Genomic DNA, 111,685 nt, shown 5'->3' with positions numbered 1-111,685 from the left:
GGTTCAGGCAGGAAACCTTCGCGGTCGATACGCACATCCTGCGCGTCGGCAACCGCACCGGCCTTGCCAAGGGCAAGACGCCCGAACAGGTCGAGGCGAAGCTCGAAAAGCGCGTTCCCCAGCCCTTCCGGCTAGGCGCTCACCACTGGCTGATCCTGCACGGCCGCTATGTCTGCAAGGCACGTACGCCCGAGTGCTGGCGGTGTCCGGTGGTCGACCTGTGCAGCTTCAAGAAGAAAGTCCTCGAGAAACCGAAAGGTCGCTGACCTTCCTTGTCCGATTGCGGGACCCGCCAATCCGGCAAACTTGCCAAGCAGCCAAGCGAAGCGCACAATTCCCGCGCTCTGGATGCAAGGAGGGCATGATGACCAAGCTAATCGCTCTGATCGCAGGATCGGCGCTCGCGCTGGCCGCTAGCCAGGCCGCGGCACAGGATGCCGCCGAAACGGCAGCGGTTCTTTCGGGTTCCAGCCAGACGGGCAAGGCCAGCCGTTCGCTGGGCGATGCGGTTGCCGGCAGCATCGGCTCTGCAACCCAGCAACTCCGCAACCAGAATGCGCGGCGTACCACGACGCGGGCGCGCACCCGTTCAACGCGGCAAGGTTCCGCTCCGGTACAGACACTGGCGAGCGGCGACCCGCTCGAGAATACCGATGCCGCCGCCTACAAGGTCGGGAGCGGCGCGACCATCAGGGTGAGCGGCAGGCTCAACCCCTCGAGCGCTGCGAAGTGCAGCCAGAATTGCGCCGAACCGGCCACGACCGGGGACGGCGACGCCCCCGAATAATCGTCAGACGTCGTCCGCGCTGATCATCTCGGCACGGTCGATTTCGCCCGTCAGGCTCGCCACCGTCGTCGCAACAGCAGCATCGCCGCTGACGTTGGTGGTGGTGCGCATCATGTCCATGATCCGGTCCACGCCAGCCACGAAAGCGATCGTTTCGAGCGGCACGCCGACCGCTCCGAACACCAGCGCCATCATGATCAGGCCAGCGCCGGGAATGCCGGCCGCGCCAACCGCGCCCAGCGTTCCGAGGACCGAGATCAGGAAGTAGTCGCCCCAGGTCAGGTCCACGCCGAAGATCTGCGCGCCGAACAGGGTGGCAAGGCCGAGATACATCGCCGTGCCGTTCATGTTGATCGTCGCGCCGAGACTGATGACGAAGCTCGCCACCGAATTGCTCACGCCGAGGTTCCGCTCCGCGCAGCGCAGCGTTACCGGCAGCGTCGCGTTGGAACTGGCGGTGGAATAACTGACCGCGATCGCATCCACGATGCCGCGGAAGAAATCCACCACCGGCAGCTTGGCGATGAACTTGATCATCGAGGAATACATGACGCCGATGATCAGGAGGCAGCCGAGATAGTTGAGGAACACGAGCTTGCCGAGCGCGGCCAGCGCATCGAGCCCCAGCGTACCGGCGACCCAAGCCATCAGTGCGAACACGCCGAAGGGGGTCAGTTCCATCACGATCATGGTGACCTTCTGCATCACCACACTGCCGCTATCGAAGATCTTGAGGACCGGCTCGCCTTCTTCCTTCGCCATCAGGATGCCGATGCCGAGCAGCATGGAAAACACGATCAGCGGCAGGACGTTGACGTCTGCCATCACCTGCACCGGGCTTTGCGGGATCATGCCCATGACCATGTCGCGCCAGGTCGTCTCGTTGGGTTGGGGGATCGCCCCCATCTCGATCATCGAGGTATCGACGCCGGTACCGGGCTGAACCACCGTGCCGAGGAACAGGCCGAGCCAGACTGCGATCTGGCCCGTTATCACGAACAGCAACAAGGCGCGCCAGCCGACGCTGCCGAGCTTGCGGAGGTCGCCGATACTGGCGACGCCTGCCACCAGGCTGAAAAAGATCAGCGGGACGACCAGCATCTTGATGAAGGCGACGAAGATATCGCCGATGATCTTGATGCTTTCCGCGCCCGGCCCCCACAGCCAGCCGGTCAGGATGCCGAGGATAAGAGCGCCGACAACGCGCTGCCACAGTGGAATTGCAAACCAGGCGCGCATGGGCGACCCTCCCTTTATTTCCCGGCCAGTACCGCCTTCGCGATAGCTTCGTAGATACGGCTTAGCGCATCGAGGTCGGCCAAGGCCACAGCCTCGTCACGCTTATGCATTGTCGCGTTGCACAGGCCGAATTCGATCACCGGGCAAACGCTGCGCAGGAACCGCGCATCGGAAGTACCCCCGCTCGTTGATGGCTCCGGCTCGATACCCGTTACATCCTTCACCGCCGCCGCGATGATGTCGCTGAATTCGCCGGGCGGCGTGAGGAAGGGTTCACCCGATATGATCGGCCGCGCCTTGCCGCCATGCTTCTCCGCGATCTGGGACACGCGCTCGGACAGTTCCGCGCCGGTATGGCAATCGTTGAAACGGATGGAAATGCGCGCTTCTGCCTTGGCCGGAATGACGTTGTGCGCTGGATTGGGCGCCGAAATGTGCGTGATCTCGAGATTGGAGGGCTGGAACCAGTCGGTCCCTTCGTCCAGCACGAGCGCCTCGAGTTCGGCGAGCATCGCGACCAGCTTGGGAAGCGGATTATCGGCGAGGTGCGGATAGGCGACGTGGCCCTGCACACCTTCGACCTCGAGCCAGATATTGACCGAACCGCGCCGTCCGATCTTCATCATGTCGCCCAGCCGGTTGACGCTGGTCGGTTCGCCGACAAGGCACAGGTCTGGCTGGTGGCCATGTTCGCGCATGAAATCGATAAGGGCGCGCGTACCGTGAAGCGCGGGTCCTTCCTCGTCACCGGTGATGATGAAACTGATCGTGCCGTGGTCCTGCGGCACCTGCGCCACGGCATCGACCATGCAGGCGATGGCACCCTTCATGTCCACCGCGCCGCGTCCGTACAAAAGGTCGCCGCGGATTTCGGGTGCGAAGGGGGCGCTCGCCCATCCTTCACCCGGAGGGACAACGTCGAGGTGTCCGGCAAACGCGAGGTGGCGCGAACCTTCCGGCCCCTTGCGGATCGCGAACAGGTTTTCGACCGGTGCTTCGTCGCTGTCGGCAGGGCCGCTGCCCCGCCGGAAGCGATGGATTTCGAAACCGAGCGGCGCCAATTGCGCTTCCATGACGTCGAAGACGAGGCCCGTTGCAGGCGTGACGCTGGGCGCTTCGATCAATTGCGTGGCATAGTTTCTGGCGTCGCTCATGGGATCGGAGTTAGACCACGCTTGGAGCGCTGACCAGACGGAGAAAGCCGCCATGCCCAAACTTGCCCTCGAGCAGATCGCGCAGACCAATGCGACGGGTTATCCCGCGCCCTTCGACGCCGATGTGGAAGGACGCTGGTATCGCCGGCTCGCCCCGGTGGCTGGCCTGACCAAGCTGGGCGCAAGCCATGTGACGCTGAAGCCGGGCGCCTATTCCTCCCAGCGGCACTGGCACAGCGCGCAGGACGAGCTTGTCGTCATACTGGAAGGCGAGGCCGTTCTGATCGAGGACGAAGGCGAAACCATCGTGCGGCCGGGCGACGTCCTCGCCTGGGCGGCAGGGGTCCGGAACGGCCACAGGCTTCACAACCGCTCCGACACGGAATGCGTGTTCGTTGCGATCAGCGCAGGTTCGCGAAACGAGGACAGCGGGCAATATCCCGATATCGACATGGTGTTCGATGCAGATGGCTACGCGCGCAAGGACGGCACCCGCTACCCGGCTGAACGCATCCCCTGATCAGGGCTATCGATCCCGTTCGGGCAGAGGCAGGGGTCCCGGGGCGAAAGCGCTCTCGAGCATGTCAGCGATCCTCAGCCCCGCTTGCTGCACACGGCGGCGCGCCACCGGGACCGATTCGACGATATCTTCCTGGCTGAGCGCGGTTTCATCCGGCAGCTCGCCTTCGCAAACGGGCCGGTCGAATGCGGACGGGTAAAGGAAGTCGCGCGCGATCTGCCAGCTTTCGCGGCCCCATTCCGCCGCATCGCCGCCGGTCAGCGCGGCGCGCTCTTCCGCAGAATAGCGGCGCACGATGGGCTCCGCGCCGCTTGTCACTGCGCGTTCCGCCAGCGCTCCGTCCCAGATCCAATGCAGGTTCATGTCAGGCACGATGCCATAGCTTGCTTCTCGCCCGTTCCCGCCGCGATCCTCCTTGTCGCCCGAATGGAGCGGCTGGTGAACATCGCCGACGAAATGGACGAGGAATGCGAGCGCTTCCAGCCGGACTGCCGCGGGCAGGCTTTCATCGGCGAGGATGCGGTGGTTGCGATCTATCTGGGCGGTCACGCAATTGCCGCCCGGGCAGTTGCGCCTCGCGTCATAAGCCTCGCAGATCGGCGCGGTGCGATAGTGCCAGGCGGCGGTATAACCCCAGCGCCAGCCCTCGCGGCGGACGCAGTCGGCCCAGCTGGCAAGCTGTTCGACCGTGTCGATCGGACAGTCGGGCGTGCCGAGCGCGGCGTCCTGCTTCAACAGTGCATAGACCTTGGCCTGAACCTGCGGGCTGACATTGGCCATGGCGATGCGCCCGGTGATACCATGCGCATAATAGCCCCAGCTCATCGCGGGGACCGGCAAGACCAAGGCAAGCGCAGCAACGAACGCGAGTATCGGGCGCAGCATCACTGGGACACGTTCTCGATACGCTCGATCACCCATTCCTCGTCCTCCGAGGCGGCAATCCATTGCTGCATCCAGTCATGTTCCCACACTGCTTGCATATAAGCCTGGGCGAATCCGGGGACGGCGATGCCATAGGTGATGAAGCGCGAAATGACGGGGGCGAAGAAGATATCAGCCGCGCCGAAGGTGCCGAACAGGAATGGCCCCCCTTCCCCGAAGCGTGCGCGCGCCTCTGCCCACAGCGTCAGTATGCGCACGATGTCATGCCGGGTCGCGTCGCTGACGTCGTCCAGCTCGATCCGCTTGCGCACGTTCATCGGCAGTTCGCGCCGCAATGATGCGAAGCTACTGTGCATTTCGGCAACCATCGCCCGCGCCATGCCGCGCGCCGCGTCATCCTTGGGCCAGAAGCGTTCGCGCCCGACCTTGTCGGCAAGATATTCCATGATCGCGAGGCTGTCCCACACGACAGCGTCATCATCCCACAGGATAGGAACCTTGCCATGGGACGGCTGGATTTCGCCCATCGCATTCTTCCGCTCGTCCCAGTCCTCTCCGAATATCTGCACGGTAAGCTCTTCGAAATGGAGGCCCGACTGCTTGGCCGCCAGCCAGCCGCGCAGTGACCAGCTTGAGTAATTCTTGTTGCCGACAATCAGCTTCATGCGTGTGCTCCACCGTGCATCTGTGGTGCGCGTTAGTGGTTCAGCTAATCCCTGTCGAGGCTGAACACACGGATTCCGGCTAGGAGCTCGCTGCGGCTCGCGCTAATCTCCCTGACATGACCCTGCGCCCGTTCCACCTCGCCTTTCCCGTCGATGATCTTGCCGCTGCCCGCGCCTTTTATGGACAGGCGATGGGCTGTGCCGAAGGGCGTTCGTCCGACGAGTGGATCGACTTCGATTTCTACGGTCACCAGATCGTGGCACATCTTGCGCCCGGACAGGCGGGCGACCGCGCGAGCAACCATGTCGACGGCCACGGAGTGCCGGTACCCCATTTCGGCATCGTGCTGACGATGGAACAGTGGGAAGAACTGGCTGAGCGCCTGAAAGCGGCAGGAACCGATTTCGCTATAGAGCCGACCATCCGTTTCAAGGGGCTGCCGGGCGAACAGGCGACGATGTTCTTCCGCGATCCTGCCGGCAATGCGCTGGAGATGAAAGCATTCGCCAGCGACGATATGCTTTTCGCGACCTAGCCCCAGTCGGAACCCAGCGCATCCTCGAGTATGGCCGCGCGTAGCTCGGCAATGCCCATGCCCTTCTCGCTCGAAGTGACGTGGATTTCGGGGAAGGCGGCGACGTGTTTCTTCGCCTCTTCCGCGACCTTGGCCACCGTCTTGTCGAGCTCGGACTTCTTGACCTTGTCGGCCTTCGTCATGACGACGCGATAGACCACCGCCGCCTCGTCGAGCATCTTCATCATTTCGCGATCGACGTCCTTCAGCCCGTGGCGGCTGTCGACCAGCACCAGCGTGCGCGCGAGGACCTGCCGCCCGCGAAGATAGCTCTTCACCAGCGCCTTCCACTTCTCGACCACCTTGGGCGGAGCCTTGGCAAAGCCGTATCCCGGCATGTCGACGAGGCGGAACCGGGTCGGCTCACCTACTTCGAAGAAGTTCAGTTCCTGCGTGCGGCCCGGCGTTACCGATGCACGCGCGATATTCTTGCGCAGCGTCAGCGCGTTCAGCAGCGAGCTCTTGCCGACGTTCGAGCGGCCGCAAAACGCGATCTCCGGCACATCGGGATCGGGCAGGAACTTCAGCTGCGGGGCCGACAGCAGGAAATCGACGCGGCCCGAAAACAGCTTCGCCGCGACGTCCTGGCGCCGTTCCGCTGCCCGCTGTTCTTCGGGTGTCACGACATCAATCCTTGCGCTGCTCGTCGCGCGCCTTGACCATGGCCTGGTCGGCTTTCTGTTTTTCCGCTGCAGCCCGCAATTGCGGATGCTTGGAATAGAGATAGCTCTGCTGGGCCAGCGTCAGCAGGTTCGAGGTGACCCAGTAGATCAGCAGGCCTGCTGCAAACGGTGCCATGACGAACATCAGCACCCACGGCATGAACTGGAAAATCTGCTGCTGGACCGGATCCATCGCGCTGGGATTCAGGCGGAAGGTCAGCCACATGGTGATGCCGAGCAGCACCGCGAGCACGCCAATGCCGAGGAAGCCCGGCGGATCGAACGGCAGCAGGCCGAACAGGTTGAGGATCTTCGCCGGATCGGGCGCGGAAAGGTCGTGGATCCACAGCGCGAAGGGCTTGTGCCGCATTTCGATGGCGAGGATCAGCGACTTGTAGAGCGCGAAGAAGATCGGGATCTGGATCAGCAGCGGAAGGCACCCGGCGAGCGGATTGACGCCTTCGTCCTTGTACAGCTTCATCACTTCCTGCTGCTGGCGCTGCTTGTCGTCCTTGTAGCGTTCCTGGATCGCCTTCATCTTGGGCTGGACCGCCTTCATGGCCGCCATGCTCGCGAACTGCTTCTGCGCGATCGGGAACATCACGCCGCGAATCAGGATCGTCAGCAGGATGATGGCGACGCCGAAATTGCCCGCGAAATCGTAGAGCTGGCGCAGCAGCCAGACCATTGGCTTCACGAACCATTCGAACCAGCCCCAGTCGACCGCCTTGCCGAAGTTCTGGATGCCGGCATCTTCATACTGGTCGAGGACGACCGATTCCTTGGCCCCGGCGAACAGGCGCGTGGTACGGCTGATCTGCTTGCCGGCAGGGACGGTCTGCGGGGCGTAGATCAGGTCGGCGCGGAACAGGTTATTGCCCAGCGAGCGGAAGCCCGGGGTCGCGTCCTTGCCATTGTCGGGGACGAGGGCGGACAGCCAGTAGATGTCCGAAAAACCGATCCAGTCGGTCGCGCCGCCCTGCGGATTATAGGTGCCGCTTTCCGCCAGGTCGTCATATTCGGGATCGTATTCGACCGTGTCGCCGAAGCCGCCGATCGGGCCCGAATGGACGTTCCAGGTGCTGGGGCTGGCATTGGCCGAAGTCCGGGTGATCAGGCCATAGGGCTGGACGACGATCGGACCTTCACCGGTGTTGGCAACCGTCTGGGTCGCGGTGACCATGTAATTTTCGTCGATTTCGAAACGGATGCGGAAGGTCTGGCCCGCGCCATTGTCCCAGCTCAGCGTGACCGGTTTGCCTGCGGTCAGCGTGTCGCCATCCGCCTGCCAGACAGTCTTGGCGCCCGGAATGCTGACGCCCTGACCGAGCCAACCGAACTGGGCGAACTGCTGATTCTCCGTGCCCTGCGGCGAGAGCAACTGGACCGGACGGCTGTCCTTGTCGACCGTCTGGCGGTGATCCTTCAATTCGATATCGTCGATGCGTGCACCGACGAGGTTGATCGAACCTTCGACGCGCGGGGCATCGATGCGCACACGCTGCTCGCTCGCCAGTGCCTTATCGAGATCGACCGGCCCTGCAGCAGCGGTCGTATCGCCTTCGATTGCGGCGCCGCTGGCGGCGGGCGCTGCGACAGTCGCAGTGCCATCGGCGGCAGCCTGTTCTTCGGTGTCCGGGCCGCCCATCAGCGATGCCTCGGGATAGACGTAGCGCATGGCAGCGTCCCAGCCGAGGATCAGCAGGAAGGAGAGCGCCACGGCGAGCAGGAGGTTGCGCTGATTGTCCAAGATCGTTCTCTTCAGTCTTCGAATTCGTCAGATGTGGGGAAAGTGTATTAGTAATTCAATACACCAGTTCAAGGAACCGGATCGTATCCATGCCCTCCCCAGGGATGGCAGCGCATTATACGCTTAAAGGCGAGCCATCCACCCTTGATTGCGCCATATTTCCCCAGCGCCTGCACCGCATATTCGGAACAGGACGGGGCATAGCGGCAGGTGGGCGGCAATATCCGCGACGGCCCCCACTGCCACAGCCGGGCGATAAAGATCAGGATGTACTTCACGCTTGTTTCTGCCGGCGGGACCCGTGGCCGCTGCCCTTCGCGCCTTTCGGGCGGCGCGGCCTGCGCGGATCGCCCTTGCCCGCAGCTGCCCGTTCAAGCGCCATGCCGAGTTCCTCGCGCAGTTTTGCGAAGTCACGCTCGATCCCGGTTTCGCGGCCAATGATCACGTGGTCGTGGTCAGGCAGGCCATGCGCCGGCAGAGCCTCACGCAGCAATTCGCGGAAACGGCGCTTCATCCGGTTGCGGACGACGGCGTTCCCGATCTTCTTGGTGACGGTGATCCCGTAGCGCTTGCCGTGGCCCTGATTCGGGTGCGCCAAAAGCACGAAACCGGGGCGCGCTACTCGCAGGCCCCGGTTCGCAGCAAGAAAATCGGCGCGGCGACGCATCACCGCGATATGATTTTCGTCAGTCGTTTCGGTTACGCACAAAGGTTCTTGCGGCCACGCTTGCGGCGGGCACGCAGGACCTTGCGACCACCCGGCGTCGCCTTGCGGGCGAAAAAGCCGTGACGGCGAGCGCGCACGAGATTGCTGGGTTGGAAAGTCCGCTTCATATCGTCCTCGAAATCAAAATAATGCCGCTGAGCGAATCAGCGGGCACCAATAAAAAGGGCCGCCCGTAAAAGGCGACCGCCTGTATCGCGGGTGCCGTTAAGGGAAGGCCGTCTCCAAGTCAAGCCGTGCAAGCTGCATTCCGGCGAGAGGTTCCGAGAGGAAATCCGCGTCGAGAGTTGCGAGTGCACCCAGGTCGACCATGGTGACATCGAGATAGGCGAGCCGCGGGGCTGCGTCCATCACGGCAGGCGATTCGATACGGCGCGATTTTTCCGGCGCGATCCACGGACGCATATCGCCTGCATCGAGCCACAGCGCCTGCACGTGCGGTACGGAATTTGTCATATCGTAAAACGCCTTCGCGCGTTCGGGTGACATGCCCATCTCCTCGTAGAAATCGAGGTAGAAGCGGTTCTCCGGAGCGTCGGCAGCATAATCGCCCGGCTCGCGCCCATAGTTGTCGCGCCATGAGTGGACCGCGAACTCTGCGCCCTCGTCGATCGTGCGCCTCTGGCCGGCGAGGAACAGCTCGACCGCGCCGGACCGGACGGAGCCGCCTGTTGGTACGTGTGTCGCAATGCCTTCGGCGCGGATTTTGCGGGCAAGCGCGAGATTGGCCACATCGTCGCTGGTGCCGGGAGCTTCGACCAGTTCGAGCGTCTCGATACCCGGATACTCGGCCAGCATGGCCTCGAAGGCGGCGATGCTCCCGCGATTCGTCGAGCCGACCAGCGCAGCGCGGTGTTCGTCGATCACGCGGAACGGACCATATTCGCCAATCGACTGGCTGGTTGGCAGGGCGCGAACGAAGGCAGACTGCTGCATCTGCGGACGCTGTGCCGGATGCGGCATGGCGAACCGTTCAAAACGCGTTGCGGCGCGCTGCTCGACCCTGACCGGTTCATCGGCGACGCGGACCCATTGCTGGGTTGCCTCGTCCCATTCCTCGACCCAGCTTTCGACCGAAATCACGCGCGAGGAATACGCATCCTGCGCCTGCGCCATCACCGGCAAGGCGAGGAACTGGAGAGTTGCCAACAGGAAGAGGGCAAGGCTGCGCATGGCCAGCTTGTGAGCCCTGCCCCCTTCCGAAACGGCAAAGATCTATGCTTTCGATCGGGTTGACGACTACTTAGGCTGACCTGCCTGGACTATCGACAAGTCCTTATTAATACGCCACAAACCGCTCGCCGCTCGGGAGCGGCGAAGGGGGTTCGCAAGTGGTCGCGCTAGTCAGAACGGTGGCCTATCTGGGGTTGGAGGCGCGCAGCGTCGAGGTGCAATGCCAGGTTGCGGCAGGCCTGCCGCGCTTTGCCATCGTCGGTCTGCCGGACAAGGCGGTGAGCGAAAGCCGCGAACGAGTGCAATCGGCGCTGGCGGCAATGGGCCTCGCGCTCCCGCCGAAGCGGATCACCATCAACCTGTCGCCCGCCGATTTGCCCAAGGACGGGTCGCACTACGACCTGCCCATAGCGCTGGCGCTTCTCGCGGCGATGGGTGTGACCGATGCCGAACAATTGACCGAATGGATCGCGGTCGGTGAACTTGCGCTCGACGGGCGGATCGTCGCATCACCCGGCGTTCTGCTCGCCGCGCTTCATGCAAGCGAAGGCGAAGCCGGCCTGATCTGCCCTGCCAAACAGGGGGCGGAGGCGAAATGGGCGAGCGGAGTGCCGGTGCTCGCTGCGCCGGATCTTGTCAGTCTTCTCAACCATCTCAAAGGCACTGCACAACTGCCCGAACCGCAGCGCGGCGAGGTCGAAGTGGCCCCGCCGGTCGCAGATCTCAGGCAGGTGAAGGGGCAGGAAACCGCCAAGCGCGCGCTGGAGATCGCTGCTGCGGGCGGACACAATCTGCTGATGGTCGGTCCGCCCGGCGCAGGTAAAAGCCTGCTCGCAAGCTGCCTGCCGGGAATCCTTCCGGAACTGTCGCCATCCGAAGCACTCGAAGTTTCCATGGTCGCCTCTGTCGCTGGCATGCTGGAGGGTGGCCGGATCAGCCGCACGCGTCCGTTCCGTGCGCCGCATCACTCGGCCAGCATGGCAGCGCTGACCGGCGGCGGGCTGAAAGTGCGCCCGGGCGAGGTCAGCCTGGCGCATCTCGGCGTCCTGTTTCTCGATGAATTGCCCGAATTCCAGCGCGCGGTGCTGGATTCGCTGCGCCAGCCGCTGGAAACCGGAAGCGTCGATGTGGCACGCGCCAATGCGCATGTGACCTTCCCGGCGAGGGTGCAATTGATTGCGGCGATGAACCCGTGCCGCTGCGGCCATTTGGGCGATCCTGCACTGGCCTGCTCGCGCGCTCCGCGATGTGCTGCCGATTACCAGAGCAAGGTCTCGGGTCCGATGCTCGATCGCATCGACCTCCATGTAGAGGTCGACCCGGTGAGTGCACTCGACATGGCCCTGCCGCCGCCGACTGAAGGTTCGGCAGAGGTCGCCGCACGGGTGGCCGCCGCACGCAATCTGCAAACCGCACGCGCAAGCGAAACCGGCGCACGAAGCAATGCCGAACTGAATGGCGAAGCACTCGAACATTGGGCCAAGCCAGACGAAGCAGGGCAGAAGCTCTTGCTGCAGGCGGCAGAGGCCATGCGGCTGTCGGCGCGCGGTTATACGCGTATGCTGCGCGTGGCACGCACGATTGCCGATCTTGGCGGTGCACGCCAGGTCGGCCGTATCCATGTCGCAGAGGCACTGAGCTATCGCAGGCAAGCGCCGCGGGCCTGACGCAACCCTTTGACCTTTCGTGCGTTTAGCATGGCATGAAGCACCATCTCGCCCTGCTCGCCCCGCTGGCTCTCGCCGCATGTGTCACGCCGCAATCCGCCGAAAACACCGGGGGAGTCGCCGAACGCGATGTTTCGCGAGCCATGGCGCTGTTTCCGATCCTCGATGAAAAGGCAGGCCCGGAAAAGAACGTGGTCTATTCGCCGGCCAGCGTCGACCAGGCTTTCGGCTTGCTGAGGCTCGGCGCAGCAGGCGAAACTGCCGATCAGCTCGATGCGATACTACCCGCGCCAAGGAATGCCGATTACCTGCGAACCAACGAGAAGGATGTCGAGGTCAGGTTGGCCAACGCCCTGTTCCTCTCGGACGAATTCCGGTTCCGCAAGAGCTATGTCGATGCGGCAAAATCCCGCTACGATGCGACCTCGGAACTGATCGACGTACTGAAGCCCAAACCAGCCGCAGACACGATCAACGCCTGGGCGGACGAAGCGACCGACGGGCTTATTCCCGAGGTTGTGAGCCCGCAGGCAATCACTCCGGATCTTGTCGCGATCCTCGCAAACGCGCTCTATTTCGATGGCAAGTGGGAAACCAAGCTGACCGGCGGCGACCAGCGAAATTTCCTTTACGGCAACGGCATTGATGCGCCGTTCAAGTTCGTCGGTAAGGTGCTGTCGCTGCAGCGGGTCGAAAAAGGCGGATGGTCTGCGGTCCGCCTGCCATATGCGAACGAACGCTATGCCATGGACGTGATCATGCCGACCAAGCGGCGCGTCATGGATGAAACGCCGAGCCCGCAGGCAATCGAAGAGTTCGGTAGCGCACTTGGCGAGGCCAAGCCCCAGCTTTCCGACCTCCTCATCCCCCAGTTCGAGGTCGATTACGAAACCAGCCTCAAGGAACCGTTGATGGCGCTCGGCCTGACCAAGCCGTTCACGATCGGTCAAGCCGATCTTTCGCTGATGGCCGAGCCTGGCCAGCTGCCACTGATGGTCAGCGAAGCCCGCCACGTTACCAAACTGCAGGTCTTCGATGCCGGGACACGCGCCGCAGCAGTGACCACGATCAGCATCATCCTCACCGCAGGCACGATCTACAAGACGGACCCGGTGCCATTCCATGCCGACCGTCCCTTCATAATGGTCATCAGGGACCTGAAGGAAAATGAGATATTGTTTGTCGGCCGGATCTCTGACCCCCAGCCGTTCGAGCCGGTGGTCGAAGACGACTACTGATCTTCCGCCAAACCGGCGTAGCTCGAGTTCTTGAGCAGCTTCCGGTTCTGGTCGGGCGCACCGTCGTCCCACCAGACCGGACCGCGTTCCCCCAAGGCGAGCTTCGCCTCGTGCACCTGCGCCCGGGCAGATCTTTCTGCTTCGGTATCGCCGTCACGCTTGGCCGCACCGACCGCGCGGCGCGCATCCATCAGCGCCTTGACCAGCCTTTCGCGCTCATACGGATCGAGACCGGGATTGGAGGCGCGCCAGAGGCGGCCATCGATAATGAGATAGCGACCGTCGGGCGTGCGCTGCGGGCCGTCAGCCAGCAGCGGCGGCTTTCTTCACAGAACCCAGATCGACAACGTCGCCGCGTTCCATGCCCTTGCCCGGCTTGGCAATCGAGCCGTCGGCACGCTCACCGACGTTTTGCGGACGCACGAGCCACAGGTCGCGGTGGTCGAGAATGCGCCCGTCATGCGACAGGATAGAAACCGGTCCGATCGGCAGGCGGTCCACCTCGTCGACGAGGACCGGGTTCTCTTCGATTTCCGCGCCGTACTTCTGGCCCCACTGGCGCAGGGCGATCATTGCAGGCAGCAGGTCGAAGCCCTTGGTCGTCAGACGATATTCGATCTTGCGCCGGTCATCGGCACAAGGCTCGCGCTTCAGGATGCCATGCTCGACCAGCTTGGCCAGCCGGTTCGACAGGATGTTGCGCGCAATGCCCAACTCGCTGAGGAATTCCTCAAAGTGGTGCAGGCCGTTGAAACTGGCACGAAGGATCATGAACGACCAGCGTTCACCCATGACTTCAAGCGCTTGCGGCAGGCCGCATTCGATAAGTTCGCGCAGTGACTCTCTGATCTCGCCCATTTCGGTCCTCTCGTTGCAACCTATTTAGCGCGAAATTTGCAACACGCCAAAATATTTTCAGTTTCTACTTGCAACCTATATCATTCCTGAATAGGTAGTGAATAGCAACTGGTTTTGATTCGCAACTGAAACCGGTTCTCACAACCGAAGGAAAATTACAATGGCCCTCTCCATCCCCCACACGAGCCGCCTAGGCGTCCTGACGCTGGCCGCCGCCTATACCACTCTCACTTTCGGGGCGATCGTCACACCTGCCCCGGCACAGGCTGCATCGGCCGGCGCCTATTACACGGCCGAGCTGGCAACGCCAGCCAAGGATAGCCGCACCGTCGCATCGGGCGTTGCCTGGTTCTGCGAAGGCACCACCTGCCGCGCCGGCAAGGGCAACTCGCGCCCGGCCCGCGTGTGCCGCGGCCTCTCGCGCGATGTCGGCGAAATCACCAGCTTCACCGCCGGTGACGAGGCTCTTCCGGAAGACAAGCTGGCTGCCTGCAACGGCAAGTAACCCCTGTCCCCGACGCACCTTCACCTCTCCACGCAAGGTGCGATCCCGATGGCCCCTGACGCAATGCGTCGGGGGCCTTTTTCTTTGCTCAGATCAGATCACGGGCAACGAGGTCATTTCCAAGTCGTGCTGCATCGGTGAAATGGTGCACCTGCCAGTTTTCAGCCGACGCCGCAGCGATATTGGCAGCATTGTCATCGATGAAAAGCATGTCGGCGGGGTCGAGGCCGAACCTCGCCGCAGCCAGTCGGAATATGGCCGGGTCAGGCTTTGCCAGGCATTCGCGCCCGGAGACTACGATGTCGCGGAAACGATCGAGGATCGGCACGGTCGGGCGAAACTCCTCCCAGAACTCCGCGCCGAAATTGGTGATCGCGAACAGGGGCACCGCATTGGCGTCCAGCGCCTCGATCAGGTCCGCCGTCCCCTCGACCGGTCCGGGGATCGTTTCGAGGAAGCGTGTCCGATAGGCCTCGATCTCGGCCGCATAACGGGGGAATTCGCGCTGGCGTTCGGGCACCATGTCGTCGAGCGCCCGGCCCGCATCGTGCTGGAAATGCCATTCCTCGGTCACGACATTGGCAAGGAACCAGTCGAGTTCCTCCCGATCATCGATCAGCTTGGCGAACAGGCACCTCAGGTCCCACTGGATGATGACGCGGCCGACATCGAAAACGACCGCCTTTACTGAACTGGACACGGGACTAACTCCACAAACAGCAACGGCCCGCACTCCGATGCGGAGGCGGGCCGGTATATCTGCTCGACCGCCCAGGCAGGGCGACCGGCCAATACGCAGCGATTAGCCCTGGCGGGCCTTGAAGCGGCGGTTGGTCTTGTTGATGACGTAGGTCCGGCCACGACGGCGAATGACGCGGCAATCGCGGTGGCGGTTCTTCAGCGACTTGAGGCTGTTGCGGATCTTCATTGTACCATTCCCGGGAATAAATAAGGCACCGGAGATAAGCTCCGATGCCGGAATTTCAAGCAGCGCGCATAGAGGCCGAATCAGGGTAGGTCAACTCTTCGCTGGCCTTGTCGGCGCGGATTCTGGCGAGTTTCTGCTCCCATGCCATCGCATGGGCAATGATCGTATCCAGATCCGCATGCTGCGGCTGCCACGGAACGGTGGCACGAATGCGCGACGGGTCGGAAACGAGCGAGGCGGGATCGCCGGCGCGGCGCGGCTCCATCGTCCGGTCCAGCTTGCAGCCTGCAACGCGGTCAACGGCATCGAGCACCTCGAGCACCGAGAAGCCGCGGCCATAGCCGCAATTCATCGTCAGCGATCGCGCAGGATCAGCCATCAGCGCTTCCAGCGTCAGGACATGTGCCTGTGCAAGATCGCTGACGTGGATGTAATCGCGTACTCCGGTGCCGTCGGGCGTATCGAAGTCCTGGCCGAAAACGGCCACCTTGTCCCGCATCCCCAGCGCCGCCTCGATCGCGACCTTGATCAAATGCGTGGCCCCCGCAGTCGACTGGCCCGTCCTTGCGAGCGGATCGGCCCCAGCCACGTTGAAGTATCGCAGCACGCCATAGTTGAGATCGTGCGCCGCCGCGACATCTGCCAGCATCTGCTCGGTCATCAGCTTCGACCAGCCATAGGGGTTGATCGGGCGCTGCGGCACGTCCTCGTTGACGGGCGAGACATCGGGCACACCATATGTCGCCGCAGTGGACGAGAAGATCATGTGCGGCACGCCGGCGCGCACAACAGCTTCGATGAGCATGCGGCTCTTGGCAGTGTTGTTGTGATAGTATTTGAGCGGATCCTCGACGCTTTCGGGAACCACGATGGAGCCTGCGAAATGCATGACGGCGCGGGTTTTCTGCTCGCCGAAAATCCGCATCAGCAATGCGCCGTCCTCGACATCGCCTTCGTAGAAGGGAACGTCGTCGGGTACGGCAAAGCGGAAGCCGGTCGAAAGGTTGTCGATCACCGCGACCTTCCACCCCGCGTCCTTCAATGCGAGGACGGCATGGCTGCCAATATAGCCGGCACCGCCGGTAACGAGGACAGAAGGCTTGTTTTTCATGCCCGCCTTATGGTTCGGACATGGTAAACATTTCGTAAGACATGGTCCGCATTGAGCGGTCCCGACATCTGTTCTCGTGCGTTGGCTTCCTGATGGACGCTTGCGCTCGGCGGGCGGCTCGACCACATACCCGACCGAGAGGGACGCATATGATGATCAGATTTCTGCCTGCCGTCGCAACCGCTGCCCTGCTGGCAGGTTGCGCATCGACACCGGCACCGCCCAGCCCGATCGAAGTCACCCGGTTTCACGATGGCAGCATGCTGGCCGCCGCTCGCGGAACGGTGTTCGTGGAAAGCGCGCCGGGAGCCAGGCTCGCGGAACGCGATTCGGCCCCTTACGAGGCCGCCGTTGCCGGTCAGCTGGGCCGCCTAGGCTATGTCGAAAACTCGCGCACGAATGCCGCGCTGGTCGCACAGGTGACCGTAGAGCGATACAGGCTGGATTCCGATGGCGATCGCCGCGGCCCGGTCAGCGTCGGCATGGGCGGGTCGACCGGGTCCTATGGCTCGGGCTTCGGCGTGGGTGTCGGGATCAATCTCGGCGGCGGCAAGAGCCGCGAACGCATCGGCACCGACCTTGCGGTCATGCTACGCGACAAGGATACAGGCCGCGCCGTCTGGGAAGGGCGCGCACAATTTTCCGTCGGGGTAGAGGGCGACCTCGCCGATCCGACAAAGCAAGCCGACGTTATCGCAGAGGCGCTGTTCCGGAATTTCCCCGGCGGCAATGGCGAGACCGTCCAGATCGAGGTGAATGAGTGAGTTCAATTGCAATTGATGCCGCGTTCGACAGCGGCAACATCGAAGTACAGGAAATCGCAGGAAACAGCGCGCGACTGGCGATCCGCAAGGACAACCAGTCGGAATTCGCGCAGTGGTTCCACTTCCGGGTGACCGGCCCGGCCGGAGAGCCGGTCGAACTGAAGATCGTCAATCTCAACGCCTCTGCTTATCCAGAGGGCTGGCCCGGCTATACCGCCTGCGTTTCGGAAGATCGCGAGTACTGGGCCCGTGCGGAAACGACCTTCGACAAGGAAGAAGCCAACGGCACGCTGACGATCAGCTATACGCCTGCCGGTAACGTCGCCTGGTTCGCCTACTTCGCGCCCTATTCGATGGAGCGGCATCACGATCTCGTGTCGGAAGCTGCCGCCAGCGAAGGGGTCGACCTCGTGCGCCTCGGCGAAACGCTCGACGGACAGCCGCTCGACTGCCTCGAAATGGGCGAAGGCGAAACGAAGGTGTGGTTCACGGCGCGCCAGCACCCGGGCGAAACGCAGGCCGAATGGTGGATGGAGGGCGCTCTGGAATGCCTCACCGATCCTGCCGATCCGGTCGGACGTGGCCTGCGCCAGCGGTGCCGGCTCTATATCGTGCCCAATTGCAACCCGGACGGATCGCGTCGCGGGCACCTGCGCACCAATGCCGTCGGCACCAATCTCAACCGCGAATGGGAAACCCCGACGGCTGAAAAATCGCCCGAAGTGCTCGCCATCCGCAACCGGATGGACGAAACCGGCGTCGATTTCGCCATGGACGTGCATGGCGACGAGGCAATTCCGGCTGTATTCCTCGCCGGATACGAAGGGCTTCCAGGCCTGACCGATGAACACATCGGCGGCTTCAACCGCTACGAAGCGATCCTCGACCGCCGGACGCCGGATTTCCAGACGCGGCTGGGCTATCCCAAGTCGGCTCCTGGCAAGGCGAACATGACGATGGCGACCACCCAGATCGCGCAGCGTTACAAATGCACCGCGATGACGCTGGAAATGCCGTACAAGGACCTGATCGATTTCCCCGAGCCTGAACAGGGCTGGAGCCCGGAACGCTGCAAGATGCTGGGCCGGGAATGCCTTGCCGCGCTGCTCGAGTGGATCGAGACGCGCGAAGGCTGATTTCCACCCGATCAGTCTGGCGCGGGCGCTCCGCTGACCCCTTCGCAAAGGGTCCAGTCGAGCCTCTCGCCGTGCAGCACGGAAATATCGCCGGTCGTCTCGAGCACAACGGCGCGCACCTGCGCGAGGTCGAGGACATTGGCCTCGCGCAGTTTCGCTATCAGGTCGGAACGGGTGACGCGGTTCGACCGCATCGCCTGTTCGTCGAACTTTCCGTCGCGCATCAATAACGCCGGGCAATTATCGAGAACGTCCTCGACGGTGTCGGAAGCCTTTCGCAGCCGAGCAGCCGTATATTGGGTGATGAACAGCCCGACCATCGCGGCCAGCGACTGCAAGAGAGCCGGCAATTCACTCGCCTGAGCGGCACCGGCGACGAGCGAGCCCAGGGCGACCGTCATGACGAAGTCGAAATTGCTCATCTTGGAGAGCGATCGAAGCCCGTTGATACGGATCAGGATCACCACCCAGACAAGTGCGGCAATCGCCAGAATCGCGCCCTTGATCAGGCCGTCGAGCAGGCTGTTATCTACGAAAATGAGGCTTCCTCCCTTGCGTGCGTCACTGCTGACAACGCGCAAGGCGGAAGCTTGTGCCGAAATGTCCGGCGCGGTTTGCCTCAGTCCAGGCTGGCAGGTCCGAAGGCCCGGGGCAGCAGATCCGATAGCGTGGTCTTCACGACCTCTTCCTCGCCCGCGCACCAGACGACCGGATCGGTGTTGCCGAGTTCGGCCAGTTCGTTGAGCACCTGTCGGCAGCGCCCGCACGGGCTGACCGCTCCGGGCGTGTCGCCGATCACCGCAACCTCTTCCAGCCCACCGCGATGCCCGTCATCCATCGCCTTTGCCACCGCAACAGTCTCGGCACACAGGGTCAGGCCGTAGCTGGCGTTTTCGATATTGGTACCTGTCACAACCGTTCCGTCGGCAAAGCGCAGCGCCGCACCGACTCGAAACTTCGAATAGGGTGAGTAGGAATTCTCGAGCGCAGCCTTGGCGGCAGCGATCAGGCTGTCACGATTGTTGTCTTCGCTCATCGAAATCTCCTGCCCTTGTCAGGGCTGTACAACGACCCATTCGATCGGTTCTTCGGATGCCTCAGTGGCGCGTGCCGCATTGGCGCTCCAGAGCAGCCATGGCCGTCCGGAATAAGTCGGTGCGAAACGGTCGCGCGTCAACCACAGGTCGCGTTCGATCCCTTCCGCCAGGCCATAGCGGCTTTCGAATGCCGGGCCGATCTTCAATATTGCGCGCTTGCCCGCGTGCATTTCGACCTGGTTGATCAGGGTCAGCAACTCGCTTTCAACCCGGGCATCGCTGACAGGCTCTGCGCATTCGTCGGCAATGGCCGTCAGTTCGATGGCAGGCGGCAGCAGGTCGCCGTCGCGCGGCACCATGGTGACGAAATTGGCGGATTGCGCATCGGCGCTGACGCAAGGATCGAACAGATGGATGGCACCGACCCGCAAGCCGGCCCTGCGCGCAGCCTTCACATTGCGGGCGAAACGCTGGTCCTTGCCAGACGCGCCCCTGCTCGCGCCGAGATAGGCGAACTGCCCGCCGAGAGCGCGCACCGTCTCGAACCCGACCAGCCCGGCGCGGTCGTCGATGGCGACACCCTGTTCGGGATAGACGCTCTCGTCCGGGGTCCAGCTGCGCTTGTCCCACCAATACCAGGCGAGCGCCAGCGCCCCTGCGAGCACGATGGCCGCAATGGCGTAGAGGCGCCAGGAGCGCCGCGCGGTTGATTTCCTGCGTGCCATGATCCCGTTTTGAACGACCCGTTATTCAACCCTTGATATGCAGCACGCAGATCAATGTGAAAAGGCGTCTAGCGGTCGCAAAATCGGTTTCCACCTTGCCTTCGAGGCGTTCCATCAGGAGTTCGGCGGCATTGTCGTGAATGCCGCGTCGCGCCATGTCGATCGTCTCGATCTCCGCTGGGGTCGCCTTGCGGATAGCCTGGTAATAGCTGTCGCAAATGGCGAAATATTCGCGGATCGGGCGTCGGAAACGCGCCAGTCCGATCAGCAATTCTTCAAGCAAGTTGCCGGCTTCGTCGCTGATTTCCATCTTTAACCGACCGTCCATCACGGACAGGCGAAGCTGGTAGGGCCCCTGTGCCCCGCGTTCGGAGCTGCGTACGGGTTTGAAGCAGTTTTCCTCGATCAGGTCGAAGATCGCGACGCGCCGCTCCTGCTCGACATCGGCGTTGCGCCAGATGATCGTTTCCTCGTCCAGCGAGATGTGCGCGATGCGATGATCCTGAGCCATCAGGACTAGGCCTTTCGCAGATGCAACAGGGTTTAAGCAAGCGTTTCCGGAAACCTTCCCCGCTATCCACAATGGGATGATGAAAATATGCAAGCATTGGCTCTTGCGCAGGGGTGCGGGCGCGGCGCAATAGGGACCGATGGCCGACACCGATCTCCTCCTCCGCCCTGCCGATAGCACGCACACTGGACGAGCCCTGCCCTCGAATATCGAGGCCGAGGCGGCGTTTCTTGGCGCCGTGCTGATCGACAATCGGGTGCTGGAAGAATTGCGCACCCCGATTCGGCCCGATCACTTTTTCGAAGGCGTTCACCAGCGGATTTTCGACCGGATCAACAAGCTGGTCGATCGCAATGCGACCGCCAGCCCCGTCACGCTGAAGCCCTATTTCGAGAGCGACGAGGCCCTGAAGGCGCTTGGCGGCACGACCTATCTGGCGCAGCTGACCGCCGACGGCGCCGGCCTGCTGGCGGCAGGTGAACTGGCGGCCCAGATCTACGACCTTGCCTTGCTGCGCGAACTCGTCAGTGTCGGTCGCGGGCTCGTCGATGGCGCGCTCGACACTTCCGAAGACGTTGCCCCGATGGACAAGATCGCGCAGGCCGAAGCGGACCTGTTCCGGGTTGCCGAAGGGGCGACCACCGGCAGCGAGGCGTCGAGCTTCAAGGATGCCGCCCTGACCGCGATCAAGATGGCTGAAGCCGCGATGAAGTCGGGCGGCGGCCTTTCGGGCAAGACCAGCGGCCTCAGCAGCATCGACCAGAAAACCTCGGGCCTGCACGAAAGCGATCTCATCATCCTCGCCGGGCGCCCTGGCATGGGCAAGACCTCGCTTGCCACAAACATCGCCTTCAACTGTGCTGAAGAGCATCTCAACTGGCAACGCGACGGCGGCGAATTCAATTACGGCGCGCCGGTTGCCTTCTTCAGCCTCGAAATGAGCGCCGACCAGCTGGCCACGCGTATCCTTGCCGAACAGGCGGAAATCAGCAGCGAATCCTTGCGTTCGGGTAAGCTCAGCCGCGATGAATTCCAGAAGCTGTCCTATGCGAGCCAGCGTCTCGCCGAACTGCCGCTTTATATCGACGATACTCCGGCGCTGACGATTTCAGGGCTTCGCACGCGTGCACGACGGTTGAAGCGGCGCCACGATATTGGCCTGATCGTGGTCGACTATCTCCAGCTGCTGCAGGGTTCGGGACGGGCCAACGACAACCGCGTTAATGAGATTTCGGAAATCAGCCGCGGCCTGAAAACGCTGGCCAAGGAATTGAGCGTTCCGGTGATTGCGCTGTCGCAGCTCAGCCGTGCGGTCGAACAGCGCGAAGACAAGCGTCCGATGCTGTCCGATCTTAGGGAATCGGGCTCGATCGAACAGGACGCCGACATGGTCTGGTTCATCTATCGCGGCGATTATTATCACCTCGCGACCAAGCCAGACTTCCCCGACGCATCATCGTCGCCCGACGCGCAGGAGAAATACCGCGCGTGGGAAGAACGTTACGAGGAACTGGTCGGCAAGGCGACGCTGATCGTCGCCAAGCAGCGCCACGGTTCGACCGGCAACGTGCCGCTCCACTTCCAGAGCGAGATTACCAAGTTCACCAGCCCGAATACGAAGGATTATTCGGACTGGGGCTACGAATAGGGTTCTCTCACAGACCCAGGTTGAGCCTGCGCGCCACCGTGTAATCGAGCACCGAAACGAGGAACCAGGCAAGGTTCCAGCGGATGCGATTGAACAAGCTTGCCCGTTTGCGATGGCTCTCGGCCGTGATCGGGGACGACACCGCGCGATGGTGGGCGACATGGGCACGCATTTTTTCCGCCAGGGCCGCATCTTCGATCCGCAGCATGATCTCGAGGTTCAGATAGAGGCTGCGCATGTCGAAATTGGCGCTGCCGATATAGGTCACGTCATCGGCGACGATCAGCTTCGTATGAAGCTTGCAGAGGTCGAATTCGTGAATCTCCACCCCGCGGTTGAGCAGGTAGGAATAAAGCGACCTGGTTGCACCGATGGTCGCTCCGTTGTCCGATCTTCCCGCCATCAGCAGGCTTGCCCTGCCCCGTTTCGCCACTTGCGCGATCTTGCGCAGGATCGAATTGGACGGCGAGAAATAAGCCATGATCATGTCGAGCTGGCTGGCCGAATCGAGGTCGCGGCGGACGGCACGCGCCCAAGACGACAGCCTCGTTGTCGGTCCGCCGATCAGGACCTGGACCTGCTCTTCGCCAGGATCCCATGTTCGCACCGCTCGCCGGATCGCCAGCCATTGTGCGCGCTTGCTCGAAACCCAGGTCTCCAGCTTCGCGAACCATTCGTCGAGCCGGGCAACCGCCGGACCTTCCAGCGTGAGCCCCAGGTCGTTCCAGCCGTTTTGGCTCGGCAAGGCGAAGTAATCGTCCGCCACGTTGAAGCCGCCGATGATCGCGCTCTTGCCATCGGCGATCACGATCTTCTGGTGGTTGCGGATCAGGTAGCGCCGTGTCCACTTGGGGCTGAATAACCAGAACTTGCCGCCGGCCTTTACCAGCGGCCGGAACTGGGCCTCGTCACCGGAGGCGCCGAAGCCATCGACTATCAGTCGCACATCGACACCGCGCCGGGCTGCCGCTGCCAGCGCCTCGAGCACCTGTTTCCCCGCGTGATCGCGGTCGAAGATATAGAAAGCGAGCTTCAGCGACTGCTGCGCCCCGTCGATCATTGCCATCAATGCATCGAGCCGGTCCAAGCCACCGGACAGCACGGTCAGTTCGTGGCCGGCGCCCTGCATGCTGAACGGCACGGGATCGCGAAAATCGCTCAACAGCTGCCCGCGGTCCTGCCCTTCGATCTCACCCATTGACGCGCTCTAGCCCCAAGCCGCACAGAAACGCAATTTCTTGACTCTCGCCGCGCCAATGCCTAGGTGCAGCGCCTTTCCGACACGCACAGAATATTGGAGTGCCACATGGCGCGCGTTACCGTCGAAGATTGCGTCGACAAAGTCCCCAACCGCTTCGATCTCGTCCTGCTCGCAGCAGAGCGTGCACGCCAGATTTCGGGCGGCAGCGAGCTGACCATCGATCGCGACCGCGACAAGAACCCGGTTGTTGCCCTGCGCGAGATCGCCGAACAGACTGTAAGGCCGAAGGAACTCAAGGAATCGGTCATCGTGAACCTGCAGAAGATCCTGCCGGACGACGAAGACGAAGCCGATGAAATCGGTTCGCTCAGCCAGTCGGCAGAAGCCCTGCGCATCACTGCCTCGGCCCCGACCCGTTCCACTTCGATCGGCGCCGATTACGACGGCTGATCCTTCCGTCACAGGAAACCAAAGGGGCCGCTCCGCAAGGGCGGCCTTTTTTGTGCGCAAGTCGCGCGGATCGCTGTAGGATGGCCCGATGGCAGTCACAGCGATCTACAGCGCCAAGGGCGGAGTCGGCAAAACCACCATCGCGGCAAACCTCGCATGGTTTTCGGCAATCGAGGGCGGGCACCAGACCTTGTTGTGGGACCTCGATGCCGCTGGCGGTGCGGGTTTTCTCTACAATATCGAGCCCAAGGGAAAGAAGGCCGAGGGCGTTTTCCGGCAGGACCGCGCGCCTGACGAGCTGATGTGGGAGACGGGCTATCCCGGCCTCGACCTGCTGCCCGCCGACGACAGCCTGCGCCAGCTCGACACCCAACTGACCCAGATCGGCAAGCGTCGCAGGCTCGACCGCCTGACCGCGAAGCTGGAAAAGGAATACGATCGCATCGTCCTCGATTGCCCTCCGGGGGTGAACGAGGTTTCGAGCCAGGTCCTGCGCGCTGCCGATATCGTGATCGTGCCGCTGCCCCCCTCCCCGCTTTCGCATCGCGCCTTCGACATGGTGGCGAAGGAGATAAAGCGCGTCGGGGACAAAGGGCCATCGATCCTGCCGGTCTTTTCCATGGTCGACCAGCGCCGCAAGCTGCACCGCGAGGCATTGGCGCAAGAGCCGAAATGGCCGGTGCTCCCCTATTCGAGCATGGTCGAACAATGTGCCGTGCGCCGCCAGCCGGTCGGCGCCTTTGCACGCAGTTCACCCCCTGCGGAACAGTTCGCCCGGCTGTGGCAGGCGATCGACCGCAAGCTCGCAAAGCGTTGAATACAGGCACTCGGCGCTTCCCCTGACGCGATACAGCCGCATATAAGGGTCACCCGAAGGGGAACTTATGAGCGGGATTTCCGAAGGGATCGGGAGCGCGATCGAAGGCGGCCTGCTGGGCCGTGCGGTCGAGCCAGCACATGGCGGCAAGGGCGGTGCCCTCCCGACAGGCGAAGAAGGCACCTGCCTCAACTGCGGCACCGAACTGGTCGGTTCGCATTGTCATGCCTGCGGACAGAGGGGCGAGATCCATCGCAGCCTGGCAGGCCTATTTCACGACCTGATCCACGGCGTGCTGCATCTCGACGGCAAGCTCTGGAACACTCTGCCGCTGCTCACCTTCAAGCCGGGCGTCCTGACCCGCCGCTATATCGATGGCGAACGGGCCAAGTTCGTCAGCCCGATGTCGATGTTCCTGTTCAGCGTCTTCACCATGTTCGCCGTGTTCTCGATGATCGGCATATCGACGCCGACCGATTTCAGCACGGCCGAAACGGTGCAGTCCAATATCGAACAGGCGCGCGAAGTCGCGAAGAAGAAAGTCGACGATCAGAGGCAGCTTGTTGCCGACACCCCGGAAGACGACCCCGGTTACGCCGAAAGCAAGGCGAAGCTCGAACGCTACGAACAGGAACTGAGCGGCATCGACACGGTGTCGGAAATGAAGCTCGGCGGAACCCAGAACTTCTCCTTCACGGGCACCGGTATCGAGGCGTTCGACAATGCCCTGGTCGAAAAGTGGAAAAAGAACCCCGGCCTGATGCTCTACAAGCTGCAGACCAACGGCTACAAATTCAGCTGGTTGCTGATCCCGCTTTCGATCCCCTTCGTGTGGCTGCTGTTTGCGTGGCGCAGGCGTTTCCATGCCTATGATCACGCGGTTTTCGTGACCTATTCGCAGGCCTTCATGTCGCTCCTGTTCGTGACGCTTTCGGTGCTGTTCGCCCTGGGCATCGGTGGCATGTGGATTTTCCTCGGCCTGGCTGTCGTGCCGCCGATCCATATCTACAAGCAGCTGCGCTACACTTACGAGCTGACGCGTTTCTCCGCCCTGTGGCGGACGGTAGTGTTGACTAACGTCATCGTCTTCGTCGTGCTTGGGCTGTTCGTCTGGCTGCTTATCCTGCTCGGGGCGTTCTGAGGTGAGCGTGACTGACGTTTCGCCCGACACCGAAGCCGACGGGCACACGCACGAGGCTGCCTGCCTCAATTGCGGTTCGCCGCTGACGGGCCCTTATTGCGAACAATGCGGGCAACGCGCCCATGTCCATCGCACGCTCCATGCCTTCGTCCACGACTTGCTGCACGGGGTGCTGCATTTCGAGGGCAAGCTGTGGCGCACCCTTCCCGCCATCGCATTGCGCCCGGGCAAGATGACCCGCGAATATATCGAGGGGAAACGGGCCAAGTACATCTCGCCCATTGCGCTCTATCTGTTCGTGGTCCTCGTCACCTTCGCCACGCTCTCGCTCATGGGCGGTGCGGTCAAATTCGACGACTGGCAGGATCGCAACAGCGTCGACATGCAATTAGAGGCCCAGATCGACGGCCTGCAAAATCTGAAAGAAAGGCGCGAGGTCCTGTCCGGACCGGCCAGTCCCGAACGCGACGAGTTGCTGACACGCATGTATCGCAACCGCACGGTGAAATTCACCGCCGAGAACCGCGACGAATACCGCCGGCAGGCGATCGCCGCGATCGACCGGGCCATCCCCTTGCAGGAAGGCTACGTGGAAAGCTGGCGCCGCATGAAGGCCGAGGGGATCAAGACCGCAGAGTTCGCGAAGGATCCCACGTCCGACTTCACCTCGGCAGGGTATTTCACGGTCGAGCCTGGCGATCTCAGCTGGCTGGACCAGCAATGGATCAAGGCGAAGGAAAACCCCGACCTCCTCGCCTACAAACTGCAGAACACCGCCTACAAGTTCGGGTGGCTGCTGATACCGATCAGCGCGCCCCTGGTCAGCCTGCTGTTCCTGTTCGGGTCACGCCGGTACCCGATGTACGATCATGCCGTTTTCGTATCCTATTCGATCAGCGTCGGGCTGTTCCTGTTCCTGATCGCTGCAGTTCTGAGCAAGTTGGGGCTGGATGCCCTGACCCCGATCCCGATACTGCTGATCCCGGTGCACCAGGCAGTGCACTTCATCGGCACTTACAAGCAGAGAAAGCACGGCCTTCTGATCCGCCTGCCGCTGCTCTACCTGTTCACGGGATTTGCCGCTGCGGTCTTCATCCTGACCATCGGCCTGCTCAGCGCAGGCTGACAGAATTCGATCAGTTACCGTTGAAGGCCGGTGCGGCTTCCACTTCGTCTGCCGGATCATCATTGTCGCGGAGGTGATCTTCCACCTTGTCTGCACGGGCGCTGACGCCAGCGGCGGCATCGGCAAGGTCATCCTCGATCACTTCGCCTGCGGCATCGAGGTTCTTGGCCGCATCGTCAGCGGCGTATTCTGCGGTCTGTTCGATATTGTCCTGCGTCTCTTGCGAGCACGCGCCGAGCGCCATTGCACCGGCTGCAGCGGCGATTATCGAAAGCTTGTTCATGGTTGACCTCCTGTGTCGTTCAGGAGGTCAACGCATCAGGCGCCTTGCGGTGCCGGACCTTCCGATCCGCCGAACTTCTTGCCCGCTTTCGGGATCGAAGAACCCTGCGGCGGCTTCGCGATCGTCGGACCGCTGGGCGCATCCGGACGGTCGATCTTGCCATCGCTCATCAGCTTGTCGATTTCCTCGCCGGTCAGCGTTTCGTATTCGAGCAATGCCTGGGCGAGCAGGTGGAGCTTGTCCTCCTGGTCGGTCAGGATTTCGGTTGCACGCTTCAGGCCGCTTTCGACCAGTTCCTTGATCTCTGCATCGATCAGCTTGTTCGTTTCCGAACCGGCCATCGTGCGCGCGGTCTGGCCCATGCCGAGATAACCTTCCTGGCTTTCCTCGTACTGGAGCGGCCCCAACTTGTCCGACATACCCCACTTGGTGACCATGCTGCGGGCAAGGTCGGTGGCGTACTGGATGTCGCCCGATGCACCCGACGATACCTTGTCGTGACCGAAGATGATTTCTTCGGCGACGCGGCCGCCCATGGCGACAGCGAGGTTCGCGTGCATCTTGTCGCGGTGATAGGAATAGCTGTCACGTTCCGGCAGGCGCATGACCATGCCCAGCGCACGACCGCGCGGAATGATCGTCGCCTTGTGGATCGGGTCGGATGCCGGCTCGTTCAGCGACACGAGCGCGTGCCCGGCCTCGTGATAGGCGGTCATCTTCTTCTCGTCGTCGGTCATGACCATCGAGCGGCGCTCGGTCCCCATCATGACCTTGTCCTTGGCGTCCTCGAATTCTTGCATCGCGACGAGCCGCTTGTTGCGGCGGGCGGCCAGCAGGGCAGCTTCGTTGACGAGGTTGGCAAGGTCGGCACCGGAGAAGCCCGGCGTGCCGCGTGCAATCGTGCGCGGGTTTACGTCGGGTGCCAGCGGCACTTTCTTCATGTGGACCGAAAGGATTTTCTCGCGGCCATCGATATCGGGGATCGGCACCACGACCTGGCGGTCGAAACGGCCCGGACGCAGCAGTGCGGGGTCGAGCACGTCGGGACGGTTGGTCGCGGCGATGATGATGATGCCTTCGTTGGCTTCGAAACCGTCCATTTCGACCAGCAGCTGGTTCAGCGTCTGCTCGCGCTCGTCGTTCGAATTGCCGATACCGTTGCCGCGATGGCGACCGACGGCGTCGATTTCGTCGATGAAGACGATGCATGGCGCGTTCTTCTTCGCCTGTTCGAACATGTCGCGGACGCGGCTGGCGCCGACGCCGACGAACATTTCGACGAAGTCCGAACCCGAAATGGTGAAGAACGGCACGCCGGCCTCGCCTGCGATGGCGCGGGCGAGCAGCGTCTTACCGGTACCCGGCGAACCGACCAGCAGTGCGCCCTTGGGGATCTGGCCACCAAGCTTGGAGAAGCGATGCGGGTCCTTCAGGAATTCGACGATTTCTTCCAGCTCCTCGCGAGCTTCGTCGATCCCGGCAACGTCGTCGAAAGTGACGCGGCCCTGGCGTTCGGTCAGCAGCTTGGCCTTCGACTTGCCGAAGCCCATGGCACCGCCGCCGCCACCCTTCTGCACCTGGCGCAGCGCGAAGAACGCGATGCCGAGGATCAGCAGGAACGGCAGGGTCTGGACGAGGATGTAGAGCAGGATGTTGCCTTCATCCGATTCAGCGCCCGAATATTTGACGCCGTTTTCATCCAGCAGCTTGGTCAGGCCGGGGTCGTTGGCAACGGGAATGGTCGTGAACGCGGCATCGTTGCTCATCGTGCCGGTGATCTTTTCCGGCGCGACGACGACTTCCTTCACCGAACCTTCGGCAACCTTTTCGCGGAAATCCGAATAAGGGATCGCGGTGCCGGTCGGCTGGTTCGAATTGCCGAACATGGTGACGACCATCAGCAGGGCGAGAAACACCCCGCCCCAGATCATCAGGCTCTTCACCCAGGGGTTGGGGCCTTCGCCGCCTGTGTTCGGATCGTTTTCGTCGTTCATCGACAGGTATTCCTTTCGTCCTGCCCAATGTAGGCGCGAGCGGGTGAATGGCAAGATAACGAGGGCGCAGCTTTTCGCGCAGATTTGCGAAGACTGATATCGGGGCGCTCGTTCAGGAGCGGTGTCGGGGCCGTATGATCAGCCCTTTGTGGCGTAGGCTGCGAGGAACACCTCGACTGCCCCGGCGATGCGCGCTTCGTCCGCCTGCGCATCGACTGCCTTGCCGAATCGCCGTTCGAGATCGCCGATCCCCTTGCACATGGAGACGAATTGTTCCGCCGCCAGCGCGCAATCGGCGATGTCGAGTTCGCCTGCCTGGACCCGGCTTTCGAGGAACGCGGTGAAGGCTTCCTTCATCCGGTAGGGGCCGGAATTGAGGAAAGCGTGCCCGATCTCGGGATCGTGTTCGGTTTCAGCAGCGATCCGGCGGTCGAAATGGACCATTTCGGGGCGCGAGAGGAACGCCGTCATGGCAGCGCCGATCGTGGTAAGCCGTTCCGACAGGCTCCCGTCGGGCGTTTCGCCGATATGGAACAGGCCGCGCAACTTGCTGCATTCGTTGTCGACTGTTGCCGACAGCAGTCCGCGCTTGTCGCCGAAGTGATTGTAAACCGTGACCTTGGAGACATTGGCATCCGCAGCGATCTGCTCGATCGAGCTCGCCGCGAAACCGCGTTCGAAAAAGGAATGCCGCGCCGCGTCGATGATCGCCTCACGCTTCGCCTCGTCGACGGGGCGACCGCGCGCGGGTGCACGGGCCGTTTCGTCGGGAGAAGATGAGGCTGTTGACAAAGTGAACGACTCCGTTCAATTAAACGCTACCGTTCAATAATGGCCCTTGCGGCCCTCTCCTGCAACCCCCCGTCGGCTCAAGAGTTCTTTTCATGCTGTGGATCGCGATCAGAATGCTGACGGGAGACAGGACCAAGTTCTATGGCCTGTTGTTCGGCATCGCCTTTTCCACCCTGCTCATCACTCAGCAGCTGACCATTTTCGTCAATCTGATCGAACGCGGAGCGAGCGGGGTCTACAACGTGGCGGAGGCGGAAGTCTGGGTTATGGACCCGGTCAGCCGCACCACCGACATCGCCTATGCCATGCCCTCGACCGCGCTGGAGCGAGTGCGCGGCGTTTCGGGCGTCGAATGGGCCGTGCCGCACCTGCGCGCCAATGCCGCCGTCCGCACCGATACGGGCGACCTCGAACAGGTGGCCATCATCGGCGTCGACGATGCCACGCTGATTGGCCTGCCTAAACGCATGTTCGAAGGCGACACATCGGTCCTGTCGCGCCCTGACAGCGTGATCATCGACGATGTCGGGACGAGCCGCATGTATCCCGACCAGCCGAGCCCGGTTGGCGAAGTCCTCGAACTCAACGACCAGCGTGCGGTCATCCGCGGGGTTGCCGATGCAATCCCCAGCTTCACCAGCACTGTCGTTCTCTACACGCGCTATTCGCAGGCGCTCCGCTATGTCCCCGGCACCCGCAACCGGTTGAGCTTCGTACTCGTCGGCGCGTCCGAAGGCACCAGCGCGCAGGAGCTTGCCGCGCGCATCGAGGAGCAGACCGGACTCCGCGCCCGGACCCGCGACGAGCTGGCACAGGACGGGGTCGACTTCGTCATCCAGAACACCGGCATCCCGTTCAATTTCGGGATTACCGTGCTGCTCGGCTTCATTGTCGGCGTTGCCATCGTCGGCCTGACCTTCAGCCTGTTCATTCGCGACAACATCAAGCAGTTCGGTGCGCTGAAGGCGATCGGCGTGACCAACGCCAAGATCGTGCGGATGGTCGCGGTCCAGGCGGGGATGGTCGGTGCAATCGGCTATTCGCTCGGCCTGATCGGCACTGCGCTCTTCATCTGGGGCTTCAGCGGCGACCCGACCTTCAAGGGGTTCTACATCCCGTGGCAGATACCGCTGTTCTCGCTCGTCGCGGTGACGCTGATCCTTGCCATCACCGGCTTCATCGCGCTGCGCAGCGTGCTCAGGACCGAACCAGCGGCGGTGTTCAGATGAGCCCGTTCGACGCCTCAGCCGCGATTTCGACGCGCGCCGTAACCCGCGATTTCACCGCTGGCGACACGACGATCACCGTGCTCCACGGGATCGACCTCGACGTTCGTGCCGGCGAGATGACCTTCCTCGTCGGCGAAAGCGGGTCGGGCAAGACCACGCTGATCTCGATCATGTGCGGCATTCTCTGGCCGACGCAGGGCAAGGTGCAGGTATTCGGCACCGATATCTATGCGCTGGGCGATACCGAACTGGTCGAGTTCCGGCTCGACAATATCGGCTTCATTTTCCAGCAGTACAATTTGATCCCCTCGATCGACGCGGCGGCCAATGCCGCAGTCCCGCTCATCGCACGCGGAATGCCGGTGGACGAGGCACGAGAGCGCGCAAAGGCGATGCTCGACAAGCTCAACATCCTCGACCAGGCGGACAAGCTTCCCAACCAGCTATCGGGTGGCCAGCAGCAGCGCGTCGCCATCGCCCGTGCGCTGGTCCACGAACCGCGACTGGTGGTGTGCGACGAACCGACCGCAGCGCTCGACGCCAAATCGGGTCGCCGCGTGATGGACCTGCTGCGCGAAGTTGCGGTGGCCGACGACCGATCGGTCATCATCGTCACCCACGACAATCGTATTTTCGACCTGGCCGACCGCATCCTCGTGCTCGAGGACGGCCGCATTACCCACGACGGCGCCGAAATGCCGGAGGAACACTGATCATGGCTTTGCTCCCGAAAAACATCAGCATTTCGCGGCAGGTCCTGCCCGTGATAGCGGCGCTCGGAGTTCTGGGCGCAATCGCCTTCATCGTCTTTGGCCTGCCTGACCGCACGCTGGAGCAACCGACGCAGCAGCCCGCCCAGGCGACCGGTGCCCTTGCGAACTCGCCGCGGGTCGCCGGTGCAGGCGTGGTCGAACCGTCGAGCGAGATCATTGATATCGGAACCGCGCTTGCCGGGCTGGTTACGGACCTCCGCGTCCAGCCGGGGCAGTTCGTGGGCAGGGGCGAAGTGCTGTTCGTGGTCGACGACCGATCGGCCCGCGCCCGCCTGTCGGAAGCGAACGCAGCCATCGGGGAAGCGAGCGCCGCCATCCGCGAAGCGCAGACCGCCCGTGCCACGGCCGGCAAGCAGCTGGCGCTCTATCGCGAAATCGAGGATCCCGCCGCCGTCAGCCGCGCCGAAGTGATCCGCGCAGAAGGGGATGCAAGCGCCGCTGCCAGCCGTCTGGAACTGGCCCGTGCCCGGCTGAGCGCCGCACAGGCCGCCGCAGCGAGCGCGCGAACCGAACTCGGCCGCCTGACCGTGCGCGCACCGATTGCAGGCGAGATCCTGGCAGTGAACATCCGCCCCGGCGAATATGTCAGTACCATGGGCAGCAGCTCTCCGCCCTTCATCCAGATGGGGGAAACCCGCCCCTTGCACGTCCGCGTCGACGTCGACGAGGACGAAGCGAACCGTGTCGATCTGGGCAAGGCAGCGCAGGTCAGCCCGCGCGGAGCGGCAAAAGACCAGGTCGAGGCAATTTTCGTTCGCGCAGAACCCCTTGTCGTGCCGAAGCGGTCGCTGACCAATTCCGCGCAGGAACGGGTCGATGTGCGCGTGTTGCAGTTGATCTATGCCCTGCCCGATAGTGCGCGTGACAAGTTCCGCGTGGGCCAGCAGATCGACGCATTCATCCCGGCAAAGGCTGCAGCGAAGTGAGACGCACGCACCTTGCCCTGATGGCTGCGCCTCTGGCGCTTTCAGCCTGCGTTGCAGGGCCCGCGCCGCAGATCGAGACGCCGCGACCCGTCCTGCCCGACACGTTCCTGTTCGCGCCCCAGGCAGAAGAAGGCGCAGCGCTGGCGGCGTTGCTGCCGACCGATGATGCCGCCTTCACCACGCTTGCCGGGCTTGCCCTGAACGACGCTCCGACGCTTTCAGAAGCGCTCGCCAGGGTAGAGGCAGCCCGCGCCGGAGCCGCACGCGCAGGCGCCAACCGGTTGCCGTCGATCGGGGCCGATGCCTCGGTTACCGCGACCCGCACGAATCCCGCACAATTCGCCGCCAGCCTGCCCCCGGGCATCGGCATCGATACCGAGCGCACCGCCTATGCCGCGAATGTGACCGCACGATGGGACCTGGACCTTTTCGGAGTGCTGAAGGCGAGCGAGCGCGCAGCACTGGCGCGGGTCGATGCCGCCGACGCGCAGGCACAGGCCGTTCGGCTGGCCCTGATCGCGGAAATCGCCGCCACGGTCATCGATTATCGCAGCGTCGAAGCTCGCGGCTACACCCTGTCGCAAGACATGGAGGCGGCGACCGCCATCGCCCGGCTGGCAGCCGACCGGGAACAGGCCGGCCTTGCGCCGGGGTTCGACCGCATCAGGGCGGAAGCAACCGCCGCGACAACGCGCAGCCGCCTTGCCGCTCTCGGCAGTGAGAAGGCGCGGTTGTTCGGACGGCTTGTTACCCTGACCGGCGCTCAACCTGAGGTAGTGAAACAGGCATTTGTTTCACCCCTACCCGTGACCTCGGCGCCGGCTGCGCCTGCCACCCTGCCGTCGCAATTGCTGGCCAATCGCCCCGACGTTCGCGGGGCAGAGGCAAACCTTGCCGCAAGCGATGCGGAACTGGCCGCGACGGCGCGCCAGCGCTTTCCCAAGCTCACCCTTTCGGCAGCCATTGGCCTCTTGGCATTCAGTCCGGGCGACCTGTTCGACGAGGATTCGATTGTCGGTTCACTGGCTGCTGGCCTTGCTGCGCCGCTACTCGATTTCGGACGGATCGAGGCGGAAATCGATGGAGCAGCAGCAAACAAGCGCGCCGCCTTTGCCGCCTATCGCGGCGCAGTGTTCACGGCATTGGGCGATGCCGAAACGGCATACGGACTGGTTGCGGCAGCCGATGCCGAACTGGCTGCGGCGAACCTTGAGACCGCGCAACTGGAACGCGCCGCCGACCTGGCAGAAACGCGATACCGCGCAGGGCTTGCCGATTTCCTGACCGTGCTCGATGCGCGAAGGGCTGCCGATGGGAGTACCGAACGCGCCGTCGCCGCTGGTGGCAGGGCACGCCGCGCCCGTGTCTTGCTGTGGCAGGCACTCGGCGGCAGCGACCTTTCGCCACTGACACCCCAAAGCTAGAACAGGCCGAGGAAACCCCCGCCGCCCGAGGCGTCTGCGGTAAAGTAGTAATAGGCACTACCACCCGCGACGAGGGCGGAAATCGCCAGCGCGCCGAGCATCAGCCCGCCATCGCGCACCATTATGGCCAGTCCGAATGCGGCAATCGCCAGCATCGGTCCACTGCTCGCAAATGGCAGCAATTCGAGCGGCGGAACCGCACAGCAGAGCAGGATCACGACGGCGGCGGCGACCTTTTGCCACCCCCGCCCGGTAAAGCGCTTCAACCGGCCGTGGAATCGCTTGTCGAGCCAATGCGCGATCCCTTCCAGCTTCTCTGCCGATTTGCGGAGCTTGTCCGCTCCGACCGAACGGTTTTCGATCCAGTCGGGTATCCAGATGTGATCGCGACCGGCCAGCATCTGCAATGCGATCAGAGCGCAGACCAGCGCCAGGAATGTCGGAACGCCGGGAATGCCGCCGACGGGCGTGATCTCGATCAGCGCGAAAATCATCAGGAACGGGCCGAAACTGCGCCTGCCGAACTCGTCGACGACGTCGGATATGCAGACCTCGCTCTGCTTGTCGGCGAGGTCTTCGATCGCCTCGACCGTTTCCTCGACACTTTCGGGTTGATGCGACATTCCCGCCTCCAGACCGTTCAACGCACGAGGTGCCGAAACGGGACCGGACCGTAGCGTCAGGCGTCCCCGGCCCAGCGGCGAACGACCTCGTCACCGTCCATCGCGCTGTCGCGAATGGTGCCCGGGGTCCGGCTGAAACGCGGTGCAGGGGCCGTGTGCCACACGCCGTCGCGTTCGACATAGGCCTCGCGCGCTTTCATGTGCGGATGATCCTTCGCCTCGTCGAGGGGGACAACCGGTGCGAAGCAGGCATCGGTGCCTTCCAGGATTTCGCACCATTCGGCCTGCGTCCGGGTCGCGAACATCTCTGCCAGCCGATCGGCGTAATCGTCCCAATTGGCGGGGTTCATCTGGCCCTCGCGCAATTCGGCAGGTGCATCCGCGCGTTCGAGCAGTTCGGCATAGAATTGCGGTTCGATCGCGCCGACGCTGATCTCCTTGCCATCCTTGCAGGCATAGCAGCGATAGAAATGGGCTGCGCCGCCCAGAAGGCCGGTGCCGCGCTGGGTCGTCCGCAATGCGCTGGGCGGCTGGCCGAAGAAGAAGCTCATCAGGCTGGTCGTTCCATCGACGATCGCTGCGTCGACAACCTGCCCCTTCCCGCTCCGCTCCCTTTCGTAGAGCGCGGCAAGGATGCCGAGCACGCAATACATCGAGCCGCCGCCGAAATCGCCGACGAGGTTTTGCGGCGGGATCGGAAGCTCGCCCTTGTTGCCGATGGCGTGAAGGGCGCCTGTCACCGCGATATAGTTGAGGTCATGCCCTGCCGCCTTCGCCAGCGGGCCTTCCTGTCCCCAACCCGTCATCCGGGCGAACACGAGGCCGGGGTTCACCGCGAGAAGTTCATCGGGCCCCAAGCCGAGCCGCTCCATGACACCCGGCCGGAAACCTTCGACCAGCACGTCGGCATGCCTTGCCGCATCGATGCAGAACTGGCGGCCCTCGTCGCTTTTCACATCGACCGCCACGCGGTGCCGTGCGCGCTCCACCACGCGGTTCACGACCTGTCCGCCCTGACGCTCGATACGCACGACTTCCGCGCCAAGGTCGGCCAGCATCATCGCGACATGCGGGCCGGGACCGATCCCGACGAATTCGATTACCTTCAGACCCGTCAGCGGACCGTTCGATTGTGTCATTCCTGTTTCTCCCTTTGGACAATGCATGGCGAGCGCCGCGATTGCTGGCAAGAGGGGATGATCTGGCGTGCCGCATTGACTTGGGGCGAGCATGGCGAAGAAGAGAGGCCATGACCAAGGTACTCGCAGCATCATCGGGTGGCGGACATCTGGAACAGATGGCGCTGATCGCTGCTGCCTTCGATGGATGCGAAACCATATTCGCGACGCCCGCAACCGGCCAGGCGCGGCACCTCGGCCTTGGCGACGCGATCGCGATACCCGACTGCAACCTGACGCAACCCTTGCGCGCGTTATGGTGCCTTTGTGTCACGTTCAGTCTCTTTCGCAGGACAAGGCCCGATGTCGTGGTGACGACCGGGGCCGCGCCAGGTTTTTTCTGCCTATTCTGGGCGCATTTCATGGGCGCACGAACGCTCTGGATCGATAGCGTCGCCAATGCCGAGAGCCTCTCCTTGTCCGGCAGGCTCGCCCGGCGTTTTGCCGACAGATGCCTGACCCAGTGGGAGGATCTGGCCGGCCCACCGGGAATCGAATTTGCGGGGAGCGTGCTGTGATCCTCGTCACCGTCGGGACCCAACTGCCGTTCGACAGGCTGGTCCAGGCGATGGACGCGATCCAGCCGGGGCTCGGCATCGAAGTGATCGCCCAGAACTGGACGGGATCTTACCAGCCGCAGAATATCGCCGTCCAAGAGCGCTTCGGGCCTGCAGAGTTCGAGCAGCTGGCGCGCCATGCCGCGCTGATCGTCGCACATGCCGGCATCGGATCGGTGTTGACGGCGCGGAGGCTAGGCAAACCGATTGTGCTGATGCCGCGCACTGCCGGTTTCGGCGAGCACAGGAGCGATCACCAGCTCGCGACGGCCAGGAAACTGGTCGGCAAACCGGGCGTTTTCATTGCGATGGACGAAGCAGAGCTTCCCGGCGCCATCGCCAAAGGCCTTGCCGCTGGCGATATTTCGACTGCGGAAAACCGGGGCGCACGCCAGCTTGTCGATGCTGTCGCGGAGTTCATCCACGAAGGCGGCACACGTTAACCGACACCAAACCGCACAAATCCTAGCGTTGCAGCATGAAAAACCGGGCCGAATTAACCAGTTTTTGAGACCAAGGCGCCATGGATGCGCGTCATGGAAGCTGTCATCAAAACGTGGCCGGAACCGGCCTATGACCATCAGGTTGCTGTCATCGGGCTTGGTTACATCGGGTTGCCGACGGCGGCCGTGCTGGCGAGCTATGGCTGGTCGGTATGCGGGGTCGATGTCTCGCAACGCGTGGTCGAAACCGTCAACTCTGGCGGTGTGCACATCGAAGAACGCGACCTCGACCGCCTCGTCCATGAAGCAGTCGATGCCGACAGGTTGGTCGCCTCGACCACCGTACCGCGCGCGCATTTCTACATGATCGCGGTTCCGACGCCGCTGGCACCCGGGGCAAAGCCCGACATCTCCTTCGTCGAAGCGGCCGCCCGCGCGATTGCTCCTGCCCTCTCGAAGGGAGCATGCGTTATCGTCGAGAGCACATCCCCCATCGGCACGACCGAGCGTGTCGGCGAAATCATTTCCGAGATGCGTCCTGACCTGGCCGTGCCATCCTTTGGCGATGACAGCTCGGGCGATATTGCCCTTGCCTATTGTCCCGAACGCGTCCTGCCCGGCAAGATCGTGACCGAACTCGTGTCAAACGACCGTGTCATCGGCGGCGTTACCGAAGCATGCGCGGAAAAAGCCGCGACGCTTTACCGCAGCTTCGTGAAGGGCGAATGCCTGGTCACGAATGCCCGCGTCGCAGAAACGGTGAAGCTGGTTGAAAACAGCTTCCGCGACGTGAATATCGCCTTTGCCAACGAGCTTTCGATGGTGGCTGACGAGATCGGTATCGATGTGTGGGACGTTATCCGCCTCGCCAACCGTCATCCCCGCGTCAACATCCTTCAGCCGGGCCCAGGCGTCGGCGGCCATTGCATCGCCGTCGATCCGTGGTTCCTCGTAGCGAGCGCTCCCAAACAAGCGCGCCTCATCCGCACCGCCCGCGAGGTCAACGATCACAAGGCGCACCATACTGCCGACCGCATCCGCGCTCTGATGGCTGCTGCTCCGGAAGCGAAAGTCGCGCTGCTCGGCCTCGCTTTCAAACCCAATATCGACGACTTCCGCGAAAGCCCGGCGCTCGAAATCGCGCTCGAAATCGCGCAAGACGAGGGCGAGCGATTGTTGATTGTCGAACCCTATGCGGACGAACTGCCGCGTGGTTTTGACGGATCAGGCGCGACCAAGACGTCGCTCGACACTGCGCTCGACGATGCAGGCATCGTCGTCATCCTCGTCGATCACGACGGGTTCAAGCACCTCGATCTTGCATCGCTGGCGGGCAAGATGGTCTATGACACGCGCGGAATGTTGAAGGACTGAAGGAAACCTCGTGAACAAGACGAAAATCCTCGTCACCTTCGGGACACGTCCTGAAGCGATCAAGATGTTTCCCGTGGTCGATGCGCTTCGCAAGACCGGTCAGTTCGACACTCAGGTAGCGGTGACAGCACAGCATCGCGAGATGCTCGACCAGGTCCTCGCCATTTCAGGAATTACACCCGACATCGATCTCGACCTGATGCAGCCGGGGCAAAGCCTGGACGCGCTGTCCGCCCGTATCATCACCCACTTTGGCGAGGCTCTGGACAAGACCAAGCCCGACCGCGTGCTGGTGCACGGCGATACACTGACGACCATGATGGTCACGCTGGCCTGCTATTTCAGGCAGATCCCGGTCGGCCATGTCGAAGCCGGCTTGCGTAGCGGCGATATTTATTCGCCTTGGCCGGAAGAGGGCAATCGCAGGGTCACAGGCGTGATCGCCGACATGCATTTCGCACCGACGCAGGCCTCTGCCGATGCGCTGATTTCCGAAACTGTCGATCCGGCAAACGTCTTCGTGACCGGCAACACTGTCATCGACGCCCTGCTCTGGATGAAGTCGCGCATTACTGCCGATACGTCACTCGCCCCTGCTGTCGCGCCGCTGAAGGCGCGCTTTGCAGGCAAGCGGATCATTGCCGTGACGGCGCACCGCCGCGAGAACTTCGGCCAGGGAATGCGCAACATTGCCTCCGCCCTTGCCGAACTGGCGAACCGCGACGACGTCGCCATCATCTATCCCGTCCACCCCAACCCGAATGTCGGCGGGGTCATGCACGCCATGCTGGACGGGAACGCGAACATCGCCCTGATCGAGCCGCTCGACTACCCGAACTTCGTCGCCATGATGGAGGCGTCGGACCTGATCCTGACCGATAGCGGCGGGGTTCAGGAAGAAGCGCCAAGCCTGGGCAAGCCGGTGCTCGTGATGCGCGACACCACCGAAAGGCCCGAGGGCATTGCCGCCGGAACGGCCAAGCTGGTAGCGACCGATCCGGCCCGGATTCTGGCCGAAGCGACCAGACTGCTGGACGATCCTGCCGCGTATGAAGCGATGTCGCGCGCGCACAATCCCTATGGCGATGGAAAGGCTGCCATGCGCATCGCCGAAGCGATTGCCGAGCGCCATCAGGCGCAGCCATCACGTCTTAGCGCCTGACGCGTTCTCCTGATTTCGGCAAAGCAGCATATCTGATTGACGCCAGCAGAACGGCCAGACTGAATCCCATGTCGAGGATCCAGTTGAGCTTCAGCGGACCGTTCAGGAAATGGTCGATTGGCCCGAGAGAAATCATCCGCAACGCAATCAAGCCGACCATGCCATAGGTCGCCAATATCGCGAGCCTGACGATGCGACCGCGACGCGATTGAGTAGCGGCGAAGGTTTTCGCCTGCCACCCCGCCACCATTGCCAGGACCGAAAGCGCGATAATCGCTATCGGCCACTGGATCGCGCGGCGTGTTTCATAAAGCTCGTCAGCGCGCAGTATCTCACGCAGTCCATCGCGAAGGATATCTTCCACGCTAAGCATCCGGCTGGCTGCCAGGAGCACGAAGACGGCGGCGAGAACAATCCAGCTCCGGCGATATTGCTGCGCCTTTGCGCTGGCGCGCCCGCAAAAGATCGCGACCATCACGTAAAACCCGGCGGCAATGATGCTGAGAAAAGAAGGCGTGAAACTGTTTTCCAATGCCGCAAACCTGCTGATCGAAGTGAGACCGGGCAATATATTCAGACGGCATCGCGATCAAATCCGCAACCCGGCTCCCGAAGCAAAGAATTCGGGGCATTTATCGGTCTTTCGCGGTGAAAAAAGCAGGGCAATTTCCTACACTGTGCGGCGAATCGGACTTGGTTCATGCGCGGGTGGGATCGCTGGGGCCAATTTGTCGACGTCGCTTGAACAGGATCGACATTCGCCAATGCGAAACACGGGATCGGATCGAGGCTTGAAACGCATGAAGCAGGCGCTGCTGCTCCTCCCGTTGGGGTGCGCAATTTCCGCATGCGGCACGATGCCGCCGCCGGCCGTCGGGCCGACGGCCACTTTGCCGACGCCCGACATGGGCCAGGAAGCCTACGAGACAGAAGCAGACCCGATCTATCGCTTGCGACCGGCCGACATGATTTCCGTGCTGGTTTATCGTGAGCCCGAACTTTCGGTCGAAAGCGTTCCGGTCGGTCTCGACGGGACGATCGTCTTTCCCGTGATCGGGCAGATCATGGTCCAAGGTACTACCCCGGGCGAACTGTCATCGATCATAGCCGACAGGTTGCGCGTGGCCGGACTGAAACGCCCTGAGGTGGCTGTGAACCTGACCGATGCAGCCTCGCACCGGGTAACGGTCGAAGGCGGGGTCGACGATCCCGGCGTTTTCGAATTCGAGCCGGGCGACAGGTTGTCTTCAGCAATTGCGCTCGCCAACGGGCCGACCCGCATCGCCAATCTCAAGCAGGTTGCGATATTCCGTCGCGGCGAAGGCGGCATGATGGTCGCCAAGTTCGATTACCGAGCGGTCAGCCAGGGGACAATGATCGATCCGGTTCTCGAGCCCGGAGATCGGGTCGTGGTCGGCACCTCGGGTCTTTCGCAATTCTGGCAGGACCTCCTTCGCGCGCTTCCGGCCTTTGGCCTCTTCACGAACGTCAACTGGTAGGGTGGGTCGATGAACGAAGCCAAGCATATCGGTCCCGGCGGCGGAAAAAGCGAATTTTGGCTCGATCGCTTCTTGCCCAACAGCAACGCAGACGGCGGCCAGAACCGGGCACTGACCCTGCCGGCGCTGAAGGGATTTCTTTATCGCCAACGTTACGTGATGGCCGTGACGTTCGCACTGGTTATCCTTGCCGCCCTCTTCGCAACGCTGCTCATGACACCGATCTACAAGGCGGCATCGACCGTGCGGATCGAACCCTATGGCAATAATATCGTCGAAGGGCAGGATCTTGCCCCGGTCGTCCCGGCAAATGAGATCGGTCGCTATTTCATCACGCTCGGCAATGTCGTCGAAAGCCGCAATCTCGCCTACCGCGTTGCCGATTCGCTCAAGTTGACCGAGCGCGCGGGTTTCCTGCCCGAAGGCATGGATGGCGCGAAGCCGAATGGAGCCGACGAGCGCGCATGGGAACGTCAAAAGCGCGAGACCGTGGTCGACATGCTCCAGGGCGGCGTTACCGCCATCGTCCCGTTCGATTCCCGCATCATGTCGATCGAGTACCGATCGCCGGACCCGGTGCTGGCCGCCGAAATCGCCAATGCCTATGCCGACAATTTCGTCCTCGACGATATGCGCCGCAGCCTGGACGCGAATGCCTACGCGCAAGATTACCTGCAGGAGCAGATCGCGGATGTTCGCGGAAAACTGCAGGATGCAGAGCTCGCGGCCAATGCCTATGCCCGCAAGAGCGGGATCGTAAAGCCGCTCGCGACCGGCGGGATCGACGAAGCAGAATCCGAAGCAGCGACGATTACCGCATCGAACCTCATTTCGATCAACCAGAATTACACCGATGCAAGGGCCCGCCGCATCGCCGCCGAGCAGCGCTGGAGGACCGTTTCCGGCCTTCCGGCTGCTCAGTTGCCGGGCGTTCAGCAAAGCCAGGTGGTACAGGCACTCGTCGAACAACGGTCGACCAAGGCGGCCGAGCTTGTCGATCTCCAGCAGCGCTACGATGACAATTACCCGACTGTCGTCGAAGCGCGGGCGCAGATCGCGGAACTCGACCGGCAGATTGCCCGTACGGGATCGGAAATAAAGGCATCGGTCCGCAACGAGTATGATATCGCTCGCCGCCAGGAACAGGCTCTGGCCGCGGAAATGAAGAATGTTACGGGCGAATCGCTCGCCGAGCAGGACCGCCGGGTGCAGTACAACTTGCTCGACCGGGAAGCGCGTGCGCTGCGTGGGCAACTGGCCAGCCTGCTTGCGCGCTTCAACGAGATTTCGACCGCCGCCAACGTCAAGGAAGGCTCGATCACGAAGCTCGACGCAGCGATCGTCCCGACGGTGCCGGTCACGCCCAATCTGTGGCGCAACATGCTTGCCGCGATCGCCATCGGCCTTGCTTCGGCCTTCGGCCTTGCGATCCTACGGGAAATTTTCGACGACCGGCTGCGGACGCTCGAAGAAGTCGAAGAACGCCTCGGATTGCCGCTGCTCGGGCACACGCCGTTCATCGAGAACGAAAACCTGCGCGAAGAAATCGCCCAGCCCTTCAGCGCACTCAGCGAGTCCTACGCCTCGATCGTCAGTTCGATCGAACACGCCCTGCCCGCAGATTCCAGGGTCCTGCAATTCACCAGCAGCCAGGCCTCCGAAGGCAAATCGACCACATCGATGGTGGTTGCCAACCAGTTCGCCCAGCTCGGCTATCGCACGCTGCTGGTCGATGCCGACTTGCGCCGGCCGGGCCTGTCGAAACTGATCGCGGACAAGCGACCCGAGAAAGGCTTCGCGGACGTTCTGAAAGGTGAAGCCGCGCTTGCAGACGTCCAGTTGCAGGGCACTGCCGAGCGGTTGACGGTTCTTCCCGGAGGGAAGGCACCCGACAATCCGGTCGAGCTTTTGTCTTCCGATCTGCTGACGAAGTTCCTCGATGAGCAGGGCGAGCATTTCGACCGGATAATCTTCGATTCTTCACCGGTGATGGGCATTGCCGATGCGCCATTGCTGTCGCGCCATGTGGATGCGACTGTCTTCGTGCTCGAGGCGAATGCGATCGACCAGTCACAGGCCCGTACGGCGATCCGCCGCCTGCTTCATGCCGGCGCCTATATCCCTGGCATCGTCATGACCAAGTATCGCGCGCTGCTGGCCGGACAATACTACGGATACGAGTACCAGTATTACACCTATCGCGAAGCCGCCCCGGCCTGAGGCGGCCGCATGATCCTGCATGTCACGGGCGATTTCCCTGACCCGATAGCTGCAAACAAGACCGAAGTGATCAGGCGCCTGCTCGACCTGACATCGGATCGGTTCGGTCATCGTGTCATTTCGATCAACCGGGCCAGCCCGACCGCAAGCGGGCCCTTTGGCGTCATCGCTTCCCAACCGGTCACCCGGCGCATCTCTTTCGATCATGGCGAAGCATGGGAATACACAGCCCCTCCGCTTGGGATATTGCATCGCATGATGCTTCGGAGGCTGGGCGCGCAGTTGCTCCACGAAATCGAAGCACTTCGGCCAGGACTGTTGTGGGCTCACAAACTGACTATCGAAGGGCTGGCCGTCGCCTATGCAGCCCGCGAAAACCAATTGCCGTACGGGATCACCATCCAGGGCAACACCGATCTGAAGATACTCCTCGCGAGGCCAGACCTGCGCCGCGAATTCGCGCGGATTTTTCATGAGGCGGCTGCGGTCGTCTCCTTCGCGCCCTGGTCACTGGAGCGGGTCGAGAACCTGCTCGGCAAACGATCGGGCGGGGTCCGGATCATACCCTGCCCTACCGATCTCGACCACGCGCGCCCGTCTGCTGCATCGGGGAGCGGACTGGTCACGATGTTCCATCTCGCCAATGCGCGCGGCAAGAACCTCGCAGGGATCGCTGGCGCTTCCAGGCTGCTGGCGAGAGGTAGCAAGGCGCCTCCGATTGCCGTGATCGGCGGCGGCTCGGATAAGGATTTGGCATCGGCGCTGAAAGAAACGAGGGGCGCCGCAAATATCTCGTTCGAGGGTGCGCTCTCACGGAACAAGGTTGCCGACCGGCTCAATCGGGCGAGTGCTTTCGTCATGCCATCGAAGCGAGAAACCTTCGGCCTCTCCTTTATCGAGGCTTTGTTCGCAGGCCTGCCGATCATTTATCCAAAGGGGGCCGCCATTGACGGATTTTTCGATGAGCATCCTTTTGCCATCGGAGTAGATCCTCGTGACCGTACCGCCATTGCACACGCGATGGATGATGTTCTCGAACAAGAGAAAGATTTGAAGCAGAAGGTGGCCGAATGGCAGGCCAGCGCGCATGCAAAACAGTTCACCCGGCCGGAAATTGCAACCCAGTTTGCGTCGGTCCTGGATAGAGCGCTGAACGCTCAGTAACCCTTTAGCCAATCGGCACGAGAGGCCCACACTTCCGCCCAGACATCGCGATCTTCAGCGGCGCCAACACGCGAAGCGAGGTAGCGATTGAATGCCCAGGCCCACAGCAGCAATTTGCCGAGTGGGCGTGTGGCAGGCGAGAAGTGTCTCGTTACTAGCGTGGCCTTTGCTCGCATGAGATCGATCAGCTTGTCCGAACGCACCGGCGTAGAGGCGCCAACATGATGCACGATGCAGATATCAGGAGAAATTATAGGCCGCGCACCCAATTCCCTTGCCCGCAGGCAAAGGTCCGCATCCTCGCCATACATGAAGAAGGCTTTATCGAACCCGCCGAGCCGCGCCCAGATGTCGGCACGGATGAAGCAAAGGCACCCGATAACGATATCGACTTCCTTCACAGAATTGCGCGCCCAGCCCCCCATCTGTTCCGGATTAAAAATGGAAGAACCGGGAAATGCCCGGCTGAGACCAAAGGCTGCACAAAGCAGGCTCCAGACCGTCATCCGGCGAGCACAGGAATAGGGGTTGAGCGAGCCATCGGGATAGAAAGTTCGTCCGCCTATTATGCCACGCTCGGGATGAGCGCTGACAAAGGCATCGAACGCATCGAGCATTCCCGGGCGCGTTTCGGTGTCCGGATTGAGCAATAGAAGCCATTCCCCGACAACTGATTCCGCTGCAAGATTGTTTGCCTTGGCAAAACCCAGGTTGGTCTCGCTCTCGATCAGTGTGACTTCAGGAAAGGCGCTCGCGATCGCCTGTGCCGACCCGTCGCTCGATGCATTGTCGACGACGATGACCTGAATCGACCTGTCGCCGATTTCGGCCAATAGTGTTTCGAGCGCACGCAAGGTCAGCTCACGCGTGTTGTAGCTAACCATGATGACAGAGAGTCCGGGCGTATGGTCTTTGGCGGGTGTCATCGTATCAGACGGATTGCAGCGTTCCTGTTTGGCGACATGGCAGCATGTCCCAGTTTGCGGGCGCAGACGCAATGCCTGAGCCTGTCTGCTCCGCGATGAGCAAATTTCCGTTTTCCTACAATAACCTATTTGGTTAGATCGCCTGCCTTCTTCGTCCACCCCAATGGAGATGGCAATGCCTAAGGACAATTTCAGCACCAGTTCCGACAGCCTTATCGCCCCTGCGAATAATGCTTTTCATGTAACCCCCAGCGATGCGGTCGAATTGACCGCCGTTACAAAAGCTCTGTTCATTGGCACTGGCGGCGACATCGTGGTGCGCCCGGTCGAAGGATCGCAGGATATCATTTTCCGCAACCTGCAAAGCGGTTCGATACTCGATATCCGCGCCTCCGCCGTCCGCGAGACAGGTACTACGGCCAACGACATCGTAGGCCTCATCTGATGGCGGGTTTCGGATACGGTTACGGGTTCCGCAAATACGCACGCAGAGGGGGTGGCGACAGCACACCTCCGCCAGCCCCTGTCCAGATTGCGACGCTCGAGCCGGATGCAGCCTGGGACGGAACAGCAGGCTCCGGGTTCGCGGTCGTCCCGGTAGATCCGGAGCGGTTGACCGCAAAACCCGCAATGCGCCTGATGGTGGCCCCCAGCCAGCATTTCACCGAAGATCTTCTGGTCGGCGTAATGGCCGGTGCGAATGATTCGGGCTCCATGTTGGATACGATGGGCCTGGATCATGTTACCCTCCATTTGGAAGGCGCGCAGCAGATTATCCCCGAACCGCAGTTCGCCACTTTCGATGATGCGAACGGTGTTCCGAGAACCTATTTCGGCTGGTGGGCCAGGATCCGGAAACCCGTTGGGCTCGCAGGCGAAATGCAAGCCTATTTCGAAGCTGTGCCGCGCGATGCCTCGATGCAAAATCGCGTCATCGGCCCCTTCAGTTTCCACGCCAGCGAAGTCCTTCACGACATAGAGGTCGAAGTCGCCGCGACACCTGCCGAGGTGCCGGGATCGCGTTACAAGTCGATCGGTGCCGCGCTCCTGTATCTGCGGACGCAGGGCGCGCAGAACCCGCGGATCACCATTGTCGAGGCTGGCGATTATGTCATGGGCAGTGCCGGCGCGGTTTATGGCGGGTCGGGCTATTGCACGATCACCGCCAGCGCGCCCGTCAACATCGTGGGGCCGGACAGCAGTGCGAGTTTCGTCGCCTTTCGTCCCTTGTGGAAAGGATTGCGCTTCCACGGTTCCGACATCACGATCGATTTTCGGTACAGTCCCGGATTGATCCATGAAACCGGCGGACCCGCACGCCAGTTCTGGTTCGATGGCTGCAAACTTACAAATTCCGCCGGGCGCGAATCCCTGTTCCGCAAGAACATCTATGACGGCGCTTCCTATCTGATCGGCGGCGAACCGATTTTCACCGAGTGCAGCACCACCAATCTGCACAGGGCCGCGATCGGGGCAGAACTTGCTCGCGGAAACCGGCTGACACAGTGCTGGAGCGATGCGTTCAATGGCGCGAATTGCGTCGTCTATAACGAGATCGAGGATTTCGATTCCCGCTGGTTCCGTGAAGACGTTCTGGCGATGACGCTCTCCTACTCCGGTCCGGCGACCACTGCGACGATCGAAGGGTGGTCCTCGCGAATCTTCATCGCCAAGGAAAACGGTGTCGAGATCGGCCGTTTCACGGTCGGGACCGGGTTTAACGACTGGCTGGGCGGGACGAATTTCTCGGTTTCGAACGTTGTCGACTGGATCAACGAAGATCTGCCTGCTGGCTGGACCGCGTCACTGGTCGACGACAGCCGCAGGGCCGCGCAGCTATCCACGCAGAACCGTCTGGGCCTCGCTTTTACCGCACCGGTCAACGTCAAGGATGTCTCGCTCAATCTCTATTGCGCCTGGGACATCCATGCCGATCTTTACCAAAAGCAAGACAGTGGCTCGATCGTGGAAGAAAACGTGCTTGTCGCGTTCAACAAGGGCATCGGGCTCAGCGCGCAGGACATCTTCATGTTCGGCACACCCGGCATCAACGACATGCTCGTATGGAACAATGCCTTTGCAAACAGCGAACCGGTTGGCGACAGGAGCCAGCTGAACGCCGCACACAGTCATGTCGTCATCGCTCACAACAGCTGGTCGACCCAGGGCGTCTGGCTGCGCGGGGACCTCACCTATCAGACTGATGCCTACTGCCTGCTGGCCAACAACGTGGCTCCGGAATTGCGCTGGTATGGAACCCCCGAACCCGATGCCGCAGTCACCGGCAACCATGTCCAGGCTGTCGACGCGCTCACGCCGCCCGGAACGACCAGTGGTGGCAACAAGAACAATTTGTTCGTGTCGGAAGCGTCGGGCAACTTCGCTCCGAAAGGAGCGCTCCTGTCGAACCTCAAACCAGCAGTTGTTCTGCACGACCTGAACGGTTCGATCCGGCAAGCGGAATCCCCTGCAGGAGCGGTCGCCGCCTAACCGAATACGGAATACAACTTCCTGCGAAAATTGAGGGCAGCGACCGGATTGCTCAGCCGGGTTTCCGGAAGCGCCGCCATCGCTGCCCATAACCCCGAAGGTCCAGTCTTGCGAAGCAGGTTTTGCAGTTTCGCGAGATGGGACCTTCCACTTTCGGTCGGCCAATCGCTGTCCAGCAAAGCGTCGACCAGCAAGCCGCCTTCATCGAGCCAACTTTCTGCCTCCCGATTGTGATCTTTCAGTTGCAATAACCGGTCCGCCCGCGAACGCTGCCCCTGCGCTCCGACAAGATTTCCCCCATGCTGGACGTAATCGGCAAGCACGGCATCGTGGAAAGCAATCCCGTGCCTGACCGCGGCAAGGAAAGCGGCGAAATGATCGTGATACCAGGCTGATGGCCTGTACCGAGCAAAGCGCACGACTGCCGCCGCGGTTTCCTGATCCATGACCATCACCAGGCCGGTCACATTGTTGCGAAAGAACCGTGCTATGAGCGACGGATGCCTGACGCGCTTTTCGTAATCGAAGATGGACTCCGCGATCAGCCTGCCGTTTTCGTCGACGACGCGAAGATCGCAATGTGCGGCAGAGGATTGCTCGGCACGCATCGCACCAAGCGTGGCCGCGAGTTTCTCTGGATGCCAGACATCGTCCTGATCGGCGAATGCAATCGCAGCCCTGTTCTGCCCTACCCAACTACCGGCCAGTGCATGCTCTAGCCCGGTAACGAATGTCTCCGCCGCGCCGCGCTGCGAAGCCGACCTGACAGTTTCGATCCGCTGGTCGAGCGACAGAATTGCGTCCAGTCCCGGGACTTCTGCACCGGGTCCGTCGAGCATCGCAATCAATCGTACGTCGACATCGCTCTGGGCCAGGATCGTTTCGACCTGGCGCTCCAGACTGGACAGGTCAGGCCGGTAAACAGCCATGACAACCGCCACCGCGCCAGCCCGAACACTGTCGAAACCCATCAATCTTTGCTGACGGCAGGAGTAATCGGCGCATAGGCGAGCGATGCACCAACCGCGATCATCGACATGAACCAGATGTTCGCTTCGGAAAAGAACATCACCGTCATCGACAATGTGAAAAGCATCGCGATGGTAACGTTGACGCCGAACAGCAGGTCGCGATCCATCCCGCGCGATCGCGCGACCGATCGTCCGAGAACAACCATTATGACGATAACGGCTGTCATCAGGAGTATTGGGACCAGCACGCCGTGCCGGATCGCAAGGGCGAGGAAGTGCGCATCGACACTGGGCCCCAGCCATTGCGGACGGTCATGTTGCCCGTAGCCTAGCCCGACAAGCGGATGCTCCAACACAGCCTGCCAGCCGTATTGCCAGATCAACTGGCGATAGAACGCGGTCTGCGGATTGAGCGTCAAGCGCGAGATGAGATTAATCAGTCCGCTCTCCGAGAAGACCTGCAGGGCGAGCGCACCAAGGGCGTATGCAGCAAGGATAAGATACCAGTTCGCGCCTCTGACCATGGCCCGCACCCGGTCGGTGACAATCATTCCGGCCGCAAATAGCAATCCGAGAATGGCCGCAGACGATAGTGAAAAGAACCCGCAGACCGCCGCAAGAAGTCCGGCCCATCGCGGCCACGACCTAAGCCGGCTAAGGGCATAGAGCGCAAACACGCTGGCAAGGATCGAGCCACCAAGGATCTGGTGCGAGAAAGGCCCCAGCCCTCGCGCCAAACCCAGCCTCAGTTGCGCCGCTGTATCCATCGTGCCGACGACCTCGCCCGCCGCAAACAAGGGCAGCGGCCCGAGCAGTCCTGCAAACATCGGGCGATAAAAGACTTCGCGGGAAATGCTTTCCAGGAACATGGTCGCCCCTGCAAAGGCGAGCCCCGGCGCCAGGATCACCAGCAGCCGCCGCAAATCGGTCAGGTTCTGTACCGACGATCGCGCGACGAAATAGGCACCGGCAGTGTCGATGACGATCGCCCCCGAACGGATGAGGCCTTCACCGACACTGTAAACGGCAAGGAATGACACGATCATCCACCCCGCTGCCGCGAGGACAAGGAAATCGGGAAGCTGCATCCGTACCTCGCCGCGGATGAACCGCGCCGCAGCCGGATAGGCGAATACGATAATAGCGATGCGGTAGAGCGGCAGCGCTAGCGTCTCTGCAGCAAATCGCGTTTCGGGGGGGAACAGGAGATAGGAATAGGTCAGGATCGCCAGCGGCAGCAACCGGGCCACATCGTCACGCAACCTGCCTGCTTCGCCCGGTTGCGCCTCTGCCGGTGGGCTGGCTTCGGAAATAGCGCCGGTCACGCCGCGCAGCGCCTGCGGTCATTCATAGCCAGCCTTCCGCGCAAAATCGCGGGCATCGCCGAGCAATCCGCCACGTTCGACCTTCGCACGCCAACGGCGCAGGCGAACCCGCGCGAGATGCCACGGGTTGCGGCTAAGCGTGCACACCGATGTCGCGATTGGCAGCCGATCCGCCCATTTCGCCTGCATGTAGCGGTAGGCATCCGCATAGCCGCCTCCCAGCGATTCGATAGGACGGTTGTTATGCACTACCGGCAGGTCCAAGGCGAAGGCCCCATACCCGGATTGCAGCGCACTTTGCACAGCATCGGTCCCATAGAGGTGGAAGCTGGGCAGGTTCGGGTCGAAACCTGCGAAACGATCCCGCCTGACGATGAGCAAGAGCTCGTCGAGCGACTGGACTTCTGCCGGAAGCCGGACGGACGACGTCAATTCGTGACCGAAGACCGCGTCCCAGACGCGGCCAGCGTGCCTGCCGTCGGTCGTCAGGCCATAGACGCCAGCCACCGCCCAATCCGGATGAGCGCTTTCCAGTCGCCCGATTTCCTTTGCCGCGCGCGCAAGCCATCCCTCCGGCAAGTAAACATCCTGATGGAGCAGTACCACATAGGGTGCGTCCGTCCCCGCGAGACCCCGATTGTAGGCCGCGCCCATCGATTCTGCGCCGCCGATTTCGTGCAGCGACAGACTGCCTTCGGCGATGTCCGGCGATCGACGAAGGCAGGCAGCGGCAATTGCATCATCGTTGACTGCTGCAATGGCGCAGAACTGGCCGGAGGTCGTCATTCCTTCAACCAAGCCTTGAATGACGCCATCTGTCTATCGGTCTTTCGACCAGACGATAGGTCAGTTCCGCCGCGACAAGCGATACGATTATGGCCGCCCCGACATAGACCGCTCCCCTCACACCCGCGGCAACGCCAATCGCGCTGGCAAGGCCGATAACCGGGTAGTGCCACAGGTAGATCGCGTATGACCTGCGGCCCATCCAGTGAACCGGTGCCGCTGCCAGCAGGGAATTGCGCATGCCGCCACCACTCGCCGCAGCACCGACGGCAATAAAGCTCAAACCGCCGACGATCGAATAGCGTGCAAGGTCGTAAGCCGAACCTAGTTCTGCGGGAATCAGCGCCAAGACTAGCAATCCCGCCAGCGCCGCGACCCCCAATATTATCGAAGCCCGCCATTTGACGAAATAGAGCAAGCAACCGATGGCCAGCGCATCGGCGCGTGTGTCGAGGCCGTTGTAAATGCGCATCCCGCTCGCCCCGTCAAAAAACAGAACCACACGCCACACGGTCACGGCGGCAATGATTGCGAGCAGCAGAACGACTGGATTACGCCTGCCTGCAAGGACCAAGGCGAGCAGCGCGGGCCAGATAAGGTAAAACTGCTCTTCGACGCCCAGGCTCCAGTAATGGCCCAGCCTGCCGCCGTAACCCGGCACCATGTCGAATGCGCGCGCCCAGTTCATCCAGCCGGTGAGCGAGGCGATCAGCCCGGTCGGGGTCGCGTAATCATATCCCGCCCACAGGAGCAGCACGACAAAGCCGAGCACCAGCATCGAAGCAGGCCAGAGCCTGAGAATTCGATTGAGGAAGAAGCGCCTGAAAGCCGGCTTCTCTTCGTACAGATGCCGCGTGATCACAAAGCCGCTGATGACGAAGAAAAGGTCGACGCCGACACCGCCGCTGGGCATGACTTGCGGCGCCGCATGCGCGCCGAGAACTAGCCCCAAGGCGATAGCGCGAAGTCCATCGACAGATGCGATCCGGTTGCCCGCCATGCCCTACGCCTTGCTCCGGACAAGCTGCTTGATCTGGCTGCGCAGCAGGTCCGGCATGAAAGTCCATGCGGTCACCGCGCTCGCCCCGACGACCATCGCAGCCAGGGTGAAGCTCGCAAAAGCCGATAATTCCAGCCCTGTCGCGATGGCCAATGCTACGGCGACCACCATGGCCGGCAAGGCAAGCCTCGACATCGTGCCATTGTCGATCAACCCTGACCGCACGAACAGCGCAGCGGCATCGATCAGGCAGCGAAGGGCGAAGGCTGTGGCAAAACCGGCCAGACCAAATTCGTAGCCAAGGCCAGCGAGAAGCAACAGGTAAAGCGGCAACTCGGCGAGGTGAAGGATGCCGGTAAATCGAGTATTCCCCCGCGCCTGGAGATAGTTGAACGGCACCTGCGCGACAGCATTGATCCAGAAGCCGGCGAGCAGGATCTGGCCGACAATTATGGACCGGGGATCGAGCGCCGCACCCAGCCACAGTTTCAGCAGAGGTCCAGACAGCACGATCAAACCCGCGATGACCGGCGTGAAGCTCAACGCGGTGAACACCGCGAAATCGCGATTGAGGCGCGATGCTCCCTCGTCGTCCGAGGCGGCAAGGCGAGGAAACAGCGCCTGCGACAAGGCGATTGGCAGCGCGAGCGTCCGATAGGCTACCTGGAATGGTATCGCATAGGCAGCCACCGCGACCGCGCCCAATACTGCGCCGATCACTATCCGGTCGGCCGTGACCATGAAGGGCGACACCAATGAGCTGACCATGACCCAGGAACCATATTTCAGCAGCCCTTTCATCTCGGCGCGGACCGCAGAGATCCTGTGCCCGAGTAGGAATACCTTTGCCACGGCCGCAAAAAGGAACAGCGCGCCGATTGCCCGTCCGGCCAGAATGCCGGTCAGCAAATCAGCCATTGTTTCTTGGGAAGCCATTGCGACGGCGAGCGGAATGATCTGCGACATGGTCTGGGAAAGGACTGTACCGATCGCCAGCAGGCGGAACCTCTCGCTACCCAGCAGAGCACCCGATGCCACTCCGGCGGCGGCCGCAAGGATGATGTTGGGCACTAGCAGCCATGCCGCCACCGCCAGTTCATCGGTCAGCGCATCGGACGCCTCGAATGCGTCGCCGAAATAGACCACTCCGGCAACCCAGGCGACCACACCGGCGACAACCCCGAATGCACCCACAAGCAGGAAGGCCGACCAGATCGCCTGCGCCTTTCTCTGGTCATCGCCGTCCGTATCAGATGCGATGCGCTGGGCAGTTGCCCGGCTGATGCCGAAATCGGCCGCCCCGAAATATCCCAAGAGGACCCAGATGATGGCGAGCGCGCCATAGCGAGCAGGTCCTAGTTCGGTGACGAATAGGGGTATCGTCGCAAGGCTCACGAACAGCGGCAGCACCTGGCTGGCAAGGCTGTACAGGCTGTTCGTGGCAAGACGCACGCTTTGCTCCGGACATTGCCGCTATTTCGCGGTCGCCCATTGGACCCTGATCACCGATATTTGCAGGGCATCGCCAATGGAAACGCCAGCCTGCAAAAGCACTATCGCGCGTTGCCGCAGGCGCCATCGGCGATCAAGCGCCGGGGGGAAGTTCTTCACCGTGCAACCACCCTGCCAGCGCCGCTCGACGGGCTTGTTTGGCAGGTGTGGATCGATTGAAGCGGCTACGCAGGTAGCGACCACCCTTCTCCACCAGCCAGCGGGGATAGCCGAACCAGCGGCTGGCACTGGCCGGATCGTGCCCTCCGATACGGGCCAGTTCGGTTGGATCGGGTTTGAGTGCCCTAATGAGAGCCAGTTCCTTGCGGGCATTCTGGCGAGCCAGTTGCGCCTGCTGGCGGTGCGTCTCTTCGCTCGACAACATTGCATCGACCGCAGCCGCTGCAAGCTCGTGAGAAATCGATCGATCTATCGACGACATCGCCTCCGGCCACTGCGCGCCATTTCGCCCTGCAATTGCCGCCAGCAAAGACAGCGAACGCTCGAGCCCGAGTTCGGGTGCCAGCCTCGAAACGGCACCCCAGTCCACCTTTCCGCTTGCATGAAGGTAGTGCAGGTCAGTCAGAATGACCGGTCCGTTTGCGAACAGGTGATGCAGCGTGGCGTGCTCTGCCAAATGGAGCAGATTGGATGCAGCATCCGGCACTCGGATAATTTCACCGAGAATGCATATCGTCGCGTCACTCTCGAACACCCTGTCCCGAAGCAAGGTTTCACCCTTCCATTCCGGCGGGCCGAGCCGGTGATGGATCTCGACGAGAAGACCGCTTTCGGGATGGTAGAGCTCGGGCAGCTGGTGCCCTTTTTCGAGACCGTACCGCGCTGCGTTCGGATGTGGGCGAAACCCATGACCGAGCAGCAGGGCGCGCGCCTCAATAGCTTGGTCCGCAGGAAGCAGGAGATCGATATCGCGCATCTGCCGCAGCGCAGGAACGGGATAATATCCGTAGGCCAAAGCCGCACCCTTCAGCGCGATCGGGGCGAACCCGGCCTCGTGCAAGGAGCGCACTGTCTGCACGGCCTGCCGCCCCTGCGCCAGTGAGACGAGCGCCGCTTCGCGATCTGCGCCTTCCAGTTTTGCAGCCACAGCGTAAGGCATGGGATCGGCAAGCCCGGACCGCATGATGCAATGCCTGAGTATCGACTGCGTCCTGCTCATGATCGCGAGGTCGATCAACTCGCTCCATTCAGCCGCGTCGAAGCCATTAACCCACGCCGCCAATTCGCTGTCTGGATTGGCGAGACATCGGAGCAGCGCCGTTCTGGCCTTCGCGCTCGTCACATCACGTCCCGGATTCTGGAGCACGAAATGACCTTGCTTCGTCGAGGTCTAATACCTCGTCGCCCAGCGCCAGCATCCGCTCGTCATGCGATAGGATCAGGACGGTGCACCGGCCACGCAGGGCGCGGACAGATGCGCCGATCTGCTCGGCATTCCGGGCGTCGAGACCCGCAGTTACTTCGTCAAGGATCAGCAGCTGCGGTTTTGCCAGCAACGCGCGAGCCAGCGCGATGCGCTGTTTCTCGCCGCCCGAAAACAGTCGCCCATCCTCGCCCATCTCGGTTTCGATACCTTGCGGCAAGTCGAAGACGAATTCGGCAGAAGCAGCGGTAATGGCATCGCGGATTGCCTGCAGGTCTGGACTGTCGCTCGCGCCCCACGCGATGTTCTGCGCAATCGTGCCGGGGGTGAGATAGGGCTCCTGCTCGACATAGGCGACGTGCCTGCGCCAGGAGGCCCTTTGTGCATCGCCGAGCGCAACACCATCGATGCACAGATCGCCCTCGTCGGGCCGGATCAGGCCGGACACGAGATCGGCAAGGCTGCTCTTGCCGGCACCCGATTGCCCCCTGACAGCGATGATTCCTCCGGCAGGGATCACCATGTCGAAATGTTCGAATACGGCATCGGTCCGCCCGTGATAGGTCAGGGTAACGCCCCTAAGCGCCAGCTCTCGCGATAGATGCACTGGCGGGACCTCGGCCTCGGCGACGTCGGGATGTGCCCGCGCGTCTTCGAGCGAAGACAACAGGTAGCCGAGCCCCGCAATGTCGAACTGCCAGCTACGCCGCGCCTGTTGGAGCGATCCCAGCAAAGGCACGAGTCGGACAGCGAGCGCAGTCAGCGGAATTGCGAATGCGAGCGGGATCGCTGCAAGCTCTACCGTTACGTAAACGAACATGGCGAGGGCAAATGCCGCACCGATCTGGAACAGCATGTTTACTGCATGAGTGGCCCGAAAATAGCGCTGCTCTACTGCGGCGAGGTCACTAACGGCGGTATCGAAATCGCGTGCCATGCCTGGCTGCGCCCCCGCAATTCGCGCCGCGCGCAAATGTGACAGGGCATTGGTAACAAGTCGCTGCAACTTGCCGTGGGCCGCGACATAGGCGCGTCCCTCCGCTTGTCCCCCGCGCGAAAAGTTCGCGTAAAGGAGGGAAGCAGCGCCGCCAAAAAGCAGGATCGCAACTGCAACCTGCCATGACACCAACGCAGTCGAGACCAGCAGGATCGCGACCGTTACCAGTCCCGTCAACGTGACAAGCACGTGATCTGCGAGGCCCGCCGCCCGGTCCGCCTCTGCCATGACCAGGGAAGCATGATCGCCGCTGTGCTGGCGCGACAACCAGCGCCAGTCTGCGCCCATCAGGGCTGCATGCGCCTGTGTGCGGAGCCTTCTTCCCAGTGAGAGCCCGATTTCACGGCGCCGTTCGTTTACGAGGAAAACGATCACGGCACGCAAGCTGACGAGCCCGACGAACCCGGCGAGGAGCGCGGCGACGGGGGCATCTGCAAGTGAGGCAAGCAGGCTTGAAGCCGCCGCGCCTTCGGACCCAACGAACAGCTGCGTCAACGGGATCAGCAGGACCAGCCCCAGCCCTTCCGACAGGCTGGCGACAAGCATCAGGCCGAGCAGCACCACGATCTCGCGCGTTTCGACCTGCCTCGCCAGAAAGGCGACGACCTCGCGGCTCGTAAGGTCGCGGTCAGCCGACATTGAAACCCTCAACATGCTGCGCGAAACGCGCGAGCGCGGCACCACGCGGCAGGGCGCAGACCAGTTTTTGCCAGCGGTGCGATCCGACCCCGCTCCCAGCGACATGCCGGTCCAGATACGCGGTGATCCGTGCACGATCGATCAGTTCCGCCGCAGATCCGCGCGGCACATCTTGAACGACGAAATCCCTGACCTGCGCTGCATCGCGCGCGATACGATCGGGAAAATCGGCAGACTGGATACCGGTCGATTGCGATGTCGAGACAGAAGAAGGCACGCGACCTTCCGCAATGCGGCGGGCAAGCCACCTCGTCTCACCATCGTGCAGGAAGTAGTGCGGCGGAAGTGACACGACCAGTTCGAACAGCGGGCGGAAGGCTGTCAGGTCGCGCGTTTCCACTCCATGAAGGAGGCGCATCGCCTGATTGAATTCCGCCCCTTCCGAAACCGTTGGCGCAATCATCTGCTCCCTCGCCAATGCGACCGAGGATGGCGGATGAATGGACGCACTACGACCCGTCGCCGCAGCCCTTTCGAGCGCCTTCTGAACCTCCGGATGCCGGGGATCGAGCGGGCACCAGCTTTCAAACGGCGAGGTGTAATGTCCCCGAAACCTGTCTGCCTGGTCCTGCAGCTTCGCAGGGACATGCGGCCTCAACCCCAGCGAGCCAGCCTTGCGCAAAAACGAACGGCCGTCTTGCAGAGATCCGATTTCGCGTAGGAACCTCCCCCAATCGCCACGCACCGCCCATTCGGCCAGGGCGGCACAACCGTCGAAGCTGATTCCTGCATCGCCCAAGTCCGCGTTGAAGATAACGCGGGCGCCATCGCGTCCTGCCTGGCGGTAGATCTCGTGCACCCAGTGCATGTTCATTTCATTATAGGTCGGCCAGCTGCCCAGCAGCAGCAGGGCGTCGAGACCTTCGCCGAAGGTTCTGTCTCCGGCCGAAACGAACGTCGGTTCGAGAGCGGGATAGATAGCGGCAAGCTCCCTGACCCGGTCGCTCTCGTCATAGACCAGTGAATGATCTTCGGGCGGCAGCCATTCCGCGACTGGCACTGAGGTATAGCTTCGCAGACGCTGGTCGGGCTTCATGCTTTCCAGCAGGAAACTGGCAGAAATCTGCGAATCCAGCCCGCCAGATAGCGAAATAGCCGGATCGGACACGTCGGCGAGATTCGCGCGAGCAGCTCGCTGGAATGCTACCATGACGGCTTCCAGCGCTTCCTCGTCGGATCGCGGAGTCCAGCGAGGAATGCTGCGAATATCCCAGAACCGGTTTGCCTGATCGCTGTCAGGCGAAATCGACCTGTTCGTACCGCACGCGACCCGCGAAAGGCCGCGAAACAGACTTTCCTCGGGATGGTCGCGGAAGAACAGGGCGAATTCGGCCATCCTTTCCTGATCGATGACCGGATCAATTCCTGCTGCAAAGATTGTGCGAGGAACGGAACCGACGATCAACTTGCTTCCCTCGCGCCACACATGAAGTGGCGGTGCGCGCAAGGGAGACCGGGCAAGGCGCAGACGCCGTTCCTCCGGCCACCACTGGATGGCGGCATATTCGCCGGTCAGATGCCAGTCGCAATCTTCGCCCCAGCGCTCAAACGCAGACGCATATATTCCGGCTTCGGACGACGACTTGGCGCATCCCAATTTTCGGGCGAGATCGTCGCTATCGAAGATCCGTCCGAGGACGAAGGTATGGTAATTGCCGGCACCCGGTTCGAACAGATGCCGGGACACCTTCGGCGGTTCACGGCTGGGCAGCTTGTCCTCGCGAAGTGCAATGGCTGCTTTCAGCACGCGTCCTTCATGGATATCGCCCGCACTGCCCAGCAAGAGCGTGTCACGCATTCGCGGCCAGCAGCTGTCGAACCATGCCTCGCCCGGCGATCCGCCGGAAAGGTCGAATGCCGCGCAAATGAGCAGGTTGCGCGTCATCGCGCGCGCCTGTCAGTGGAAAGTCGCGAAGCCTTCGCGAACAAGCTGATCGGCAAAGGCGCCGACTTCACGTTCGCATGTGTCTCGGTCGATCGTGAATTCGCGGCAAAGCGCATCGGCGACCTCGTCGAGATCGCCTGTCCGGTCGAGCTCTCTCCAGATGGCGAGCCCTGTATCCTTGAGCGAATAGAAAACACCGGTCGAACCATGCACCAGAACGACCTCGCCATCCAATGTTGCGCTGAGGAAATTCTGTGGTGATTTGCGCAACTCTTGCGACATCGACTGATCCGGAACTCTCAACTCGTCGGCGGGGTAGAGCTCTTGCCATTGGTGATGCCGTTGTCCCCGGGAGGGTGACGATTGCCCGCAATCGAACCGAGATCGGCTCGCAGCCTTTCCAGCCTGGGCGTCGTCCAGTTCTTTCGAATATTGTTCGGTCGATCGTCTGACATTTGCTCCACCCGCAGTGAACGCTCAGGTTCAATCCGTTGCGATTGCTATCCCTATTAGCAAAACAAACGACATTCGCCAAATAGTCCCGAACCGTTCATCGGAGCGAAAGGTTTGGGTTAAGCTGTTATCTTATCTGATAAAATCGGTGAGCAGAACTTGCAGCTGCTCGTCGAATTGCGACAGGTCAAAATTGCGCTCGAACCTCTTCATCGTAATTGCTGTTGCCAGACCCAGCATCAGCTGCGCATGCGCCGCTTCGGTGGTCCGGCTCTCATGAAACTGATCGCGATAGAGAGATTTTGCGAGAAGCTCGACCTTGGCGGCACCGGAGACTTTTGAAATCCGCGTGTCTGAGCCAGCCTTCAACTCGTAAAGCGTGCTCATCGGCAACGGGCGCTCGGCCCGTTCGCCCGCCCGTACCAGCGTTTTGTTCGGCACCAGTCCGATCCGCTCTCCAACCGCCAGTCCCGCAATGCGCGCGCTCTCCGCGGTCAGTTTGAGAGGTTTGGGATCGGGCAATGCCCAGATGTCGCCCTCGGCCTCGCACAGGATGAGCGTATCGTCACAGAGGACCCCGTGACCGCGCGACGAGAGTGCTGCGACCAGCGTGGACTTGCCTGCGCCGCTCGCTCCTGTGAACGCGACCGCTCGACCTTCCACTTCGACCGCTCCTGCATGAAGCGCAACGAGACCGTTGAGCCATGCGACCGCGCCATAGACGGTCCCCCAAAGGTACAGATCTATCTCGCCTTGGTCTGCATCGCCGGGATCGATCGTGACGGGCTGGCCTCTGACATAAAGCAGGCGCGCGCCAGCCGGTGTGCGAAACAGGAAGCTGTCGGCCCCAAGCGCGCAAAAGTCGTCCTGGTAGAGCGCGTTTTCGATGCCTGGTGCTACTGGCCCCATCCGAGGCGTCATGGCTACTGCAAGCAGGCGCTGCGCTTCGCTCACCGCAGCAGGAATCTCAGCCACCGTCGTCATTTCACTGCTGGATTTGGCCGGAACATCATCCGCTCGCCTTAGGGTGTCCCGGCGCGCATGCAAACTGTCATGGCTTGCCGAGCGCATGAGTAACTTGCTGGCAGGACATCATGTCTATAGAATCGCAGGACTTCGGGTTGAAACCGGCGGCAAGGAAGCGTTGGAAATGCGTTCGAAACGACCGATAGCCATCATGGCCGCACTGGCGCTCGCAGCAGGATCTTCTGCCGCCGTGGCCGGCACGCGCGCTGGCGATGCGCCGATATTCTATGCCCCCCAAGTGATCCTCCAATCGGGATTGCAGCGTGCGCCTGCGGGTGAAGACGCAGCTGTGCTCGGCGGTATTCCCATCTGGCAGGTGGTCGGCGGAATCAGCTTCTTCGCGCTGATCGGACTGGCGCTGGGCGGCGGTTCTTCCAAAAACGGCGGGGGCTACCAGTCCAACGGAGCCAATTGACCCGCCCTGCGCGCAAGGCCGCGCCAGTGATGAGTTCGGTTCGTTCAAGGCATGACAGGTGGCAGGACTGGCAGCTTGCCGGGCTGATCGTCATTGCCGTACTCGCCGGAGGGGGAGGCGTCGCCTACGGGTTTGCCAATCTCGCGGTGCAGCTTGTCGCTATCGTGGTGCTTGCCTTCAATACGGACGCGCAGCGCGAGTTCTGGGCAAGAGCGCCGCAGCCTATCCGGTTGCTGGTAGCCGCAAGCCTCGCATTGCCGCTGGTACAATTGCTGCCCCTGCCACCGGCAATCTGGCAGGCACTTCCGGGGCGCGAGCTCGCGATCGAGGCTTATGCGGCAGCCAGGGTAGAGGGATGGCACGCGTTATCGGTCGCGCCCCATCGAACGCTGGTCTCGTTGTTCGGACTGCTCGTGCCGTTAGCCATAATCGTCGTCGGATATTCGGCTGACCGTGACACCTTGCTCAAGGCATGCCTGATCCTCGCCGCGCTGGGCCTTGCCAGTTTCATACTTGGCGCAATGCAGGTGCTGGGCGGCCTGGGGCCCTTCTATCCAGAAAACCGGATGCCCGGCGTGCTCTTCGGCACATTCGCCAACCGCAATACGACAGGACTTTTCCTCGTCGCCTGCCTCAGCGTCGTGTGCCTGGTGCCATATGTGAGGAAGCGACTGACGCCTTTGGGGACGGTCACGCTCGCCGTCCTGTTGTTGCTGGGTATCGTCCTGACCCAGTCGCGCAGTGCGATCCTTCTGGCAGCCATTCCGATTGGTCTTGCCCTGCTGCGGGAACTGGGCGGCCAAAAGGAAAAACGGGCTATCGTCGCTGGCATGGCAGGCATCGCTCTTGCCGGCCTTGCGACAATCGCTTTCCTTTCCGCATCGGGTGCACAGGGCACGCGGCTCGACACAATCGCCTCCCGTTTCGCGGAAACGGACGATGCGCGCAGCGACATCTGGACCGATAGCCTTGCCAGTGCCGAGCGCTTTGCCCCGGCGGGCGCCGGAATGGGCACTTTCGATGAAGTGTTCCAGGTCGATGAATCGCTCGAACACATGGGGTTCAAACGGGCCGGGAGGGCACATAACGACTTCCTCGAACTCGCTATCGAAGCTGGCGTTGCCGGACTGTTGCTGGCTGCGGCATGGATCCTGCTGGTCATCTGGCTGAGCTGGCGCGCGCGCGTGTCGGATGAGCGATGGACTGCCTGGACAGGATCGACAGTCCTTTCAGCAATCGCGCTGCAATCTGTCCTCGACTATCCTCTCCGCACCGAGGCGATGATGGCGGTCGCCGCATTTGCCATCAGCCTGTTGCTGCGGTTCGGCAGGCCCACGATAAAAGGCGAAATGACGTGAGGCTCGCGTGGCTCACTTTCTGGGCGCTGGTCGCTTGCATCGCGGTCGTGGCGCAGGTCGATCGCGAGGCACGGCGCAAACCGCACATTGCCACCCTCGTACCCTCGATCTTCACCGGATTTGCGAGCGAAGAAAAAGTCCGCCGATCACTCCTATCTCGCGCTTCCGATCCTGCCCGCCGGGAAGTTGCCGAGTTGATACGCGCGCGACCGATACCTGGCGAACATCTGATCTTGCTCGCGCGATTGGAAGCCCTGGCGGGCAATACCGAAGCGTCTCTGGTCGACATCCAGCGCGCCGCCCATCGCAGCTGGCGCGACGCCCCCACCCAGCTCATCGTCTTGCGCATGGCACTTGCCGCGGGCGACGAGCCGGGCGCAGCACGGCGCCTGGCAGCGCTCTGGGCCATTCAGGCCGACCGGGAATGGCTGCGCGAAGTCACACCACTGGTGCTGGCCTCGCCCCAAAGTGCCGAAACTTTCGCCGGGATTCTCGCTGAAGATCCACGCTGGGAGCGCAATTTCCGTGCAGCAGCACCGTCCATGCTCGATCCAGAGACGCTAGGCCGCCTGGCAGAGTAAGGCGTCAGGCCTCGCTGCCGAGTTTCAGGCTGCGTGCGCCCATCACCACCTGTTCGCCCACCATTTCAAGCTGCGCACTGGTGCGCGGATCGGTGCAGTTTCCGGCATCGTCGAACAGGTCGGGCATGGCCTTGATCGTAGCACCCATCGGTGTCGGCCAGCCGCGCAGCGCGTGGATGATCGCGCGCAGGGTCGTGAGCGTGCCCATCGACGCCTGTTCGCCGGCAGCCGTCGCGATCAGCCCGACCGCTCGCGCATGGAGATAGGGCCTCGTATCGCCCGAAAGATCTTCGAGGAAGTCGAGCGCGTTCTTCACCACGCCCGAAACCGTACCATGATAACCGGGGGCAGCGATCAGGATGCCGTCTGCCTTGCGGACGGCCTCTATCATCTCCGTACCGGCACCGTCCTGGTGCCCCGGGCCGCCGTAGTGCGGCAGGGTGGTGAGGTATTCCCCCCCGAACACGTCGACCACCGCACCGGCCTTTTCAGCCTGGCGCGCGGCATAGCGCAGCGCCTTTTCGGTCATGCTCTTGTCGTTGACGGTCCCGCCCAGGGCAACGATGCGGATCATTCGAGGTATTCCTTTCTGGCAACGGCCGTAGCCTATCGGTGTTGCGTGGGGAAACCGCAAACGAGAATTGGGGAGCGTGCTACTCCCGTATCGACAATGAGCGGATAGCAGCGCGAGCGGGCGGCGATAACCCGCAATCGGGCTCATCCAGCAGCGCGATCGCAATTTGCTTCATCCGCGGATCCCAGAACTGTTCGATGTGATCGCGTGTTTCGGCAATTGCGACATCCTGCCCGTGAACCTCAAGGTTGCAAGCGATCTGGTTTGCCATCCGGACAACGGATTCGCGTGTGCCGCTGCCGTCAGCGCTCATTCGGCCGGTTCCTTGCCCGCATCCTCGATCCGGCGGTGATGCTGCATTTCCTGCGCGTAATCCTGCTGCCATTCGCTCGGCCCGTTCGACGCCGTGACCTGCACCGCTGTCACCTTGTATTCGGGACAATTCGTGGCCCAGTCCGAATAGTCGGTCGTCACGACATTGGCCTGCGTCGCGGGATGGTGGAAGGTCGTATAGACCACGCCCGGGGCCACACGATCCGTGACCGTCACTCGCAATGTCGTCTCGCCCGTCCGGCTTGCGAGCCGGGCAAAATCGCCGTCCTTCAGTCCGCGATTTTCGGCATCGACCGGGTGCATTTCCAAGAGATCTTCCTCGTGCCAGACCGTGTTTGCAGTCCGGCGGGTCTGCGCCCCGACATTGTACTGGCTTAGGATGCGGCCCGTCGTCAGCAACAATGGGAAACGTGGCCCCGTCTTTTCATCGGTCGGGACGTAGTCCGTCACCACGAACCGTCCCTTCCCGCGAACGAAGCCATCGGCGTGCATGACGGGAGAGCCATCAGGGAAGGCATCGTTCACCGGCCATTGAACCGAGCCGACACGCTCGAGCATGTCCCACGACACCCCGGCGAAACTGGGGGTCAGACGCGCAATCTCGTCCAGTATCTCGCTGGGATGGTCATAGCTCCAACCGGCACCCATGGCGTTGGCCAGCAACTGCGTGACCTGCCAGTCCTCATATCCGTTGGCAGGTTCCATCACCTTGCGCACCGGCTGGATGCGGCGTTCGGCATTGGTGAAGGTGCCGTTCTTTTCGAGGAAGGTCGAACCGGGCAGGAAGACATGGGCATAGGCCGCGGTTTCATTGAGGAAGAGGTCATGCACGATGACGCATTCCATCGCCTCGAGCCCTGCAGCGACATGCCGTGTGTTGGGGTCGGACTGCAGAATGTCCTCGCCCTGAATATAGATCGCCTTGAACACGCCATCGACGGCAGCGTCGAGCATGTTGGGAATGCGAAGGCCCGGCTCGGGATCGAGCGTAACGCCCCAGTCGCCTTCGAATTGCTGGCGCACCGCGCTGTCCGAAATGTGCCTGTAGCCGGGCAGCTCGTGCGGAAAGCTGCCCATGTCGCAGCTACCCTGCACGTTGTTCTGGCCGCGCAGCGGGTTCACACCCACGCCCGGCCGCCCGATGTTGCCGGTCGCCATTGCGAGGTTCGCGATCGCCATCACGGTCGATGAGCCCTGGCTGTGTTCGGTGACGCCAAGGCCATAATAGATCGCGGCATTCCCTCCGGTGGCAAAGAGCCTGGCGGCCCCGCGAAGATCGTCAGCCGGCACCCGCGTCACCGCTTCCAATGCCTCTGGCGAATGGCGTTCGTCGGCCACGAAGCGCGCCCAATCCTGGTACTCGTCCCAGTCGCAGCGCGCCCGGATGAATTCCTCGTCGGCAAGCCCCTCGGTCACGATCACATGCGCCATCGCTGTGAGAACGGCGACGTTCGTACCCGGCTGCAGGGGCAGGTGATGCGCCGCCTCTATGTGCGGACTGCGTACGAGGTCGATCCGGCGCGGGTCGATCACGATCAGCTTTGCGCCCTTGCGAAGACGCCGCTTCATCCGGCTAGCGAAGACCGGGTGCCCGTCGGTCGGGTTGGCTCCGATCACCAGTATGACGTCGCTGTGTTCGACGCTGTCGAAATCCTGCGTGCCTGCGCTCGTCCCGAAAGTCGTTTTCAGGCCGTAACCGGTCGGCGAATGGCAGACCCGCGCGCAGGTATCGACATTGTTGGTGCCGAAGACCGCACGGATCATTTTCTGGACGAGGAAAGTTTCCTCGTTGGTGCAGCGGCTGGAGGTGATCCCGCCCAATGCACGCGGGCCGTGCCGATCCCTGATCGCCTGCAGCCTTTCTGCAGCAAAGCCGATCGCTTCTTCCCAGTTTACTTCCCGCCAGGCATCCTCGATGCTGTCGCGGATCATCGGGCGGGTGATGCGGTCCTGATGGTTGGCATAGCCCCATGCGAACCTGCCTTTCACGCAGGAATGTCCGCGATTGGCCTTGCCGTCCTTCCACGGCACCATGCGCACCAGTTGCTCGCCCTTCATCTCGGCGCGGAAGGTGCAGCCGACCCCGCAATAGGCGCAGGTCGTCACCACGCTGCGCTCGGGCTTGCCCATCTGCTTGACCGATTTTTCCATCAGCGCGCTGGTCGGGCAGGCCTGGACGCAGGCGCCGCAACTGACGCACTCGCTCGACAGGAAATCGTCCGCTTTCGTCCCGGCACTGATTGCCGAAGCAAACCCGCGCCCGTCGACAGTCAGCGCGAAGGTGCCCTGCACCTCGTCGCAGGCGCGCACGCAGCGCGAACAGACGATGCACTTGTCGGGCGCAAACAGGAAATAGGGGTTGGAGAGGTCGGGTTTCGTGCCGAGGTGGTTGGCGCCTTCATAGCCATAGCGCACATCGCGCAAGCCGACTTCGGCGGCGGTGTCCTGCAGTTCGCAATCGTTATTGGCGCTGCAGGTCAGGCAATCGAGAGGGTGGTCGGAGATGTAGAGTTCCATCACGCCGCGCCGCAATTTGGCGAGCCGCTGCGTCTGGGTCTGCACGACCATTCCGGCTTCGACTGGCGTGGTGCAGCTAGCGGGCGTGCCCTTACGCCCCTCGATCTCGACCAGGCACATGCGGCATGATCCGAAGCTCTTGATGCTGTCCGTCGCACACAGGCTGGGAATGTCCCCGCCGGCTTCGCGCGCTGCACGCATGACGCTGGTGCCTTCGGGAACTGTCACTTCGCGCCCGTCGATCGTCAAAGTGACCGATGCGGCACCTATACCAGGCGGCGTCCCGAAATCAGGCTGCTTCTCATAGCCCATGCTCAGTTCCCTTCGACGCATCCCCGATCCTAGCATCATTGCCCGGCAAATGCAGGAGCAGTGCACTGTCTTCACGGGCGAGAGCATAGAGCTGCAGGCCGGATTCCTGCGCTCGTTCGATAGCGAGCGATGTCGGGGCGGATACCGTGACCAGCGTGGCGCATCCTGCCCTGACGGTCTTCTCGACCAGTTCGTAACTGCACCGCGCCGACAGGAGAAAGAAACCGTCGTCTGCCGACAAGCCTTGCCGCGCCATCGCACCGACCAGCTTGTCGAGCGCATTGTGACGCCCGACATCCTCCCTCGCCAGCAGGATCTCGCCATCGCGCGAACACGCCGCTGCGACATGCATCGCGCCGGTTGCCGTGCCCATGGGCTGATGTTCCCTCAGTCGCGCCAGGGCCCTTTTGAGTGCCGTTCTGGTAAGGGGTTTCGCAGGGGCGAGTGCGTCGAGCGGTCGCAACACCTCTTCGATGGAGCGGATGCCGCACAGCCCGCAGCTTCCCTCTGTCAGGCGCAACCTGATGCGCTCCGCCAGTTCGTCGCCCAGCGACGGTATGGACAGGCGAACGATACGACCGCCTTCGACCTCCGCCACGTCAAGTTGCCCGATGTCTTCAGGCGACGTCGCGAGCGCTTCGGACATGGCGAAACCGACCGCAAAATCCTCGAGATCGCAGGGACTGGCCATCATCACCGCATAGGCGAGCCCGTTGATCTCGAAAGCGACCGGCTGCTCGACCGCAACCGCGCGAGAGATCGACGCATCCTCGCCCCCTGCAAGGGCGACTTCCAATGCAGGGAACTCACGCACCGCCATCGCTCAACAATCGCCTTCGAGGCCGAAATCTTCGGGCCAGTTGCGCATTGCGCTGAGCACCGGAAAGGGCGTGAAGCCGCCGAGGGCACAAAGCGATCCGTCGCGCATGACCTCGCACAGATCCTCGAGCAGTTGCACCTGCTCGTCGCGGCTGCGCGGGGCGGTCTGCGCATTGTGCATCTGCGGCGCAAGTTCGATCCGGTCTGGCTCACGCCCGCCGGCGAGGATCCGGTCGATGGTTTCGGCGCCGCGCACCGCGCCAAGCCTGCAGGGCGTGCACTTGCCGCAGCTTTCCGCGGCACAGAACTCGAACGCGAAGCGCGCCATTGCGCCCATGTCCGCCGTATCGTCGAACACGACGATGCCGCCGTGCCCGATCAGGCCATCGGCAGCCGCATAGGCCTCGTAATCGAACGGCAGGTCGAATTTGTCGGGATGGATGTAGGCGCCGAGCGGGCCACCGACCTGCACTGCCTTTACCGGCCTGCCCGAAGCGGTTCCGCCGCCGATCTCATTGACCAGTTCGCCCAGCGTGATGCCGAAAGCGGTCTCGAACAACCCGCCGTGCCTGATATTCCCGGCAAGCTGGATCGGCATGGTTCCGCGCGAGCGGCCGAGGCCGAAACCTGCATATTCTGCTGCGCCTCCGTCCTTCAGAATATGAGGCACGGCCGCCAGGGTGAGAACGTTGTTGACCACCGTCGGGCAGCCGAACAGCCCTTCGATCGCGGGCAGTGGGGGTTTTGCCCGCACCTCACCGCGCTTGCCCTCAAGACTGTTGAGCAAAGAGGTTTCCTCGCCGCAGACATAGGCGCCCGCGCCCACACGCACTTCGATCTCGAACGGTGCAACCACGCCCGCCGACAGCTCGATAGCCGCGCGCAACTTGGCGATTGCATCGGGGTATTCGCTGCGCAGGTAGATGAAGCCCTTCGTAGCACCCGTTGCATATCCTGCGATCGCCATCCCTTCGATCAGGGCGAATGGATCGCCTTCCATCAGCATGCGATCAGCAAAAGTCCCGCTGTCGCCCTCATCCGCGTTGCAGACGATGTATTTCCACGATCCCACTGCCTCGGCGACCGTGCGCCACTTGATCCCCGCCGGAAACCCGGCACCGCCGCGGCCACGAAGACCGGAAGCGATCACCTCTTCGACGACGTCAGCCGCTTGCATGGAGCGTGCGCGGCGAAGTCCTGCCCAACCGCCGGAAGCCTCGTAATCGTCAAGGCTGAGGGGCCGCGTCTTGCCCGCCCGTGCGAAGGTCAATCGCTGCTGCCGGGTGATGAACGGGTGATCCGCGACCTTGCCGATGGATTTGTCGCTCGATCCGGCAAGGATTGCAGCGACGTCCTCTACCGCGACAGGACCAAACCCTTCGCCTTCGATTTCGACCAATGGCTCGAGCCAGTGCATCCCCCAGCTGGACACGCGTTCGACTGTTGCCCCGGCACTCTCGAAAGCGGCGGCTACGGCGTCGGCGCTGCACGCCTTTGCCAGGCTGTCATCGGAGATACGGATCCTTGTCATGCCCGGTCGATCAACCTCGCCAGCGCTTCCGCGTCGAGGCGCGCATGCATCTGGTCGCCTATCCGGGCATTCGGACCGACGCTGCAAAGACCGAGGCAATAGACGTCCTCGATCCTGACGCGGTCGCCGGCTGCAGTGCGCGCGCCGGCAACCAGCTTTTCAACTCCACGCGCCTTGCAGGCTTCTGCGCGACATATCTGGACGACGGGGCGCGGGTCGGGCTCGGCCTGGAAATCATGGTAGAAACTGACCACGCCGTGCACTTCGGCGCGGCTGAGATTGAGGCATCTCGCGATGATGGTTTCGGCAGCCGTATCGATGCAGCCGAATGTCGCCTGTACTTCGTGAAGAATGGGAAGCAGCGGTCCTTCTGACCCTTCGTGTGCGACGCAAATCCGCTCTATCCGGTCTGCAATTGCACCCTCTGCAAGAGAGCCATCAATATCGGTCGTGCCATCGCCCATCGGGCTGACCTACACTATGCCATGTGGGTTGCAAGCAAGGGGAGAGCGCACTTGCTTCGCAGCGGGCTTGGCCGATTGGCATAGTCCATATACAAGCTGCCTCTAATGGACGATCTTTCCTCCATCCTGTTCGATTCAACCCGGCGCCTCCTTAGCGATCTTGCGGAGGAATTTTCGCCGGGACATGTCCTTTCGGTCGAGGACAAGGCAGGCGCGTGGCGGCGGGTCGAGGAGATGGGCCTGCCCTTTGCCATGGTGCCTGACGATATGGGCGGGTTTGGCCTGCAACAGGCCGATGCATTCGAGCTCGTGCGCATCTGCGGAAGCGAAATCGTGCCCCTGCCGCTTGTCCAGACGATGCTCGCCCATCGCTTTGCCGCAGAAGCGGGCAAGGAACCGGACGGTCAGATGACCGAGCGACTGGGCGACCTCAGCGACGACCAGCTTGCCGTCGCAGCCCTCGCAAGGGCCGTGCAGATGACAGGCGCTCTAGAAACCATTCTCGGCATGACGGTGCGCCACGTTCAGGAACGGCAGCAGTTCGGTCGCCCGCTCTCCAATTTCCAGGCCGTGCAGCACTTGCTCGCAGTTTTGGCAGGCGAAGTTGCGGCATCGCGCGCGGCGTCCGATCACGCGGTTGCATGTTTCGATCGCACCGACTGCACCTGCAATATCGCGGTCGCAGTTGCCCGCACCCGGATCGGCGAAGCAGCGTCGAAGGGGAGCAGTATCGCGCACCAGCTGCACGGTGCGATCGGTTTTGCGCAGGAGCACAAGCTCCAGGTCTATACCCGCGCGCTGTGGAAGTGGCGCGACGATTTCGGCACGCAGGCCTATTGGACGCGCAAGGTCGGCGAGCAGGTACTCGCCCCGGGCGCTGACGACCTCTGGAACATGGTCACCGCGGCATGACGATGCTCGAATATCCCGTCCTCGCCGAAAGCGATCGTGCCCGCGAATTGCGGAGCGAGGTCCGCGCGTTTCTTGCCCGTGAACTGGCCGGCAAGACTTCGCTACAGCGGGCCGAAAGCTGGAATGGGTTCGACCGCGAATTCAGCCGCAAGCTGGGCCAGCAGGGATGGCTCGGAATGACCTGGCCCAAGGAATATGGCGGCCACGAACGCAGCGCCTTCGAACGCTATGTCGTCATGGAAGAAACGCTGGCCGCGGGCGCTCCTGTGGCTGCGCACTGGATTGCCGACAGGCAGAGTGGGCCGAGCCTCCTGCATTACGGAACCGAAGAGCAGAAGCGGGCAATCCTGCCGCGTATTGCCGCTGGCGAATGCACCTTCTGCATCGGGATGAGCGAGCCTGATTCCGGCTCCGACCTCGCGGCAACCCGCACTCGCGCCGAACGCCAGTCCGATGGATCGTGGAAGGTCAACGGGACCAAGCTCTGGACCACCTATGGTCACGAAGCCGATTACATGATCCTGTTCTGCCGCACTTCCGGCACCACGGAAGACCGGCAGCGCGGGACCAGCCAGCTGCTCGTCGACATGAAGTCAACGCCCGGGATCACGGTGAAGCCGATCCTCGACCTGATGGGCAAGCATCACTTCAACGAAGTGCATTTCGAAGACGCGATCCTGCCTGGCGATGCCATACTTGGCGAGGAAGGCCAGGGCTGGTCGCAGGTGATGAGCGAACTCGCCTACGAACGCTCCGGCCCGGAGCGGTTCCTCTCCTCGATGCAGCTCATGACCGAGCTTGTGCGGGTCCTGCGGGGCAGCGACAGCGACGCCGCCAGGCTCGCGATCGGCCGGCTGTTTTCGCACCTCGTTACCTTGCGGGCGATGTCCCGCGGCGTCGCTGCGCTGCTCGAAGCAGGTGAGAACCCTTCTGTTCATGCCGCAATCGTCAAGGACCTAGGCGCGACTTTCGAACAAGACCTGCCGGATATCGCGCGAAGCCTCGTCGATGTTCAGCCCGACATGGAAAGCGAAGACGACCTGGCAGCGGTGCTTGCCTATACGATGATGGCTGCTCCGTCGTTCTCGCTGCGTGGCGGAACGCGCGAGATCCTGCGCGGAATCATCGCCCGCCAGCTGGGCCTGAGATAAACACCGGACGGTCGGCGGCTGCGCGCTGCAGGCGCCGGAAGAGGCTATTCAGCCAGAGCGAAACTGGTCAGCAAACTCAGCCCCGCAGCATCTTGATGATGGCGGAGAAATCGAGCGCACCGTTGCCTGCGCCATTGAAATCCTCGTACAGCGCCGCTGCACGCGCACCCATCGGAACGGCAGCGTCCGCAGTATCGGCTGCGTCCATCGCGAGCCGCAGGTCCTTCAGCATCAGCGCGGTCGCGAAGCCGCCCTGGTAGTCATTATCGGCCGGGCTTTCGACCCCGACGCCCGGCATCGGCGTGTAGGCATTGAGCGACCAGCAGTAACCGGACGACTGGCTCGAAATCTCATAAAACTTCTGCGGATCGAGGCCGAGCTTTTCAGCCATGGCCATCGCCTCGGCGGTGCCGATCATCGAAATGGCGAGCAGCATGTTGTTGCAGATTTTCGCGGTCTGCCCGGCCCCGGCATCTCCGGCATGGATCACCGCCTTGCCCATGGGGTTCAGCACCTCTTCTGCCCTCTTGAAAGCCTGTTCAGTGCCGCCAACCATGAAGGTGAGCGTGCCGCCATTTGCTGCAGCAATGCCGCCCGAAACAGGGGCATCGACCATGTCATAACCGGCTGCCTCTGCCGTAGCGATCACGTCCTTTGCGGTAGCTACATCGATCGTCGAACAGTCGAGCAGAACTGCGCCAGCCGGAGCGTGACCGATCACGCTTTCGGTATAGACCGACTTCACAATGCCGCCGTTGGGCAACATCGTCACGACTGCATCAACGCCCTGCACCGCCTCGCGCGCGTCGGTGAATGTCGTGCAGCCATGCGCGTTGGCACTCGCCAGAGCCTCTTCGGACAGATCGAAGGCATTCACTGCGTGCCCTGCCTTCACGAGGTTTGCGGCCATCCCGCCGCCCATGTTGCCAAGGCCGATGAAAGCGATTTTCATGCGTACTCTCCGTTTTTCTTTCAGCTCGGGCGTTGCTTCGCCTCGATGATCCGCGACCGGGCAACCTTCGTCGCCCGGTCACCGGAATTATCCCATCGTCGGGATGACGAAGGCGTTCGATCCGTCGCCGCCGCCATCGGGCCAGCGCTGGGTGACCTTCTTGGCCTTGGTCCAGAACTTCAGGCCTTCCATGCCGTACTGGTCGATGTCGCCGAAGCCCGAGCGCTTCCACCCGCCGAAGCTGTGATAGCTGACGGGAACCGGGATCGGCACGTTGATGCCGACCATGCCGACGTTGACCCGGCTCGCGAATTCGCGCGCTGCATGGCCATTTCGGGTGAAGATGGCGACGCCATTGCCATACTGATGCTCGGATGGAAGCCTCAAAGCTTCCTCGAAATCCTTGGCGCGCACGATCTGCAGGACCGGACCGAAGATTTCCTCCTGATAGCTCGTCATGTCGGGCGTGACCCGGTCGAGCAGCGTCGGGCCGACGAAGAAGCCGTCTTCATGGCCCTGCAAAGTGAAGCCGCGGCCGTCGATCACGACTTCTGCGCCTTCCTTTTCGGCCGTGTCGATCCAGCTTTCGACCCGCGCCTTGTGCTCGGGCGTGACAACCGGGCCGTAATGTGCGTCCGGATCATTCGAGACCCCGACGCGCAACGCATTGATCGCGGGGATCAGCTTCGCCTTCAATTTCTCGGCCGTGTCCTCGCCCACCGGCACGACAACCGGCAGAGCCATGCAGCGTTCGCCTGCCGAGCCGAAGGCCGCGCCTGCAAGGTCGTTCACTACCTGGTCGAGATCGGCATCGGGCATGACGACGCCGTGATTCTTCGCGCCGCCGAAAGCCTGCACGCGCTTCGCATTCGCCGAGCCGCGCGAGTAGATGTAATGCGCGATGTCGGACGAGCCGACGAAGCTGATTGCAGGGATATCGGGGTGGTCGAGGATGGCATCGACCATTTCTTTGTCGCCGTGGACGACCTGCAGCAAACCTTCGGGCGCGCCGGCTTCGAGCATCAGTTCGGCCAGGCGGGCCGGCACGCTGGGATCGCGCTCGCTGGGCTTGAGGATGAAGGCGTTACCCGCCGCAATCGCCATGCCGAACATCCACATCGGGATCATTGCGGGGAAGTTGAACGGCGTGATGCCGGCACCGATACCGAGCGGCTGGCGCATCGAATAGACGTCGATGCCCGGGCCTGCTCCTTGGGTGTATTCACCCTTCAATGCCTGCGGGATGCCACAGGCGAATTCGATCACTTCCAGGCCGCGCTGAACGTCGCCATGCGCGTCTTCGACTACCTTGCCGTGCTCGCTCGAGAGAAGTTCGGCCAGTTCCTGCTTGTTCGCTTCGACCAGCCGCTTGAATTCGAACATAACGCGCGCGCGTTTTTGCGGATTAGTGGCCGCCCATTCAGGCTGGACCTTCTTCGCTTCAGCGACTGCACGATCGAGCAATGCTGCATCGCCGAGGACCACCTCCGCCTGAACCTCACCCGTCGAAGGGTTCCAGACCTGATGCTTGCGCGCACCAGAGGTATCTCCCGAACCGCCGGAAATGAAATGGTCGATCTGCCGCATGAAAACTCTCCGCTATTGTATGGCTACAGGATGTCAGCCTACATTGCCGCAGACAAGTAGAAGGTTTGCAGCCCGGGGCTGCAAAATTGCAGATGGAAAATTGGGACGATCTCCGCATTTTTCTCGCTGTGGCAAAAGCGGGGCAGATATCGAACGCCGCGCGCATGCTGCGTATCGACGGAACGACAGTCAGCCGCCGGCTGAGACGGCTCGAGGGGGCCATCGGCCAACGCCTGGTCGAACAGACTCGCGAAGGGCAGGTCCTGACCCAGCATGGAGAGGAATTGCTCGCCCGGGTCGAGCGGATGGCAGAAGAGGCATCATCCTTCGGTCACTCGGGCCTGGGGCAGCCGGGCCTGGGTGGTCAGGTCCGACTCAGCGTTTCGGAGGGCTTCGGCAGCTGGTTTCTTGCGCCTAGGCTCCCTGCCCTGGTCGAGGAACATCCCGAACTGACGGTGGAACTGGTTGCCAGCAGCGGCTTCCTCAGCCCTTCCAAGCGAGAGGCAGATATTGCCGTCATGCTCTCTAGGCCAAAGGCCGGGCCGCTGATCGCGCGCAAACTTTCTGACTATTCACTCGGCCTCTATGCATCTCCTGACTATCTTCAGGAGACCGGCCAGCCACAGAAAAGGTCGGACCTCGCCACCGGCCATCGGCTCGTAAGCTATATTTCGGACCTGCTTTATGCGCCCGAACTAGACTATTTGAACGAGGTGTATTCGAACCTCCGGGCAACAGTGACTTCGTCGAGCATCAACGCGCAGTTACAGCTCATCTCAGGCGGTGCGGGGATCGGCGTGCTTCCGTGTTTCATGGGTGACAGGGAGGCACGCTTGAATCGCGTGCTGCCATCGTTTCGTCTCACGCGAAGTTTCTGGATCGTCACCCACAAGGACACGCACAGATTGGAAAAGGTGCGCTATCTGAGCAACTGGCTGACCCGCCAGGTAGAGCAAGATCGCCGAGTCTTGCTGCCAAGTCTGTAGTAAGCGGACATGTACTCGAAAATGGTGCCCAGAAGAGGCATCACATTCAAGCTATTTTTCCGCATATTATCTGATAGTTATGAATTTGGCCTTCGGCAAAAAGCCCTCAAAAGGCCCTCAAAAACCGTCTAATACATTGGTTCGATGCCTTTTTCAGACTCGAAATTGTATCATCGGCTCCGACGACAAGGTAGATAAATATCTTCTTTGCACCCCATTTCCGGTCATTCTCGAGCACGATCGCATTTCCCACAATCGGCCAGTCCGCTCGCGCCCCAATTTCGATGAGGGGAGGACAACTAAGAACTTGTCGATCGCGTCCAAGCGGCGGAAGAGGCTGACAAGCCCTACTTCAAATGGCGCGGAGTTCTTCGATGCCAACCATCATACTGCTGATCGTGTCTAACATTTTCATGACTGTGGCCTGGTATTGGCACCTCAAGGGCGGCATGTCGAAGCCACTGTTCACGGTCATCATGATCAGCTGGGCCATCGCCTTCGTCGAATATTGCTTCGCGGTCCCGGCCAACCGCATAGGCTATGCTTCGGGCTTCACAGCAGGACAACTCAAGATCATGCAGGAAGCCATCGCGTTGACCATCTTCGGCGGATTCATGGTGCTCGTGCTTGGCGAAGCCCTGTCCTGGCGGCATTTTGCCGCCTTCGGCTGCATCATGGCGGCGGTCGGCTTCTTGTTCGTGGGGCGCTGAGATGGCCGCGACCCTCAAGCGGGAAACCGGGCTTGTCGGAGCTGTCCTGCTCGGGCTCGGCTCGATGCTGGGATCGGGCGTGTTCGTCAGCATCGGACTTGCTGAGGACATGGTCGGATGGGGGGTGCTTCCCGCAATTCTTCTCGCTGCTGTGGTGGCAGGCTGCAACGCCCTTTCGAGCGCGCAGCTCGCAGCAAGTCATGCCAAGGCGGGAGGGACTTATGAATATGGCTACGTATTCCTGTCCCCGGCAGCAGGGTTCACCGCAGGAACGATGTTCCTGCTGGCGAAGTCTGCGTCTGCGGCAACGGCGGCCCTCGCCTTTGCTGCTTACCTCGACGCACTGATCGAAACCGATCTTCCGCTGGTGCCGGTTGCGCTGACGCTGGTCGCCGCGCTGACGGTCATGATCCAGGCTGGCCTCCGCCGCGCGAACTGGTTAAATGCCGTCATCGTTCTGCTGGTCGTCGCCGCGCTAGGTGTGTTCGTGGCGCTGGGTAGCGCGAGCCAGACAGCAGACTCTTCAGAACTCAACCAATCATCGCCGCCGGATTTTTTCCATGCCTGCGCGCTGCTGTTCGTGGCCTTCACCGGTTACGGGCGTGTCGCCACCATGGCCGAAGAAGTCCGCGATCCAAGGCGCACCATCCCGCCTGCCATCCTGGCAACCATTGCCGTTACCACCGTGCTCTATCTGGGTGTCGGCCACGTCCTCACCCTGCACGCAGGATCGCTTACAGACGCTGCCACGCCGCTGGAAGCCGCTTCACGCGCATTCGGGCCGGGATGGCTCGCCATAACCATCGCGGCTGCCGCGATGCTGGCTATGGTGGGCGTCCTTCTCAACCTCATCCTAGGGCTGTCGCGCGTCCTGCTGGCTATGGGACGGCGCGGTGATGCGCCAGCGCTGTTTGGCAAGCTGCGCGGCGGAGAGCCTGTTGCCGCCATCATCGGCATGGCAGTGGTGGTCGGGGGGCTTTGCCTACTGGGCGATGTGCGCGTTGCCTGGACCTTCAGCGCAGTGACAGTGCTGGTCTATTACGCGATTACCAACGCGGCAGCCCTGCGGCTGCAAGGCGAGGAGCGGCTGTTTCCGCGCTGGATCGCGTGGATAGGGCTTGCCGGTTGCCTCGGGCTGGCAGCTTTTGTGCCGCCGCTGTTCTGGTTGTGGGCCTCGCTTGCTCTCGGGGCTGCCTTTGGCGTTCGGAAAGTGATCCAGCTGCGGCTGACTAGCTAACATGCTCGAAGCTGCCTCGCGTTCGGTTCGCAATGGCGACCAGCGAGAGCATCACCGGCACTTCAACGAGCACGCCTACGACCGTCGCCAGTGCCGCGCCACTACCTAGGCCGAACAAACCGATGGCTACCGCCACGGCGAGTTCGAAGAAGTTGGACGTGCCAATAAGGGCGCAGGGCGCGGCGACCGCTTGGGCGAAACACGTCGCACTCCACAAAAGTGGAAGCTCAAGCCCCGTTCTGTTCAGCAAATCAAAGCAGAGCCGCGCGCGCTTGCGGATGGAGACTTCCTTTTGGACATCAACCAAAAAGGCGTCCACATAAGAATCGACCTTGATATGGCCCGGCTGGCTTTGCGCGACTTGGTTCGCGCGGTTGTTGTGGTTACCGGCGACAGTGATTTTGTCCCAGCTTTCAAATTTGTGCGACGCGAGGGAGTGAAGGTTATGCTTTGCGCCCTCGGCCACGCGAGCGCGCGGCGCGAGCTAAAGGCGCACGCCGACTTTGTGCTATCGTAAGATTTCAAACTGACCCACTACCGAACTGGCGGCTGACGGTTTCGATCTTGAGCCCCAGACTCTCTCCGATATCCGCCCGCGACATCGGTAGGTCGATCGTGGCGCTGTTTCCGCCCGCTGGTTCGAGCCGTTCCCACATCGCAAGAAGAAAGCCGGCCACGCGCTCGCCTGCGGATTTCTGCCCCAAATTGACCGCCTTATCGCGGTATCGGAAGAGAGCCGTCTGCGAACGCTCCAGCAAAGCGCGCATGATCGAGGGATTGCCCCCTGCGCGGTCGTAGAATTCGCGAGCCGGAAAGGTTGTGAGAGTGCTTTCGCAGAGACCGGTCAAAGTGTATCGATCCGTATTCACCGCCGGTATGGTAAAAATGTCACCGCCGAAATGAAATGCCACTATCTGGTGGCGCCCGCGCGACGCCAACGCACCCAGTTTGGTCGCGCCACTCGACAGGAATACAAGGGCAGCCTCAGCAGGATCAATCTCGATGTCCTGCCCGCGTCTTACGTGCAATGGCGTTGCGAGCGCGCCGAGTTGCCGACCGATTTCTGCCCCGGGATCAATGCCGAAGGTAGCGCGTAGAAATATGTTACAAGAGCCGAAGTTCGGCATGGCACCTCTCATGAACCCTGTCTGTCGCATCCTTGCCTACCCTGCCTTTGGCATGGCGCGCTTTGACGCAGGTCAATGTGACGGCGTCTCCGATTGCTTACACGGATGTCAGTAAGAGTCGGAGCGATTTCGGATATGGTTCTAGTTTCATACGTTGCGGACAATGGCACGGTGCACGAAGTTGCAGCCAGCGTCGGCATCAGCCTGATGGAGGCTGCCGCCATGAATGATGTCCCCGGTATTGAGGGCGACTGCGGTGGCTTTTGCGCCTGTGGAACTTGCCACTGTTATGTCGATGAGAGCGATGCTGCCATTCTGCCAGATATGCATGAGCTTGAACGTGCGACGCTCGATTTCGCGTACGATGTGACCGAGCGCAGCAGGCTGGCCTGTCAAATACCGATAACCGAACAAATGGACGGGATCCGCGTGCGCCTTCCCGCCCGCCAGTATTGAGCGATCGCCACCTAGTGGGACGATCCATATGGGAGAGTGTGATGGACACCGTGCGGGACAATAACATGCGGGAAATGCCAGGCTGGCTCGGGGACAAGACCCCCGATGACATCTATCGCAGCCCGCTAGAGATCGCCTGGACTTTCGATTACCTGATGTCGGGCGACAAGATCGAGGATCTGTATCGCCGCGCGAAACAGGACCAGTGGAACAGCGACGAACGTCTGCCTTGGGATCTGACTGTCGACCCCTCGCGCCCGATGATGAATGACGAGCAGGACATCTATCACCGGATGCCGTTCTTCAAGAAGTTGTCAAAGTCGCAGCAGGAACGCTTCACTGCGCATTCGACAGCGCAGATGCTGTCGCAGTTTCTGCATGGTGAGCAGGGTGCACTGATGACTGCGGCTTGCATCACCCATTCGGTTCCCGATGCCACTGCCAAGCTTTATGCCGCCACGCAGACAATGGACGAGGCCCGCCATGTCGAAGTCTTCGCCAGATATTGCGACAAGGTGGCGATGGTTTACCCGATGTCTGGCTGGCTCAAACAGTTGATCGATGCCACTCTAAAAGCCGATCGTTACGAGAAGATCATGATCGGGATGAACATGATCGTCGAAGGGCTAGCACTCGGCGCGTTCAACAACATGTATCGCTCAACGCAGTGCGAACTGCTCAAGCAACTGACCTTCAACGTCATGCGCGATGAAGCCCGCCATGTTTCCTTTGGCCATGCCTATCTTGCTCCGGTGATTGCCGGACTGCCGGAAGACGAAGTGGAAGACCTTGCTGACTTCGCATTCGAAGCGGTGCGCATCCTTGCCTTTGCCGGGACCGCCGGAACCATCGCCAGCCGGGTCGATCCCGGATTCATGCTGGTTCTGGAGAATTGCGAGATCGACGCGGACGATTTCTTCGCCGGACTGCGCGAGGCCGAACAGCTTGGCATTACCCGGCAATTGCCGCCCGGACAGATCCACTCGCTGGAGCATCTGATGCTGCCAGCTATTGCCAGGGTCGGCTTGCTGACCCCACGGGTGCGTTCCCGTTATGAAGAAGCGGGCATTCCTGTGTGGGAAGATCCGCGCATCCTTCATGCGATGGAAGGCGGCCATCCGGTCGCAGCGTAAAGACATGGATTTCACACTTTCCGAAAGGCAGCTGGAATGGCGCGACCGCGTAAGCGCCTTCATGCGGGACTATGTGTATCCTGCTGAGGACTCTTATGGTGAGCATATACGCCAAACCTGCAACGACCGGTGGCAAATCCCTGCGATCATCGAAGAGTTGAAAGCGCGAGCCTATTCCGAAGGCTTGTGGAACCTATTCCTGCCCCCATCGGAGCACGACACAGGCGATTACCGTGGAGCCGGGCTGACCAATCTCGAATATGCCCTGTGCGCGGAGGAGATGGGCCGGGTCGGCTTTGCATCCGAAGCGTTCAACTGCTCTGCGCCGGATACGGGTAACATGGAGGTGCTTCACCGCTATGGGACTGACGAGCAGAAGGCCCAGTGGCTCAGGCCGCTGATGGATGGCGAGATTCGTTCTGCCTTCCTGATGACTGAACCCGATGTCGCGTCATCTGATGCGACCAATATCCAAACCTCAATCCGCCGGGACGGCGATGAATATGTGATCAACGGGCGCAAATGGTGGTCTTCGGGCGCGGGCGATCCGCGGTGCAAGATCGCGATCCTAATGGGCAAGACCGATACTGACGCTGCCGCGCATCAGCAGCAGTCGCAAATTTTGGTTCCGCTTGCGACCCCCGGCGTGGAGATCGTCAGAATGCTGCCGGTGTTCGGCTATGATGGGGCGCCGCATGGCCATGCCGAGATTGTGCTGCGCGATGTGCGGGTGCCTGCATCGAACCTGATCCTGGGAGAAGGGCGCGGCTTTGAAATTGCGCAAGGGCGGCTGGGTCCGGGCCGGATTCACCATTGCATGCGCGCCATTGGCGCGGCGGAACGCGCAATCGAGAAGATGGCTGAGCGACTGATGTCACGGGTCGCCTTCGGCAGGCGGCTGGCAGATCAGTCGGTCTGGGAACAGCGGTTGGGCGAGGCCCGGTTGGACATAGAGATGACCCGCCTGTTGTGCCTGAAAGCAGCGGACATGATGGACAAGGCTGGCAATAAGACCGCACGGCAAGAGATCGCTATGATCAAAGTCGCCGCGCCGCGCACTGCGCTAAGGGTGCTCGATTACGCGATGCAGGCCCATGGCGCAGGCGGATTGTCCGATGATTTTGGCCTCGCCGAAGTCTATGCCGGAATGCGCGCCCTGCGGATTGCCGATGGCCCCGATGAAGTCCATCTGCGCACCATCGCGCGCATGGAGTTCGGAAAATTCGGCAATCGGATGGCTGAATGGAGGAGCAGGTCCGCCCAATGACCAGCTCGGGCATAGACCCTCTCGAACTGTTCGCCTCTTGGTATTCCGAAGCATCCATGCACCCTGAAATCGCGGATGCAAGCGCGGTCAATCTGGCGACAGCAACAAGGGCTGGCTGGCCATCGAGCCGCATGGTTCTGCTCAAGGGCTATGACGCACAAGGTTTCGCGATCTACACCAATCTGGGCAGCCGAAAGGCGAAAGATCTGACCGGCAATCCGCGCGCGGCGCTGTGCTTTTACTGGCAGCCGCTTGGCAAACAGGTCCGTGTCGAAGGATTGGCCGAGCCGGTCGGTGATGAAGAGGCAGATGCCTATTTTTCCTCCCGTCCTGTCACCAGCAGGATCGGCGCTTGGGCATCGAAACAGTCGGCCAGACTTGAGAGCCGGGCAAAACTGCTGGCCCGAGTGACCCGGTATACCGCCTCATTCGCCGTGGGTGAGGTCAATCGCCCGCCATTCTGGTCCGGATTTAGGATTGTCCCGGATCGGATGGAGTTCTGGACCAACGCGGAACACCGGCTCCACGACCGGATCGTTTTCGAAAAGGCAGACAGCGGCGATTGGCGGCGCTACCTGCTCTATCCGTGAGCGAAACGAGACCTGCCATTGTGGTCGCCGCCGGAGGCGACGGAGACCGCATGGGCGGTAACAAGCCGGAACGAGAGCTTGCGGGGAGATCCCTGCTCAATCATTCACTGGCATGGGCGATGGCCCATTCTGACGAGGTCGCGATTTCGGTGCGGAGCAAGGAACAGGTCTTTGAGCAGCCCACGGTTCCGCTCCTGATCGACAGAATTGGAGGGATCGGCCCCATCAGCGCGCTCGACAGCGCATTTCGCTTTGCTGCGCAGCAAGGTCGCGAAATGGTCATGCTGATTGGGTGCGACCAGCCGTTCCTTCCATCAAATCTGCCGTCGATGCTACAACTAGGGATCGGGGCAAACGGCTGCGCCTTGCCGGTTAGCCATGGCCGCGATCATCCCATGGCTGCGCTTTGGCGCGTGAATCGCTCAGCCTTGGCGAATTACATTGGCGGCGGAGGCCAGTCGCTCTGGCGCTTTGCAGATGCGGTTGGTGTCACCCGCGTCGATTGGGGTGATGGATGCGATCCCGATCTCTTCGCCAATATCAATGACCCCGCTGCCCTCGCCAAGGCGGAAAGCCAGCTTAGCCCGCGATCGGATTGACCCCAAACAAGTGGGGATGGGCGACGATCAGCGCAACGTATCCGGCAGCCCCGGCAAGCAACCGGATTGGCTCGCGCATCAACGACAACAGAGCTTTGGAGAGCCCACTTTGCTTCACCCTGTGCCGAAGTTCTTCCCGCTCCGCTCCCATCAGCCGTTTCTTGCGACGGTCGATAATACTACCACCAGTCATCGCAAAAGCGGCAAAGGTGCCAAACATGATCAGGTGTGCAAGGTCGCCGTTCGCAAAGACATGGGCCAGCGCCCAAAATGCGATCGCGGCAAGCAAGGGATGCCGCATCACACCGACAATGCCAGGTCGATCCGGATCGAATGCAACATTTTCCGATCCGCCTAAGGAAAAGGGACTGGGGCGCCCGATGGCCAGCGCAAGGATCAGACACACGACCAGCATGATCGTCGAAACAACGTGATTATGCCAAGGCTGCCAATACCAAAGCGAAACGAAGGGCGCACGTCCCGCAGCCGAGATCAACCACGTCAAAACCCCGATTGAGAGCACCGAATAGGCAAAGGTGAACCCTCCTGTCCCAATCAGTTTGACTAACCACGGCTTGATCGGCGGGCGTATAAGTGTGCCGTGCGAGAGGAAAATACAATCAGCGACAAAGAAAACTCAATCCAGTCCATTGTTCAGGTCGCTTTCAAAGATGGCGGATTGCGCAGTGCCAATTTTAAAACTCCAGCGCGGTGACCGTATCGCCGGCGTCAAGGCCGGGTGAATTGGGCGCGCTGCGTATTAACCAGTCTGCCTGCGCCAATGCCAACTGCACCCCGCTGTCCTGATTGCCGAGCGGGCGCAATCCATCGGCGCCCCATCTTGCCCTGACAAATGTTTCGCGGCCACCGGTTGCTGGCATTTGGCAAGCGAGCGGCAGCTCCCGCCACTGCAAGACCTGAGTGATGCTCTGACCTTGGAGTCCCGCCAAAAGCGCGCGCAGGAACAGGCACGCAGTCACCATGGCCGAGGTCGGATTGCCCGGCAGGCCCAGAACCCATTTCCCCTTTGCCCGGCCTAACCAGACAGGTTTGCCCGGCTTCATGGCGACTTTGGAAAACAGCAACTCCAGCCCGTGAGATACGAACATCGGCTTGGCAAAGTCGCGCTCGCCAACGGATGCGCCGCCGGTCACGATCACCACATCGGCCTTGTCCAGCATTTCTCCGGCCAGTCGTTCGAGTGCTGGTAGACTGTCGTCCCCGATTATCCTTGCGATCACTTCCGCACCGGCATGCTGTACCATTGCGGCGATGCCGAAAGTTACGCTCTCAGGGACAGCGTCGGCGCGTAAATGAGCTTCACCCGGAGGTGCGAGTTCATCGCCGGTGCCGATAATGGCCACTTTGGGCCGCAAGCAGACTTTAAGCATCGCCTGATCGGCAGCTGCGGCAGTGACAATTGTGCGCGAGCCAAGCCGTGTTCCGACGTCCAGCAGGAGATCGCCAGCGGAAAAGTCGCTGCCAGCTGCGCGCACATGCCAGCCGGGTCCGTACCCTTCGGCGAAACGCACAGTGTCACCTTCTCGCGCGGAGTATTCCTGCATGATGACGCGGTCCGCGCCCTTGGGCATCGGGGCACCAGTAAAAATGCGAACAGCCTCACCTGGTTGAACCAGTCCAGAGAAGCCAGCGCCAGCCCGGCTTTCGCCCAAAACTAACACTGGCATGCCTGCTTTGGTCGAGCCATTATGGACCGCATAGCCATCCATAGCAGCAACATCCGAAAACGGAGCCGCTCGCCGGGCAAAAACGGGTGCAGCAAGCACTCGCCCAGCGGCCTCAGCCAGCGGCACGTCTTCCCCTGGTAGCGACACTACCGAGGCTTCGACCTGAGCCAATGCTTGATCAAAAGAAATCAAGCGCACACGTCCCGCAAGCGCGGCAAGGCACCTGCAATCGAGCATGGCTTATGGCGGCTATCGAATTCCAGCTCAAGCAAGCCGTCCCATGCATCGCGGCAAGCGCCGGTCGATCCAGGCACGCAGAAGATGAAGGCATCGCCAGCCTGTCCAGCGAAAGCACGCGACTGCATCGTGGCGACCCCAACGCTTTGCAGGCTCTTCTGATGGAACGCGACCGAGAACCCATCCATCTCTCGCTTAAGCAGTGGTTTGACCGCCTCGGGTGTGTTGTCGCGCGGCGAGAACCCGGTGCCTCCGGTGGTCAGAATGATCTCAATTGCCGGGTTAGCGAGCCACGCGCTCAGCTGCTCGCGAATGTCATCAATCTCGTCCTTCACGATATTTCGATCCACCAGACTGTGCCCGGCGGATTGCAGCCGCTCGGCCAGCATCGCTCCAGACGTGTCGGTTTCCAATATGCGCGTGTCGGAAATGGTAAGAACCGCAATCCTTAGTGGATAGAACGGCAGGCTTTCATCAATTCCGGGCATTTTCCTCACCTTCACTTTGCAGCCAGCGGGCTGTGTCGTCTCGATCTTGCGCAGTTGGCTCGATCCAGGAAACACCATCTCCATGCTCTTCCCTCTTCCAGAACACGGCTTCCGTCTTGAGCCGGTCCATCAGATAATCCGCCGCTTCGAAGGCCGCCCGCCGGTGCGGTGAGGCGGTCGCCACAAAGACGATGGGCTCACCCGGCAATATCCGCCCGGCCCGGTGGACCACATGGCTGTGCGTGATCGCGAACCGTTCGTGCGCATCACCTGCAATTGCTTGCATCGATGACAGCGTAACCCCGCGATAGGTCTCCAGAATGAGCGCACCAATTGCAGTGCCATCCTTAACCGTGCCGCGGGCACGGCCGGTGAAACTGACGACCGCGCCCTCATCCCCCAGCGAGGCCGTGAACGTCGCGAACCGAGCGGCCGGATCAAACCCGGCTTCGGTCAATTCGACATGGCTGCTCATCCGCCAGAAACCGGTGGGAAGAGAGCGACAATATCACCCGGCTGAACGATTGCTTCATCCGGAACGATTGTTTCGTTGATACAGGCCCTGATCCGTCCCTTTGACAGCCCATCCTGAAGCGCAGGAAAATGCTCGCCCAGAACAGAGATCAGTTCGGGAACCGGCAAACCCTCGACAGGGAGCGCCAGGTCCACGAACGGGCCGCAAGCATCGGCCAGACGCCCGCACAATTCGACGCGACTGGTGACAACAGCCATATTTCAACCTCCAATAGACGCCAGGTGCGGAGTGGCGCCGCTGTTGCCTTCGTGCAGACGGTGTGCACGCGCCTTTGTGCCGACGAGCTTACGAATACGGTCTGTCAAAGCCTCTCTGTCGTCGCTTTGAAGCAACGGCCGGATATCCATGCCCCCGTCGCCGAACAGGCACAGATGCAGCTTGCCGTCGGATGAGAGCCGCAAACGGTTGCAACTGGCACAGAAGTCTTTCGAGTAAGGAGCGATAATCCCGATGCGACCTTTCGCCTCTGGATGACCCAGTTCGACCGCCGGCCCCGCTCCGGGCTGACGTGGCAAACGTTGCCATCCATCTGCTTCCAACCGGTCGATCACCGTCTGTCCGGCAATATGCCGCTGACTGAAAAAGGCCGTGTTATCATTGGTGCGCATGACTTCGATGAAGCGCAGGGATAGATCGCGGGTAGTGACAAAATCGACCATCGCAGCGAGCTCATCATCATTCACACCGCGCATGAGAACCGCGTTGAGCTTGATGCTGTCAAACCCCGCATCCCGCGCCGCCTCGACCCCGCGCAACACCTCTTCCAGTCTGTCATGCCCGGTGATCTGCGCAAATCGTGCAGGGTCAAGCGAGTCAACGCTGATGTTGATCGCGCTGATTCCGCAATCTCGCCAGACTCGCGCGCGTTCGGCAAGGCGGTAACCGTTGGTAGTCATCGCCACCCGGCGGATGCCGGGGATGCCGGCGACCGCCCGCGCCACCTCCTCAAAATCGCGCCGCAAGGTAGGCTCGCCGCCGGTCAGCCGTACTTTCCAAAGGCCAAGCTCGGCAAAGCCGCTTACTGCCCGGCGTAATTCATCGACCGAGAGTTCAGTCGGTTTGTTGCAGGCCTTCTTGTAGCCATCGGGAAGGCAATAGGTGCAGCGGAAGTTGCACACATCGGTCAGAGAGAGGCGCAGGTATTCGAACCGGCGACCGATTGCGTCAGATAGCGCGGGGACCAGCGGCAGGACATCGGAGGCGCGGGAGGTGGTCACTGCACCAGCGGCCCGTCGGCCATCGGCAAGGTCACACCTTCGATGGTGGTCTGGCTGGCGAGGATCGCAAGGTACTGCGCCACCGCCTTGCGGGTGGTGGCTTCCTCCAGATAGTCGCGGATGGTTGCCTCGACTGCCTCGAAGGGCAATTGCTTGCCTTCCGCCCGGCGTCCGGCGCGGATCACGTGAACGCCAAAGCGGGTGCGCACCGGTTCGGGGCACAACTCGCCCGCGCTCAATCCGAACAGCGCGGCTTCGAATTCGGCGACCGTCTGCCCTTTGCCAATCTGGCCGAGATTCCCGCCTTGCTCTTTCGAAGGGCAGGCCGATTTGGCGCGGGCGAGTTCGGCGAAGCAGGCAGGGTCCGCCTGCACAGCGCGGATCGCCATGCGCGCATCGCCCACCGCGAGGCTGTAATTGAACTCATCCGCCGGGTTGGCCGAGAACAGAATGTGCTCGGCCTCGACCAGCGTTTCGGAGGCGAAGCGTTCGCGGTGGCGGTCATAGAAGCGCCGCGCTTCGGCCTCTGTCGCCTCAGGCACACGCACTTCGTTCTCCAACAGTGCGTCAATCTTCGCATCATCGGCGGCGAGCTCGCGGCCCTGTGCGTCAGAGCGTTCGCCCGGTTCGACACCCGATCGTTCGGCTTCAGCCAGCAGCAATTGCCGGATCACGAGCGCCTCGGCGGCTTCGGTCCACGCCGTGGCGGCATCAGGCGCGGGGTGGTTCTGCGCTTCGGCGGCGATGGCGGTGGCGGGGATTTCCACCCCGCCGACCCGCACCGCAGCCCGTTCGATCACCTCATCCATGGCTGAGGCTCCTGCGTGAACGCACGATCTGATAGCCGCCGCGCCACAGATACCGCACCGGTGCGCTCAACATGTGGACGAGCCGGGTGAAGGGGAACAGGATGAAGATCGTCAGGCCCAGAAAGATGTGCAGGCGGAAGATCCAGTGCGCCCCTTCCATGAACAGCGATGCGGTGGGGTTGAAGGTGAAGATCCCGTTCGCCCACGCCATGAAGCGCACCATCTGTTCGCCGTCCATGTGACCGAGCGAAATCGGCACCGTCGCCAGCCCGAGCGCAAGCTGGAGCCAGAGCAGCGTCAGAATGCCGGTGTCGGCGAAGGTCGAATGGGCACGGACCCGCGCGTCGAACAGGCGGCGGTGCAGCAGCAGGCTCGCGCCGATGAAGGAAAACAGCCCGGCCGTGCCGCCACCATAGACCGCCAGCGCCTGCTTCCATTCATGCTTCACCGCAAGGGAATCGAACACCCAGATTGGCACCAGCAAGCCGACAATATGGCCGAACAGGACGAACAGGACGCCGACATGGAACAGCACCGATCCCCACATCAGCTGCTTGCGCCGCAAGAGCTGGCTGGAGCCCGAGCGCCAGCTGTAAGGTTCGCGGTCGAAGCGGATGATCGAGCCGATCACCAGCACGGAGAGGGCAATGTAGGGATAGATGCCGAAAACCAGATGGTCGATATAGGCGTTCATGGCTCAGCTCCTCTTCGCTGACGTGGCGGGTTCGGCGTCCGGCAGGGGCGCGCGCATCCGGTCGAGGATGGCACTCACTTGCGGGCAGGCGGCGGTGGGATCGGGCGCGGCATCGGCGGTGAAGCGGATTTCCTCCTCTTCCCACTGCGCATCGAGTTCTTCGAGGGTTTCCGGGTCTTCAGCGGGCGGCAGCGCCTTGGCCGCTTCCTCGTCCATTTCCAGACCTGCGATCTCGCACAGCAGCGCGAGCACCGGGGCATAGTCCGAACCCTTGTCCGACAGCCGCGCCGCCAGCGCGATCAACACTACACCGGGTTCGGCCAGCGTGTCGCGCGCTATCGCGTCCGGCAGGGTCGAACAATAATCAAGGAACAGCGGCAGGTAATCGGGCAGTTCATTGCCCTCCGGCTCCAGCCCGGCATCTAGGTAACGGGCGCGCAGATCGACCATCGCCTGCCCCCGGTCGCGGCTTTCGCCGTGGACGTGTTCGAACAGGTGCAGGCTGTGCGCCCGGCCCCGGTCGAACAGATCGACATAGGCTTCCTGGCAATCGTAGATGTCTGCGGTCGCCAGCTGGGTCAGCAGCGGTTCGCACGCGGCAACGGCGGTTTGCGGCAGCGCAGGATCCGCGCTGAGCCGCTGGCGGATTTCGCCTGCCACCGCCTGCAAATCCCTGGTCGGATATTGCAGCAGCAGCGAGATCAGATGGAGCGCTTTCATCAGAACACCTCCGACGGGGTCTGGAGTTTCTTGCGGGCAGGCGGGGCGCCGAACAGGTTGGTCTCGTTCGACCCGCCCGAACAGCCATTGCCGAAGCTGAAGCCGCAGGAACCGCGTTCCTCGAACATGTCCTCGGCATCCTCACGGTGGCCGGTGGGGATCACGAAGCGGTCTTCGTAATCCGCCAGCGCCATCACCTTGTACATCTCCTCGATCTGCGCGCCGGTCAGGCCAACCGCTTCGGCGATGCCTTCATTGTGCACGCCCTCGATCGATTTCGACCGCATGTAGCCGCGCATCGCCAGCATCCGTTCAAGGCACAGCGCCACCGGCTCCTCGTCGCCCGCCGTGAGCAGATTGGCAAGATACTTCAGCGGGATGCGAAGCGAGCGCACATCGGGCATATTGTTGTTGACGCTGATCTGCCCGGCGCTGGCGGCCGCATTGATCGGCGAGAGCGGCGGCACATACCACACCATCGGCAGGGTGCGGTATTCGGGGTGGAGCGGGAAGGCGACCTTCCATTCCATCGCCATCTTCCACACCGGCGAGCGGCGCGCAGCCTCCAGCCAAGCTTCGGGCACGCCGTCCTTACGCGCCTGTTCGATCACCGCCGGATCATTGGGATCAAGGAAGATATCAAGCTGCGCCTGATAGAGGTCCTCGACGTTCTCGGCCGATGCGGCTTCCTCGATGCGGTCGGCGTCGTATAGCATGACGCCGAGATATCGGATGCGCCCGACGCAGGTTTCGCTGCACACTGTCGGTTGACCCGCTTCGATGCGCGGATAGCAGAAGATGCACTTCTCGCTCTTCCCGGTTTTCCAGTTGTAATAGATCTTCTTGTAGGGGCACCCCGACACGCACATGCGCCAGCCACGGCAGGCTTCCTGATCGATCAGCACGATCCCGTCTTCTTCCCGCTTGTAGATCGCGCCAGACGGGCAGGCGGCGACGCAGGTCGGGTTGAGGCAATGTTCGCACAGCCTCGGGAGATACATCATGAAGGTGTTTTCGAACTGGCCGTAGATTTCCCTCTGCACCCCTTCGAAGTTGTAATCCTCCGACCGCTTGGCGAATTCCCCGCCGAGGATTTCTTCCCAGTTGGGGCCCCATTCGATCTTCTCCATCCGCTGGCCCGAAATCAGGCTGCGCGGGCGCGCGGTGGGAAAGGCCTTGCTCTCGCCCGCCTTTTGCAGGTGCGCGTAATCGAAGGTGAAGGGTTCGTAATAGTCGTCGATCTCGGGCAGATCGGGGTTGGCGAAAATCTTCGCCAGCAGCCGCCACTTGCCGCCCATCTTCGGCCGGATCGAGCCACCGGCATCGCGCACCCAGCCGCCGTTCCAGCGCATCTGGTTCTCCCAGTCCTTGGGATAGCCGATGCCGGGCTTGGTCTCGACATTGTTGAACCAGGCGTATTCCATGCCCTCGCGGCTGGTCCACACGTTCTTGCACGTCACCGAGCAGGTGTGGCAGCCGATACATTTGTCGAGGTTCAGGACCTTGCCGATCTGTGCGCGGATTTTCATGCTGCGGTCTCCCCTTCAGCGAGGGCCCCTTCGAGCCAGTCGACCTTTGTAAGCTTGCGGACGATCACATATTCGTCGCGGTTCGATCCGACGGTGCCATAGTAGTTGAACCCGTAGGCGAGCTGGACATAGCCGCCGATCATATGGGTTGGCTTCAACACCGCACGGGTTACGGAATTGTGGATGCCCCCGCGCTGGCCAGTAAGCGGCGAGCCGGGCACATTCGTGATCTTTTCCTGCGCATGATACATGAACAGCGTGCCTTCCTTCATCCGCTGCGAGACGACCACGCGGGCCACCAGCGCACCGTTGGAATTGAAGGTTTCGACCCAGTCATTGTCGACCAGCCCCGCCTTGGCCGCGTCCACTTCGCTCATCCACACGATCGGCCCGCCGCGCGACAGCGTCAGCATCAGCAGGTTGTCGGTATAGGTCGAGTGGATCCCCCATTTCTGGTGCGGGGTGATGAAGTTGAGGATGACGTGCGGCGCGTCCTTGGCTTCGTCGAGCATCGGTTTGACCGCCTTGGTGTCGATCGGCGGGCGATAGACGCAGAAGCCTTCGCCAAAGGCGCGCATCCACTTGTGATCCTGATAGAGCTGCTGACGCCCGGTCAGCGTGCGCCATGGGATCAGCTCGTGGACGTTGGTGTAGCCCGCGTTGTAGCACACGTGCTCACTCTCCAGCCCCGACCAGGTGGGCGAGGAGATGATCTTCCTCGGCTGGGCCTGAATGTCGCGGAAGCGGATCTTTTCCTCTTCCTTGGGAAGCGCCAGATGGGTGTGATCGAGCCCGGTCTTCTTGCCCAGATCGGCCCACGCCTTGACCGCGACCTCGCCATTAGTTTCGGGCGCGAGCATGAGGATGACTTCGGCAGCATCAATGGCTGTCTCGATCTGCGCCATGCCCTTGGTCGGGCCGTCCTTCAGCACCGGGCCGTTAAGCTTGCGCAGCGCCTCGACCTCGTGATCGGTGTTCCAGCCGATCCCCTTGCCGCCATTGCCGAGCTTTTCCATCAGCGGCCCAAGCGCGGTGAAGCGGTTGTAGAGATTGGGATAATCCCGCTCGACCAGCGCGACGTTGGCCATGGTCTTGCCGGGGATCGGCTCGATCTCGCCTTTGCCCCAGTCGGCCACGTCATAGGGTTGTGCGATCTCGTTCGGGCTGTCGTGCTGGATTGGGGTGAGCACTACGTCATGCTCCACGCCGAGCACTTCGGGCGCGACTTCGGAGAACTTCTTGGCAATCCCCTTGTAGATGTCCCAGTCGCTGCGCGATTCCCACACGGGATCGACCGCCGCCGACAGCGGGTGGATGAAGGGGTGCATATCCGAGGTGTTGAGATCGTCCTTCTCGTACCAGCTCGCTGTCGGCAGGACGATGTCGGAATAGACGCAGGTGGTCGACATCCGGAAGTCGAGTGTCACCAGCAGATCCAGCTTCCCCTTGGGCGCATCATCGTGCCACTTGACCTCCTTGGGCTTTTGCGCGCCGGTTTCGCCCAGATCCTTGCCCTGCACGCCGTGCGCGGTGCCGAGCAGGTGCTTGAGGAAATATTCGTGGCCCTTGCCCGACGAACCCAAGAGGTTCGAACGCCACACGAACATGTTGCGCGGCCAGTTGGCCGGATCGTCCGGATCGAAGCACGACATTTCAAGCTCGCCCGATTTCAGCGCATCGGCGACGTAATCCTTCGCCTCCATGCCGCTGGCTTTCACCGCCTTGCCCACTTCGAGCGGGTTGGTCTTGAGCTGCGGAGCGGATGGCAACCAGCCCATCCGTTCGGCCCGCGCGTTGTAGTCGATCAGGCTCGCGTCCCAATCGCCCTCGGGCGCGGTGGGCGAGAGGATTTCCTCCACGTCCAGCGTTTCATAACGCCACTGATCGGTGTGGGCGTAGAAGAAGCTGGTCGAATTCATGTGCCGCGGCGGGCGGTTCCAGTCCAGCGCGAAAGCAAGCGCGGTCCACCCGGTTTGCGGGCGTAGCTTTTCCTGACCGACATAGTGTGACCAGCCCCCGCCCGACTGACCCACGCAGCCGCACATCACCAACAGGTTGATGATGCCGCGATAGTTCATGTCCATGTGATACCAGTGGTTGAGCCCCGCCCCCAGGATCACCATCGACTTGCCCTTGGTGATCTCGGCATTGCCCGCAAATTCGCGCGCAATGGTAATGATCTGATCAGCCGGTACGCCGGTGATCTTTTCAGCCCAAGCCGGAGTGTATGGCACCATCGCGCCGTAATCGCGGGCGACATGTTCGCCGCCCAGGCCGCGATCGAGACCGTAATTGGCGCAGAACAGGTCGAAGACGGTGGCGACGAAAGCCTTGCCGTCCTTCAGTTGTAACTGGCGCACCGGCACCCGGCGGTTGAGCACGCTGGGGTGATCGGTGCCCTCGAAATGATCGTGTTCGCGGTTGCCGAAATAAGGGAAGGAAACTTCGATTACCTCGTCGTGATTGCCTTCGAGGATGTTGGTCAGCCGCAAGACGGTGTCGTTTCCGCGTCCGTCTTTCTCCTCAAGGTTCCATTTTCCTTGCTCGCCCCAACGGAAGCCGGCGGAGCCATTGGGTGCAACCACTTCGTCAGTATTGTCGTCGATGGCGACCGTCTTCCAGTCGGGATTGTTTTCTTCGCTCAGGCCGTCGAGGAAATCGGCGGCGCGCAGCAGGTTTTCCGGCACATAGGCGCCGTCTTTCTCAACCATCCGCACCAGCATCGGCATGTCGGAATATTTGCGGCAGTATTCCTCGAAATATTCCGCCTGCCGGTCGAGATGGTATTCGCGCAGGATCACATGGCCCATCGCCATCGCCAGAGCTGCATCTGTGCCCTGCTTGGGGTTGAGCCACAGGTCGGCGAACTTTGTCGCCTCGGCATAGTCCGGGCTGACCACGGCCACCTTGGTGCCGCGATAGCGTGCCTCGGTCATGAAGTGAGCGTCTGGCGTACGCGTTTGCGGCACGTTCGATCCCCACATCATCAGGAACCCGGCATTGTACCAGTCCGCACTCTCTGGAACGTCGGTCTGTTCGCCCCAGGTCTGCGGGCTCGATGGCGGAAGATCGCAATACCAGTCGTAAAAACTCATGCAGGTGCCGCCGAGCAGCGATAGATAGCGCGAGCCCGCCGCATAGCTGATCATCGACATCGCCGGGATTGGCGAGAAGCCGATAACCCGATCGGGGCCATAAGTCTTGGCAGTGTATGCGTTGGCTGCGGCAATGATCTCGTTAACCTCATCCCAGGTCGAACGCACCATGCCGCCATGGCCGCGGATTGCGGTGTAGCTCTTGCGCTTTATGGGATCCTCGACAATCGAGGCCCACGCAGCCACCGGAGTGCGCACCACGCGGGCCTCGCGCCACAGCTTCAAAAGGCGCGAACGCACCATCGGGTATTTCAGCCGCTGCGCCGAATAGATGTACCAGCTGTAGCTGGCCCCGCGCGGGCAACCGCGTGGCTCATGGTTGGGCAGATCGGGCCGAGTGCGCGGATAGTCGGTTTGCTGGGTTTCCCAGGTGATGATGCCGCCCTTGACGTAGATTTTCCAGCTGCACGATCCGGTGCAGTTCACCCCGTGGGTGCTGCGCACGATTTTGTCGTGCTGCCAGCGTTTGCGATAGCTGTCTTCCCAGTCCCGGTTTTCATTGGTGGTCACACCGTGGCCTTCGGAAAAGGCGACTTTCTTCTGATTGAAGAAGGTCAGGCGGTCGAGAAGCTTGCTCATGCTGTTGCTCCTTTGAGCGGGGCGGTGGATGAAGCCCGTGCAGGTGCAGCCCTGCGTTCAATATCGTGCAGCAGGCCACCACGGCGGGCGTAGGCCCACCAGGTCAGCGCCGCACAGCTGGCGTAGAAGATTAGAAAGCCCCACAAAGCCGGCATCGGAGAGCCAGTCGCTGCGATGGCGCTGCCAAAGCTTTTCGGGATGAAGAAGGCCCCGTAAGCTGCGATGGCCGAAGTAAACCCGACGATTGCGGCGGATTCCTTTTCCGACTGGCGCAGGCTGGCTTCACCCGAAAGCTCGGGCATCAACCGGGGCACTTCGGCGCGCATGATGTTGGGGATCATCTGGAAGGTGGAGGCGTTGCCGACACCCGTCATGAAGAACATGAAGATGAACATGCCGAGGAAACCCCACCAGCTGGCGGCCTGAATAAAATACATCACGCCGAGCACGCCGAGCATCATGAGCACGAACACCCAGAACGTAACCCGTGCACCACCCCACTTGTCCGAAACCCAACCGGTAGCCGCACGGCTGAGCGCGCCGACCAAAGGTCCGAGGAAGACAAACTGGAGGACATTAACATCGGGGAATTGCTGTTTGGCGAGCAGCGGCAGGCCGGCGGAAAATCCGATGAAGCTGCCGAAGGTGCCGGTGTAGAGCCAGCACATCAGCCAGTTGTGCTTGCGCTGGAAGATCACCGACTGTTCGGCAAAGCTGGCCTTGGCATCAGCAATGTCGTTCATCCCGAACCATGCGAGCAGGGTGGAAGTCATGATGAACGGCACCCAGATGAAGCCCGCGTTCTGCAACCACAGCTCGCCGCCATCGGCGGTCTGCTGTGGCTCGCCGCCCAGCGCGCCGAACACGCCCGCCACGATGACGATAGGGACGAGGAACTGCATGACCGAGACACCGAGATTGCCGAGACCGGCATTGAGCGCCAGCGCATTCCCCTTCTGCGCCTTGGGGTAGAAGAAGCTGATATTCGACATGGAGGAGGCGAAATTGCCGCCACCGAAACCACACAGCAGCGCCAGAACCAGGAAGATGATGTAAGGCGTATCCGGGTTCTGGACTGCATAGCCGATGCCAAAGGCCGGGATCAGCAGCGATGCGGTGGACATGGTGGTCCACAGCCGTCCACCGAAGATCGGCACCACGAAGCTGTAGAATATCCGCAAGGTCGCACCAGAAAGTCCGGGTAGCGCGGCCAGCCAGAACAGCTGGTCGGTGGTGTAATCAAAGCCGATGGAAGGCAACTTCGCGACCACCATCGACCACACCATCCACACAGAGAAGGCGAGCAGCAATGCAGGGATCGAGATGTAGAGATTGCGCCGTGCGATCTTTTCTCCGGTCTGCTCCCAGAAATCGGCATCTTCCGGTTTCCACTCGACCAGAACTTTGCTCGGCGTGGCGGCCGCATGTTTTGCCTCGTCATGCAAGCCAGCCATTTCAGGGAATTCAGGCAGCGTACGGGTATCCATCCCGCTCGCTTTCTGTTCCATCTGACGGATGGCGATATGCATCCAGGTGAGCGCAATGCCGACCAGAGCGAACAAGACCATGAAGCAACTGGTCCAGATGCCGGTAAGGTCGCTCACCGCGCCGAACACGATCGGCAGGATGAAGCCGCCGAGGCCGCCGACCAGACCAACCAGCCCGCCGACCGAACCGACATTCTCGGGGTAATAGACCGGGATGTGCTTGTAGACCGCCGCCTTGCCGAGCGACATGAAGAAACCGAGCACAAAGACAGTAATCACGAAGGGCACCAAGCTCATCGACGTTGAGAAGGTGATGTCCCCTTCGATCCCGTGAATAACATAGTCGGTCGCCGGATAGGACAGCATGAACAGGCAGACCAGTGACACGCCAAAGGTCGCATACATGACCTTGCGTGCGCCATATTTGTCCGACAGTACGCCGCCATAGGCTCGGAACACACTGGCCGAGAGCGAGAAGGTTGCTGCAAGCATACCCGCCAGCTTCACGTCGATTCCATAAAGGCCGACCATGTACGCAGGCAGCCACAACGCCAATGCTACGAAGGCACCGAAGACGAAAAAGTAATAAAGCGAGAAGCGCCAAACCTGCTCGTTACGCAGCGGTTCAAGCTGTTCGAGCAAACCCCGTGCTTTGGCACCGCTAATTTTGCGTGCGGCGAATTCGGGGTCGTCCTTGGCAAAGATATAAAACAGCACAGCAACCAGCGCGAGCGCGCCCGCCCACACCTGCGCGACGCCCTGCCAGCCCACCGCCACCATGACCCAGGGGGCGAGGAATTTGGTCACGGCGGCCCCGACATTGCCCATGCCGAAAAAGCCAAGCGCCGAGCCCTGCTTCTCAAGTGGGTAGAACTTTGAAACATAGGCAACGCCAACCGCAAAACCGCCGCCAGCAAGGCCCAATCCCAGCGCGGCCAGTAGCATGACCAGATAGCTTTCGGCGTAGGAAAGCAGGAAAGTCGAAAGCGCCGAGGCAAGCATTGTGAGCGGAAAGACGATCCGCCCGCCATGCTGATCGGTCCAGACGCCCAGCAACAGACGGCTGAGCGATCCGGTCAGGATCGGGGTGCCGACCAGCAGGCCAAACTGCGTATCGCTCAGACCGAGCTCGGCCTTGATCTCGATTCCGGCGATCGCGAAGATCGTCCACACAGCAAAGCAGATGGTGAACGCAAATGTGCTCAGGCCCAAAGCGCGGTTCTGATCACTGGTGGTCGATATTTTCTGGCTCGCCATGGCATGATCCCTCATCAAGAAGCGCGTCACACCTCTCGATTGCCGACACCCGAAGGCATCCTCTTTGACTTTGATCAAACTTCAAAGGGCAGGTCGGACAAAATTGTTTCCGCATGACAAGTGCCTTTGCGCAGATCGCAAGACGTCAAGCCATTCCTTGATAAACATCAAGTCGAGCGCTAATCCTTCCGATGCATTGCACGGGAGCTGGGACATTTATGAGAATCGGCGAGAAGCCTGAAATCGCGCGGCTTCCGCTGTTTCGGGAGATGGCTGAAAGTCAGCGGGACATTGTGTTGGCCGGCTCCTATTTGCAGGTCTTCCCTCCGCAACTCACCCTGTTCGAGGCGGGACAGAGTGCCGACTTCCTGCACGTGCTCGTTGACGGGCTGGTCGAGCTTTTTGTCGGAGGGAACGGGCGCGATACCACGATGCGAATTGTCGAGCCGGTATCGAGCTTCATTCTTGCCGCTGCGCTGACCGATATGCCCTATCTGATGTCCGCGCGAACGCTTGCATCATCGCGTATTCTTCTTATCCCCGCGAGCCAGTTGCGCCGGGCGATCGGGAAGGATAGCGCCTTGATGCAAGCAGCCATGCACGAACTGGCGCTGTGGTCTCGCGACCTTGTCCGTGCGCTCACCGATATGAAGGTGCGCCAATCGGCTGAGCGACTTGGCAATTACCTGCTGGAATACAGTAGCCGCAGTGGCAATCGGGAGAAATTCGAACTTCGCGGCGAAAAGCGCCTGCTTGCATCGCTGCTCGGGATGACACCGGAAAACCTTTCACGGGCCTTTGGCACCCTCAAGAACCACGGCGTGGCGCTCGATGGAGCACAAGTCACAATCGAGAACCTTGAACGCCTTCGTTTGTTCGCGCGGCCCGACCCTGTGCCAAGTGACCCTCGCTAGAAAGAAACCTGTACCTGCAGCCATCCCTTGGTGGTATCGGACGCGAAGCCATCCGCATCGTAATGCGCGAACTTCGTGAGCAGGGTGACGTTGCTCCGAACTGGATACACCGCAAGCAAGTTCAATTCGCGGCCATACGCCTGATCAGTCGCAGTGGCGCCGAAGTCGTGGACTATTCCGCGCAGCAACAAGCCTTTCAGCGCAGAGCCTTCGCCGAACTTATAGCTGATATCCCCGTAAAGATCGCGCAAACCATCAGGCGGCGTGACAAGAAATTTGTCCGCCCACCCGTTAAAGGCGTGGAGCGTGGCCAATGGAGTTTGCAAGCCAACAGCGCCGTCACCTTGAAGCCGCTCAAACCCTGCTTTGGCAGTAAAACCGGCAACCGAGATGCCGGGTTCAATTAGCAGGTAATCGAGAGAGAAATCGGCCAGGTTCGGTCCGAGATCGCGCTGGTTCGCGTACTCTGCGGCGTAAAGGAGCTTGACCCCGCCCCCTAGCGGCTGCGCTCCCGACAGCCGCACTCCAAGCGTTTGCGAACTCGCAGCAGGTGCATCGAGTATGTCAAGGAAATAACCATAGGCGGATACCGTGCCGACCGAGGGGATGGCGTAACTTGCATGGACATTGTGGATGTCGGTATCACGCCAGATGCCTTGCGGCGAATCCGGCCCGAAAATGCGATTGACCCGCCAGGCATGGAAGTAATCGATCGAGGCTCCCTTGACCGTCTTCACTGTGACCTGCGCCAGATCGAAGGTCTGGTCGTTCTGCCGCCAGTCGACTGAACCGATCCAGCGCTGATTGTCGAAATTGACCTTCTGACGTCCGGCAACTGCCTCGACCGATGAATGGGGCCGCCACCGCACGAAGGCGCGGTTGAGCAACACATCTGATGGGTCCGCCACGACAGGAAACTGGGTGCGACCGTTGACAGTGTCGTTAAAATCTTCAGGCCCAATCCTGACCACTGCCTCGCCTTCGACCAGAGCGCTAAGGCCATTCCATTCATCGGTTTCGATCCCGCCCCTGATCCTGAGCGTCGAAGCGGTCGCATCTTCTGACAGGTTTTCCTGATCGACCACTTCCAGCCGGTATCTCAGGTCGAGATAGGGATCGAAGGGAAGCTCATCGCCTGATTGCGCCATTGCAGTTGCAGGTGTGAGAACGGCAAGCGAGCCGGCGGCGAGCGAGAGGATTTTGGTTTTCATGGTCGCCCAAATACGATGCTGCCCGCCAAAGTATTTGATCCTTGTCAAAGTCGCAGACGCGCAATTCACCCATAGAGCGATATATGATGATCGATGATTTCACTTTTGCCCGCGTGCTCCATGTCGTCTCGATTGTCGGTTGGATCGGCGGTGTCTGGTTCGTGACCTTTGTCATCATGCCCGCAATAGCGAGAGCTGAAGCGCCCGCAGACCGGCTCCATGCCTTTCACAAGATCGAACAGGGTTTTTCCGTTCAGGCCAAAGTATGGGTTTTGCTGGCTGGTGCATCCGGGTTCTGGATGACTTGGCGCGGTGACATGTGGTGGCGGTTTGCCGAGCCTGCCTATTGGTGGATATCAGCTATGTTTTTCCTGTGGTTTGTTTTCTTCCTTATGCTGTTCGTGGCAGAACCGCTCTTCCTCCACCGCCGGATGGACAATTCAAAGACGCCGGAGCGTGATTTTCACCTCATGGTTCAGGTGCACCGGGTCCTGTCCGTAATTGCGCTGGTGACCACCATGGGCGCAATGGCTGGCGCTCACGGACTGATTTGAAAGGGACCATTCGTGAACCCGTCAATCCTCCTGGCAGCGCCGCACCGGCTGCCCTTCCTGACCGGGGCGCTGGCTTTTGGCGGACTGCTGATGTGGTGGCTCGCACAATTGGCGCAGCTGTATGCGCGGCTGTCCGGGGTCCCGACCACGGACATGCCGCCTACCCTTCTGCACGGTCCGGTCATGATCTATCTCGGCCTTACCCCCTTCATATTTGGCTTTCTGCTGACGGTATTCCCGCGCTGGATCGGCCTTCCAGATCTTGTATTGCGTCAATTCGCCCCTGTAAGTGTCCCGCTTCTCAATGGCGTTGTTTTGGTCCTCGTCGCCTTGGCTACGGGGCTTGACGCCCTCATATTGCCGGGCTTCGGACTGGTCGCGCTTGGCTGGGCAATCGCGCTTCTCGTCCTTCTTCGCGTATTGTGGACCGGGTCGAAAGCGGGGAAGCCTCGCTGCTGGCACGCATGGTCGGCGCTTGCTGGCCTGACGCTTGGTCTTGTCGGCCTGCTTTCAGCAATCACGTTTTTCGGTGGTGGATCATGGGACTATCTTTTCCACGCCAACCGCATTGGAATCGGCGGATTCCTGCTCCCGATATTCCTTACGGTGGCGCACCGGATGGTCCCGTTTTTCGCCGGCAACGTGGTTGAGGGCTATGTCCGCTGGCGACCCGACTGGCTCATCGCGGCCCTTTGGACCTCACTACTGGCTCGCTTGGCAGGCGAGCTCCTGAACATCGGCTGGCTGGCGATTTCGGCGAACGGCGCACTCGCGGCTCTAACTGGTGCCATGCTGTGGAAGTGGTGGCCGCGAGCAAGCGCACCAGGACTTCTGATTGTGTTGATGTGGGGGTTCGCCTGGGCTCCAATGGGCTTCACGCTAGCCATGCTGGATACCTCAACCTTGGCATTGGGTCGCGGCCCGGATCACGCATTGATGATCGGGTTTGCGGGAAGTCTACTTGTCGCGATGGTAACCCGCGTAACTCAGGGGCATTCGGGTCGGCCCCTCTTGATGACAGCTCCTGCGTGGCTCGCTTTCTGTGCCGTCCAGTTGGCCGCAGTCGCCCGGTTGTGGGCTGCACTCCAACTGGAATTGGCCGAAGCGTTGCTGGTATCGGTGGGCGTGCTCTGTCTCGGGATGCTCCCATGGCTGCTGCGCAATATGGGCATTTACTTGTCACCGCGAAGCGATGGAAAGGCAGGCTAAGCGGATGGAGGACGCCTCCCAGCTCACCCCGGACCAAGCTCTTGAATTGCTCAAGGAAGGCAATCGGCGGTTTCTCGAAGATACCACTTATGAGCCGTCAATGGACCGGATGCGCCGTCTCGAACTCGCAGCGGCGCAACGTCCTTTTGCCGCCTATCTGAGCTGTTCTGACTCGCGGGTACCGCCCGAACTGTTGTTCGAGCGGGGCCTTGGTGAACTGTTCATCATTCGCAACGCCGGAAATACCCTTTGCACGACCGCGCTGGGCAGTCTGGAATTTGCCGTGACGAATCTGCAAGTCCCCTTGATCGTCGTCATGGGTCACGAGGCCTGCGGCGCGCTCAATGCGGCTGTGTCGCTGGCGCGGGGCAAGACGAGTTTCAGCGGGAATATCTCCAAGGTCCTTCAGTCGCTGCTGCCAGCTGTGCTCGAAACCGATCCGTGGGCCGATCATATCGTTGACGCCGCTGCGATCAGCAATGTCAGGCGCGTTGTCCGCGAATTGCGGGAAGAAGCTTCACCAGCACTGCTTGAACCTCAGCGCGAAGGAAGGCTCAAAGTCGTGGGAGCCTTCTATCATCTCGACACCGGCAAGGTGGACTTTCTCGACCCTGTCGACTGAAAGCGCATCTGCGGCGGTTTAGGCGAATGTGCCACCGCGCATCTCGGTTCAGCGATAGAATTCAACTTTGAACTGGACGTTTCGGACCGGTTTGACGAAATGCACCTGCTGCGGTTCGATGACGACATACTCGCCTGCTTTGAGAAGTTGGCTCCGGTGCGATCCACCCGGAATGTGATATTCGAGGGTCCCGTCGATTACGCACAGTTTACCCCAGACTCCGGCTTTCAGATCATGTTCCGAGATGAGTTTTTCAGGAACCGTTTGCTCGCTGAAGAGCGGTGACTCGGCATACTTCTCAACGCCATCCGGCAAAACGTTCCGCATAGCTAACTGTCGATCCCGATCGAAAGTGTGATGACCAGTATCGCCAAGCCGAACAGTGCGACAGCGAGCGGCACAATCAGGACCTGCCCATATACGGCTCTCTTGTCCATCAAACCGGTAAAAGTATCGAGCATCTTGCCCTGATCGAGCGGCGAAATATCCTCTGGTCCGGCCTGTCGCGCACCGATCCTCGCCACTCCGAAATAAACGGCGGCATAAAGGACCGAGATGATGATAGCGAAACGTGCATGTCCGCTTCCGCCTGTGGCTGCGGCAATGGCAAGGAAGAAGATAGCATAACACGCGAACATGGCGAGCCATACACGCCGAGGAAACTGGAACCCCGGGTTTCGTGGTGGAACGGGCGCGGCGGCCAAAGGCTGGAACGTCTGTTCCAAGGCACAGACTTCGGCTTCGATGTCAATGGCGCGATCAGCCGCTATCGATTGGTGTTCAAACATGGGGGAGGTTCCTTCCTGCTTTGGATCCGCAGATGCCGTCTCGCCGGATGGAAATTCCGGTAAGCAGGCTATCGGCGATGGCACGCGCCCTTTCGGCAACCAGGGCCGCGCCTTCGGGCTGGGGGCCGAGGTCTTTCAAGGTGGCGTAGAAGAGTTCGAGCCAGCGAACGAAATGCGTGTCTTCAAGCCCCGGAATGGCCATGTGCTTGGCCATCGGATTGCCTGAAAACTCCCCGCTGTTGAACAGGATGGAACGCCAGAATGTCTTCATCCGCTCCATGTGCCAAGGCCAATCGGAAATGCGCTCCGCAAAGATCGGGCCGAGCAGATAGTCCTGGCGGATGCTGGCATAGAAACGCTCGACCATAAGCGAGATGAATTGTTCGTCGACGCCCTGCGCTTCTGCATGCGCGCGTTTAGCAGCTCTTGCAGCGTGCACTTCCTGGCGTGATCTTTCGCTAACCGCGGACATCACAAACTCTCTTTAAAAGGTATTTGAAATGCCTATTAAAGAGAGTTTGTGATAAAAGCAATATCTGATATACCTTTTTTATGCAGATGAACCTCCGAACCGATTATGCCTTGCGCATGCTGATGGCGCTTGCCGCAAAAGAGGAGGTCGTTTCGATTGACTCGCTTGCGGAGCATTATGATATCTCTCGCAACCACCTCGCCAAGGTGGCGCAAGACCTTGCCGCCGCACGTTTTGTCGAAACGCAGCGCGGACGCGGTGGCGGAGTGCGTCTGGCACGCGCTCCGTCAGATATATGTATCGGCCACGTGGTGCGCAGTTTGGAAAACACCGAAGGATTTGTCGCCTGCATGGGCGGTAAGGCAGATTGCGCAATCGATGGTGTATGCGGGCTAAAGCCGGCATTGGCTGGAGCCCTTGAGGCATTCATGGCTCATCTTGATCAATTCAATCTTGCCCAAATTACCGGTGACCGTTCGCGTTTCATGGAGCAGCTATTTCCGCAAAACGCCTGACACCGGCCAATCACGTTCCCATCCATGCAAGAATGCCAATGACTTTCTGGCCGGTGGCTTTCGCCCGGGAGTGAGAGGCTTGCCGGATCACAGGAATTCTCGAGCCAATTGATATTTATCAATGATCGCCAAAAAATTGTGCCTATCAACGATTCCACACACAACATCTTGTGGTTGAGGGATCTAACCAATCGCCAACCACTTCGGAGGGCGATGGATCATGGCACTGGAACTGCAAAACAAAGATGGCGACGAAACCACTGCAGTAATTGATCGGCTGCGTTGTCACGCGCCAAATTCCGGCCCTCTGTGGAAGGGCAGCAGCATCGATTGTTCGGACACTGTGGGTGAATACATTTCCGGTGCCGACTGGCGGATCAAGGCCAACGCCAATGTCGGCTATTCGCATGCCGGCCTGATCAGCAATGTCGCCGGCAAGGTAATCGCCAATTTCTGGCTCGACGAGATTTATGCGCCGGAAGAAGGGCTGGCCCACCGACAAGGCGACATTCACATTCACGACCTCGATTGTTTGACCGGCTATTGCGCAGGTTGGTCTTTGCGAGCTTTGCTTAACGATGGTTTCAACGGGGTCGCAGGCCGAGTGTCTTCCCGTCCGCCGCGCCATTTCCGCGAGGCGCTCGGGCAGATGAGCAATTTCCTGGGGATCCTGCAATCGGAATGGGCGGGCGCGCAGGCCTTCTCCAGCTTCGACACCTATCTTGCACCCTATGTCTTTTACGACAATCTGAGCTACGCCGAAGTCAAGAAAGCGATCCGCCAGTTCGTCTACAACCTCAACGTCCCGGCGCGGTGGGGACAATCGCCGTTCACCAATATCACGCTGGACATCGTGGTGCCGGAGGATCTTCGCAACCTCTATCCGACTTACCGCGACGAACACCTGTTTAAGGGCATCGACAATCAGTTTTTGCTTGATCGGGCACAGGCGCGCGATATCGGCCTGCGCAGCCTGGCGGATATGAGCTTTGCTCATTTCGAGGCTGAGATGGAACTGATCAACCTCGCCTATTACGAAGTCATGACCGAGGGCGATGCCACAGGGCAGCCCTTCACGTTCCCAATCCCGACCGTGAATATCACCGAGGACTTCAACTGGGACAGCAGGGTCGCGACCGCCATTTTCGAGAATGCGGCCAAGGTCGGATCATCCTACTTTCAGAATTTCATCGGCAGCCAGTACATCCGCGATCCCGGAACAGGCGAACGCCGCCCCAATCCGGAAGCCTATTCGCCCGGTGCTGTGCGCTCAATGTGCTGCCGTCTCCAGCTTGACCTGCGCGAACTGCTCAAACGCGGCAACGGTCTGTTCGGTTCAGCGGAAATGACCGGCTCGCTCGGCGTCGTCACCATCAACATGGCCGCGCTCGGATATCGCTTCAAAGGCGATTTACCCGGCCTGATGGCGGAGCTTGACCGGCTGATGGACATCGCCAAGTCGACGCTCGAGAAGAAGCGCGCATTCGTCCAGAAGATGTACGACCGCGGGCTTTACCCCTTCACTGCCCGGTATCTGCCGTTCCTGCGCAACCATTTCTCGACCATCGGAGTCAACGGAATGAACGAGATGGTCCGCAACTTCACCGGCGACACCTCCGATCTGACCGAAGAGGACGGGATCGCCATGGCGCTAGATATCCTCGACCATATGCGGGCAAAGCTGGTTGTCTACCAGGAGAACACCGGCAACCTCTACAATCTTGAGGCCACCCCGGCTGAGGGCACGACCTACCGGTTTGCCAAGGAAGACAAGAAGCGCTTCCCCGGCATCCTTCAGGCAGGCTGCGATGAAAACATCTACTACACCAACTCTTCGCAGATCCCGGTCGATCATACCGACGACCCGTTCGAGGCGCTCGAACTACAGAACGAGCTGCAATGCAAATATACCGGCGGCACCGTGCTGCACCTTTATATGAGCGAGAAATTGTCGGGCGCGGATGCCGCACGCAATTTCCTGAAGAAGGTGCTGACCAATTACCGCTTGCCCTATGTCACGCTGACCCCGGTGTTCTCTGTCTGCGACACACATGGCTATCTTGATGGCGAACAGCCCGAATGTCCCACATGCGGCGAACGGACCAAGGTGTGGACCCGCGTGATGGGCTATTTCCGGCCGGTCGACAGCTTCAACAAGGGTAAGCAGGGCGAGCATCGCCAGCGTCGACACTTTACCGAAGACGCGGCCATGGTGGGTGACCTGTTCGCTCCGCCGCGCTGATATGGCAACCGCTGCAACTCTTGCTCGGGACAGGCGGCGCGGTCAGAACCGCGCCGCCACGCCCTTCCATGCCCTGACCCCGTTCACCATGCTGGATTTCCCGGGCTGCGCGGCCTGCATCGTCTGGATCGCAGGGTGCAACATGCGCTGTGGATATTGTCACAATCCGCAGATCGTCTTGGGCAAGGGAAGCATCGGGGAAGGCGCGGTCATGGACTTTCTCACCCGGCGGCGCGGACTGCTGGACGGCGTGGTGCTTTCGGGCGGAGAAGCAACCACCTGGTCCGGCCTTGCCAACTTTGCCGAAAAGGTAAAGGCCATGGGTTTCGCCATCAAGCTCGATACCAACGGCTTGCGCCCGGATGTGATCACCCGCCTGCTCGAGGCACAATTGTTGGACAGGATCGCGCTCGACTACAAAGCGCCGCGAGCAAAGTTTGCCGAAGTGACGGGCGTCACGGCATGGCGGCGCTTCAACTCCACGCTCGACATGCTTTGTGCGCAGGGCACGGTTCGCTTTGAGGTGCGCACTACGGTTCATACCGATCTGCTGAACGAAGACGATATTCTCACTATTGCGAAGGACTTGGCCGCACGCGGCTACCGAGGCCGGTACGCGATACAGATGGCAGTGATTGAACCTGATCGCCCTACGCTTGCGCCCCTCGCACCGCCGCACCGTCAACTGGATATCAACCAACTGCAACAGCACAGCCCGCTGGAACTTATCTTTCGCTAGATTGCATTAATAGCGCTTTTCATAAGCCATGGCGCAACCGCCTTCCAGTCGCAGACAGATGCTGATGGCTCACCTCCGGTTGCTGTAGCCCTCTGCGCGACAGAGATCGCGGCAAACCAAGTACCCCGACGCCTTACAACAACTGGAAAAATCCCGATTACGAAGGTCATGAGGGCCCTTAAATATGTTTTTGACATAAGCCCACAAAAAGGCCCGCAAGAATTTCGAGCAAGATCGATCCGGGACAATCAGAGATTTGGCCGCCAGAAACTGTTAGGCACTGAAAGAGAACGGAAAAGACGAGCCAAGACAAGAGTTTGGAGGATCAATAAGAGTCCTCAAGGAGTATCCTTTTCTCCATATATTTCAGTGCTTTAATCTACTGGTGCCCAGAAGAGGCATCACATTCGGCCTCTTTTTCCGTTTATTTTCCGATGTTTATACAGTTCGGAAAATCACGAAACCCGCACAAAGGCCCGATTTGCCTATTAAGCTATTGGTTCGATAGCTTTCTCAGGACTCAGAATTGTACAAGTGGCTTGGAACGACAAGGTACATCAGTGTCTGCCTCGGGAATGAGCAGGTTGACCGTGCGCTGGTTGAGGTCGATCCGCAGCCGGTCACCGGTTTCGACCAGCGCCAGTCCGCCGTCCGCCGCCGCCTCGGGCGAGGCGTTGAGGATCGAGGGGCTCGCAGAGGTACCCGATTGCCGCCCGTCGCCGATGCACGGCAGCGCGCGCATGTTCACGACTTCCGCCGCACCGGGATAGCCGACCGGACCCGCGCCGCGCATGATCAGCGTGTGCCGGTCGGTTATGCCGAGTGCGGGATCGTCGATCCGCGCGTGGTAGTCTTCCAGCCCGTCGAACACCACGACCGGCCCTTCGAACGCTTCGGAATCGTCCGGGTTCGACAGGTAACGGTCGCGGAACTCGGGTCCGATGACGCAGGTCTTCATGATCGCCGCGTCGAACAGGTTGCACGACAACACGATGAACCCCGCATCCTTTACCAGCGGCTGAACTAGTCCGAAGCGTTATGCCGGGCCAAAGAGGTTTTAACGGAATTTGTCACTTTCCTGCGGAAGTTCTGCGCACAATAATCCTGGTGGACATAATTACTCCGAAGGAAGAACCGTCATGCCCAGAACCCTAACGTGCGTCTCTGTGGCGCTACTGCCCGCGCTGCTCTCGGCCACCAATGCCGCTGCACAGCAGGACAATGGCCCACCGACCTACGCGATGCTGGAACAGCAATCCGCCGAAGCGCTGGCGGCGTCGGAGAAACGGGTGAAGGCGTGGTATGCCGACCCGGAAGTGCAGGCGCTCAAGGCTGAAGCGGACGGAGGCAAAGCCTCTGCGCAGATCGCCTTCGCCGACCGCATCCGGGACGATATCCTCGGAGAAATCTGGTCGAGCGATGCGATCGTGAGCAACATGCTCAAATACTATGCGATGGCGATGGAGCAGGGCGACGGCACGGCCTTCCTGCGCGTGGGCGAGATCGCGGAATCGCCCGACTACTACACCAAGATGAGGCGCGAGCGCGACCGCAGCGAGGCGCTGTCCTATTTCGAGCAGGGTGCCGAACTCGGCAATCGCGACGCGCTGGCCGGTTACCTGCGGATCGTGCTCGATCCGGCGCATTGCAGCTTCTGCGTCGACCGGGGCGAATACGAAGTCGACTTCAAGCGCACCGATCGCTGGAAGATCGCCGACGGCAAGGGTGAGGAGCGCGCCGCCGCCTATCGCGAGGAGAAAGCGCAGGCGCTGGCCAAGGCAATCGAACTGACCACCGCCGGTCGCCTGAGGCCGGGAGACAAGGCCGCGCATACGCTGGCCGCTGCCTACCTCACGGGTGTGCAGCTACCCTATGGCACCCGCGTCACAAAGAAGTCGAGCGCAGCCACTTCCGACGATGAAAGCTATCAGGCGCTGCTCACCAACCTTGGCGCACAATGGCTGCTGCCCCAGAGCACCGAAAAGGCACTCGAAATCCTAGTCGAGCTGTCGATGCGCGGGGATATCCTCGCGAGCCGCAAGCTCGGAGCGCTCTACCTCGACGGGCACACCGGGCTGGCCAAGGATGCGGACAAGTTCGTGTTCTACATGAAGCGGGCCGCAGACAATGGCAGCGTGATCGCTGCGAACGATGTCGGGTTCGAACTGCTTGCCGGCAAGAACATCCCGGCCAACCATGCGCGCGGCTTCGAATTCATCGCCAAGGCGGCGATGGAGGGATACGGCCCGGCAGAGCTGACCGCGGGGTATGCCCTGCGCGAAGGACGCGGCGTGGCGCGCGACGACAAGCTCGCGCTCGAAATGTTCAAGCGCGCCGCGGAGCACGGGGAGCTGGACGGGGCCGTGCAGGCCGCCGCCATGTACCGCGCCGGTCAGGGGACCGACAGCGGCCGGGTCGAGGTACCCAATGCCTATGCCTACGAGAAAAAGGCGGAAGAGATGCGCAAGCTGACGCCGGAAATGGCCGAATTCCTGCGCCGCGCCAATCGCGACAGGTTCGAATAGGCGATCAGCCTTCGATCAGCACGAACGGCGCCCACGCGAACGGCTCATCCGCGCCGGTGATCCCGCTTTCCTTGCGCAGACTGTCTATCGCCGCGCGGAGGGCTTCGGCCTTGGTCATGCCGCTGCGATAATTGAGCACCGCCTGCGTGCTGACATAGGCAGCGATGTCGTCGCGCACTTTCCAGTGCGTGACCAGCAGATCCTTCCCGCCCGCCTGGCGAAACGCCTGCGTGAGGCCGGAAAACGCGGGCAGGCCGCCGCTCATCCCCGCTGCGCTGTCGCAGGAAGACAGAATGATCCAGTCCGCCACCAGCCTCAGTCGCGCGATTTCCCCAGCCGTCAGAAGACCGTCGTCACCGCCCGGTGCGCCGGGCGACAGCACCAGCGCAGGTTCGGCAATGCCTTCTACCTCGCCCGCAACGATCCCGTGGGTCGCGATCACCAGCACGTCGGCTTCGCTCGCCTGTGCGCTGCGGAAGTTTGCTTCGCTGGCATCCTCGGCAAGGAACAGGGTCTCCGTGTCCCACGATATCGATGCAGCAATCGCGCGCACTTCATCGGCGGTGCCGGGGAGAGCGGGCAGGCTGGCGAGCGCATCGGCGTTAGCGGCGGCGCGATCGAAATAGTCGCTGATGCGGGAAGGGCTGCGCTGCGGCACGGCGTCCTCGCTCGCGCCGGCGGCACCGAACGGCGCGGGTGCGGCGAACGCCACCAGCGACAGCGGCGCGTCCCGTTCGCCCGGAAGTGTCGGCGATGCGCCTTCCACGCTGAGGTCCGACAGATAGCTGAGCGCGAACCTGTCGTGCAGAAACGCGGTGTCGGCCCCGCCGCCCCAACCTTGCAGCAGCGAGAACGGAAGGGATGCGAGCGGGCCGCCAGTGTGAAGCTTGAGCGCCCGCGTCTTCGCCAGCCGTTCCATCACCGGCTCCGGAAACAGGCTGGCACCGAGGCCGCGCGAAGCGGGGCCGTCGAACCCGCCCACACGCACGCTCGCCCCGAGACTGTTGGCGAGGTCGATCACCGACTTGCGGCTCGCGGACAGATCCAGCGCGACGGCAGTGTCGGGCGTGACGAGCAGCGCATAGGTGCCGTAATAGATCGGCGCGAACGACAGGATTGCTTCGCCATCGGCAAGGCTTGCCTGCAATGCCGCTATCGAGGGCGTCTGCTCCAGCGCGCGGTCCCATCCGGGATAGCGCGCGGCGAGCTGGTCGCGATACGCCGCCGCCTGCGCTCGCGCGGCAGCCAGGCTTTCGCGCAGGAGATCGGCCGATTCACCGCGGGCGAGCGCCAGCAGCAGCGCGCGATCGGCCTCGTCGACCGCATCTTCCGCTTCGCGCAGCGCCCGCAGCAGGTCCGCCAGACCCGGGTCCGAGGCAGCAAGGCGCTCGGTGCGGATCGCCTGAGCGCGAGACAAGTGGGAGCGGCTGACCAGCGACATCGCCGCCAGCATCAGCTCGGCATCGTCGTCTTCCGCGGCAATATCCATGACCAGGTCGAGCGCGCTGAGATGCCGCACTTCAAGCCCGGATGCGCGGTCGAACCGGCCCGGATGCCGCACGGCTTCGATCAGATTGCGCGCCGCCAGCTTCCGCTCCTCCTCCCGCCCCGCGCCAGCCACCACCTGCGAATGCGCGCGCAACAGCGTGGCGAAGGCAACCTCGAACGTGTCCGTGGTGTCGCTCGCCAGAATGCGCTCTTCGAACAGCTCCGCGCGGGCGAGCGCACTCGCCGGGTCGCCCAGCAGCAAGTGGGCGCGGATGAGGTCCGGCAGGAGACGGCCGAGCGCCTCGACATCCTGCGTGTCGTCGCCCATCCGCTGACGGCCTTCGTCCAGCAGGCGCACCGCCTGCGCGGGATCGCCCAGCGCCAGCGACGCCTGTCCGTTATACGCCAGAGCCAGGATCGGGAATGCGCTGGCTGGCCCCTGATAGCGCGACATCAGCGCTTCGGCTTCGTTGAAGAGCGGCTGCACTTCCTCGTAACGCTCGCGCTGCAACAGGATCGTGCCGAGATTGTGGATGCCATATCCGAACACGAGCGTGTCGGCGCCCTCGTATTCGCGCTTGAGCTCGAGCGCGCTCGTGAGGAAATCGGTCGCCTCGATCGGCCTGCCCGAATTTGCGAGCACGATGCCGAGCATCTCCAGCGAGCGGGCATAGGACGGGTGCGACGGATCGACGTGGCCGGTGGCACGCTCCACAGCGATACGGGCGAACCGCTCCGCTTCCTCCATCTGCCCCGCCCGGCGGAGGGTCTGTGCATAGCCGTAATAGCCCGCCACCGTGTCCGGATGGTTCGGGCCGAATGCAGCCTCGCGGCTGTCGAGGCTCGCCTTCTGGTATCGCAACGCTTCGGCGGTCTGGCCGAGGCGGAGATTGATCTGCGACAGCGAAAATTCGAGGTTCGACTTCGCTACCGCAAGCCCTTCCTTGTCTTCCCGTGCGGCCAGTTCGGCGAAATCGGCATAGAGCGGCTCGACAAGGGCCAGTGCCCGCTCGGGCTCTCCCTTGTGCGTCAGCAACACGCCGAGCAGCGCAGCCCCTTCTGCCATCGCAGCGGGATATTCGTCGAGATAGGGTCGGGTGGCCTCCAGACCCGGCTCGACTTCGGCGAGGGCCTCGTCGATCTGGCCATCGGCGTAGAGCTGCGAGGCGATCTTGATGCGCACCACCTGAGCGAGCGGATGGACGGACCCGTCCGGCATGGTCGTGCGCTGCGCCGCAATCTGCAAATCGCGCCACGCCGCGATGATCGCAGCCCGACCCGCCGCGTCCTGCGCCCCGTTCTGCTGGAGGTCGGTCGCACGGTCTTCCAGCGCGCGCAGATGCGCGAATTGGGGAAGGTCGGTCGAATAGGGGCTGCCCGCTTCCTGCGCAGCAACTGCCGTCGGCGACGCGAACGCCAGTACCCATCCCCCGGCCCCGGCAAGCAGCAGCCGCCTAGTCGAAAACGATGTGATAACGCGCCTCCCCTGTGCCCGTATTCTGCAACACGATCCGGTATCTTTGCGTGTAGGACGGCACGAAGCGGCATTCGCGCGCATGGGCGGGCGTCTGTTCGCACACCATCTTGCCGTCCCCGCGCAAGACGCGCAGGCGCAAGCCTTTACGCGGAGCGGTGCCTGCCGCGATGCTGACGGATTGCCCGCCCATCAGCAGCTGTTCGGTATCGATTTCGGCCCCCGCAGCCAGCGTGCCGGTGAGATAGGCCGGGCCGAGCACCCGCCCGCGCAACGGGATGTCGCCTGGCGGGACGACACCCCTCCATGCGACAAGCGCAGCTTGCCCCGGCTCATCCGATGGCTGCGCCCCGGCCAGTTCGATCGCACGCAGGCGAACGGTCAGCTCGGAGAGGTCGCCATTGTCGTATGCAAGGCTGGCTTCAGCCAGATCATCCGCCAGCCGCTCCGTGCTGGTGAGGCTGGCCGGCGCAGAAGCGCTCTGTCCCGGTCGCTCAGCGGGCGTGCCGCTGCATCCCGCCGAAACAAGGACGAACGCGCCCAGCGCAGCGGCTCGCAGCGCCGATCGAGGAGCACTGCTTCCGCTCATGCGCGGGCCAGGACGAATTGCGCGCCGCTGGCGCTGTCTTCCAGCACCAGGGACAGCCCGTGCCGCTCAGCAATGGCGCGCGCGAGGGCCAGGCCCATGCCACTGCCCTGGACCTCGCTACTGGCCGCGCGCCTGCGATAGAACCGTTCGAACACCTTCTCGCGCTCATCGGGCGGAACACCTGGTCCTTCGTCCCTCACCACGAGGCGCGGGCCGGGCTGGATGGTGACCTCGATAACCCCGCCGGGCCGGTTGTACTTGAACGC

115 protein-coding genes and 2 pseudogenes (2 of these 117 running past the window's edge) are annotated in these 111,685 nt (G+C 61.6%); 49 read left to right on the top strand and 68 right to left on the bottom strand.

The annotated features are described in order from the left end of the window. On the top strand, positions 1-266 hold the 3' end of the coding sequence (gene nth, locus AMC99_RS01125; protein WP_061921694.1) for an endonuclease III. The gene continues 385 nt to the left of window position 1, outside the view; the window shows 266 of its 651 coding nt (coding positions 386-651); its start codon lies off the left edge, out of view; the stop codon is at positions 264-266. 98 nt (positions 267-364) lie between these two features. Further along, positions 365-787 (top strand): hypothetical protein, encoded by a 423-nt coding sequence (locus AMC99_RS01120; RefSeq protein ID WP_157058221.1) that lies wholly within the window; start codon positions 365-367, stop codon positions 785-787. A gap of 3 nt (positions 788-790) precedes the next feature. Here the strand turns inward: AMC99_RS01120 and AMC99_RS01115 are convergent, their stop codons facing one another. Further along, positions 791-2,026 (bottom strand): dicarboxylate/amino acid:cation symporter, encoded by a 1,236-nt coding sequence (locus tag AMC99_RS01115; protein WP_061921689.1) that lies wholly within the window; start codon positions 2,024-2,026, stop codon positions 791-793. A 14-nt stretch (positions 2,027-2,040) separates the two neighbouring features. After that, positions 2,041-3,180, bottom strand: a complete 1,140-nt coding sequence (dapE, locus tag AMC99_RS01110; protein ID WP_061927510.1) for a succinyl-diaminopimelate desuccinylase — start codon at positions 3,178-3,180, stop codon at positions 2,041-2,043. Between the two features lie 52 nt (positions 3,181-3,232). Between dapE and AMC99_RS01105 the strand changes: the two genes are divergently transcribed. Next, a complete protein-coding gene (locus AMC99_RS01105; RefSeq protein ID WP_061921686.1) occupies positions 3,233-3,700 on the top strand; it encodes a cupin domain-containing protein in 468 nt (155 codons plus the stop codon). A gap of 6 nt (positions 3,701-3,706) precedes the next feature. Here AMC99_RS01105 and AMC99_RS01100 read toward each other — a convergent pair whose 3' ends face one another. Both AMC99_RS01100 and AMC99_RS01095 read right to left on the bottom strand, forming a co-directional pair. Next, a complete protein-coding gene (locus AMC99_RS01100) occupies positions 3,707-4,621 on the bottom strand; it encodes a S1/P1 nuclease (protein WP_083440034.1) in 915 nt (304 codons plus the stop codon). Continuing rightward, positions 4,585-5,250, bottom strand: a complete 666-nt coding sequence (locus AMC99_RS01095) for a glutathione S-transferase family protein (RefSeq protein ID WP_061921681.1) — start codon at positions 5,248-5,250, stop codon at positions 4,585-4,587. Before AMC99_RS01095 ends, AMC99_RS01100 begins: the two co-directional genes overlap by 37 nt. Before the next feature lie 116 nt (positions 5,251-5,366). Between AMC99_RS01095 and AMC99_RS01090 the strand changes: the two genes are divergently transcribed. Then, positions 5,367-5,786, top strand: a complete 420-nt coding sequence (locus AMC99_RS01090; protein ID WP_061921678.1) for a VOC family protein — start codon at positions 5,367-5,369, stop codon at positions 5,784-5,786. On the opposite strand, the gene yihA is transcribed toward AMC99_RS01090, so the two are convergent. The 6 genes from yihA to AMC99_RS01070 form a co-directional block, all read right to left on the bottom strand. Further along, positions 5,783-6,448, bottom strand: coding sequence for a ribosome biogenesis GTP-binding protein YihA/YsxC (yihA, locus tag AMC99_RS01085; protein ID WP_061921676.1), 666 nt, complete (start codon positions 6,446-6,448; stop codon positions 5,783-5,785). The two genes, AMC99_RS01090 and yihA, sit on opposite strands and share 4 nt — an antisense overlap. A gap of 4 nt (positions 6,449-6,452) precedes the next feature. Continuing rightward, the gene (gene yidC, locus AMC99_RS01080) at positions 6,453-8,237 is read right to left on the bottom strand and encodes a membrane protein insertase YidC (RefSeq protein ID WP_061921674.1); all 1,785 of its coding nucleotides are present in this window, start codon (positions 8,235-8,237) and stop codon (positions 6,453-6,455) included. Positions 8,238-8,305: 68 nt separating this feature from the next. Continuing rightward, complete coding sequence (yidD, locus tag AMC99_RS13820) at positions 8,306-8,515, bottom strand: membrane protein insertion efficiency factor YidD (RefSeq protein WP_083440033.1); 210 nt, start codon at positions 8,513-8,515, stop codon at positions 8,306-8,308. Then, on the bottom strand, positions 8,512-8,904 hold the full coding sequence (gene rnpA / locus AMC99_RS01075; RefSeq protein ID WP_061927506.1) for a ribonuclease P protein component: 393 nt from the start codon (positions 8,902-8,904) through the stop codon (positions 8,512-8,514). Before rnpA ends, yidD begins: the two co-directional genes overlap by 4 nt. A gap of 32 nt (positions 8,905-8,936) precedes the next feature. After that, complete coding sequence (gene rpmH, locus AMC99_RS13815; protein WP_067678623.1) at positions 8,937-9,071, bottom strand: 50S ribosomal protein L34; 135 nt, start codon at positions 9,069-9,071, stop codon at positions 8,937-8,939. Between the two features lie 97 nt (positions 9,072-9,168). Next, a complete protein-coding gene (locus tag AMC99_RS01070) occupies positions 9,169-10,134 on the bottom strand; it encodes an alpha/beta hydrolase (protein ID WP_198143555.1) in 966 nt (321 codons plus the stop codon). 158 nt (positions 10,135-10,292) lie between these two features. On the opposite strand from AMC99_RS01070, the gene AMC99_RS01065 reads away from it, so the two are divergent. Both AMC99_RS01065 and AMC99_RS01060 read left to right on the top strand, forming a co-directional pair. After that, positions 10,293-11,801, top strand: coding sequence for a YifB family Mg chelatase-like AAA ATPase (locus tag AMC99_RS01065; protein ID WP_061921671.1), 1,509 nt, complete (start codon positions 10,293-10,295; stop codon positions 11,799-11,801). A 35-nt stretch (positions 11,802-11,836) separates the two neighbouring features. Continuing rightward, positions 11,837-13,039, top strand: coding sequence for a serpin family protein (locus AMC99_RS01060; RefSeq protein ID WP_061921669.1), 1,203 nt, complete (start codon positions 11,837-11,839; stop codon positions 13,037-13,039). Here the strand turns inward: AMC99_RS01060 and AMC99_RS01055 are convergent. Next, on the bottom strand, positions 13,033-13,230 hold the full coding sequence (locus AMC99_RS01055; RefSeq protein WP_338021449.1) for a hypothetical protein: 198 nt from the start codon (positions 13,228-13,230) through the stop codon (positions 13,033-13,035). The two genes, AMC99_RS01060 and AMC99_RS01055, sit on opposite strands and share 7 nt — an antisense overlap. 112 nt (positions 13,231-13,342) lie before the next feature. Next, entirely contained in the window at positions 13,343-13,897 is a 555-nt protein-coding gene (locus AMC99_RS01050; protein WP_061921663.1) for a winged helix-turn-helix transcriptional regulator, read from the bottom strand. 160 nt (positions 13,898-14,057) lie between these two features. Between AMC99_RS01050 and AMC99_RS01045 the strand changes: the two genes are divergently transcribed. Continuing rightward, on the top strand, positions 14,058-14,402 hold the full coding sequence (locus AMC99_RS01045) for a DUF8200 family protein (RefSeq protein ID WP_061921660.1): 345 nt from the start codon (positions 14,058-14,060) through the stop codon (positions 14,400-14,402). 88 nt (positions 14,403-14,490) lie between these two features. Here the strand turns inward: AMC99_RS01045 and AMC99_RS01040 are convergent, their stop codons facing one another. The 3 genes from AMC99_RS01040 to galE all read right to left on the bottom strand — a co-directional run bounded on the left by AMC99_RS01040 (position 14,491) and on the right by galE (position 16,441). Continuing rightward, positions 14,491-15,102, bottom strand: coding sequence for an HAD family hydrolase (locus AMC99_RS01040; protein ID WP_061921656.1), 612 nt, complete (start codon positions 15,100-15,102; stop codon positions 14,491-14,493). Positions 15,103-15,204: 102 nt separating this feature from the next. Beyond that, positions 15,205-15,330 (bottom strand): type B 50S ribosomal protein L36, encoded by a 126-nt coding sequence (gene ykgO / locus AMC99_RS01035; protein WP_007165381.1) that lies wholly within the window; start codon positions 15,328-15,330, stop codon positions 15,205-15,207. 55 nt (positions 15,331-15,385) lie between these two features. Beyond that, positions 15,386-16,441, bottom strand: coding sequence for a UDP-glucose 4-epimerase GalE (galE, locus tag AMC99_RS01030; protein ID WP_061921653.1), 1,056 nt, complete (start codon positions 16,439-16,441; stop codon positions 15,386-15,388). A 152-nt stretch (positions 16,442-16,593) separates the two neighbouring features. Between galE and AMC99_RS01025 the strand changes: the two genes are divergently transcribed. Both AMC99_RS01025 and AMC99_RS01020 read left to right on the top strand, forming a co-directional pair. Next, complete coding sequence (locus tag AMC99_RS01025) at positions 16,594-17,205, top strand: DUF4136 domain-containing protein (protein ID WP_232301464.1); 612 nt, start codon at positions 16,594-16,596, stop codon at positions 17,203-17,205. After that, positions 17,202-18,341 carry a M14 family metallopeptidase gene (locus AMC99_RS01020; protein ID WP_061921646.1) on the top strand — a complete coding sequence of 380 codons (1,140 nt, stop codon included), beginning with the start codon at positions 17,202-17,204 and terminating at the stop codon, positions 18,339-18,341. Before AMC99_RS01025 ends, AMC99_RS01020 begins: the two co-directional genes overlap by 4 nt. A gap of 11 nt (positions 18,342-18,352) precedes the next feature. Here the strand turns inward: AMC99_RS01020 and AMC99_RS01015 are convergent, their stop codons facing one another. Genes AMC99_RS01015 through AMC99_RS01000 form a run of 4 tightly spaced genes read right to left on the bottom strand, consistent with a single transcriptional unit; the run spans position 18,353 to position 20,614 of the window. Then, complete coding sequence (locus AMC99_RS01015; protein ID WP_232301462.1) at positions 18,353-18,922, bottom strand: DUF421 domain-containing protein; 570 nt, start codon at positions 18,920-18,922, stop codon at positions 18,353-18,355. Positions 18,923-18,960: 38 nt separating this feature from the next. After that, positions 18,961-19,377, bottom strand: a complete 417-nt coding sequence (locus tag AMC99_RS01010) for a cytidine deaminase (protein ID WP_061921643.1) — start codon at positions 19,375-19,377, stop codon at positions 18,961-18,963. An 18-nt stretch (positions 19,378-19,395) separates the two neighbouring features. Then, entirely contained in the window at positions 19,396-20,103 is a 708-nt protein-coding gene (locus AMC99_RS01005) for a glycoside hydrolase family 25 protein (protein ID WP_061921641.1), read from the bottom strand. Between the two features lie 25 nt (positions 20,104-20,128). Then, on the bottom strand, positions 20,129-20,614 hold the full coding sequence (locus tag AMC99_RS01000; protein WP_061921638.1) for a UPF0262 family protein: 486 nt from the start codon (positions 20,612-20,614) through the stop codon (positions 20,129-20,131). 139 nt (positions 20,615-20,753) lie between these two features. Here AMC99_RS01000 and AMC99_RS00995 point away from each other — a divergent pair, with 139 nt between their 5' ends. After that, positions 20,754-22,262, top strand: a complete 1,509-nt coding sequence (locus tag AMC99_RS00995) for a replicative DNA helicase (RefSeq protein WP_061921635.1) — start codon at positions 20,754-20,756, stop codon at positions 22,260-22,262. A 7-nt stretch (positions 22,263-22,269) separates the two neighbouring features. On the opposite strand, the gene AMC99_RS00990 is transcribed toward AMC99_RS00995, so the two are convergent. Further along, positions 22,270-23,460, bottom strand: a complete 1,191-nt coding sequence (locus AMC99_RS00990; RefSeq protein WP_061921632.1) for a phospholipase D-like domain-containing protein — start codon at positions 23,458-23,460, stop codon at positions 22,270-22,272. 108 nt (positions 23,461-23,568) lie between these two features. Here AMC99_RS00990 and rpoZ point away from each other — a divergent pair, with 108 nt between their 5' ends. From rpoZ to AMC99_RS14195, 4 genes are all read left to right on the top strand, one after another. Continuing rightward, a complete protein-coding gene (gene rpoZ / locus AMC99_RS00985; protein ID WP_061921629.1) occupies positions 23,569-23,913 on the top strand; it encodes a DNA-directed RNA polymerase subunit omega in 345 nt (114 codons plus the stop codon). 88 nt (positions 23,914-24,001) lie between these two features. Further along, a complete protein-coding gene (locus AMC99_RS00980) occupies positions 24,002-24,730 on the top strand; it encodes a ParA family protein (RefSeq protein WP_061921626.1) in 729 nt (242 codons plus the stop codon). A gap of 67 nt (positions 24,731-24,797) precedes the next feature. Beyond that, a complete protein-coding gene (locus tag AMC99_RS00975) occupies positions 24,798-25,871 on the top strand; it encodes a DUF3667 domain-containing protein (RefSeq protein WP_061921623.1) in 1,074 nt (357 codons plus the stop codon). Position 25,872: 1 nt separating this feature from the next. Next, positions 25,873-26,997, top strand: a complete 1,125-nt coding sequence (locus tag AMC99_RS14195) for a DUF3667 domain-containing protein (protein WP_061921619.1) — start codon at positions 25,873-25,875, stop codon at positions 26,995-26,997. Positions 26,998-27,007: 10 nt separating this feature from the next. Here AMC99_RS14195 and AMC99_RS00965 read toward each other — a convergent pair whose 3' ends face one another. From AMC99_RS00965 to AMC99_RS00955, 3 genes are all read right to left on the bottom strand, one after another. After that, positions 27,008-27,280, bottom strand: a complete 273-nt coding sequence (locus AMC99_RS00965; RefSeq protein ID WP_061921617.1) for a hypothetical protein — start codon at positions 27,278-27,280, stop codon at positions 27,008-27,010. A gap of 35 nt (positions 27,281-27,315) precedes the next feature. Next, positions 27,316-29,274, bottom strand: a complete 1,959-nt coding sequence (gene ftsH, locus AMC99_RS00960; protein WP_061921614.1) for an ATP-dependent zinc metalloprotease FtsH — start codon at positions 29,272-29,274, stop codon at positions 27,316-27,318. Between the two features lie 138 nt (positions 29,275-29,412). Then, positions 29,413-30,066, bottom strand: coding sequence for a TetR/AcrR family transcriptional regulator (locus AMC99_RS00955; protein ID WP_061921611.1), 654 nt, complete (start codon positions 30,064-30,066; stop codon positions 29,413-29,415). 92 nt (positions 30,067-30,158) lie between these two features. On the opposite strand from AMC99_RS00955, the gene AMC99_RS00950 reads away from it, so the two are divergent. Genes AMC99_RS00950 through AMC99_RS00935 form a run of 4 tightly spaced genes read left to right on the top strand, consistent with a single transcriptional unit; the run spans position 30,159 to position 34,418 of the window. Further along, entirely contained in the window at positions 30,159-31,295 is a 1,137-nt protein-coding gene (locus AMC99_RS00950; RefSeq protein ID WP_061921608.1) for an ABC transporter permease, read from the top strand. Continuing rightward, the gene (locus AMC99_RS00945; protein WP_061921606.1) at positions 31,292-32,008 is read left to right on the top strand and encodes an ABC transporter ATP-binding protein; all 717 of its coding nucleotides are present in this window, start codon (positions 31,292-31,294) and stop codon (positions 32,006-32,008) included. The genes AMC99_RS00950 and AMC99_RS00945 overlap by 4 nt, the downstream gene beginning before the upstream one ends. A 2-nt stretch (positions 32,009-32,010) precedes the next feature. Next, positions 32,011-32,994 (top strand): efflux RND transporter periplasmic adaptor subunit, encoded by a 984-nt coding sequence (locus tag AMC99_RS00940; protein ID WP_061921602.1) that lies wholly within the window; start codon positions 32,011-32,013, stop codon positions 32,992-32,994. Continuing rightward, on the top strand, positions 32,991-34,418 hold the full coding sequence (locus AMC99_RS00935; RefSeq protein WP_232301460.1) for an efflux transporter outer membrane subunit: 1,428 nt from the start codon (positions 32,991-32,993) through the stop codon (positions 34,416-34,418). Before AMC99_RS00940 ends, AMC99_RS00935 begins: the two co-directional genes overlap by 4 nt. Here AMC99_RS00935 and AMC99_RS00930 read toward each other — a convergent pair. Together AMC99_RS00930 and AMC99_RS00925 are read right to left on the bottom strand one after the other, a co-directional pair. After that, positions 34,415-35,041 (bottom strand): exopolysaccharide biosynthesis protein, encoded by a 627-nt coding sequence (locus tag AMC99_RS00930; protein ID WP_061921599.1) that lies wholly within the window; start codon positions 35,039-35,041, stop codon positions 34,415-34,417. The genes AMC99_RS00935 and AMC99_RS00930 overlap by 4 nt on opposite strands. Before the next feature lie 56 nt (positions 35,042-35,097). Continuing rightward, entirely contained in the window at positions 35,098-36,180 is a 1,083-nt protein-coding gene (locus tag AMC99_RS00925; protein WP_061921595.1) for a CaiB/BaiF CoA transferase family protein, read from the bottom strand. Between the two features lie 110 nt (positions 36,181-36,290). On the opposite strand from AMC99_RS00925, the gene AMC99_RS00920 reads away from it, so the two are divergent. The 4 genes from AMC99_RS00920 (at position 36,291) to wecB (ending at position 39,755) form a co-directional block, all read left to right on the top strand. Next, positions 36,291-36,737 carry a glycosyltransferase family protein gene (locus AMC99_RS00920; protein ID WP_061921592.1) on the top strand — a complete coding sequence of 149 codons (447 nt, stop codon included), beginning with the start codon at positions 36,291-36,293 and terminating at the stop codon, positions 36,735-36,737. Next, on the top strand, positions 36,734-37,219 hold the full coding sequence (locus tag AMC99_RS00915; RefSeq protein ID WP_061921589.1) for a glycosyltransferase: 486 nt from the start codon (positions 36,734-36,736) through the stop codon (positions 37,217-37,219). The genes AMC99_RS00920 and AMC99_RS00915 overlap by 4 nt, the downstream gene beginning before the upstream one ends. 93 nt (positions 37,220-37,312) lie before the next feature. Further along, positions 37,313-38,593, top strand: a complete 1,281-nt coding sequence (gene wecC, locus AMC99_RS00910; protein WP_061927500.1) for a UDP-N-acetyl-D-mannosamine dehydrogenase — start codon at positions 37,313-37,315, stop codon at positions 38,591-38,593. A gap of 64 nt (positions 38,594-38,657) precedes the next feature. Next, positions 38,658-39,755, top strand: a complete 1,098-nt coding sequence (wecB, locus tag AMC99_RS00905; protein ID WP_061927498.1) for a non-hydrolyzing UDP-N-acetylglucosamine 2-epimerase — start codon at positions 38,658-38,660, stop codon at positions 39,753-39,755. Here the strand turns inward: wecB and AMC99_RS00900 are convergent. Beyond that, on the bottom strand, positions 39,745-40,287 hold the full coding sequence (locus tag AMC99_RS00900; protein WP_157058220.1) for a hypothetical protein: 543 nt from the start codon (positions 40,285-40,287) through the stop codon (positions 39,745-39,747). The two genes, wecB and AMC99_RS00900, sit on opposite strands and share 11 nt — an antisense overlap. Positions 40,288-40,555: 268 nt before the next feature. Between AMC99_RS00900 and AMC99_RS00895 the strand changes: the two genes are divergently transcribed. The 3 genes from AMC99_RS00895 (at position 40,556) to AMC99_RS00885 (ending at position 44,638) form a co-directional block, all read left to right on the top strand. Then, positions 40,556-41,254: a polysaccharide biosynthesis/export family protein gene (locus tag AMC99_RS00895; protein WP_061921583.1), complete on the top strand. Its 699-nt coding sequence runs from the start codon at positions 40,556-40,558 to the stop codon at positions 41,252-41,254. 9 nt (positions 41,255-41,263) lie between these two features. Then, a complete protein-coding gene (locus AMC99_RS00890) occupies positions 41,264-43,474 on the top strand; it encodes a GumC family protein (RefSeq protein WP_061921581.1) in 2,211 nt (736 codons plus the stop codon). Positions 43,475-43,756: 282 nt separating this feature from the next. Continuing rightward, a complete protein-coding gene (locus AMC99_RS00885; RefSeq protein WP_198143554.1) occupies positions 43,757-44,638 on the top strand; it encodes a glycosyltransferase family 4 protein in 882 nt (293 codons plus the stop codon). Here the strand turns inward: AMC99_RS00885 and AMC99_RS00880 are convergent. Beyond that, positions 44,632-45,564 (bottom strand): glycosyltransferase family 2 protein, encoded by a 933-nt coding sequence (locus tag AMC99_RS00880; protein WP_061921576.1) that lies wholly within the window; start codon positions 45,562-45,564, stop codon positions 44,632-44,634. The genes AMC99_RS00885 and AMC99_RS00880 overlap by 7 nt on opposite strands. 175 nt (positions 45,565-45,739) lie before the next feature. Here AMC99_RS00880 and AMC99_RS00875 point away from each other — a divergent pair, with 175 nt between their 5' ends. Both AMC99_RS00875 and AMC99_RS00870 read left to right on the top strand, forming a co-directional pair. Continuing rightward, on the top strand, positions 45,740-46,009 hold the full coding sequence (locus AMC99_RS00875; RefSeq protein WP_061921573.1) for a spike base protein, RCAP_Rcc01079 family: 270 nt from the start codon (positions 45,740-45,742) through the stop codon (positions 46,007-46,009). Then, on the top strand, positions 46,009-48,054 hold the full coding sequence (locus tag AMC99_RS00870; protein WP_157058219.1) for a hypothetical protein: 2,046 nt from the start codon (positions 46,009-46,011) through the stop codon (positions 48,052-48,054). Before AMC99_RS00875 ends, AMC99_RS00870 begins: the two co-directional genes overlap by 1 nt. On the opposite strand, the gene AMC99_RS00865 is transcribed toward AMC99_RS00870, so the two are convergent. From AMC99_RS00865 to AMC99_RS00820, 11 genes are all read right to left on the bottom strand, one after another. Then, positions 48,051-49,025, bottom strand: a complete 975-nt coding sequence (locus AMC99_RS00865; protein ID WP_061921569.1) for a glycosyltransferase — start codon at positions 49,023-49,025, stop codon at positions 48,051-48,053. The two genes, AMC99_RS00870 and AMC99_RS00865, sit on opposite strands and share 4 nt — an antisense overlap. Beyond that, positions 49,025-50,350, bottom strand: coding sequence for an O-antigen ligase family protein (locus AMC99_RS14070; protein WP_061921566.1), 1,326 nt, complete (start codon positions 50,348-50,350; stop codon positions 49,025-49,027). Before AMC99_RS14070 ends, AMC99_RS00865 begins: the two co-directional genes overlap by 1 nt. Before the next feature lie 18 nt (positions 50,351-50,368). Further along, a complete protein-coding gene (locus tag AMC99_RS00855; protein ID WP_061921562.1) occupies positions 50,369-51,136 on the bottom strand; it encodes a glycosyltransferase in 768 nt (255 codons plus the stop codon). A gap of 4 nt (positions 51,137-51,140) precedes the next feature. Beyond that, on the bottom strand, positions 51,141-52,136 hold the full coding sequence (locus AMC99_RS00850) for an acyltransferase family protein (protein WP_061921559.1): 996 nt from the start codon (positions 52,134-52,136) through the stop codon (positions 51,141-51,143). Positions 52,137-52,139: 3 nt separating this feature from the next. Continuing rightward, entirely contained in the window at positions 52,140-53,588 is a 1,449-nt protein-coding gene (locus AMC99_RS00845) for an oligosaccharide flippase family protein (RefSeq protein ID WP_061921556.1), read from the bottom strand. Between the two features lie 133 nt (positions 53,589-53,721). Beyond that, positions 53,722-54,954 (bottom strand): nucleotidyltransferase domain-containing protein, encoded by a 1,233-nt coding sequence (locus AMC99_RS00840; protein WP_083440026.1) that lies wholly within the window; start codon positions 54,952-54,954, stop codon positions 53,722-53,724. Then, positions 54,932-56,647, bottom strand: a complete 1,716-nt coding sequence (locus tag AMC99_RS13920) for an ABC transporter ATP-binding protein (RefSeq protein ID WP_061921550.1) — start codon at positions 56,645-56,647, stop codon at positions 54,932-54,934. The genes AMC99_RS00840 and AMC99_RS13920 overlap by 23 nt, the downstream gene beginning before the upstream one ends. After that, positions 56,637-58,592 carry an asparagine synthase-related protein gene (locus AMC99_RS00830; RefSeq protein WP_061921547.1) on the bottom strand — a complete coding sequence of 652 codons (1,956 nt, stop codon included), beginning with the start codon at positions 58,590-58,592 and terminating at the stop codon, positions 56,637-56,639. The genes AMC99_RS13920 and AMC99_RS00830 overlap by 11 nt, the downstream gene beginning before the upstream one ends. Before the next feature lie 12 nt (positions 58,593-58,604). Further along, on the bottom strand, positions 58,605-58,874 hold the full coding sequence (locus AMC99_RS00825) for a PqqD family protein (protein ID WP_083440024.1): 270 nt from the start codon (positions 58,872-58,874) through the stop codon (positions 58,605-58,607). Between the two features lie 17 nt (positions 58,875-58,891). Continuing rightward, on the bottom strand, positions 58,892-59,047 hold the full coding sequence (locus AMC99_RS13915; protein WP_157058217.1) for a hypothetical protein: 156 nt from the start codon (positions 59,045-59,047) through the stop codon (positions 58,892-58,894). A gap of 130 nt (positions 59,048-59,177) precedes the next feature. Further along, a complete protein-coding gene (locus tag AMC99_RS00820; protein WP_157058216.1) occupies positions 59,178-60,020 on the bottom strand; it encodes a hypothetical protein in 843 nt (280 codons plus the stop codon). 175 nt (positions 60,021-60,195) lie between these two features. On the opposite strand from AMC99_RS00820, the gene AMC99_RS00815 reads away from it, so the two are divergent. From AMC99_RS00815 to AMC99_RS00805, 3 genes are read left to right on the top strand one after another with little or no spacing between them, the layout of a single operon-like run. Next, entirely contained in the window at positions 60,196-60,486 is a 291-nt protein-coding gene (locus AMC99_RS00815) for a hypothetical protein (RefSeq protein WP_157058215.1), read from the top strand. Positions 60,487-60,515: 29 nt separating this feature from the next. Next, positions 60,516-61,844: an O-antigen ligase family protein gene (locus AMC99_RS00810; RefSeq protein WP_061921537.1), complete on the top strand. Its 1,329-nt coding sequence runs from the start codon at positions 60,516-60,518 to the stop codon at positions 61,842-61,844. After that, complete coding sequence (locus tag AMC99_RS00805) at positions 61,841-62,425, top strand: hypothetical protein (protein WP_061921533.1); 585 nt, start codon at positions 61,841-61,843, stop codon at positions 62,423-62,425. Before AMC99_RS00810 ends, AMC99_RS00805 begins: the two co-directional genes overlap by 4 nt. 4 nt (positions 62,426-62,429) lie before the next feature. Here the strand turns inward: AMC99_RS00805 and AMC99_RS00800 are convergent, their stop codons facing one another. The 6 genes from AMC99_RS00800 to AMC99_RS00775 all read right to left on the bottom strand — a co-directional run bounded on the left by AMC99_RS00800 (position 62,430) and on the right by AMC99_RS00775 (position 68,975). Continuing rightward, positions 62,430-62,999: an NADPH-dependent FMN reductase gene (locus tag AMC99_RS00800; RefSeq protein WP_061921530.1), complete on the bottom strand. Its 570-nt coding sequence runs from the start codon at positions 62,997-62,999 to the stop codon at positions 62,430-62,432. A 79-nt stretch (positions 63,000-63,078) separates the two neighbouring features. Further along, the gene (locus tag AMC99_RS14065) at positions 63,079-63,312 is read right to left on the bottom strand and encodes a formate dehydrogenase subunit delta (RefSeq protein ID WP_061921528.1); all 234 of its coding nucleotides are present in this window, start codon (positions 63,310-63,312) and stop codon (positions 63,079-63,081) included. Beyond that, positions 63,309-66,161 carry a formate dehydrogenase subunit alpha gene (gene fdhF / locus AMC99_RS00790; protein ID WP_061921525.1) on the bottom strand — a complete coding sequence of 951 codons (2,853 nt, stop codon included), beginning with the start codon at positions 66,159-66,161 and terminating at the stop codon, positions 63,309-63,311. The genes AMC99_RS14065 and fdhF overlap by 4 nt, the downstream gene beginning before the upstream one ends. Continuing rightward, positions 66,151-66,981: a formate dehydrogenase accessory sulfurtransferase FdhD gene (gene fdhD / locus AMC99_RS00785; protein WP_061921522.1), complete on the bottom strand. Its 831-nt coding sequence runs from the start codon at positions 66,979-66,981 to the stop codon at positions 66,151-66,153. Before fdhD ends, fdhF begins: the two co-directional genes overlap by 11 nt. Positions 66,982-66,984: 3 nt before the next feature. Then, the gene (locus AMC99_RS00780) at positions 66,985-68,511 is read right to left on the bottom strand and encodes an NADH-ubiquinone oxidoreductase-F iron-sulfur binding region domain-containing protein (protein ID WP_061921519.1); all 1,527 of its coding nucleotides are present in this window, start codon (positions 68,509-68,511) and stop codon (positions 66,985-66,987) included. Then, the gene (locus AMC99_RS00775; protein WP_061921515.1) at positions 68,508-68,975 is read right to left on the bottom strand and encodes an NAD(P)H-dependent oxidoreductase subunit E; all 468 of its coding nucleotides are present in this window, start codon (positions 68,973-68,975) and stop codon (positions 68,508-68,510) included. The genes AMC99_RS00780 and AMC99_RS00775 overlap by 4 nt, the downstream gene beginning before the upstream one ends. Positions 68,976-69,080: 105 nt before the next feature. On the opposite strand from AMC99_RS00775, the gene AMC99_RS00770 reads away from it, so the two are divergent. Together AMC99_RS00770 and AMC99_RS00765 are read left to right on the top strand one after the other, a co-directional pair. After that, positions 69,081-69,887 carry an acyl-CoA dehydrogenase family protein gene (locus tag AMC99_RS00770; protein ID WP_061921512.1) on the top strand — a complete coding sequence of 269 codons (807 nt, stop codon included), beginning with the start codon at positions 69,081-69,083 and terminating at the stop codon, positions 69,885-69,887. Beyond that, the gene (locus tag AMC99_RS00765; protein ID WP_061921509.1) at positions 69,884-71,038 is read left to right on the top strand and encodes an acyl-CoA dehydrogenase family protein; all 1,155 of its coding nucleotides are present in this window, start codon (positions 69,884-69,886) and stop codon (positions 71,036-71,038) included. The genes AMC99_RS00770 and AMC99_RS00765 overlap by 4 nt, the downstream gene beginning before the upstream one ends. Before the next feature lie 76 nt (positions 71,039-71,114). On the opposite strand, the gene mmsB is transcribed toward AMC99_RS00765, so the two are convergent. Together mmsB and AMC99_RS00755 are read right to left on the bottom strand one after the other, a co-directional pair. Beyond that, entirely contained in the window at positions 71,115-71,990 is an 876-nt protein-coding gene (mmsB, locus tag AMC99_RS00760; protein WP_061921507.1) for a 3-hydroxyisobutyrate dehydrogenase, read from the bottom strand. Positions 71,991-72,077: 87 nt separating this feature from the next. After that, entirely contained in the window at positions 72,078-73,577 is a 1,500-nt protein-coding gene (locus AMC99_RS00755; RefSeq protein WP_061921503.1) for a CoA-acylating methylmalonate-semialdehyde dehydrogenase, read from the bottom strand. A gap of 92 nt (positions 73,578-73,669) precedes the next feature. On the opposite strand from AMC99_RS00755, the gene AMC99_RS00750 reads away from it, so the two are divergent. The 3 genes from AMC99_RS00750 to AMC99_RS00740 all read left to right on the top strand — a co-directional run bounded on the left by AMC99_RS00750 (position 73,670) and on the right by AMC99_RS00740 (position 76,510). Further along, positions 73,670-74,563 carry a LysR family transcriptional regulator gene (locus tag AMC99_RS00750; protein WP_061921498.1) on the top strand — a complete coding sequence of 298 codons (894 nt, stop codon included), beginning with the start codon at positions 73,670-73,672 and terminating at the stop codon, positions 74,561-74,563. Between the two features lie 374 nt (positions 74,564-74,937). After that, complete coding sequence (locus AMC99_RS00745) at positions 74,938-75,273, top strand: DMT family protein (RefSeq protein ID WP_061921494.1); 336 nt, start codon at positions 74,938-74,940, stop codon at positions 75,271-75,273. A gap of 1 nt (position 75,274) precedes the next feature. After that, a complete protein-coding gene (locus tag AMC99_RS00740; protein WP_061921491.1) occupies positions 75,275-76,510 on the top strand; it encodes an APC family permease in 1,236 nt (411 codons plus the stop codon). Here the strand turns inward: AMC99_RS00740 and AMC99_RS13795 are convergent. Further along, a pseudogene (locus AMC99_RS13795) lies at positions 76,503-76,706 on the bottom strand (arsenical-resistance protein); the annotation flags it as partial. The gene AMC99_RS00740 and the pseudogene AMC99_RS13795 sit on opposite strands and share 8 nt — an antisense overlap. 141 nt (positions 76,707-76,847) lie before the next feature. Between AMC99_RS13795 and AMC99_RS14310 the strand changes: the two are divergent. Then, the gene (locus tag AMC99_RS14310; RefSeq protein WP_420805564.1) at positions 76,848-77,027 is read left to right on the top strand and encodes an NYN domain-containing protein; all 180 of its coding nucleotides are present in this window, start codon (positions 76,848-76,850) and stop codon (positions 77,025-77,027) included. Between the two features lie 4 nt (positions 77,028-77,031). Here AMC99_RS14310 and AMC99_RS14060 read toward each other — a convergent pair whose 3' ends face one another. Beyond that, positions 77,032-77,379 (bottom strand): helix-turn-helix domain-containing protein, encoded by a 348-nt coding sequence (locus tag AMC99_RS14060; RefSeq protein ID WP_198143552.1) that lies wholly within the window; start codon positions 77,377-77,379, stop codon positions 77,032-77,034. Between the two features lie 429 nt (positions 77,380-77,808). Between AMC99_RS14060 and AMC99_RS13785 the strand changes: the two genes are divergently transcribed. From AMC99_RS13785 to mobA, 5 genes are read left to right on the top strand one after another with little or no spacing between them, the layout of a single operon-like run. Next, on the top strand, positions 77,809-78,093 hold the full coding sequence (locus tag AMC99_RS13785; protein WP_198143551.1) for a 2Fe-2S iron-sulfur cluster-binding protein: 285 nt from the start codon (positions 77,809-77,811) through the stop codon (positions 78,091-78,093). A 41-nt stretch (positions 78,094-78,134) separates the two neighbouring features. Beyond that, positions 78,135-79,226 carry a ferritin-like domain-containing protein gene (locus tag AMC99_RS00720; RefSeq protein WP_061921481.1) on the top strand — a complete coding sequence of 364 codons (1,092 nt, stop codon included), beginning with the start codon at positions 78,135-78,137 and terminating at the stop codon, positions 79,224-79,226. Positions 79,227-79,230: 4 nt separating this feature from the next. Then, a complete protein-coding gene (locus AMC99_RS00715; protein ID WP_061927496.1) occupies positions 79,231-80,493 on the top strand; it encodes an acyl-CoA dehydrogenase family protein in 1,263 nt (420 codons plus the stop codon). Beyond that, positions 80,490-81,083: a pyridoxamine 5'-phosphate oxidase gene (gene pdxH, locus AMC99_RS00710; RefSeq protein WP_198143550.1), complete on the top strand. Its 594-nt coding sequence runs from the start codon at positions 80,490-80,492 to the stop codon at positions 81,081-81,083. Before AMC99_RS00715 ends, pdxH begins: the two co-directional genes overlap by 4 nt. Beyond that, positions 81,080-81,682, top strand: a complete 603-nt coding sequence (gene mobA / locus AMC99_RS00705) for a molybdenum cofactor guanylyltransferase (RefSeq protein ID WP_083440020.1) — start codon at positions 81,080-81,082, stop codon at positions 81,680-81,682. Before pdxH ends, mobA begins: the two co-directional genes overlap by 4 nt. Here the strand turns inward: mobA and AMC99_RS00700 are convergent. From AMC99_RS00700 to AMC99_RS00645, 12 genes are all read right to left on the bottom strand, one after another. Beyond that, a complete protein-coding gene (locus tag AMC99_RS00700) occupies positions 81,663-82,238 on the bottom strand; it encodes an NnrU family protein (RefSeq protein WP_232301557.1) in 576 nt (191 codons plus the stop codon). The genes mobA and AMC99_RS00700 overlap by 20 nt on opposite strands. A gap of 139 nt (positions 82,239-82,377) precedes the next feature. After that, on the bottom strand, positions 82,378-83,607 hold the full coding sequence (locus tag AMC99_RS00695; RefSeq protein ID WP_232301459.1) for a molybdopterin molybdotransferase MoeA: 1,230 nt from the start codon (positions 83,605-83,607) through the stop codon (positions 82,378-82,380). Continuing rightward, entirely contained in the window at positions 83,559-84,179 is a 621-nt protein-coding gene (gene moaB / locus AMC99_RS00690; protein WP_232301457.1) for a molybdenum cofactor biosynthesis protein B, read from the bottom strand. Before moaB ends, AMC99_RS00695 begins: the two co-directional genes overlap by 49 nt. After that, positions 84,082-84,570, bottom strand: a complete 489-nt coding sequence (locus AMC99_RS00685) for a molybdenum cofactor biosynthesis protein MoaE (RefSeq protein WP_061921466.1) — start codon at positions 84,568-84,570, stop codon at positions 84,082-84,084. Before AMC99_RS00685 ends, moaB begins: the two co-directional genes overlap by 98 nt. Continuing rightward, the gene (locus AMC99_RS00680; RefSeq protein ID WP_061921462.1) at positions 84,567-84,827 is read right to left on the bottom strand and encodes a MoaD/ThiS family protein; all 261 of its coding nucleotides are present in this window, start codon (positions 84,825-84,827) and stop codon (positions 84,567-84,569) included. Before AMC99_RS00680 ends, AMC99_RS00685 begins: the two co-directional genes overlap by 4 nt. A 3-nt stretch (positions 84,828-84,830) precedes the next feature. Then, positions 84,831-85,847 (bottom strand): GTP 3',8-cyclase MoaA, encoded by a 1,017-nt coding sequence (gene moaA, locus AMC99_RS00675; RefSeq protein WP_232301456.1) that lies wholly within the window; start codon positions 85,845-85,847, stop codon positions 84,831-84,833. Further along, entirely contained in the window at positions 85,844-86,656 is an 813-nt protein-coding gene (locus AMC99_RS00670; protein WP_061921460.1) for a peptidylprolyl isomerase, read from the bottom strand. The genes moaA and AMC99_RS00670 overlap by 4 nt, the downstream gene beginning before the upstream one ends. Further along, complete coding sequence (gene narI / locus AMC99_RS00665; protein ID WP_061921457.1) at positions 86,649-87,350, bottom strand: respiratory nitrate reductase subunit gamma; 702 nt, start codon at positions 87,348-87,350, stop codon at positions 86,649-86,651. The genes AMC99_RS00670 and narI overlap by 8 nt, the downstream gene beginning before the upstream one ends. 3 nt (positions 87,351-87,353) lie before the next feature. After that, positions 87,354-88,070, bottom strand: a complete 717-nt coding sequence (gene narJ / locus AMC99_RS00660; protein WP_061921454.1) for a nitrate reductase molybdenum cofactor assembly chaperone — start codon at positions 88,068-88,070, stop codon at positions 87,354-87,356. Next, a complete protein-coding gene (narH, locus tag AMC99_RS00655) occupies positions 88,070-89,599 on the bottom strand; it encodes a nitrate reductase subunit beta (protein ID WP_061921452.1) in 1,530 nt (509 codons plus the stop codon). Before narH ends, narJ begins: the two co-directional genes overlap by 1 nt. After that, a complete protein-coding gene (locus AMC99_RS00650; RefSeq protein WP_061921448.1) occupies positions 89,596-93,333 on the bottom strand; it encodes a nitrate reductase subunit alpha in 3,738 nt (1,245 codons plus the stop codon). Before AMC99_RS00650 ends, narH begins: the two co-directional genes overlap by 4 nt. Continuing rightward, positions 93,330-96,077 (bottom strand): nitrate/nitrite transporter, encoded by a 2,748-nt coding sequence (locus tag AMC99_RS00645; RefSeq protein ID WP_061927490.1) that lies wholly within the window; start codon positions 96,075-96,077, stop codon positions 93,330-93,332. Before AMC99_RS00645 ends, AMC99_RS00650 begins: the two co-directional genes overlap by 4 nt. A 218-nt stretch (positions 96,078-96,295) precedes the next feature. Between AMC99_RS00645 and AMC99_RS00640 the strand changes: the two genes are divergently transcribed. Further along, positions 96,296-96,991: a cyclic nucleotide-binding domain-containing protein gene (locus AMC99_RS00640; protein ID WP_061921445.1), complete on the top strand. Its 696-nt coding sequence runs from the start codon at positions 96,296-96,298 to the stop codon at positions 96,989-96,991. On the opposite strand, the gene AMC99_RS00635 is transcribed toward AMC99_RS00640, so the two are convergent. After that, entirely contained in the window at positions 96,988-98,250 is a 1,263-nt protein-coding gene (locus tag AMC99_RS00635; RefSeq protein WP_157058213.1) for an alginate export family protein, read from the bottom strand. The two genes, AMC99_RS00640 and AMC99_RS00635, sit on opposite strands and share 4 nt — an antisense overlap. A 41-nt stretch (positions 98,251-98,291) precedes the next feature. Between AMC99_RS00635 and AMC99_RS00630 the strand changes: the two genes are divergently transcribed. From AMC99_RS00630 to AMC99_RS00620, 3 genes are read left to right on the top strand one after another with little or no spacing between them, the layout of a single operon-like run. Further along, positions 98,292-98,756, top strand: coding sequence for a hypothetical protein (locus AMC99_RS00630; protein ID WP_061927488.1), 465 nt, complete (start codon positions 98,292-98,294; stop codon positions 98,754-98,756). A 12-nt stretch (positions 98,757-98,768) separates the two neighbouring features. Continuing rightward, complete coding sequence (locus AMC99_RS00625) at positions 98,769-99,965, top strand: NnrS family protein (RefSeq protein ID WP_061921438.1); 1,197 nt, start codon at positions 98,769-98,771, stop codon at positions 99,963-99,965. Next, the gene (locus tag AMC99_RS00620; RefSeq protein WP_061921435.1) at positions 99,949-100,587 is read left to right on the top strand and encodes a carbonic anhydrase; all 639 of its coding nucleotides are present in this window, start codon (positions 99,949-99,951) and stop codon (positions 100,585-100,587) included. The genes AMC99_RS00625 and AMC99_RS00620 overlap by 17 nt, the downstream gene beginning before the upstream one ends. Positions 100,588-100,635: 48 nt before the next feature. On the opposite strand, the gene AMC99_RS14055 is transcribed toward AMC99_RS00620, so the two are convergent. Genes AMC99_RS14055 through AMC99_RS00605 form a run of 3 tightly spaced genes read right to left on the bottom strand, consistent with a single transcriptional unit; the run spans position 100,636 to position 101,847 of the window. Continuing rightward, positions 100,636-100,914 (bottom strand): TehB family protein, encoded by a 279-nt coding sequence (locus AMC99_RS14055; protein WP_061921432.1) that lies wholly within the window; start codon positions 100,912-100,914, stop codon positions 100,636-100,638. A 2-nt stretch (positions 100,915-100,916) separates the two neighbouring features. Beyond that, positions 100,917-101,375, bottom strand: a complete 459-nt coding sequence (locus AMC99_RS14050; RefSeq protein ID WP_198143549.1) for a hypothetical protein — start codon at positions 101,373-101,375, stop codon at positions 100,917-100,919. Then, positions 101,368-101,847: a group III truncated hemoglobin gene (locus tag AMC99_RS00605; protein WP_061921427.1), complete on the bottom strand. Its 480-nt coding sequence runs from the start codon at positions 101,845-101,847 to the stop codon at positions 101,368-101,370. The genes AMC99_RS14050 and AMC99_RS00605 overlap by 8 nt, the downstream gene beginning before the upstream one ends. A gap of 80 nt (positions 101,848-101,927) precedes the next feature. Between AMC99_RS00605 and AMC99_RS00600 the strand changes: the two genes are divergently transcribed. The 3 genes from AMC99_RS00600 (at position 101,928) to AMC99_RS00590 (ending at position 105,343) form a co-directional block, all read left to right on the top strand. Next, positions 101,928-102,362: an RrF2 family transcriptional regulator gene (locus AMC99_RS00600; RefSeq protein WP_061921424.1), complete on the top strand. Its 435-nt coding sequence runs from the start codon at positions 101,928-101,930 to the stop codon at positions 102,360-102,362. A gap of 220 nt (positions 102,363-102,582) precedes the next feature. Then, a complete protein-coding gene (locus tag AMC99_RS00595) occupies positions 102,583-104,604 on the top strand; it encodes a ribonucleoside triphosphate reductase (RefSeq protein ID WP_083440018.1) in 2,022 nt (673 codons plus the stop codon). Positions 104,605-104,692: 88 nt separating this feature from the next. Continuing rightward, positions 104,693-105,343, top strand: a complete 651-nt coding sequence (locus AMC99_RS00590) for an anaerobic ribonucleoside-triphosphate reductase activating protein (RefSeq protein ID WP_198143548.1) — start codon at positions 104,693-104,695, stop codon at positions 105,341-105,343. Between the two features lie 574 nt (positions 105,344-105,917). Here the strand turns inward: AMC99_RS00590 and AMC99_RS00585 are convergent. Continuing rightward, positions 105,918-106,364: pseudogene (locus AMC99_RS00585) on the bottom strand (dihydroxy-acid dehydratase); the annotation flags it as partial. 118 nt (positions 106,365-106,482) lie between these two features. Between AMC99_RS00585 and AMC99_RS00580 the strand changes: the two are divergent. Next, a complete protein-coding gene (locus AMC99_RS00580; RefSeq protein WP_083440017.1) occupies positions 106,483-107,868 on the top strand; it encodes a tetratricopeptide repeat protein in 1,386 nt (461 codons plus the stop codon). 4 nt (positions 107,869-107,872) lie between these two features. Here the strand turns inward: AMC99_RS00580 and AMC99_RS00575 are convergent, their stop codons facing one another. The 3 genes in view from AMC99_RS00575 to AMC99_RS00565 are tightly spaced (each overlapping or abutting the next) and all read right to left on the bottom strand, a layout consistent with a single transcriptional unit that may run on beyond the window. Beyond that, positions 107,873-110,914, bottom strand: coding sequence for a CHAT domain-containing protein (locus AMC99_RS00575; RefSeq protein ID WP_083440016.1), 3,042 nt, complete (start codon positions 110,912-110,914; stop codon positions 107,873-107,875). Next, entirely contained in the window at positions 110,811-111,419 is a 609-nt protein-coding gene (locus AMC99_RS00570; RefSeq protein ID WP_061921413.1) for a hypothetical protein, read from the bottom strand. Before AMC99_RS00570 ends, AMC99_RS00575 begins: the two co-directional genes overlap by 104 nt. Then, on the bottom strand, positions 111,416-111,685 hold the 3' portion of the coding sequence (locus AMC99_RS00565) for a sensor histidine kinase (RefSeq protein WP_232301455.1). Its footprint extends 1,014 nt past the window's final position; 270 of the gene's 1,284 nt are visible here — the last part of the coding sequence; its start codon lies off the right edge, out of view; the stop codon is at positions 111,416-111,418. The genes AMC99_RS00570 and AMC99_RS00565 overlap by 4 nt, the downstream gene beginning before the upstream one ends.

The sequence above is a fragment of the Altererythrobacter epoxidivorans genome (genome assembly GCF_001281485.1).
GTDB classification, from domain to species: domain Bacteria; phylum Pseudomonadota; class Alphaproteobacteria; order Sphingomonadales; family Sphingomonadaceae; genus Erythrobacter; species Erythrobacter epoxidivorans.
This window is presented reverse-complemented; position numbering and strand designations above follow the sequence as displayed.

Excerpts from the sequence above, each read along its gene's own strand:
- AMC99_RS00595 (WP_083440018.1), top strand. The coding sequence starts at position 102,583 with ATGGCACTGGAACTGCAAAACAAAGATGGCGACGAAACCACTGCAGTA.
- AMC99_RS01090 (WP_061921678.1), top strand. The coding sequence starts at position 5,367 with ATGACCCTGCGCCCGTTCCACCTCGCCTTTCCCGTCGATGATCTTGCC.
- rpmH (WP_067678623.1), bottom strand. The coding sequence starts at position 9,071 with ATGAAGCGGACTTTCCAACCCAGCAATCTCGTGCGCGCTCGCCGTCAC.
- AMC99_RS00870 (WP_157058219.1), top strand. The coding sequence starts at position 46,009 with ATGGCGGGTTTCGGATACGGTTACGGGTTCCGCAAATACGCACGCAGA.
- AMC99_RS01055 (WP_338021449.1), bottom strand. The coding sequence starts at position 13,230 with ATGGATGCGCGCCGCGCGGTCGGTGCGGCCAAGCGTGACGGCGATACC.
- AMC99_RS01010 (WP_061921643.1), bottom strand. The coding sequence starts at position 19,377 with ATGAGCGAAGACAACAATCGTGACAGCCTGATCGCTGCCGCCAAGGCT.
- AMC99_RS00850 (WP_061921559.1), bottom strand. The coding sequence starts at position 52,136 with ATGGCGGGCAACCGGATCGCATCTGTCGATGGACTTCGCGCTATCGCC.
- AMC99_RS00670 (WP_061921460.1), bottom strand. The coding sequence starts at position 86,656 with ATGGATGAGGTGATCGAACGGGCTGCGGTGCGGGTCGGCGGGGTGGAA.
- ykgO (WP_007165381.1), bottom strand. The coding sequence starts at position 15,330 with ATGAAGATCCGCAACAGCCTCAAGTCGCTGAAGAACCGCCACCGCGAT.
- AMC99_RS00765 (WP_061921509.1), top strand. The coding sequence starts at position 69,884 with ATGACGATGCTCGAATATCCCGTCCTCGCCGAAAGCGATCGTGCCCGC.
- dapE (WP_061927510.1), bottom strand. The coding sequence starts at position 3,180 with ATGAGCGACGCCAGAAACTATGCCACGCAATTGATCGAAGCGCCCAGC.
- AMC99_RS00990 (WP_061921632.1), bottom strand. The coding sequence starts at position 23,460 with ATGGGTGAGATCGAAGGGCAGGACCGCGGGCAGCTGTTGAGCGATTTT.
- AMC99_RS00875 (WP_061921573.1), top strand. The coding sequence starts at position 45,740 with ATGCCTAAGGACAATTTCAGCACCAGTTCCGACAGCCTTATCGCCCCT.
- AMC99_RS00865 (WP_061921569.1), bottom strand. The coding sequence starts at position 49,025 with ATGGGTTTCGACAGTGTTCGGGCTGGCGCGGTGGCGGTTGTCATGGCT.
- AMC99_RS00855 (WP_061921562.1), bottom strand. The coding sequence starts at position 51,136 with ATGACGACCTCCGGCCAGTTCTGCGCCATTGCAGCAGTCAACGATGAT.
- rpoZ (WP_061921629.1), top strand. The coding sequence starts at position 23,569 with ATGGCGCGCGTTACCGTCGAAGATTGCGTCGACAAAGTCCCCAACCGC.
- AMC99_RS14055 (WP_061921432.1), bottom strand. The coding sequence starts at position 100,914 with ATGCGGAACGTTTTGCCGGATGGCGTTGAGAAGTATGCCGAGTCACCG.
- AMC99_RS00680 (WP_061921462.1), bottom strand. The coding sequence starts at position 84,827 with ATGGCTGTTGTCACCAGTCGCGTCGAATTGTGCGGGCGTCTGGCCGAT.
- AMC99_RS00880 (WP_061921576.1), bottom strand. The coding sequence starts at position 45,564 with ATGACACCCGCCAAAGACCATACGCCCGGACTCTCTGTCATCATGGTT.
- narJ (WP_061921454.1), bottom strand. The coding sequence starts at position 88,070 with ATGAAAGCGCTCCATCTGATCTCGCTGCTGCTGCAATATCCGACCAGG.
- AMC99_RS01095 (WP_061921681.1), bottom strand. The coding sequence starts at position 5,250 with ATGAAGCTGATTGTCGGCAACAAGAATTACTCAAGCTGGTCACTGCGC.
- AMC99_RS00580 (WP_083440017.1), top strand. The coding sequence starts at position 106,483 with ATGCCCAGAACCCTAACGTGCGTCTCTGTGGCGCTACTGCCCGCGCTG.
- AMC99_RS00740 (WP_061921491.1), top strand. The coding sequence starts at position 75,275 with ATGGCCGCGACCCTCAAGCGGGAAACCGGGCTTGTCGGAGCTGTCCTG.
- AMC99_RS00825 (WP_083440024.1), bottom strand. The coding sequence starts at position 58,874 with ATGTCGCAAGAGTTGCGCAAATCACCACAGAATTTCCTCAGCGCAACA.
- rnpA (WP_061927506.1), bottom strand. The coding sequence starts at position 8,904 with ATGCGTCGCCGCGCCGATTTTCTTGCTGCGAACCGGGGCCTGCGAGTA.
- AMC99_RS00815 (WP_157058215.1), top strand. The coding sequence starts at position 60,196 with ATGCGTTCGAAACGACCGATAGCCATCATGGCCGCACTGGCGCTCGCA.
- pdxH (WP_198143550.1), top strand. The coding sequence starts at position 80,490 with ATGACCAGCTCGGGCATAGACCCTCTCGAACTGTTCGCCTCTTGGTAT.
- AMC99_RS00575 (WP_083440016.1), bottom strand. The coding sequence starts at position 110,914 with ATGCGCGCGAATGCCGCTTCGTGCCGTCCTACACGCAAAGATACCGGA.
- AMC99_RS00965 (WP_061921617.1), bottom strand. The coding sequence starts at position 27,280 with ATGAACAAGCTTTCGATAATCGCCGCTGCAGCCGGTGCAATGGCGCTC.
- AMC99_RS00770 (WP_061921512.1), top strand. The coding sequence starts at position 69,081 with ATGGACGATCTTTCCTCCATCCTGTTCGATTCAACCCGGCGCCTCCTT.
- AMC99_RS00685 (WP_061921466.1), bottom strand. The coding sequence starts at position 84,570 with ATGAGCAGCCATGTCGAATTGACCGAAGCCGGGTTTGATCCGGCCGCT.
- wecC (WP_061927500.1), top strand. The coding sequence starts at position 37,313 with ATGGAAGCTGTCATCAAAACGTGGCCGGAACCGGCCTATGACCATCAG.
- AMC99_RS00945 (WP_061921606.1), top strand. The coding sequence starts at position 31,292 with ATGAGCCCGTTCGACGCCTCAGCCGCGATTTCGACGCGCGCCGTAACC.
- narH (WP_061921452.1), bottom strand. The coding sequence starts at position 89,599 with ATGAAAATCCGCGCACAGATCGGCAAGGTCCTGAACCTCGACAAATGT.
- AMC99_RS00750 (WP_061921498.1), top strand. The coding sequence starts at position 73,670 with ATGGAAAATTGGGACGATCTCCGCATTTTTCTCGCTGTGGCAAAAGCG.
- AMC99_RS01115 (WP_061921689.1), bottom strand. The coding sequence starts at position 2,026 with ATGCGCGCCTGGTTTGCAATTCCACTGTGGCAGCGCGTTGTCGGCGCT.
- AMC99_RS14310 (WP_420805564.1), top strand. The coding sequence starts at position 76,848 with ATGGCCCGGCTGGCTTTGCGCGACTTGGTTCGCGCGGTTGTTGTGGTT.
- mmsB (WP_061921507.1), bottom strand. The coding sequence starts at position 71,990 with ATGAAAATCGCTTTCATCGGCCTTGGCAACATGGGCGGCGGGATGGCC.
- fdhD (WP_061921522.1), bottom strand. The coding sequence starts at position 66,981 with ATGGCGGTGCGTGAGTTCCCTGCATTGGAAGTCGCCCTTGCAGGGGGC.
- AMC99_RS00830 (WP_061921547.1), bottom strand. The coding sequence starts at position 58,592 with ATGACGCGCAACCTGCTCATTTGCGCGGCATTCGACCTTTCCGGCGGA.
- AMC99_RS00995 (WP_061921635.1), top strand. The coding sequence starts at position 20,754 with ATGGCCGACACCGATCTCCTCCTCCGCCCTGCCGATAGCACGCACACT.
- AMC99_RS00715 (WP_061927496.1), top strand. The coding sequence starts at position 79,231 with ATGGATTTCACACTTTCCGAAAGGCAGCTGGAATGGCGCGACCGCGTA.
- AMC99_RS01070 (WP_198143555.1), bottom strand. The coding sequence starts at position 10,134 with ATGCGCAGCCTTGCCCTCTTCCTGTTGGCAACTCTCCAGTTCCTCGCC.
- AMC99_RS00920 (WP_061921592.1), top strand. The coding sequence starts at position 36,291 with ATGACCAAGGTACTCGCAGCATCATCGGGTGGCGGACATCTGGAACAG.
- AMC99_RS13915 (WP_157058217.1), bottom strand. The coding sequence starts at position 59,047 with ATGTCAGACGATCGACCGAACAATATTCGAAAGAACTGGACGACGCCC.
- AMC99_RS00620 (WP_061921435.1), top strand. The coding sequence starts at position 99,949 with ATGGAAAGGCAGGCTAAGCGGATGGAGGACGCCTCCCAGCTCACCCCG.
- AMC99_RS01025 (WP_232301464.1), top strand. The coding sequence starts at position 16,594 with ATGATCAGATTTCTGCCTGCCGTCGCAACCGCTGCCCTGCTGGCAGGT.
- AMC99_RS00930 (WP_061921599.1), bottom strand. The coding sequence starts at position 35,041 with ATGTCGCATCAACCCGAAAGTGTCGAGGAAACGGTCGAGGCGATCGAA.
- AMC99_RS00980 (WP_061921626.1), top strand. The coding sequence starts at position 24,002 with ATGGCAGTCACAGCGATCTACAGCGCCAAGGGCGGAGTCGGCAAAACC.
- AMC99_RS00775 (WP_061921515.1), bottom strand. The coding sequence starts at position 68,975 with ATGGGCGATGGCACGACCGATATTGATGGCTCTCTTGCAGAGGGTGCA.
- AMC99_RS00650 (WP_061921448.1), bottom strand. The coding sequence starts at position 93,333 with ATGAGCAAGCTTCTCGACCGCCTGACCTTCTTCAATCAGAAGAAAGTC.
- AMC99_RS01105 (WP_061921686.1), top strand. The coding sequence starts at position 3,233 with ATGCCCAAACTTGCCCTCGAGCAGATCGCGCAGACCAATGCGACGGGT.
- AMC99_RS00755 (WP_061921503.1), bottom strand. The coding sequence starts at position 73,577 with ATGCGGCAGATCGACCATTTCATTTCCGGCGGTTCGGGAGATACCTCT.
- AMC99_RS01120 (WP_157058221.1), top strand. The coding sequence starts at position 365 with ATGACCAAGCTAATCGCTCTGATCGCAGGATCGGCGCTCGCGCTGGCC.
- AMC99_RS01000 (WP_061921638.1), bottom strand. The coding sequence starts at position 20,614 with ATGGCTCAGGATCATCGCATCGCGCACATCTCGCTGGACGAGGAAACG.
- AMC99_RS00950 (WP_061921608.1), top strand. The coding sequence starts at position 30,159 with ATGCTGTGGATCGCGATCAGAATGCTGACGGGAGACAGGACCAAGTTC.
- AMC99_RS01060 (WP_061921669.1), top strand. The coding sequence starts at position 11,837 with ATGAAGCACCATCTCGCCCTGCTCGCCCCGCTGGCTCTCGCCGCATGT.
- AMC99_RS01005 (WP_061921641.1), bottom strand. The coding sequence starts at position 20,103 with ATGGCACGCAGGAAATCAACCGCGCGGCGCTCCTGGCGCCTCTACGCC.
- AMC99_RS00640 (WP_061921445.1), top strand. The coding sequence starts at position 96,296 with ATGAGAATCGGCGAGAAGCCTGAAATCGCGCGGCTTCCGCTGTTTCGG.
- AMC99_RS00745 (WP_061921494.1), top strand. The coding sequence starts at position 74,938 with ATGCCAACCATCATACTGCTGATCGTGTCTAACATTTTCATGACTGTG.
- AMC99_RS01050 (WP_061921663.1), bottom strand. The coding sequence starts at position 13,897 with ATGGGCGAGATCAGAGAGTCACTGCGCGAACTTATCGAATGCGGCCTG.
- AMC99_RS00925 (WP_061921595.1), bottom strand. The coding sequence starts at position 36,180 with ATGACACAATCGAACGGTCCGCTGACGGGTCTGAAGGTAATCGAATTC.
- AMC99_RS00975 (WP_061921623.1), top strand. The coding sequence starts at position 24,798 with ATGAGCGGGATTTCCGAAGGGATCGGGAGCGCGATCGAAGGCGGCCTG.
- AMC99_RS00590 (WP_198143548.1), top strand. The coding sequence starts at position 104,693 with ATGCTGGATTTCCCGGGCTGCGCGGCCTGCATCGTCTGGATCGCAGGG.
- AMC99_RS14050 (WP_198143549.1), bottom strand. The coding sequence starts at position 101,375 with ATGTTTGAACACCAATCGATAGCGGCTGATCGCGCCATTGACATCGAA.
- moaB (WP_232301457.1), bottom strand. The coding sequence starts at position 84,179 with ATGGAGATGGTGTTTCCTGGATCGAGCCAACTGCGCAAGATCGAGACG.
- ftsH (WP_061921614.1), bottom strand. The coding sequence starts at position 29,274 with ATGAACGACGAAAACGATCCGAACACAGGCGGCGAAGGCCCCAACCCC.
- AMC99_RS00695 (WP_232301459.1), bottom strand. The coding sequence starts at position 83,607 with ATGCTCGATTGCAGGTGCCTTGCCGCGCTTGCGGGACGTGTGCGCTTG.
- fdhF (WP_061921525.1), bottom strand. The coding sequence starts at position 66,161 with ATGGGCTATGAGAAGCAGCCTGATTTCGGGACGCCGCCTGGTATAGGT.
- AMC99_RS00720 (WP_061921481.1), top strand. The coding sequence starts at position 78,135 with ATGGACACCGTGCGGGACAATAACATGCGGGAAATGCCAGGCTGGCTC.
- AMC99_RS00890 (WP_061921581.1), top strand. The coding sequence starts at position 41,264 with ATGAACGAAGCCAAGCATATCGGTCCCGGCGGCGGAAAAAGCGAATTT.
- AMC99_RS00940 (WP_061921602.1), top strand. The coding sequence starts at position 32,011 with ATGGCTTTGCTCCCGAAAAACATCAGCATTTCGCGGCAGGTCCTGCCC.
- AMC99_RS00605 (WP_061921427.1), bottom strand. The coding sequence starts at position 101,847 with ATGTCCGCGGTTAGCGAAAGATCACGCCAGGAAGTGCACGCTGCAAGA.
- AMC99_RS00800 (WP_061921530.1), bottom strand. The coding sequence starts at position 62,999 with ATGATCCGCATCGTTGCCCTGGGCGGGACCGTCAACGACAAGAGCATG.
- AMC99_RS00810 (WP_061921537.1), top strand. The coding sequence starts at position 60,516 with ATGAGTTCGGTTCGTTCAAGGCATGACAGGTGGCAGGACTGGCAGCTT.
- AMC99_RS13920 (WP_061921550.1), bottom strand. The coding sequence starts at position 56,647 with ATGTCGGCTGACCGCGACCTTACGAGCCGCGAGGTCGTCGCCTTTCTG.
- AMC99_RS00895 (WP_061921583.1), top strand. The coding sequence starts at position 40,556 with ATGAAGCAGGCGCTGCTGCTCCTCCCGTTGGGGTGCGCAATTTCCGCA.
- AMC99_RS00570 (WP_061921413.1), bottom strand. The coding sequence starts at position 111,419 with ATGAGCGGAAGCAGTGCTCCTCGATCGGCGCTGCGAGCCGCTGCGCTG.
- AMC99_RS01100 (WP_083440034.1), bottom strand. The coding sequence starts at position 4,621 with ATGGGTGATCGAGCGTATCGAGAACGTGTCCCAGTGATGCTGCGCCCG.
- wecB (WP_061927498.1), top strand. The coding sequence starts at position 38,658 with ATGTTTCCCGTGGTCGATGCGCTTCGCAAGACCGGTCAGTTCGACACT.
- AMC99_RS00645 (WP_061927490.1), bottom strand. The coding sequence starts at position 96,077 with ATGGCGAGCCAGAAAATATCGACCACCAGTGATCAGAACCGCGCTTTG.
- AMC99_RS14065 (WP_061921528.1), bottom strand. The coding sequence starts at position 63,312 with ATGAGCGCTGACGGCAGCGGCACACGCGAATCCGTTGTCCGGATGGCA.
- AMC99_RS00600 (WP_061921424.1), top strand. The coding sequence starts at position 101,928 with ATGCAGATGAACCTCCGAACCGATTATGCCTTGCGCATGCTGATGGCG.
- AMC99_RS01045 (WP_061921660.1), top strand. The coding sequence starts at position 14,058 with ATGGCCCTCTCCATCCCCCACACGAGCCGCCTAGGCGTCCTGACGCTG.
- AMC99_RS00780 (WP_061921519.1), bottom strand. The coding sequence starts at position 68,511 with ATGACAAGGATCCGTATCTCCGATGACAGCCTGGCAAAGGCGTGCAGC.
- galE (WP_061921653.1), bottom strand. The coding sequence starts at position 16,441 with ATGAAAAACAAGCCTTCTGTCCTCGTTACCGGCGGTGCCGGCTATATT.
- narI (WP_061921457.1), bottom strand. The coding sequence starts at position 87,350 with ATGAACGCCTATATCGACCATCTGGTTTTCGGCATCTATCCCTACATT.